The organism is Snodgrassella sp., assembly GCF_024103505.1.
GTDB classification, from domain to species: Bacteria; Pseudomonadota; Gammaproteobacteria; order Burkholderiales; family Neisseriaceae; genus Snodgrassella; species Snodgrassella communis.
Genome location: NZ_JAGGIJ010000001.1, coordinates 526,240 through 629,299, shown reverse-complemented (window position 1 = coordinate 629,299; position 103,060 = coordinate 526,240). Strand labels below are relative to the sequence as shown.

At 43.4% G+C, this 103,060-nt stretch carries 80 protein-coding genes and 3 tRNA genes (1 of these 83 cut by a window edge); 39 read left to right on the top strand and 44 right to left on the bottom strand.

All coding sequences use genetic code 11. From position 1 onward, the window contains the following. Window positions 1-301: hypothetical protein (locus J6578_RS02710; protein WP_287953843.1), on the bottom strand; the 301-nt coding region annotated here is incomplete at its 3' end. Between the two features lie 773 nt (window positions 302-1,074). Between J6578_RS02710 and J6578_RS02705 the strand changes: the two genes are divergently transcribed. From J6578_RS02705 to J6578_RS02695, 3 genes are all read left to right on the top strand, one after another. Then, the gene (locus J6578_RS02705; RefSeq protein ID WP_287953842.1) at window positions 1,075-1,431 is read left to right on the top strand and encodes a hypothetical protein; all 357 of its coding nucleotides are present in this window, start codon (window positions 1,075-1,077) and stop codon (window positions 1,429-1,431) included. Window positions 1,432-2,358: 927 nt separating this feature from the next. After that, complete coding sequence (locus J6578_RS02700; RefSeq protein WP_037405055.1) at window positions 2,359-3,060, top strand: hypothetical protein; 702 nt, start codon at window positions 2,359-2,361, stop codon at window positions 3,058-3,060. Next, window positions 3,047-3,475, top strand: coding sequence for a hypothetical protein (locus tag J6578_RS02695; protein WP_239427577.1), 429 nt, complete (start codon window positions 3,047-3,049; stop codon window positions 3,473-3,475). Before J6578_RS02700 ends, J6578_RS02695 begins: the two co-directional genes overlap by 14 nt. A 77-nt stretch (window positions 3,476-3,552) precedes the next feature. On the opposite strand, the gene hrpA is transcribed toward J6578_RS02695, so the two are convergent. The 9 genes from hrpA to J6578_RS02650 form a co-directional block, all read right to left on the bottom strand. After that, the gene (gene hrpA, locus J6578_RS02690; RefSeq protein WP_287953841.1) at window positions 3,553-7,575 is read right to left on the bottom strand and encodes an ATP-dependent RNA helicase HrpA; all 4,023 of its coding nucleotides are present in this window, start codon (window positions 7,573-7,575) and stop codon (window positions 3,553-3,555) included. 292 nt (window positions 7,576-7,867) lie between these two features. Then, on the bottom strand, window positions 7,868-8,101 hold the full coding sequence (locus tag J6578_RS02685) for a hypothetical protein (RefSeq protein WP_093093217.1): 234 nt from the start codon (window positions 8,099-8,101) through the stop codon (window positions 7,868-7,870). 11 nt (window positions 8,102-8,112) lie between these two features. Further along, window positions 8,113-8,871: an iron ABC transporter ATP-binding protein gene (locus J6578_RS02680; protein ID WP_287953840.1), complete on the bottom strand. Its 759-nt coding sequence runs from the start codon at window positions 8,869-8,871 to the stop codon at window positions 8,113-8,115. A gap of 66 nt (window positions 8,872-8,937) precedes the next feature. Next, a complete protein-coding gene (locus tag J6578_RS02675; RefSeq protein WP_218060229.1) occupies window positions 8,938-9,912 on the bottom strand; it encodes an iron chelate uptake ABC transporter family permease subunit in 975 nt (324 codons plus the stop codon). Further along, window positions 9,902-10,870 (bottom strand): ABC transporter permease, encoded by a 969-nt coding sequence (locus J6578_RS02670; RefSeq protein WP_093093221.1) that lies wholly within the window; start codon window positions 10,868-10,870, stop codon window positions 9,902-9,904. The genes J6578_RS02675 and J6578_RS02670 overlap by 11 nt, the downstream gene beginning before the upstream one ends. 95 nt (window positions 10,871-10,965) lie before the next feature. After that, window positions 10,966-11,940 carry a siderophore ABC transporter substrate-binding protein gene (locus tag J6578_RS02665; protein ID WP_202806084.1) on the bottom strand — a complete coding sequence of 325 codons (975 nt, stop codon included), beginning with the start codon at window positions 11,938-11,940 and terminating at the stop codon, window positions 10,966-10,968. A gap of 84 nt (window positions 11,941-12,024) precedes the next feature. Then, the gene (locus J6578_RS02660) at window positions 12,025-12,831 is read right to left on the bottom strand and encodes a siderophore-interacting protein (RefSeq protein ID WP_287953839.1); all 807 of its coding nucleotides are present in this window, start codon (window positions 12,829-12,831) and stop codon (window positions 12,025-12,027) included. A 2-nt stretch (window positions 12,832-12,833) separates the two neighbouring features. Beyond that, window positions 12,834-13,775, bottom strand: coding sequence for an alpha/beta hydrolase (locus J6578_RS02655; protein WP_287953838.1), 942 nt, complete (start codon window positions 13,773-13,775; stop codon window positions 12,834-12,836). A gap of 316 nt (window positions 13,776-14,091) precedes the next feature. Then, window positions 14,092-16,317 carry a FepA family TonB-dependent siderophore receptor gene (locus tag J6578_RS02650; RefSeq protein WP_287953837.1) on the bottom strand — a complete coding sequence of 742 codons (2,226 nt, stop codon included), beginning with the start codon at window positions 16,315-16,317 and terminating at the stop codon, window positions 14,092-14,094. A gap of 459 nt (window positions 16,318-16,776) precedes the next feature. Between J6578_RS02650 and J6578_RS02645 the strand changes: the two genes are divergently transcribed. Continuing rightward, on the top strand, window positions 16,777-17,499 hold the full coding sequence (locus J6578_RS02645; protein ID WP_287953836.1) for a hypothetical protein: 723 nt from the start codon (window positions 16,777-16,779) through the stop codon (window positions 17,497-17,499). A gap of 298 nt (window positions 17,500-17,797) precedes the next feature. Beyond that, complete coding sequence (locus J6578_RS02640; protein ID WP_287953835.1) at window positions 17,798-18,406, top strand: pilin; 609 nt, start codon at window positions 17,798-17,800, stop codon at window positions 18,404-18,406. A gap of 1,147 nt (window positions 18,407-19,553) precedes the next feature. Here J6578_RS02640 and J6578_RS02635 read toward each other — a convergent pair. From J6578_RS02635 to J6578_RS02620, 4 genes are all read right to left on the bottom strand, one after another. After that, window positions 19,554-20,036, bottom strand: a complete 483-nt coding sequence (locus J6578_RS02635; RefSeq protein WP_287953834.1) for a pilin — start codon at window positions 20,034-20,036, stop codon at window positions 19,554-19,556. 268 nt (window positions 20,037-20,304) lie between these two features. Continuing rightward, a complete protein-coding gene (gene waaA, locus J6578_RS02630) occupies window positions 20,305-21,573 on the bottom strand; it encodes a lipid IV(A) 3-deoxy-D-manno-octulosonic acid transferase (RefSeq protein ID WP_287953833.1) in 1,269 nt (422 codons plus the stop codon). 148 nt (window positions 21,574-21,721) lie between these two features. Then, window positions 21,722-25,204, bottom strand: a complete 3,483-nt coding sequence (gene smc, locus J6578_RS02625) for a chromosome segregation protein SMC (protein WP_287953863.1) — start codon at window positions 25,202-25,204, stop codon at window positions 21,722-21,724. A gap of 126 nt (window positions 25,205-25,330) precedes the next feature. After that, on the bottom strand, window positions 25,331-25,738 hold the full coding sequence (locus J6578_RS02620) for a MerR family DNA-binding protein (protein WP_287953832.1): 408 nt from the start codon (window positions 25,736-25,738) through the stop codon (window positions 25,331-25,333). Between the two features lie 113 nt (window positions 25,739-25,851). Between J6578_RS02620 and J6578_RS02615 the strand changes: the two genes are divergently transcribed. The 6 genes from J6578_RS02615 (at window position 25,852) to J6578_RS02590 (ending at window position 33,794) form a co-directional block, all read left to right on the top strand. Then, window positions 25,852-26,058: a heavy-metal-associated domain-containing protein gene (locus J6578_RS02615; protein WP_037405079.1), complete on the top strand. Its 207-nt coding sequence runs from the start codon at window positions 25,852-25,854 to the stop codon at window positions 26,056-26,058. Window positions 26,059-26,098: 40 nt separating this feature from the next. Next, the gene (locus J6578_RS02610; RefSeq protein ID WP_287953831.1) at window positions 26,099-28,303 is read left to right on the top strand and encodes a heavy metal translocating P-type ATPase; all 2,205 of its coding nucleotides are present in this window, start codon (window positions 26,099-26,101) and stop codon (window positions 28,301-28,303) included. Window positions 28,304-28,586: 283 nt separating this feature from the next. Next, entirely contained in the window at window positions 28,587-29,516 is a 930-nt protein-coding gene (locus J6578_RS02605) for a KwaA family protein (RefSeq protein ID WP_287953830.1), read from the top strand. Window positions 29,517-29,938: 422 nt separating this feature from the next. Next, window positions 29,939-30,316, top strand: a complete 378-nt coding sequence (locus tag J6578_RS02600; RefSeq protein ID WP_287953829.1) for a hypothetical protein — start codon at window positions 29,939-29,941, stop codon at window positions 30,314-30,316. A 231-nt stretch (window positions 30,317-30,547) separates the two neighbouring features. Further along, window positions 30,548-31,615: an AAA family ATPase gene (locus J6578_RS02595; RefSeq protein ID WP_287953828.1), complete on the top strand. Its 1,068-nt coding sequence runs from the start codon at window positions 30,548-30,550 to the stop codon at window positions 31,613-31,615. After that, window positions 31,605-33,794, top strand: coding sequence for a S8 family peptidase (locus J6578_RS02590; protein ID WP_287953827.1), 2,190 nt, complete (start codon window positions 31,605-31,607; stop codon window positions 33,792-33,794). The genes J6578_RS02595 and J6578_RS02590 overlap by 11 nt, the downstream gene beginning before the upstream one ends. 79 nt (window positions 33,795-33,873) lie before the next feature. Here the strand turns inward: J6578_RS02590 and J6578_RS02585 are convergent, their stop codons facing one another. From J6578_RS02585 to J6578_RS02560, 6 genes are all read right to left on the bottom strand, one after another. Beyond that, entirely contained in the window at window positions 33,874-37,704 is a 3,831-nt protein-coding gene (locus tag J6578_RS02585; RefSeq protein WP_287953826.1) for a DUF3683 domain-containing protein, read from the bottom strand. Between the two features lie 282 nt (window positions 37,705-37,986). Then, window positions 37,987-38,676: a DUF799 domain-containing protein gene (locus J6578_RS02580; protein ID WP_287953825.1), complete on the bottom strand. Its 690-nt coding sequence runs from the start codon at window positions 38,674-38,676 to the stop codon at window positions 37,987-37,989. Then, window positions 38,676-39,029, bottom strand: coding sequence for a DUF4810 domain-containing protein (locus J6578_RS02575; RefSeq protein ID WP_239364424.1), 354 nt, complete (start codon window positions 39,027-39,029; stop codon window positions 38,676-38,678). Before J6578_RS02575 ends, J6578_RS02580 begins: the two co-directional genes overlap by 1 nt. A gap of 24 nt (window positions 39,030-39,053) precedes the next feature. Next, a complete protein-coding gene (locus J6578_RS02570) occupies window positions 39,054-39,716 on the bottom strand; it encodes a CsgG/HfaB family protein (protein WP_287953824.1) in 663 nt (220 codons plus the stop codon). Between the two features lie 104 nt (window positions 39,717-39,820). After that, complete coding sequence (locus tag J6578_RS02565) at window positions 39,821-40,567, bottom strand: pseudouridine synthase (RefSeq protein ID WP_287953823.1); 747 nt, start codon at window positions 40,565-40,567, stop codon at window positions 39,821-39,823. After that, a complete protein-coding gene (locus J6578_RS02560) occupies window positions 40,564-41,721 on the bottom strand; it encodes a THUMP domain-containing class I SAM-dependent RNA methyltransferase (protein ID WP_093091382.1) in 1,158 nt (385 codons plus the stop codon). Before J6578_RS02560 ends, J6578_RS02565 begins: the two co-directional genes overlap by 4 nt. Window positions 41,722-41,917: 196 nt before the next feature. On the opposite strand from J6578_RS02560, the gene J6578_RS02555 reads away from it, so the two are divergent. Beyond that, the gene (locus J6578_RS02555) at window positions 41,918-42,202 is read left to right on the top strand and encodes a YciI family protein (RefSeq protein WP_093091384.1); all 285 of its coding nucleotides are present in this window, start codon (window positions 41,918-41,920) and stop codon (window positions 42,200-42,202) included. Window positions 42,203-42,554: 352 nt separating this feature from the next. On the opposite strand, the gene J6578_RS02550 is transcribed toward J6578_RS02555, so the two are convergent. Continuing rightward, a complete protein-coding gene (locus tag J6578_RS02550) occupies window positions 42,555-43,421 on the bottom strand; it encodes a tetratricopeptide repeat protein (RefSeq protein ID WP_287953822.1) in 867 nt (288 codons plus the stop codon). A gap of 207 nt (window positions 43,422-43,628) precedes the next feature. On the opposite strand from J6578_RS02550, the gene J6578_RS02545 reads away from it, so the two are divergent. From J6578_RS02545 to J6578_RS02495, 11 genes are all read left to right on the top strand, one after another. Further along, the gene (locus J6578_RS02545) at window positions 43,629-44,696 is read left to right on the top strand and encodes a bifunctional transcriptional activator/DNA repair enzyme AdaA (RefSeq protein WP_287953821.1); all 1,068 of its coding nucleotides are present in this window, start codon (window positions 43,629-43,631) and stop codon (window positions 44,694-44,696) included. A gap of 477 nt (window positions 44,697-45,173) precedes the next feature. Continuing rightward, window positions 45,174-46,898, top strand: coding sequence for an SEL1-like repeat protein (locus J6578_RS02540; RefSeq protein ID WP_287953820.1), 1,725 nt, complete (start codon window positions 45,174-45,176; stop codon window positions 46,896-46,898). A gap of 228 nt (window positions 46,899-47,126) precedes the next feature. Continuing rightward, window positions 47,127-48,197: an A/G-specific adenine glycosylase gene (gene mutY, locus J6578_RS02535; protein WP_287953819.1), complete on the top strand. Its 1,071-nt coding sequence runs from the start codon at window positions 47,127-47,129 to the stop codon at window positions 48,195-48,197. Window positions 48,198-48,614: 417 nt separating this feature from the next. Further along, entirely contained in the window at window positions 48,615-51,308 is a 2,694-nt protein-coding gene (gene mgtA / locus J6578_RS02530; protein ID WP_287953818.1) for a magnesium-translocating P-type ATPase, read from the top strand. 167 nt (window positions 51,309-51,475) lie between these two features. Further along, window positions 51,476-51,661, top strand: coding sequence for a recombinase RecA (locus J6578_RS02525; RefSeq protein ID WP_239424253.1), 186 nt, complete (start codon window positions 51,476-51,478; stop codon window positions 51,659-51,661). 391 nt (window positions 51,662-52,052) lie between these two features. Beyond that, a complete protein-coding gene (locus J6578_RS02520) occupies window positions 52,053-54,323 on the top strand; it encodes an NADP-dependent malic enzyme (RefSeq protein ID WP_287953817.1) in 2,271 nt (756 codons plus the stop codon). Window positions 54,324-54,399: 76 nt separating this feature from the next. Further along, window positions 54,400-54,903, top strand: a complete 504-nt coding sequence (greB, locus tag J6578_RS02515; protein WP_287953816.1) for a transcription elongation factor GreB — start codon at window positions 54,400-54,402, stop codon at window positions 54,901-54,903. Window positions 54,904-55,062: 159 nt separating this feature from the next. Then, on the top strand, window positions 55,063-55,974 hold the full coding sequence (locus J6578_RS02510; protein WP_239424255.1) for an AAA family ATPase: 912 nt from the start codon (window positions 55,063-55,065) through the stop codon (window positions 55,972-55,974). Next, window positions 55,958-56,893: a DUF58 domain-containing protein gene (locus J6578_RS02505; RefSeq protein WP_239424256.1), complete on the top strand. Its 936-nt coding sequence runs from the start codon at window positions 55,958-55,960 to the stop codon at window positions 56,891-56,893. The genes J6578_RS02510 and J6578_RS02505 overlap by 17 nt, the downstream gene beginning before the upstream one ends. Continuing rightward, window positions 56,887-58,887 (top strand): transglutaminase TgpA family protein, encoded by a 2,001-nt coding sequence (locus J6578_RS02500; RefSeq protein ID WP_287953815.1) that lies wholly within the window; start codon window positions 56,887-56,889, stop codon window positions 58,885-58,887. Before J6578_RS02505 ends, J6578_RS02500 begins: the two co-directional genes overlap by 7 nt. Window positions 58,888-59,592: 705 nt before the next feature. After that, window positions 59,593-60,366, top strand: coding sequence for an isocitrate lyase/PEP mutase family protein (locus J6578_RS02495; protein ID WP_287953814.1), 774 nt, complete (start codon window positions 59,593-59,595; stop codon window positions 60,364-60,366). A 230-nt stretch (window positions 60,367-60,596) separates the two neighbouring features. Here J6578_RS02495 and J6578_RS02490 read toward each other — a convergent pair whose 3' ends face one another. The 3 genes from J6578_RS02490 to J6578_RS02480 all read right to left on the bottom strand — a co-directional run bounded on the left by J6578_RS02490 (window position 60,597) and on the right by J6578_RS02480 (window position 63,720). Beyond that, window positions 60,597-62,309 carry a thiamine pyrophosphate-dependent enzyme gene (locus J6578_RS02490; protein ID WP_093091408.1) on the bottom strand — a complete coding sequence of 571 codons (1,713 nt, stop codon included), beginning with the start codon at window positions 62,307-62,309 and terminating at the stop codon, window positions 60,597-60,599. 262 nt (window positions 62,310-62,571) lie between these two features. Beyond that, entirely contained in the window at window positions 62,572-63,219 is a 648-nt protein-coding gene (gene grxB / locus J6578_RS02485) for a glutaredoxin 2 (protein ID WP_100150645.1), read from the bottom strand. A gap of 303 nt (window positions 63,220-63,522) precedes the next feature. Next, window positions 63,523-63,720, bottom strand: coding sequence for a hypothetical protein (locus J6578_RS02480; protein WP_239427605.1), 198 nt, complete (start codon window positions 63,718-63,720; stop codon window positions 63,523-63,525). A 99-nt stretch (window positions 63,721-63,819) separates the two neighbouring features. Between J6578_RS02480 and J6578_RS02475 the strand changes: the two genes are divergently transcribed. Further along, window positions 63,820-64,020: a hypothetical protein gene (locus tag J6578_RS02475; RefSeq protein WP_287953813.1), complete on the top strand. Its 201-nt coding sequence runs from the start codon at window positions 63,820-63,822 to the stop codon at window positions 64,018-64,020. A 2-nt stretch (window positions 64,021-64,022) separates the two neighbouring features. On the opposite strand, the gene J6578_RS02470 is transcribed toward J6578_RS02475, so the two are convergent. Continuing rightward, on the bottom strand, window positions 64,023-65,249 hold the full coding sequence (locus J6578_RS02470; protein ID WP_239427606.1) for a chloride channel protein: 1,227 nt from the start codon (window positions 65,247-65,249) through the stop codon (window positions 64,023-64,025). Between the two features lie 145 nt (window positions 65,250-65,394). Between J6578_RS02470 and J6578_RS02465 the strand changes: the two genes are divergently transcribed. Together J6578_RS02465 and J6578_RS02460 are read left to right on the top strand one after the other, a co-directional pair. Continuing rightward, window positions 65,395-67,023 carry an ABC-F family ATPase gene (locus J6578_RS02465; protein WP_093091416.1) on the top strand — a complete coding sequence of 543 codons (1,629 nt, stop codon included), beginning with the start codon at window positions 65,395-65,397 and terminating at the stop codon, window positions 67,021-67,023. A 54-nt stretch (window positions 67,024-67,077) separates the two neighbouring features. Next, window positions 67,078-67,623, top strand: a complete 546-nt coding sequence (locus tag J6578_RS02460; RefSeq protein WP_100120437.1) for a GNAT family N-acetyltransferase — start codon at window positions 67,078-67,080, stop codon at window positions 67,621-67,623. A gap of 18 nt (window positions 67,624-67,641) precedes the next feature. Here J6578_RS02460 and crcB read toward each other — a convergent pair whose 3' ends face one another. Beyond that, window positions 67,642-68,028, bottom strand: a complete 387-nt coding sequence (gene crcB, locus J6578_RS02455; RefSeq protein ID WP_100120436.1) for a fluoride efflux transporter CrcB — start codon at window positions 68,026-68,028, stop codon at window positions 67,642-67,644. A gap of 119 nt (window positions 68,029-68,147) precedes the next feature. Here crcB and J6578_RS02450 point away from each other — a divergent pair, with 119 nt between their 5' ends. The 5 genes from J6578_RS02450 to J6578_RS02430 all read left to right on the top strand — a co-directional run bounded on the left by J6578_RS02450 (window position 68,148) and on the right by J6578_RS02430 (window position 71,283). After that, window positions 68,148-68,684: an NUDIX hydrolase gene (locus J6578_RS02450; protein WP_093091422.1), complete on the top strand. Its 537-nt coding sequence runs from the start codon at window positions 68,148-68,150 to the stop codon at window positions 68,682-68,684. A 13-nt stretch (window positions 68,685-68,697) separates the two neighbouring features. Continuing rightward, complete coding sequence (gene gloB, locus J6578_RS02445) at window positions 68,698-69,459, top strand: hydroxyacylglutathione hydrolase (RefSeq protein ID WP_100120435.1); 762 nt, start codon at window positions 68,698-68,700, stop codon at window positions 69,457-69,459. Window positions 69,460-69,628: 169 nt separating this feature from the next. Next, entirely contained in the window at window positions 69,629-70,969 is a 1,341-nt protein-coding gene (locus J6578_RS02440) for a deoxyguanosinetriphosphate triphosphohydrolase (RefSeq protein WP_100150639.1), read from the top strand. Between the two features lie 152 nt (window positions 70,970-71,121). Further along, window positions 71,122-71,198 (top strand) — tRNA-Arg (locus tag J6578_RS02435). 10 nt (window positions 71,199-71,208) lie between these two features. Then, window positions 71,209-71,283: transfer RNA gene (locus J6578_RS02430), tRNA-Glu, on the top strand. A gap of 159 nt (window positions 71,284-71,442) precedes the next feature. Here J6578_RS02430 and recG read toward each other — a convergent pair. From recG to J6578_RS02375, 11 genes are all read right to left on the bottom strand, one after another. After that, window positions 71,443-73,479 carry an ATP-dependent DNA helicase RecG gene (gene recG, locus J6578_RS02425; protein ID WP_287953862.1) on the bottom strand — a complete coding sequence of 679 codons (2,037 nt, stop codon included), beginning with the start codon at window positions 73,477-73,479 and terminating at the stop codon, window positions 71,443-71,445. 203 nt (window positions 73,480-73,682) lie between these two features. Continuing rightward, entirely contained in the window at window positions 73,683-75,551 is a 1,869-nt protein-coding gene (gene ilvD / locus J6578_RS02420) for a dihydroxy-acid dehydratase (protein WP_287953812.1), read from the bottom strand. Window positions 75,552-75,638: 87 nt separating this feature from the next. Further along, window positions 75,639-76,202 (bottom strand): RDD family protein, encoded by a 564-nt coding sequence (locus J6578_RS02415; protein ID WP_287950807.1) that lies wholly within the window; start codon window positions 76,200-76,202, stop codon window positions 75,639-75,641. Window positions 76,203-76,315: 113 nt separating this feature from the next. Beyond that, window positions 76,316-77,029 (bottom strand): RDD family protein, encoded by a 714-nt coding sequence (locus tag J6578_RS02410; protein WP_287953811.1) that lies wholly within the window; start codon window positions 77,027-77,029, stop codon window positions 76,316-76,318. Between the two features lie 575 nt (window positions 77,030-77,604). Next, window positions 77,605-78,447 carry a class II glutamine amidotransferase gene (locus J6578_RS02405; protein ID WP_093090976.1) on the bottom strand — a complete coding sequence of 281 codons (843 nt, stop codon included), beginning with the start codon at window positions 78,445-78,447 and terminating at the stop codon, window positions 77,605-77,607. A 170-nt stretch (window positions 78,448-78,617) separates the two neighbouring features. Further along, entirely contained in the window at window positions 78,618-81,149 is a 2,532-nt protein-coding gene (locus J6578_RS02400; RefSeq protein ID WP_353846646.1) for a calcium-binding protein, read from the bottom strand. After that, on the bottom strand, window positions 81,095-83,446 hold the full coding sequence (locus J6578_RS02395) for a calcium-binding protein (RefSeq protein WP_287953809.1): 2,352 nt from the start codon (window positions 83,444-83,446) through the stop codon (window positions 81,095-81,097). The genes J6578_RS02400 and J6578_RS02395 overlap by 55 nt, the downstream gene beginning before the upstream one ends. 54 nt (window positions 83,447-83,500) lie before the next feature. Beyond that, window positions 83,501-84,382 carry a hypothetical protein gene (locus J6578_RS02390; protein ID WP_287953808.1) on the bottom strand — a complete coding sequence of 294 codons (882 nt, stop codon included), beginning with the start codon at window positions 84,380-84,382 and terminating at the stop codon, window positions 83,501-83,503. Window positions 84,383-84,689: 307 nt separating this feature from the next. Then, entirely contained in the window at window positions 84,690-85,571 is an 882-nt protein-coding gene (locus tag J6578_RS02385) for a hypothetical protein (protein ID WP_287953808.1), read from the bottom strand. Window positions 85,572-85,851: 280 nt separating this feature from the next. Then, window positions 85,852-86,733 (bottom strand): hypothetical protein, encoded by an 882-nt coding sequence (locus tag J6578_RS02380; protein WP_287953808.1) that lies wholly within the window; start codon window positions 86,731-86,733, stop codon window positions 85,852-85,854. Between the two features lie 41 nt (window positions 86,734-86,774). Beyond that, window positions 86,775-87,656, bottom strand: coding sequence for a hypothetical protein (locus J6578_RS02375; protein WP_287953808.1), 882 nt, complete (start codon window positions 87,654-87,656; stop codon window positions 86,775-86,777). Between the two features lie 795 nt (window positions 87,657-88,451). Here J6578_RS02375 and argS point away from each other — a divergent pair. Then, window positions 88,452-90,188 carry an arginine--tRNA ligase gene (gene argS, locus J6578_RS02370; RefSeq protein WP_287953807.1) on the top strand — a complete coding sequence of 579 codons (1,737 nt, stop codon included), beginning with the start codon at window positions 88,452-88,454 and terminating at the stop codon, window positions 90,186-90,188. 35 nt (window positions 90,189-90,223) lie between these two features. On the opposite strand, the gene J6578_RS02365 is transcribed toward argS, so the two are convergent. Next, a complete protein-coding gene (locus J6578_RS02365; RefSeq protein ID WP_037406440.1) occupies window positions 90,224-90,688 on the bottom strand; it encodes an Lrp/AsnC family transcriptional regulator in 465 nt (154 codons plus the stop codon). 615 nt (window positions 90,689-91,303) lie between these two features. Here J6578_RS02365 and J6578_RS02360 point away from each other — a divergent pair. The 6 genes from J6578_RS02360 (at window position 91,304) to hslO (ending at window position 98,107) form a co-directional block, all read left to right on the top strand. Then, a complete protein-coding gene (locus J6578_RS02360) occupies window positions 91,304-92,548 on the top strand; it encodes an arginine deiminase (RefSeq protein WP_287953806.1) in 1,245 nt (414 codons plus the stop codon). Between the two features lie 22 nt (window positions 92,549-92,570). Next, window positions 92,571-93,578 (top strand): ornithine carbamoyltransferase, encoded by a 1,008-nt coding sequence (locus tag J6578_RS02355; protein WP_037406443.1) that lies wholly within the window; start codon window positions 92,571-92,573, stop codon window positions 93,576-93,578. 22 nt (window positions 93,579-93,600) lie between these two features. After that, on the top strand, window positions 93,601-94,536 hold the full coding sequence (gene arcC / locus J6578_RS02350; RefSeq protein WP_093090970.1) for a carbamate kinase: 936 nt from the start codon (window positions 93,601-93,603) through the stop codon (window positions 94,534-94,536). Window positions 94,537-94,598: 62 nt separating this feature from the next. Beyond that, the gene (locus tag J6578_RS02345; RefSeq protein WP_037406448.1) at window positions 94,599-96,071 is read left to right on the top strand and encodes a YfcC family protein; all 1,473 of its coding nucleotides are present in this window, start codon (window positions 94,599-94,601) and stop codon (window positions 96,069-96,071) included. Between the two features lie 178 nt (window positions 96,072-96,249). Continuing rightward, window positions 96,250-96,326, top strand: a tRNA-Arg gene (locus J6578_RS02340). Window positions 96,327-97,192: 866 nt separating this feature from the next. After that, complete coding sequence (gene hslO, locus J6578_RS02335; RefSeq protein ID WP_287953861.1) at window positions 97,193-98,107, top strand: Hsp33 family molecular chaperone HslO; 915 nt, start codon at window positions 97,193-97,195, stop codon at window positions 98,105-98,107. Window positions 98,108-98,185: 78 nt separating this feature from the next. On the opposite strand, the gene J6578_RS02330 is transcribed toward hslO, so the two are convergent. The 6 genes from J6578_RS02330 to J6578_RS02305 form a co-directional block, all read right to left on the bottom strand. Next, a complete protein-coding gene (locus tag J6578_RS02330; RefSeq protein WP_287953805.1) occupies window positions 98,186-99,508 on the bottom strand; it encodes an aminopeptidase P N-terminal domain-containing protein in 1,323 nt (440 codons plus the stop codon). Window positions 99,509-99,510: 2 nt separating this feature from the next. Continuing rightward, window positions 99,511-99,894 (bottom strand): VanZ family protein, encoded by a 384-nt coding sequence (locus tag J6578_RS02325; RefSeq protein WP_100149758.1) that lies wholly within the window; start codon window positions 99,892-99,894, stop codon window positions 99,511-99,513. Beyond that, entirely contained in the window at window positions 99,891-100,100 is a 210-nt protein-coding gene (locus tag J6578_RS02320) for a dioxygenase (RefSeq protein ID WP_093090962.1), read from the bottom strand. Before J6578_RS02320 ends, J6578_RS02325 begins: the two co-directional genes overlap by 4 nt. A gap of 71 nt (window positions 100,101-100,171) precedes the next feature. After that, on the bottom strand, window positions 100,172-100,900 hold the full coding sequence (locus J6578_RS02315) for a YebC/PmpR family DNA-binding transcriptional regulator (RefSeq protein WP_093090960.1): 729 nt from the start codon (window positions 100,898-100,900) through the stop codon (window positions 100,172-100,174). A gap of 169 nt (window positions 100,901-101,069) precedes the next feature. Beyond that, complete coding sequence (locus J6578_RS02310; RefSeq protein ID WP_100149757.1) at window positions 101,070-101,546, bottom strand: low molecular weight protein-tyrosine-phosphatase; 477 nt, start codon at window positions 101,544-101,546, stop codon at window positions 101,070-101,072. A gap of 1 nt (window position 101,547) precedes the next feature. After that, window positions 101,548-102,648 carry a conjugal transfer protein gene (locus J6578_RS02305; protein WP_287953804.1) on the bottom strand — a complete coding sequence of 367 codons (1,101 nt, stop codon included), beginning with the start codon at window positions 102,646-102,648 and terminating at the stop codon, window positions 101,548-101,550. 378 nt (window positions 102,649-103,026) lie between these two features. Between J6578_RS02305 and htpG the strand changes: the two genes are divergently transcribed. After that, on the top strand, window positions 103,027-103,060 hold the 5' portion of the coding sequence (gene htpG / locus J6578_RS02300) for a molecular chaperone HtpG (protein WP_093090954.1). The gene runs 1,865 nt beyond the window's last position; 34 of the gene's 1,899 nt are visible here — the first part of the coding sequence; its start codon is at window positions 103,027-103,029; the stop codon falls past the right edge of the window.

Below are 103,060 nucleotides of genomic sequence, written 5' to 3'. Positions count from 1 at the left end.
AAGGTTCTTCAGGTTTAGAAGGTTCTTCAGGTTTAGAAGGTTCTTCAGGTTTAGAAGGTTCTTCAGGTTTAGAGGGTTCGTCAGGTTTAGAGGGTTCGTCAGGTTTTGAAGGCTCTACTGGTAAAGGTAATTCCGGTTTTGGCGATGGTATAGGTGGTGTACCTTCGGCACCACTTCCTCCTAATTTGCCACCCGTGTTTGTAGCATGCACATGTAAATGATCCCTATGTTCATTACAGGCAGTCAATGCTATTGAAACAGCAATAACCAATGATTTAAGCATCAACTTAGAATATTTCATACTGATTATCTCCTTGATTTCAAACAATTGTTTGAAATTAATAAAAAATCTTTAAATAAAATATCATATTTTAATGAATTGTAACTTTAAGTTTTTTCTACAATTTTCTTCCTTTTTGGTATTTGTATGCTATTAATGTTAACATACATATTCCTTTATTTACAAACTAAGCCAAATTTTATTAATTGATAATAAAAATAATACAAACAGCAATATAAAAATAAAGTTACAGGATGAAATTGGCATAAAATTACAATGGTGACTATTATGCTCAATTTCTGCCTCAGTTAATTAAGCTGATTCGATTCAGGATTAATAGCAGCTCGCTCTTGCGTTAATTGGCGCTACTACTAAGGATATTTGTTTTATCAAGTTATGCGTTTGTATCATTCTTCGTTTTGGCGTTTCGCTGAATAGCATAGGTGAAGTTTCTGAGCTGACAGGAAAACGTGTACCTCTTGGCATATCCAGCGAAATTCGGCTATGGAAGTGGGTACAGACTGACTTTGTTGCTGATATTGCTGTATTTTTGTCTTCGATGTATCGGGGGGGAGTACCTGAATATTGGCCTGGCAGGCAGCATCATGATGGGGTTGCTGCTGTATGTGTCCATGCGTTTTCGTATGGCTTTGCAGTGATATAGGCAGGCCTAGCCATTGCTGCCATAGGGTGGTGCGTTGGTAACTCCAGATAAATCAGGCTGTTCAGATGCTGGCGCAAAAACTGGGTTAATGGATGTTTGCCCAGATGGCTGTTGACTTTGGCATAGGCCTGTGCAGTTTACATGGCTCAATAGTGGATGGTTTCTTTTAGCGCTGGCAGACTACTGCCGTTTGCTTAAGCTGTTGTTGCAAGATATTGAGGGGGCACTCGCTGGCCAGCTCTGCGCTGTTATCATCAATTACTTGCATGGTGAAATAGTAATATGCTGGCCATTATTATGTGAGTTAGTGTTCGATATCTATCTGGCTGAGCAAGATGCATGTCGCCATCCTGTCAGGCAATGGCTGCTGCTAGCTGGGGCAGCAGTGGGCATTGATGTCAGGATTTTTGCTGAGAGAAGTAGCGATGAAATCAGGTACGAGTATGCGGATGTGCTGAATTTGTTTGTGCAGGCCTTTGATGGGTAATTGTGATTTTTGCGAATCATGCTAAGTATAGCTACTCAAGCCGCGCTGATGTGGTTGAGCAGGGTAAAGAGACGGCTACATTAATACCATTAGGCAGGTGATAAAGTTCAAAATTCAATGAGGTTGGGAATGGCGATGTTAAATCGTCAATTTTTTTAAGTTGATATGGTGTTATTGAGAAGAAATCTCTGTTTGATTGATTTAGAACAACTGTTGATATACTGATATGTGATTTTAGTGTTGGTGTAAAAAAAGCCCGCCATTGGAGTTTATAGGTCTAAATAGGAGAGAAATTGACGTATAAAATGGCGGGAATGCAGGAAAATAAATAGCTTATTGGCTATTTGGTTAAGAATAATAGCAAATAATTTGATCTTGGTCTACAAATGTTATTAATTTTGAAGATATTATCCATTGTTAATATAATATATTTTATATATTTGATCTGTATGTAAACTTTGATGTGTGATTTAACTCTATATTTTAAAGAGAAAGGATGGGGTAGTTGATGTTGCTAATAGCCGCTGCTGGTACGGACAGTTAGGTTTGTTTCTTAAGGTTTGTAAGCAAAGGTGGCAGGAATAAAGTGGGTTTGGACGTTGGGGCGCAGTCTTCAAAGTACTGTATACATGCTTTTATGTTAATTAATTTAGGTGTGTATGGTGAAAGTGGTTGTTTTTTGAAGAATGTTCTGTGACTGTGATATCTGGATTAGTTAGCAAACGCAAAATGGCAAGATTAAGGTAATTGATATTTTTATTTAACTTTAATGCGATGATTATTAGCATAATATGCTGATATTAAGAAATATATAGAGATTTTATTGTTTTTTTAAGATTTGTATGGATTATTGTTGGTTGAGCGTTTAAAGTTAATACAATTAGATTGATTTAGTCTATTTTTGTTTTACTGGGGGATTGTGAGTATATGGCAATTTTGTCTGGAGTAAAGACGATTAAGAAGGTCGCTAGAGAACACAGGCAAAGTATTCTGGCATTTAGTACTGGTAAAAATGCTGTTGCTGCTTATCTGGCTATTAAGGACAGCTTTACGCATGTTTATCCTTATTATCTGTATCTGGTGCCAGAGCTGGAGTTTGTAGAAGAACAGCTTGATTTATATGAGCGACAGTTTGGTATCAAGATTACCCGTTTGCCGCATCCTGCACTGTATCAGATGCTCAAGGCACATGTTTTTCAGCCTTTGTGCAATGTGGCGGCGATTGATGAAGCACAATTGGAGGATTTTGATTATGCCGATATTCAAAAGGTAATGTGCCGGATGTTTGATTTGCCGCCGAATACGCCGGTGGCGAATGGTACTAGGGTGGAGAAAAATCCAAAGCAGCGGCTGAGTATGTTGCGACATGGTTCGATTGTGAAGAGCCAGTGTCAGTATTATCCGGTATGGGATTGGAAAAAAAGGGATTTGCTAGATTGTTTTACGCAACATCACGTCAGACTTGGAAGTGATTACAAGGTATTTGGTTGTTCTTTTGATAGCTTGGATTTACGTTTTCTGCTGCCAATCAGGCAGTTTTATCCGCGTGACTATCAGAAGATTCTGGAGTTTTTTCCATTGTGTGAACTGGAAATTTATCGTTGGGAGTGTGCTCATGGAAAAGGATAAAAGTGTTGTCAGGGCTGGTATATCTGTACAACGTAATTTGGACAGAAAGGCACGGAATATTTCTGAGCAGAGGTCTTTCTTGGCGTGTTCTGAGCGTGCTGGTCGCTATCGTGCAGATACGGACGCACTGATGCAGCTCGGGGAGTTGAAACAGGAGTTTGAACGGGCAAAACAGATGCCCAGACAGCTACGTCAGCGGGTTATGGATAGTGAATACTGGTGTACGGTCTGCTTTCAGACACATGAGCAGTTGATGTCTTTTCTTAATGCACTGAGGATACCACCTTGTGAGAATAAGTATATTGACGGGCAGGTGCTGGCACAAAAACTGGGAATTACGTTGCCACCAGCTGAGGTGAGATTTCGTTTATCTTCTTATGTAGATAAGGATTTTCAGAAGCTGGTCGATAATTAAGAGGCTGGTCTGTAGTTGTAAGCGGAATAAAATAACCGCCCTGTTCTGGAGAACGGGGCGGTTATTTTATGTGGATTTTACAGTGCTGTGCGTTTGTCCCACTCTTTGCTCAGGCGTTTGGCGGAAACGGGATAAGGGGTTTTCAGTTCCTGTGCAAATAGGGAAACGCGCAGTTCTTCAAGCATCCAGCGAAATTCGGCTATGGCTGTGGGTATCGGCTGGTTTTGTTGTTTATATTGGGATATTTTTTCCTGCCATGTATCGGTGAGTGCCTGAATATCTGCTTCGCGGGCAGTATCACGGGGGATGTTGCTGCTATATTTGTCCATGCGTTTGAGCATAGCTTGCAGGTATATGGGCAGGCGCGGCCACTGCTGCCACGGGGTGGCACTGGCAAAGCCGGGGTAAATCAGGCTGTTGAGGTGCTGGCGCAAAAGCTGGGTTAATGGATGTTTACCCAGATGGCTGTTAACTTCGGCATAGGCCTGTGCGGTTTGCAAGGCATAGTGGTTAACAGCTTCTTTTACCGCTGGCAGACGGCTGCGCGCCCGTTTGAGCTGCTCCTTGAAGGATTTTTCGTCACGTGGCAGGTCGTCTTCGCCTATCAGGGCGCGGTCAAGAACTGTATGTGTGAGGTCTTCGCGCAGGGTGTCGGTGCCAAGATGCTTGAGCAGCATGGCAATTTGGGTAAAGTCTGGCAGGCCTTTGTTGAGGTCTTTAATCTGTTCTTTCAGGTGCAGGCTCATCAGGGCGAGTACGCCACTGCGATGTGCCTGTTCGGCGGCAATAGCGGTATCAAACAGGCGTAAGGCGATGCTGCCGTTTTTTTGCAGTTGCAGGCCAAGATAGCCGGTAAGTTGCTGCTCGGCGCGGGCAAATTTGATGCTTTCTGGCAGTTTGCCGATATCCCAGTTGGTGATGTTGTCGCGCTCAAATTCGTTGCTGTTGTCGCGGAAGGTTACCGCAGCCGCCTGTCCGAGCTGTTGTTGCAGGATACTGAGGTCGCGCCCGCTGGCCAGTTCTGTGCCGCTGTCATCTATTACTTGAATGTTGAAATAACAATGTGCTGGTAATTGTTGTGTGCGCCACTGTTCGATGTCTATCTGGCTGAGCAGTCGCATGTCGCCGGCCTGTCGGGCAATGGCGTGTGCCAGTTGCGGCAGCAGCGGGGCATTGGTATCGGGATTGCTGCTTAGAAAAGTGGTGATGAAATCGGGTACGGGTACGCAGATGCGCCGTATTTGTTTGGGCAGGGCTTTGATGAGTAATTGCAGTTTTTCGCGAATCATGCCGGGTACGAGCCACTCAAGCCGCGCGGGGCTGATGCGGTTGAGCAAGGGTAGGGGGACTGCTACGGTAACGCCATCCAACGGGTGATGGGGTTCGAAACGGTAGCTGAGGGTACAGCGGCCGTCTTTGGTACTGAGGTATTCGGGAAACTGGTTTTCGGTGACATTGCTGGCCGCATGTTGCATCAGGTCGTCACGGCTCAGGTACAGCAGTTGGGGATTTTCGGCTTCAGCCTGTTTGCGCCATGTTTCAAAGGTGCGGATATCGGCCAGTGGCAGATGGTGGTCTTTGCTGGCTACGCTGGCTGGCAGGCGCTGGTCGTAGAAGCTGAATAGTGCTTCTTCATCTACCAGTACATCCTGCCGGCGAGATTTGTGTTCCAGTTCGGTGATTTCTTCTATCAATTTCTGGTTATGCTGGAAAAAAGCTGCTTTGAGGTTGCATTCCTGAGCTACGAGTGCGCTGCGGATAAAGATTTCACGAGCTTCTTTTGGGTTGATGCGCCCATAGCTTACTGGACGACGGGGCAGGACGGTAAGGCCGTACAGGGTGATGCGTTCGCTGGCCACTACTTCGCCGCGTTTCTGTTCCCAATGTGGTTCGAAGTAGTGATGGCGCAAAAGATGAGGGACTTCGCTTTCAATCCATTCTGGTTCGATTTTGCCAACATCACGGGCATATAAACGGGTAGTTTCGGTGAGTTCGGCAGCAATAACCCATTTGGGTTTGCTTTTAAATAATGAGGAGGCGGGAAACAGATGAAAATGAATGCCGCGCGCGCCGGTATAGTCGTGTCCTTCGGGACTTTTCAGACCAATATTGGTTATCAGGCCGGTGAGCAGGGCGCGGTGAATCTGTTCGTAGCTGGCCTCTTTGGCCTGTTGCCGGTTGTGACGTTGTTGCCGACGGGCAATCTGCTGCTGTTTGAGTTTAGCGGATAAATCCTGATTGCTGTTATTGTCGATGTTTGGCTGAGTGGTAAGGTTGGCAGGTGTTTGCCGGTAGGCGCTGGCTTTATCGGTAAGTCCCATGTCTATGGCAATCTGTGCCAGTTGGTGATGCAGTTCACGCCACTCACGCATACGCAGGTGGGAGAGGAAATATTGATGACACCATTGTATCATCTGCCGGTTGGATAAGCCTTTATCGCGTTCACGCTGGTAAGAATCCCAGATATTGAGATAGGCAAGAAAGTCAGATTGTTTGTCGTTAAAGCGTTCGTGCGCTTTGGTCGCTGCTTCACGTGCTTCCAGTGGCCGTTCACGCGGGTCCTGAATCGATAGTGCTGCTACGATTACCAGCATTTCAGCAACGCATTGCAGACGTTTGCCAGCCAGCAGCATGCGGCTGATGCGTGGGTCTAGCGGCAGGCGCGCCATTTGTTCGCCCAGTTTGCTTAGCTGGTTGTGTTCGTCTACTGCACCAAGTTCGAGCAGGATTTGATAGCCGTCGTTGATATAGCGTTGCTCGGGTGCCTGTAAAAAGGGAAAGGTGTTTACATCGCCCAGTTTAAGGCTAATCATGCGCAGGATAACAGCGGCTAGATTGCTGCGGATAATTTCTGGGTCGGTAAAGGCTGGGCGCTGGTTGAAGTCTGTTTCGCTATACAGGCGGATACAGATACCAGCAGCAACGCGGCCACAACGGCCGGCACGCTGACGTGCAGCAGCCTGACTGATGGGCTCGATGTGTAATTGTTCTACTTTGGCGCGGGCGGAATAACGTTTTACCCGAGCCAGTCCGGTATCGATAACATAGCGGATGCCAGGTACGGTAAGGGAGGTTTCGGCAACGTTGGTAGCCAGTACGATGCGACGCTGGCCACTATCTGGATGAAAGATTTTATGCTGTTCAGCCGCAGACAGGCGTGCAAACAGGGGCAGGATTTGGTCGTTACGGCGTAGTGGCGATTGCTGTAATGCATGCGCAGCTTCGCGGATTTCACGTTCGCCGGGCAGGAATATCAGGATATCACCATTGCCTTCACGTGCCAGTTCGTCGGCAGCATCAACAATGGCGTCGTTGATTTCTATTTCGGCTTCGTCTGCATCGGTGCTGTGCAGGGGACGATAGCGTATTTCTACCGGATAGGTACGACCAGATACTTCGATGACAGGAGCGGGAATGCCATGCAGGGTGAAATGCTGGCTAAAGCGTTCGGCATCGATGGTGGCCGAGGTGATGATGACTTTCAGGTCGGGACGCCGTGGTAAAAGCTGCTTGAGATAGCCCAGTAAAAAGTCGATGTTCAGGCTGCGTTCATGTGCTTCGTCGATGATGATGGTGTCGTAGGTGTTGAGAAAGCGATCAGTCTGACTTTCGGCCAGCAGGATGCCGTCGGTCATCAGTTTGATATAGCTTTCGGGTGCGGTTTTGTCGTTAAAGCGTACTTTGTAGCCTACAGTTTGGCCAATTTGGCTATGCAGTTCTTCGGCGATACGCTCGGCTACTGAGCGGGCAGCCAGCCGTCGTGGCTGGGTGTGGCCAATTAGTCCGGCTACGCCGCGCCCCAGTTCGAGGCAGATTTTCGGCAGCTGAGTGGTTTTACCTGATCCGGTTTCGCCGCAGATGATAACTACTTGATGCTGGCTGATGGCCTGTTTGATTGCTGCGCGTTTTTCATGGACGGGCAGGGTATTGTCGTATTCAGGCACGGGTAATCTGGCCAGTCGTTGCAGATAGGCCTGATGGGAGCGCTGGTAACGGCTGTTTACTTTTGCTTCACCGCCGTAACGGGCAGGATTTTTGCAGGCTTGTTGCAGGTAAAAGCGGTCTTTGCTTAGGATTTGATTAAGTTCGTATGCAGACATGGCACAGATACTGCCGAAAAATAAGTAGATATGAGTATTATACCAAATCTGCTTAAAATACTTTTTGGTGGCGGTTTATAGCGATTTTTTATGCCTAATCTGGCAATTTGGGATGCTAACTGGTGGATAAGTAGCTGCGTGGCTTGCTGTTTTAGAAAAAAATGGTTGCTGTAGTAAATAAAATAGTGTGATGCTCTGTTTTAGCAAATAAAACCGTGCGCGGTGTTCTGATGGATTAGAACACCTCTGTGTAGATTTTGAGATTGCACTGTGCCGGAAATATCTGAAAGGTTCAGTTATGCGGGCGTTGCTGGTGCCTGATTTTCAGGCCAATCATGATGAGTACGCCAAATAAAAAAGTACATACTAGTCCCATAAAAATAAACATGATGCGAGTCATGGACATACGTATTGCGGCATCGTCTCCCATAAACAGCCAGATAAACCATGAGGCCAGTATAATAAACAGGACAACAATAGCGATAATCAGTGAGGTCTGGGGGCGGGCAGTATGATTGTTTGGCATAATATGACCTGTTAAAGATGATGGATAACGAGTGGTTTATCTTTATGGCTGACTACTTCGGTATCCAGATTAAATATGGTTTGAATATTGTCTGTGGTAATAATATCGTCTGGTGTGCCTTGCATGATAACTTGTCCGTTTTTCATGGCAATAATATGGTCGGCATAGGCTGCGGCTATGTTGATATCATGCACGACCATGATGGTTGATAATCCCTGTTCGGTAGTGAGCTGATGCAGCAGGCGCATCAGCTCGCGGGCATGGTACATATCCAGATTGTTGAGTGGTTCGTCCAGAATAACATGTTTGGTTTGTTGACAGAAAGTCATGGCGACAAGGGCGCGCTGGCGTTGCCCACCAGAAAGGTCACTCAGGTAGCGCTGTTGCAGTACTTCCAGTTCAAAACGTTGTAATGCCTGATCAACAATTTGCTGGTCTTGGGGAGTTACCCGCCCCTGATTGTGTGGATAGCGGCCAAACAGCAATAAATCACGTACGGTAATCCGACTCTGTATATTGTTCTCTTGCGATAATATCGCCAGCTTTTGGGCGATGGCGGTAGATTTGCTGTGGCTGACATTAAGTTCGTCGATATGTATGCAGCCTTGTTGCAGTGGTAGCAGACGGGCAATCAGGGAAAATAAGGTAGATTTACCTGCACCATTGGAACCAATCAGTGCGGTAATGCTTTTATCGGGTATGTTAAGATTGATTTCGCGCAGGATTGCTGTGCCATTAATATTGTGGTTAACATTTTTTATGGTAATCATAATGCTGTCTGGTTAAATCGGTAAGCAGAAAAACAGTTAATATAAATAAGTATGTGTCTGAACAGTTTAGCGTTTACGCTTTAATACCAGCCACAGAAAGACAATGCCACCGCAAAATTCAATGACGACACTCAATACTCCCTGCATGCCGAATAGGTGTTCAAATAATAGCTGGCCACTAATCAGTACCAACGCAGCCACCAGAAATGCGGCTGGAATTCGCAGCTGATGCTTCATATTGGGTACACACGCATTCACCAGTGCACATATCAGTAAGCCAAAAAAGCTTACAGGCCCTACCAGCGCGGTGGAAACGGAAACCAGCAGGGCAATCCACAGCAGAATGCTGCGGCTCAGACGGGCATAGTTTATTCCCAGTGCAATTGAGGCATGGCGCCCAAGCATAAGGACATCCAGCTGATAGCGCATGCGCCAGATCCAGACAGTGCTAACCAGCATCACGCTGATACCGATTATCAGCATGCTGAGGTTTACGGAGGTAAATTGGGCAAAATAGCGCGTCTGAGCAACGGCAAACACGGTGGGATCAATCAGGCGCTGTAACAGGCTGTTGAAGCTGCGGAACATGACGCCAAAAATCATGCCGGTGAGTATCAGTCGAGCCAAGTCACCATTACTGTTTTTGGTTAGCGTGCGAAACAATAGTAAGGACGCTATCATCATTAATGGTGCTTCAATAATGAATTTACTTAGTGCGCCAATACTGGTGTAGCCTACTGCGCCAAATACAAACAGGGTAACGGTTTGCAATAGCAGATAAAGTGAATCGTAGCCAAGCAATCCCGGGGTGAGAATGGGATTATGGGTCAAAGTCTGGAAAAGCAAGGTTGATACGCCAACTGCATAGGCGACTGTAAGCAGCATGAGCAGCTTTTTGCCGCGCAGCTGCAGAACAAAATCCCAGCCGCCCTTTACGCCGTAAGTCATAAACAGGATGCTGGTAATGATTAACAGAATACTGAGCACGCCGAGGAAACGTGCACTTGCATGGTGAGACGGCATGGTTGGATTAAGCTGCATGTACGGAAGGCTTTCTAAACAGCAGATACAGGAAAATCATGGTTCCGGCTATCCCGAAAATCAGGGATACCGGTATTTCATAGGGCGGGTCAATAGTGCGGCCGATAATGTCACATACTAGCAGGGCGTTGGCACCCAGAAGTGCAACTGCGGGCAGATTCTGCCGTAAACGGTCACCCGCCAGTCGGGAAACAATATTGGGTACGACCAATCCGATAAATGGAATCTGCCCAACCGTTACCACCACGATGGCAGTAATCATGGCAACTGTAATCAGGGAAATCCACATCATTTGCGCATAATTAATGCCCAGATTGGTACTGATATTCTGCCCCAGCCCGGCAATGGTTAATCGGTCGGCGAGAAAATAGATAAGCAGCGCCATTAAACCGGTGAGCCACAACAATTCATAGCGGCCTGCCAGTACGGCAGAAAAATCACCGGCAAACCACACCGCCAGCAATTGCAGGGTATTGGTTTCTACACCTATGAAATTCACCAGTGCTTCAATGATGCTGCCGTAAATAATGCCGATTAACGGAATCATCATCTGCCGGTGGGCTGGCAATCGGCGGAACAGAAATAAAAACAAAGTCATGCCCAGTAATGCAGCAATACTGGCACAGCTCATTTTGGTCAGCTGGGTAGCTTGTGGCAACCAGATAGATACCAGTAGTACACCAAGTGCTGCGCTTTGAGTGGCTCCAACCATATTCGGTTCGAGGAAACGGTTGCGCAATACAATCTGTAATACCATGCCAGCCACCGCCAGCGTGGCACCGGTAAGGATAATAGCTACAGAACGGGGTAGGCGGCTATACAGTAGCAGGGAGCGTGTATCGCTGCTGCTAAATAGGTCACCCCAATGAAAAGTGGCTGCACCGATGCTAATACTGATAATCAGTAACAATGGCAGTAGTAACAGATTGATTGTATTAATCTGGGAAGAACGAAACATAAGGCACGAAAGGATACAGGCAACAGGTTTGCGCTATTGCCGCGAATTTGCGCGGCAAAGCAAAACCTGATAACTGTGGATGGATAATGCGCAGCTTAGTGAGTGAAAGCAGCCTTGATATTGGTCAGGTCGGTTTTCATTTGTTGCACACCGCCTGCAGCCAGATAGGATGCACTACTCAGATAAACAACATGGTTTTCTTTCCATGCTTTTGACTGGCGTACCAAATCGTTATTAAGTACGGCCTGAGCAGTTTTACCTTCTTCACCAATGGCTGCTGTGCGGTCAATAACGAATAACCAGTCTGGATTGATTTTCTGTACATATTCAAAAGATACAGACTGACCGTGCGGTGCAGCCGGAATACTGGTATCTGCAACCGGTACACCTACCTGAGTATGAATCCAGCCAAAGCGTGAAGAAGATCCAAAGGCAGAAAGTTTGCCGGCGTTTACCATCAGAATCAGGCCGGTACCTTTCCCTTTGACAGCCTGTTGTGTTTCAGCCAGCAGGTTCTGAATATCATCATGTAGCTTTTTGGCTTCGGCTTCTTTCTTAAACAGCTTGCCATAGCTATCAAGCATTTTCAGGCCATCACCAATCAAATCCTGTCCACTGTCTGACATATCCATAGTAGGAGCCAGCGCAGCCAGCTCATCATATTTAGGTGCAGTACGGCCAGAGATAATAATTAACTGCGGTTTCAGGGCATGCAGGGCTTCCATATCCGGTTCAAACAGCGTGCCGACATTGTTGACTGTTTCTAAAGTCTGCTGCAAATACGGTACCAGTACTTTTTTGGGTGCACCAGCAACAGGCACTTTCAATGCCTGTAAATCATCCAGCGTAGCCATATCAAAAACCACCACTTTGGATGGATTTTCCGGTACCGCCATTTCACCACGGGCAGTATTGACGCTAACAGTTACGCCATTGCCAGCAACAGAGGCAGAAGCAGACGCAGCAGTGCTACTGGCATTGTTGTTTTCATTACTTTTCTGATTGCAGGCAGAAAGTAAAGACAGAGTCAGTACGGAAAGAGCAAGAGGTTTCCAGCAAGATTTAATCATTTTTAGAATTTCCTATCATTATCGTTTGCAAAAATTATACTGCCTGAGCAGAAGTAAAGTGATTTTTTTTCTGAGACATCGCATTTATTTTTCAATAAAGTTGTGTCGTGCTGCATGATAGCTTTCTTCATTTTCCCCCTGACGCCAGTAGGGAACAGCATAGTGGCGCAAGGGTGGTAATTGCCATTGTGTACGCAGTAATTCACGCAGTGGCTTAACCAGAGTGGCTTCGCCCGCAATCCAGGCAAAATCGTCACAGGTAAGGGGAGCAAAAGTGCTTACCAATTTCACCAGTGCCGGAACCAGACTTAAATCGCCGTAAAAGGTGTGCAAACGCATTCCGGCAGGCAGGGAAAGAGTAGCTGGTAAATCCTCTACCTGAGGGAGTAGCAGCACCACATCACCACATGCATCCGTCTGTATAGTAGCAAGCAGTGATTCAATGGCCGGTAAAGCCGTGATGTCGCCTGCGAACAAATAACGCGCAGCCGTTTTCAGCATCGGATTCGGACCACCGGGAGAAGAAATCCCCAGCATATTTCCCGGCTGAGCCTGTTCGGCAAACGCCGAAGCAGGGGCACTGTTGCCATGTTTCACAAAATCAATGCTAATCGTACATGCCTTGGCGTCATAATCGCGGATAGTATAAGTGCGTACAATCGGTTTGTTATCTGGTTCAACCCAGTTAAAGCCGTGGCCTGAAAATTGGGGCAGTTGTGGTGTTGATTGCCCGTGGCGTGCCAGAAAAATCTTAATGTGCGCACCGTTAAACTGGTGCGGATAATCAGCTAGCTCATCACTGTGCAAAACTAGCCGGCGTAAGTTAGGGCTTAAATCAATAATATCTTGTACACGTACCAGATAAGCGTGATGTGGTGAACGTTTATTCATTATTATTGCCGGTTTATGGGGTCAAAAAGTGCCAGTTGCAGGCTTTTGCCAAACATACTGCCGTGATTTTCATTAGGAAAATAGTCTTGTCTGATAGCTAAATCAGCATGTTGCTGTAATTCATCAACCAGTTTTTTTCTCAGGCTGCCTTGTCTGGCTATCAGCTCGTTGCGTATGCTGATTCGTGCCGCAACTTGAGGATTTTTAGGAATTTTATCTACCTTATGTCTGCTGTTTAATAGCCACAAGCTGCGGGCAGACAAAGTATTCTTGCGTTTAAGCACAGCCGCAACTTCCTGTTGGAGTAAATCTCCGTGCAACCACACAGACGGATCAGCAGCGATATAGTGCTGGAAAAGATCAGGCCGGGTACACAGAGTATGCAACACCATCAGCCCGCCATATGAATGGCCCCACAGCGTTTGTGCGTTAATATTAACCGGCACTATCTGCTGTACTGCCGGCATAATTTGATTTTGGATCAAATCCAGAAATAGATCAGCACCGCCATTTATTCTGCTTGAATCCAGCGGGTCAGTATTGTCATCAGCTGGTGCTATGGTGTAATCATAGGCGCGAGCCTGTACGTCAAAACGCTTAGCCGTAGCATAGCCCAGCAGTACCAGTACCGGAGGCTGAGCCTGTGTAGCCAATGTTTGCATGTTCGCCGGAGTAAGGAAGTCCAGCACAGCATTGCCATCCAGTGCATAGAAAACAGGAAAACCATTGGCCGGTACTTTCTGGTCTGGAATGACTATGTAAACACGATAATGACGCTGCCCATCCGCCGAGGTAAACGGCAGCGTAGTAAAGTGATAACCGCTGTGCTGCTGGTGTAGTACAGCAAGATTGGCACTTACATTCAAATTAGGCTGTGCTTTAGCTGTGTTGTGCAAGATTAAGGCCGTAAAAAACATTAATAAAAAAATAATAATCTGGCGCATATGTGATCTTTCCGTCAGTTGACTGGTTCTACAGAACATATGGAGACAACAGAATGACAGTGAAGTAAGATTTTGTTTCCGCATTGCAAAAAATGATGAAATAGCTGTAAAAAACGCCAGACCAGATTGTTTTGTTAAAACATATTGCTAATCAATAAATCATGTTTAACCTATTTGAGGTGCTCGTTTGGGTTTTCAAGTAAATAATAATCATTACTATTTATTACTATAACTGATTTTTGCTTTCAAGTCATGATAAAACATCATTTTAATAACACAACAGGTTGCCACAAGGGCAACCTGTTGGAACAAAATATCAGAACGAAACTTTCATATTGCCCCAGACAGCACGACCACGTTCATTATAAGTGTAAGCCGTACCACGCAGAGTAGACGCGTAGATGCGTTTATTGAAAATATTCGACATACCGGCGCGGACATTAATATTCTTATTAACAGCATATCCGGCAGAAATACCCCAGATACCATAGCTGCCAACTTTTTCGCCGCTCAGGCCGCCCGTGTCTTTTCCGCTGTTACCCTTGCCGGCTTCAACCGGATTGACAGGAACAGTGCGCGGCTCCTGACGACCATAGAAAGTATAAGTCAGCACAGCATCCCATTTTTCGGTTGAAGACCATGCAAGAGATGAATTTATCGTATATTTTGGAATAACGGATAAAGGATTACCAGTCTCCTTATTCTTAGAGTTAAACATATAAGTAAAATTGTTCACCCATTTCCACTGCTTAGAAAACGGCAGCGTCAGATTTCCTTCCAGTCCTTCTACCAGCGCCTTGCGAGTATTTGTCCATTCAAAATAATCGTAGCCACCGGCGCGGGTAGTCATAGCAGTACTGGCGGTAAAAATAATCTGCCGGCCAGCCTCAATCTTATTTTTATAATCATTGCGGAAATAAGCCAGCGAGGCCAGATAACCATCTTTATTAAATTCGAAGCCCAGCTCCTTATTAATACTGGTTTCCGGTTTCAGTTTACTGTTACCAATCAGATAACAGCCACGACCACTGCCCGATGAAGTAGCACAGCCATTACCTTTGCTATACAGCATATAACTATCTGTACTCTGATACAGATTCGGTACCTTGTAAGCGCGCGCAATACCACCCTTAATCAGCCAGTTCGGATGCAGCTGCCAGGCCATGTTCACCCCCGGGCTGATATTTCCGCCCGTTTTATTATTGTGGTCGTAACGCAGCATCGGTACCAGCCTCAACTTATCAGTAAGGCTGATATTATCTTCCACATAGCCTGCCCAGCTACTTAGCGCCGGCGTATGATTGGCTGCTGCCGGGTAAACAGCATCGGGTAAGGGAATGCGACGCAGACCGTCCGGATCATCCAACTTCTCGTGCTGATATTCTGCACCTAAAGTCAGAACATGTGGCACACCCAAAGTAAAAGGAACATTTACCTCACCAGCCAGACGTTTAGTAGTTAGAATACTGTCGGCGTAAGTAATCTCCTTACTGCCCAAATCCTGACACAAACCTTCAGGACCGCCAGACAACGCTTCCGAACAATGACTGTTGGTGGTTTTATCATATTGCGCTACCAGCTTGCTGTCGCCCCAATCCCAAATCCCTTCATGCGTCAGCGCAAAACTCTGGCGATATATCCGGCGTGTTTCCTTACCGTATAAACTTTTAGTGTAATCAGTTTGCACATTGTTCGGACCATCACCGTTGTAGCGATTGCCTTGCCGGCTATAAGTAGCATCCAGAGTTAATGTTTGTGCTGGTGACAGGCGCCACGCCAGACGTCCGGCCACATCCTTATTAATCAAGCCCTCCTGTCCGGCAGCCAGAGATTTACTGTTTTTGTCGTTTAAACCCTGATTAATGTAGGGTGAATCAGCATCAGTGCGGTTCAGATTCCCATATAGCCGGAATCCCAGCACATCTTTCACAATTGGTCCGCTTAAATCAAAGCCGATACGGTGAGAATCACCCTCCCTTTTATCTGCCGGTAAATTCATAAAGGCATTAACCGCCCCATGAAATTCATTACTGACTTTTTTTGTCACTACGTTAACCACACCACCGGCTGCGCCAGAACCATAGCGTGCTGCAGCTGGCCCGCGAATTACCTCAATCGACTTGATTTCAGCTACCGGTACCCAGTTACTGTCACCAATCGTATCCCGTTCACCGCGCCAGCTCATACGCGCACTGTTACGCGAAGTAACCGGCCGGCCATCAATCATAATCAGCGTATTTTCCGGCCCCATCCCGCGGATATCAATCTGGCGTTTATTGCCATGCTGGCCGGAGGCTGTATTACCGGTTAGATTTACTCCCGGCATCGTGCGCACCAGTTCAGAAATATCATTTACCGGCGGTTTATGTTCAATATCCTTATTATTAAGTTTGGATACACCAAGTGACTGTTTAACCTGCTTCTCGGCCGTCACATAAACATCTTCCAGCCTTGCGATACCATCTTGAGCATATACAGTACTGCCAGAAAAAATTAACGGAAAGATAACTAATTTAAAAGAAGGAAATACGTGTTGAGACATACAAATCTGTACAAAGAAAGCCTATTACTGATATCAATGATAATTAATATCATTATTGATTGCAATTGAAACCATGCTTAACTAACCAAGAAATACAAATTCGTACTTAAACAGTATAATACTTTCCTATGGTTACACAATTCAGTTAATTGTGACAAAATTTGACACATTTAATAAATTATTTCACTTAGCGAAGAATTAACTACAATTAACCAATAAGATAAATTATTTATTTAAAAATAAATTTATCTAATCAGCCTTGTTTTCTGCGCATACTGTGTCTCGCAGGCTAAATTAAACAGCAAAAACTGGCAAGTTTTCGCCTGATGCAGGAAAGTAGCTAAATCTCAACTAAAACAGATAATAATCATCATGAAGAAAGAAGTTACACACTATTTTTATCTCTATATTGTACTGTTGTTATCAATTGTAAGCTCCCCGTCTGTCTTAGCGGAAACTATGACTTCAGGCAGTTCCGCTCCTGCTGATTCAGTAATGGCATTACCGGTAACTCAAATCTGTGCAGGCACACCTTGGCCTGATATTGTCTGGATACACGTGCATGATAATGAAGAAACCGCGCGACAGACTGCTGTACAAACCCTAAGCCGAATACAGCAGGGTTGTTTACTGGATTTACGTCATGGTGGCAGCCGGGAAATCAGCATACAAAATAATCAGGCAAACTATCATTTTGATCCCAACCGGATTTTCACACCGTTAGGGCGCCAGAGCTCACTGAAATGTCGTGATGGCAATTGTGCTATTGCTGCCGAGCAGCTAAATCAGGCTGCTAAGCATTTTCTTAACCAGTATCTGATGCATGCCCGGCTTATCGTTGCCGTACATAACAATCATCCGAATGGGCTGTCTGTACATAATTATAAGGCAGGTGGTTCAATGGCTCAGGCGATGAATAAGATTGCCATCAGCCCAAACAGCGATGGGCACGATTTCTTTTATGTGACTACTCAGCAGGCGTTTGATTTTCTGGCCAGCCGTAACTTCAATGTGGTTTTACAGAATAACCAACAGGTTCAAGATGATGGTTCTTTGTCTGTGTGGGCGTCTCAACAGCAGATTGACTATATCAATGTTGAAGCAGGAATGGGGCATAGTGCTACCCAGCTGGCTATGCTAGCTGCAGTCTGGGCGTATATGCAGCAGTATTATCAAGTGTAGTTTATGATTTAAGGTTGATTTATTTATAAGCGGTCTCAATACCAAAACGCACTCCCCCTAATGGTTATCACCGGGATATTGAGTGTGTGGCTAAAATCGGTATTTGTCTGAATTGCTTGTAATTCAAAAATATAATTTCAAGTATAAAAGAATTAATACACAATTTTTCAAAACTGGCACAGATCATGCTAGTACTTATATCGAAGTTAGCAGGAGCTAATATTTACTGAATATAGTTACCTGCAACTGAGAAAATTTAAAATTTGTTGTTATAAACTCTTAACCCTAGGAGCTAAGAATGAAATCATTACAAAAAGGTTTTACCCTGATTGAGTTGATGATCGTTATTGCGATTATCGGTATTCTGGCAGCTATTGCTGTACCTCAATATCAGAATTACATTGCGCGTTCACAAGTGACACGTGTAATGGCTGAAGCTGGTTCGGTAAAAACTACCGTTGAAACCTGTATTCTTGATGGTCGTACCACATTGGGTAGTGGTGCTAATGAATGTGAGTTAGGGCTAGTAGGATCTAATTTGATGACTGGTGGTACTGCTAGTGGTGCTAGTGGTAATGGTAATGGTAATGGTAATGGTGGTAATGGTACTTCTACTGCTAATGTTGGTTATCCTGTCGTAACTATGCCTGGTGGTAATGGTACTGCTGGTGGTAATGGTGGTACTGCTGGTAATGGTAATGGTAATGGTGCTGGTACTGGTCAGGCGCAAATTGTTGCAACATTTGGTAATAATGCTGCCACTACTTTAGCAGGTTCAACATTAACATGGTCTCGTGATGCAAATGGCACTTGGACTTGTAGCACAAATGTAACCGCTAAATACGCTCCAGCTAGTTGTCCTGCATCTTCTGGTAATGGTAATGGTAATGGTGGTGGTAATCCATAATCCATATTTCATAGGCATTTAGTAATATAACTATGAAGAAAGACGGGATTTTCCCGTCTTTTTTATATAGCTAAAATAGTTTTATATAGCTAAAATAGTATATTAGTATCAAATAAATCAAATATTGTACTAATGAAAATTTAGATCAATACTAAAAAAGTATATATACAGTAAAAATATTTTGTAGATTATAAATTTAATAAGTTGCTTATATCGTGAAAATCAGACTAATTTAATGTTATATAATTTTTTTAGTTAATGCTGTATATTTTTATCATTTCTTTATGGGAATGTATTTTTATATAAGTATGCTAAGGGTGCTTTTGATTCTGAGTTTTATAGTTATCGGCACCGTAATTTATCGATTTAATACGTTTGTGGATATTGGTTTTCTTAGCATTATCATTAATATATGATTTTTTAATTGATTGTTCACTCATAAAAATAGTGCTAAAAATCTTTTGCAAATTGGTAATTGGGCTGCGGTAGCAAAATGTTAAATAATTAATCAATCTTTGAGATTTTATCTAAAATAACAATAGTAAGTTGTTATGAATAACAGATGAATAATGATTTTTGTATACTATGCACACAGTACAGTTAACTTAAACTCAAGTACCTGCCTAACTAGATTGTTACACAGCCATCGGCTGTATTACATTTGCTAATTATGAAAATACTGGAAGTTTCTGTGCTAGGCTGCTGCTATATTTTGATATTAACCATTTTAAAAGATAAGCCACAACTGTTATCCTGCTCTCTATTTAAGAGGTGGGTGATAGAATTTTTTTGCAGATAGATATTGCGACTAATACTTTAGGTATTATAAGCTAAAAATGCTGACAAAACCTTACCCTTGAGCTGGATAATATATAACAATAAAATAAGTTTTCAGTAGCCTTTCTTTAATTAAGGAAATAAGTTTTGCTATAGTAATATATAGCTAGCATGCACGTTTTTTGATCAGTTAGTTCAACGGGTAAGCAATCTGCTAATGAAAAATGTTAAAGTTATTATTATCGAAGACCATATGCCTGTCATGTTGAAATGGATGAGAAAATACTGTGTATAATGAATACACAGTATCGCGGGTAACATTTTCAAATAAAATCATTGTTCTCAAAATCTGTTTACAAATCAGAAATTTTTAATTTGTAGTGATATTGCAATTACTGATTGCATAGTTGGAAGGGGTTGCCGCACCACTTCCATGAGGTTCAATATGACATGTCCATGAGCCACTTCCTAAACGTTCTAGTTTGATAACTGTGCCGTTAATTGAAGGAGAAACATTCTTACCTAAAGTTCCGTTTAGGCTACTGACAGTATCTTGATTAGAAATGATATTGACGTTAGAAAACATATTGGAATTAATAGTATTACTGCTTTCCGCACCAATAAATTCATAAAGTTTACCGTTTACAGACTGGCCATCCAAAGACTTGTTCATAGTTGGTACATTGCCAGTAGCAATGATGGTGTCTATAGCAGTGGTGGTGACTTTAAGCTCATAAAAGGCGCGGGTGAGCTGGGCTTTAGTAACATTATTCTGATATGACGGTACAGCCATAGCAGCAATGATGCCGATGATAGCTACTACAACCAAAAGCTCAATTAATGTGAAACCCATCTGGGTCTTTGTTCTTGCTTGACAATTGTCTGAGTATTGCATAATAGAATTGTTTATACGAATAAAACAATTATTCAAGCAATATGTATACCAATTTTTAATATATCAGAATAATGACATGGATTTATATAAGTCTCTATCAAATAGAATTTTTCCTTAGCCATTACCCAAATGGATTAATCAAGCTATTTATTATAATGTATAGTTTATATTAAAAATCTAAAGTAACTATTGATATATATCAGTAAAGGAGTGAACAGATTATTGTTCAGCGTTTATGAATTTCATCAAAGATATATTTTGCCATGTGCTCACTGGCTCCCTGATGTTGCTGAATAAAAGCTACTGCACTATCTGACATACGCTGCCTTTGCTGTGAATGAGTAAGTAAAGCTAATGTTGTGGCTGCCCAGTCATCAGCTGACTGAATTTGCCGTGCCGCACCGGCAGCAATTGCTTTAGGTGCTGCATCGGCAAAGTTGTAGGTAGATGGGCCAAACAGAGTAGGGAGCTTGCAGGCAATGGGCTCAACAATATTATGGCAGCCACTATCAACCAGACTACCGCCTACAAAAGCAATATCGGCACACAGATAATAGGCAAAGAGTTCGCCAATGCTGTCGCCAATCCAAATTTGCGTTTCTTCTGCAATATCCTGATTATCGCTGCGTTTCTGAGTAATAAAATTCAATTTTTCGGCATATTCAAAAGCTGGCTGAAAACGTTCTGTGTGGCGCGGGATGATTACCAGCAAAGTATTGCCGAACTTTTGTTGCGCCCATGCGTCTAGCAATAATTTTACTTCGTCTATACCATGATAAAAACGGGTGCTGGCACAAACTACTACTGGCCGGTTGCCGATACGCTGTTTAAATGTCTGTGCCAGCGTGTACATATCTGTTGGTGGCGATATATCGTATTTGGTATTACCGCAAACCTGTATATTGGCGGCACCGATTTTCTTTAGCCGCTGGGCATCGGCATCGGTTTGTGCATAGCAGCCGGTTAGCGTAGCCAGTGGTGGTGCAACCAGTGAGCGCACTTTCAGATAACCGCGCAGGGATTTTTCTGATAAACGTGCATTGGCCATAAACAGGGGGATGTGGTTCTGAGCACAAACACTCATCAGATTAGGCCAGATTTCTGTTTCCATTAAAACACCGAATAGGGGCTGGTGTTCGCGGATAAACTGGCTAACCCATGTTTTTTTATCATAGGGCAGATAGCGACATTGTGCTTCGGGAAAAAAATGTTCTGCGGTAGCACGGCCGGTGGGCGTGGTTTGAGTCATTAGCAGCGGTGTATCTGGAAAAAGACCTTGCAAGGCGCGGATAAATTGTAATGAAGCGCGGGTTTCGCCCACAGAAACAACGTGAATCCAGATTGCATGTTTTACCGGATTTGGATAAGGTTTGCCAAAACGTTCCGGCCAGTTGAGTGCATAAGCCGGAGCCAGTTTCGCTCGGCGGCGCAGATATCTGCGTAAAAAGGGTGGAGCGAACAGCCATAAAAATTGATATAAAAGATTCAGGAGCATATGCATTAACTGTAAAAATCTGTTTCACGGCGATTATAAATTAAAAATCCGGCTTGATTGGCGGTAATCATTGTTGGCCAGTATAACCAGCAGCGCAGATATATTGGTGGGTGAGCTGTTATCAAGATGCTGGCCTGTCTGTTGATATTCAGGCTTCAGCCATATCCAAAGCCTGCCGGATATTCACTTCAACAATACGCGACACCCCTTTTTCCTGCATAGTTACGCCTACCAGCTGTTCGGCCATTTCCATCGTCAGGCGGTTATGCGAAATATAAACAAACTGAGTTTGTGCCGACATTTGTTGTACCAGATTACAAAAGCGGCTGGTATTGGCATCATCCAGCGGTGCATCCACCTCATCCAGCAGGCAGAATGGCGCCGGATTAAGGCTGAACAGGGCAAATACCAGACTCATGGCGGTTAAGGCTTTTTCGCCACCGGAAAGCAGATGAATAGTACTGTTTTTCTTGCCGGGCGGGCGTGCCATGATGGAGACACCAGCACTGAGTAAATCATCACCTACCATATCCAGACGCGCTTCACCACCACCAAACAGGGTGGGGAAATAGCTCTGTACTTTTTCGTTGACCGCATCAAAAGTGGTTTTAAAGCGGCTTTTAGTTTCTTCATCAATGGTGCTGATAGCCTCTTCCAGCAGGGCAATGGCTGCCTGTACATCAGCGGTTTGTTTCTGATAATACTCAGCGCGCTCGTGTGCTTCTTCCAATTCCTGCAATGCGGCCAGATTAACTGCACCGAGTGCGTTGATTTTTTGTGCCAGTGCTGCAATCTGCTGGCTTAGTTCCGGTGCCGCCTGAGCGGACTGGGCAAACTGCTCAGCCAATGCATCCAGATTGGCGTTATTCTGCTGGAGTGTTTCATGAAAGCGTCTGGCATTAAGCAAGGCTTCCTGCTGCTGTAACAGGGCTGCTTGGGTATCGGCCTGTAACTGCGGTAAGCGGCTGTTGAGGCTATGTTGCTGCTGCTGCGTCTGTTGTAATTGCTGCTGAAGTTGCTGGAGCTGTTGCTGTGCGGCTGCACACTGCTCACCAGCCACGTCAATCTGTGCATTCAGTTCTTCGGTTTGCAGGGTTTGCTCATCGTCCATTTCCTGTTCGGCAATACCCAAAGCCAGCTCACTCTGGCGTTCCTGCCAGCGTTCGGTATCGCGGGCAATGCGCTGGCGTTCCTGAGTGGCACTCTGAATGCATTGTTGCAGCCGTACAATGGCCATTTCCACCAGCCCTTGCTGCCGGCGTGCTTCCAGTAAGGCCAGTTGACTTTGTTTTAATGTTTGCTGCTGGCTGTGCTGGCTGGCGGTGTGATTTTGTAATTGTGGACGCAACTGTTCAATAGCCAGATTCAGGTTTTCAATATCAGCCTGAGACTGTTGCTGTACCTGCTGCTGTTGGGTCAATTCGCTGTTTATCAGCGCGCTTTCCTGCTGAATATGTTCACGCCGTAACTGCCCTTGGCCGGTGCGTGCCAGTAACTCAGTGGCCTGAGCTGAAGCAGTTTGCCAGTGCTGTTGTTGCTGTTTTAGCTGCTGCTGGCACTGATTTAGCTGGGTTTCAGTATTTTCCAGATTGCGCTGTGCCAGCTGCATGGCTTCTGCTGCCTGCTGTAATGGTTTTTCCAGCGCCGCCTGTGCCTGCTGCTGCTCACGCAGTTGCTGCTGCTGTTGCAGCAGACTGATGCCATTATCTTCGGTATATAAAGTAACACTAACCGCATCAACACTATGACCTTCCGGAGTGACAATCAATTGATGGGGCTGCAAGTCTGCCTGCAAAAGCAGGGCTGCATCCAGTGTTTCAGCACATAATACCTGTCCAAGCCAATAGTGTATCGCCTGCGTAAAAGGTGCCTGTACTTCTATATGCTGTAATAAGGCATTAGGCGCAAGAGGCTGTTTTTCTGCTTCATCAGCCTGATTGATCCATACTGTTGTGCATTCGGGCAGGATATCGGCCAGTTTTAACTGCTCAGTATGCTGCGCCTGTAGCTTGTGTCCCAGAACCACGCTGGTGGCGTGCTGCCATTGTGGCGCAACCTGCATGTGTTGCCACAGCAATGGAATATTCGCATCAGTTACGTCTGCTATGCTGCTGCGCTCAGCCTGCGGGAGCAAGGCAATTAACGTTTCTACCTGTGCGCTTAGCGTAAGCTGCTGTTTGTCCAGTTGCCGGTGCTGTTGCTGCGCCAGAATAAGTGTTTGTTGTACGTTTTCACGTTGCTGCTCATATTGCAGCAGGTTTTCTTCCAGACTGGCCACAACCTGCTCCAGCTCTGCTGCGGTGTCCTGCGCTTGTTGCAGTTCTTCGGTTTGCGGTAAGGCCAGTTGTGCCAGTTCTTCTTGCAAACGCTGCTGGCGTTGCTGCAACTGGTTAATACTGCTGGTTGCATGCTGATGTTGCTGTTGCTTAATCGCCAGCTCACGCTCCAGCCGCGCCAGCTCATTTTGCTGATTCTGGCGGGTGCGCTCACCCTGATGAGCCAGTTCTTCCAGTTCCGGCATGCGCGCTTCATGTTCCGCTGCCTGTAGTGCCCATTGTTCGCGCTGTAGCTGCTGTTCTTCCAGCTCCATACCAGCAGTTTTGAGCTGCTCCTGCTGTTGCTGGTCTTCATTATGCAGTCGTTGCAGCTCCGTTTGTGCCTGCGCCTGCTCACGTGCAATGCGCTGCTGCCAGTCTCGCCGGTGGCGAATTTGTTCTTCCAGCCGCGCCCACTGTTCACGCAGGCCGGCACGCTTCATTTCAGCTTCCCGTACCTGCTGCTGCTGTTGCTGCTCCTGTTGGCGTAGTTGTTGCAGCGTTTCTTCCAGTGCCTCCACTTGTTGCTGGAGTGTTTCCTGCGCACTGCCATGCTGTTGGTACAGAAGTGTGGCACTATCGGCCTGATGCAGTGCCTGCTGCCACTGGCTGTAATCAAATAAATCCTGTTTATCAGCAATCTGGGCTTTCAGTTCCTGATAGCGTCGGGCAGTATTGGCCTGTCGCTGTAACTTTTCTACCTGACGATCCAGCTCGCTTTGTAAATCGGCCAGCCGTTGTAAATGTTCGCGCGTATCGGCCAGCCGGTTTTCAGTTTCACGCCGGCGTTCCTTATATTTGGATACGCCGGCAGCTTCTTCAATATGAGCACGCAGCTCTTCCGGCCGCGCTTCAATAATGCGCGAAATCATGCCTTGCTCAATCACCGCATAGCCACGGGCACCTACACCTGTGCCGAGAAACAGATCAGTAATATCGCGGCGGCGCACGACCTGATTATTGATGTAATAAGTAGAATCGCCCTGACGGGTAAGCTGGCGCTTTATCGCCACTTCCGCATATTGTCCCCATGCGCCTTGAAGCTGCTGGCCATCACTGTTATCAAACACCAGTTCCACACTGGCGCGCGGAGCCGGACGGCGGGTATTGGCACCATTGAAAATCACGTCCTGCATGCTTTCGCCACGCAACTGTCTGGCCGAGGCCTCACCCAGTACCCAGCGTACCGCATCTATCACATTGCTTTTACCACAGCCATTTGGCCCGATGACAGCAACTAGTCTGCCCGGTACCGCAATCGTAGTGGGGTCAACAAATGATTTAAAGCCGGAAAGCTTGATGTGGGTTAGACGCATAGCAACAATAAACGCAGGCAAAAGTGCCAAAAAGCGACTATTTTAGCCGGTTTTAAACAAAAAGACAGTTTTAGTTACAACGTACAGCAGCTTGTCACATTTCAATATAGCCAATAACGAGCAGCCTTAATCCCTGCTATTGGCACAGCCGTGCTTATTCAGCCCGTCAATAATGGCACACTGAGGTGAGGCATTGCCACCGCAATGCTTATACCAGTTTTCCAGTGTATCCTTCATACTGTTCAAATCAGTGATTTTCTGGTTCAGGCGCTGGATATGCTCCCCAACCAGCGCCTTCACATCGGCACTAACGCGCTGCGGATTATTGCGTAATGCTAATAGCTCAGCAATCTGTGCTAATGAAAAATCCACTTCACGCGCATGTTTAATAAAACGCAGAGTAGCAATATCTGCTTCATTATAACTGCGATAGCCATTGCTCTGACGCAATGGCCGGATTAAACCGGCGGCTTCGTAATCCCGAATTGTCTTACAGGATAAACCGGATAATTTTTCTGCTGTACCAATATTCATAGCGCATTAAGAAAATACTGTAAATCCGAATTAAAATTTGACTCTATCACAGCGTTAAGGTTTAAGCTTTATTTTGTAGATTTTGATTCAACCCAAACCATAAGGAGGCAAAAATGCAAATGGTTCAGTTCAAAATTGACGGCATGAGCTGCGAAGGCTGTGCCAAAAGTGTCACAGCAGCATTGCAGGGCAGTCCGGGTGTAGAAACCGTGGCGGTAAATTTTGCCACCAGCATTGCCGATATTGGCTTTGATGACCGCCTTACCAATGTAGAAACCCTTAAAGCTGCCGTAGAGGCAGCCGGATTTGATGTAGTTTAGCCCACTAGGCAGAACGGTTGCACAGGTAAAGGACAGGACAATGGATGAAAAGCAGCACTCAAACAGTAACAAAACCGCAACAGCGCGTTTTGCTATTGAAGGCATGGACTGTCAGGCCTGTGCCAACCGCATTGAAAAAGTATTGCGCCGGCAACAGGGCATCATTGCCGCCGATGTTAATTTTGCCAGCGATGAATTACAAACCTGTTTTGACAACAGCATTCTGACTACAAACGAAATCGTGCAGATAGTTGCTAAAACCGGCTTTAAGGCTATACCAGCCAGCAGTACCGGTATCGAAACACTGGCTGATACACAGTCTGGTGAGCATACCCGCATATCATGGCGATTAGCACTAATCTGGCTGATTGCCATGCCGTTTATTATTGGTATGCTAGGCATGTTACTGGGGCAGCACTGGATGCTGCCACCACTGTGGCAGTTTATTCTTGCTACCATCATTCAGCTAGGTTTTGCATGGCCATTTTATAATAGCGCCATCAAATCCCTACAGGGCGGCGTAGCCAATATGGACGTACTCGTGTCTCTGGGCACAATAGCCATCTGGCTTTACTCCAGTGTAATGCTGTTTAACCAGCATAATCATGCACACCAGTATATTTACTTTGAAGCCAGCGTCATGGTGATTGCCTTTGTATCGCTGGGTAAGTATCTCGAACAGCGCACCAAAAAACAAAGCCTCAACAGCATGAGCATGTTGCTGCAACTTACCCCGAAAATGGTACGCAAACAAACTGCTCATGGCTGGCAGCAAGTACCACTGAGCCAGATACAGCCGGGCGATATCCTGCAAACCAATGCCGGCAATCGCATTGCTGCCGATGGCATCGTATCCAGTGGCCAAGCGTGGTGTGATGAAAGCTATCTCACCGGCGAATCCAAACCCTTATTAAAACAGACTGGTGACAAAGTACTGGCCGGCGCACTGCTTAGTAACGGCAGCATTACCTATCAGGCACAAACCCTCGGCAGCCAAACCCTGCTGGGCGACATGATGCAGGCACTAGCGCAGGCGCAAGGCAGCAAAGCACCCATCGCACGGCTGGCCGACAAAGTATCCATGATATTTGTGCCTACAGTGGTTGCCATCGCCGTATTAACCTTTATCCTCAACTACTGGCTTAGCGGCGATTTTAATCAGGCAATTACCCGTGGCGTAGCCGTGCTGGTTATTGCCTGCCCGTGTGCACTGGGGCTGGCCACACCCGCCGCCATGATGGTGGGCATGGGACGCTCAGCACGTTATGGCGTATGGTTTAAAGATGCCGCCTCACTGGAGCGTACCAGCCAAGTAACTACCGTTGTACTGGATAAAACCGGCACCCTTACCAATGGCAAGCCACAGATTATTGCCCAATGGTGCGCTCCCAACAGCAACTTTAATAGCCAGAAAATTCTGCAACTGGCTGCTGCCGTAGAACAGCTCACTACCCACCCACTGGCACAGGCCATCATACAGGCTGCACAACAGCAGCAACTGCCTGCATTAACCGCTACCAACAGCCATAGCGATATCGGGCGGGGGACACAGGCACAGATAGCAGGTTACGGCAATGTTAAAGTGGGCAATCCGGCCTATTGCCGATTCAGCATCCCGCAGGAGCTGATGGAACAGGAAATCTGGCAGATTGCCAGCATCGTAGTCGTTGCCATCAATGAAGAAGTGGCTGGTGCATTTGCCATTGCCGATGCCCTAAAAGAAGATACCCTCAGCGCCATTCAGCGCTTGCAGCAACAGCATATCGACACCCAAATCATGAGTGGTGACCAGCACAGCGTAGTCGAACACATCGCCAGACAACTGGGCATCAGCCATTATCAGGCACAAATGAATCCGCGCGCCAAAGCTGAGGCAGTACATTTACTGATGCAGCAGGGCAAAGTAGTTGCCATGGTTGGCGATGGCATTAACGACGCGCCAGCACTGGCCGCAGCCGATGTTAGCTTTGCCATGTATGGTGGGGCAGATATCGCCACCAATACCGCTTCGGCCACCTTAATGCGCCATTCCGTAACCCAAGTAGCCGATGCCCTTGCCTTAGCCCATGCCACCGTACGTGTAGTGAAACAAAATCTGTTTTTCGCCTTTTTCTATAATATTCTTGGTATACCTTTGGCCGCCATCGGCTGGCTTAGCCCAGTAATCGCCGGCGCGGCTATGGCGATGAGCTCCATTTCTGTGTTGCTCAACGCTTTGCGATTGCGTACAAGTAAACTAAATTAACAATCTGGCTACTGGCAGACAGACATATTTCTGTAATCGCTGGTAGCCAGACATCTATAAATCATCAAATCGCTGTAATAAACTAGCCAGAAATTAACCAGATATTTTTAATAGTATTTCTAGTACAAAAATTTAGCCAGCTTGTGATTTAAACTAAATATATTTATATCTAGGTAAATATAATATAATTTTAATTAAATTAGCATTAGAGGTGTAAAAGCTATCTTTAAACAACTTGGCATATTGATAGCTAAAGGGCAATTTCAATTTAGAAGAGGAAAGAATGACTACATACGGGCTTAAACTTACAACACGTATCGGATTATTTCTTATCGCTTATACACCGATGTTTCTATGCCTTTCAATCTGGCAATTTTGCGAATATAGCAACTACCTGAGCTGGACTAGCTGGCGTGCAGATTATATCACTCACACTTATCTGCACTATTTTGGCTTGGCTACCATTTTGCTATTTCTTGCGGTGATTGGTAGTCTTAATACTTATTTTTATTTAAAAAAATTAAGCTATAAAAAAGAGTATTTCCCGAATAAAGTAACAATTTTGCAGATAAAAAATTTAAGCATGGTTGATCCCTCAATATTAATCGTTATTTTTATTTTGTATAGTGAAATTTTTAACAATACAAAATCAAAGTTAGCATCTAATCTTTGTTTTGCATTAGTATTGATACTTTTATTTTATTACTGGCTATTGATCAAAAAAGCCCCAAAAGATGTTCAAACAGATGTAGAAGTTAAATCAGAAAGAAAGCATATACCGTGGATATATCGGATATGGCAAAAAAAAACGGATAAAAAACATGAAAAAAAATCAGAATTTGAGCAAAAAATGGACAGTTGGGGATTTGTATATCTAATATCATATGCTGTATTTACACTGCTATTTATATCGTCTTTAAATGAAAAATACATGTTTATGTATGTAATTGGTATGCTGGGATTGATGCTGGTTTATTGTCATAGCAAAATGCTGTTAATCAATCCTATACTTTTTTCAAAATATAATCTGTTTGAGGTCAAATATACAGATGGTAGGGCTGGTACAGAAAGCATTCGTTTACTAATAACGACTAAAGCTAGTCTGAAAGAAAAAGACATTGTAAATATAGAAGATATCAGTAGTGAAATTGCCTATATTCCATCAGATAGCGGATTTGATAACCGGCATGATTCAGATTGCACCCATAAATAGTATTTTTAAATCCATGTTATTTGTATACCTTGCACACAAATCTGCTAGGTTTAAACGCACAAAAGTAGCATGGCTTTATTTAAATTAGTCCTTTACTCTGATTATTTTCCTAATATGGGCAGCTAGCATTAAATGATTCAGCTCAAGCTAAAATTTAAGCACATGTACAGCGAGGTCATAAGTATTAGGCTTAATGATAAATTACTGTATAACTTTTTGCGCATAAGAAGCACACTACTGAGAATCAGTTGATGTTAATCTGTTAGCAGTCTAAGTTAAGAGCACAATATTGTAAACTTCACCATCCCAGTGACAACCGGTTACAAGTAAAATCACCAATAAAATAAGCTAACGTCCGGCTGCTAGCAAATCTCTGCAACGGTAAACATCACACTTGTGCTAAATAGCAAACTAATGCGGAAGTGCATAATAAACCAGCAATAATGTATTGCCGCCAGCCTAAGAACAGCCCAGCTATACTGCTCGAACAGACTAGAGAGCTGGTGATTATTCAAGACAAAGAACACAGCGGCACAGAAAAAGCCCAAAAGCTCAAGCAGCATGAGCTTAACGCCATCATCGAATATTGTGAGAGTGCCAGCTACAATATTGATTTTCTTACCAGTACATTAGGTAAATTCCTGCTCGAACGCCTGCATATCCCCAGCCAAACCTTGCTGCTGGAGAATCAGGACATGCTCCAGTTTGCCGGCATACTCAATACACTGCTTGCCAGCCTGAAAACCAGTATTAGTACTATTGAAAACAGCAGTAAGGTTATTGTTGGCTGTTATCGCTGAAAAAGTGGTAGTTGGCATAAAACGCCTATGGCTGTTAGAGCCAAAGGCGTTTTTTATTCGATAAAAAATCTTCTAAAATATAATTTCACTTAATAAATGGTTTGTGTTTTATGAAAAGTGGTCTTAATTTTGCATGAATGTAACTAAAAAATTCTAAAAAAGCTATTTTTCGGTTATAATAATATAAATTTTGGTCCTTTTTGTAGTTTGGATGGTTAAGTGAATAATTTGATGAATAAAATGCTTATTGATATTATCAATGATGCTTTATCTGGAAAAAAAGAAAGTCTTCTTATGCGTCTGCGTATTATGGTGAAAAAACTACAAAAGGACTCCCCACAATTAGCAGAGAGTTTAGAGACTTTAATTATAAACAATCAAGGAATAGGGGGGGAAAGGGCTCAATTTTTAAAACCTAAAATTTCTCCAGTTGATGCTGATAGTAGGTTAAATTTACTTGTTGAAACATATCCTGTTCAAATCAATGTAGAACCAATTTGGTCAGAAGAAACTTATCAACAATTAAATCGATTTGTTGCGGAATGGCATAAGAAAGAACTTTTATATAAAGAAGGATTAAATCCCTCAATATCACTTCTCATGGCAGGACCGCCCGGAGTTGGTAAAACATTAGCAGCGAAATGGCTTGCTTCTAAGCTTGATATGCCTCTTTTGACATTAGATTTAGCTAGTGTGATGAGTAGTTTTTTAGGTAAAACTGGTAACAATATTAAAGCTGTACTGAATTATGCTTCGACTTTCCCTTGTGTTTTATTACTTGATGAATTTGATGCAATTGCAAAAAAAAGGGATGATGCTTCCGATGTAGGTGAATTGAAAAGATTAGTTACTGTACTTTTACAAGCAATAGATGACTGGCCTTCCACATCGGTATTAATTGCAGCTACAAATCATGCAGAACTTTTAGACCCAGCTGTATGGAGAAGATTTGATAGAGTTACTAGGTTTGAATATCCTTCACAAAAGCTTATTGAGAAATATTTAATTTCTAAAGACATAAGTGTGAGCTTGGCAAATTATATTTCTATTCGGCTTGATAAAATGTCGTATTCAGTCTTAGAAAAAGCTATTAATCAGGCCAAGAGAAATAGTATTTTAGAAAGGATTCCTTTAAGTGCAGCACTAATCGATGAATTATTAAGTAGTGATTCTTTAGAAAATGTGGTTAAGGTGATGTCTAATGAAAAAATCTCGCAACGTAAGATTGCAAAGGATTTATGTATACCAAGATCACGAATACGTTTAATTTTAAATGATGAGGACTGTAATGCTGAATAATAAAAATATGCTACTAGGTTATGGTGAAACTCTAACTAAACCTGTATATATTGACCAACGTGGTGGGCCTAAAAATAAACCATATACTTATGATGAAAATAAACCTGTAATTTTAGAAAAATTACAAGATTTAATTTTAAATATCAATACAATTTCTCCTGATGCACTGCCAGATGGAAAAGCAGTTGCTAAATTTGTACTTCATCCAACTTTTTTAGCGAAAAGTTATTTTCCAATAGATCTTTTAAATCATTTTTCTTTGGAAAGTATTGGTAGCAAATCTATTAAAATTAAACCACGAAAAGATAATAAAAAAAAAGGTAGAAAAAATATTTACATAACAATCTGTATTTATGTATCTGGAAAACGAGAAAATTTTGAATTATTTATTGAGGCATTGAAAAAAGATACTTTTAAAGATATTGAGAAATTAAAAAATAATTTTATTACACTTGAAGATATATCGATCTTGGAAATATCGGATAAAATCAAGAATATAGATGATGATATAGACAAAGTAGAAGTAACTTTACATACCCCTCAAAACTCACTTTCCATTGAAAAAAAGTTTGAAAATTTTGCTTTAAAAAATGGTGTACGCATAGATAAGAATAAATGTATAAGAGTAAAAGGTTTAACTTTTATGTCTTTTAAGGCTAATAGGAAAGATATTCCGAAATTAGCTGAATTTTCGTTTTTGAGAACAATTAGAAAGTTACCAGAATTAAGATTTAATAAACCAATTATTACTCGTTCCTTGGAAAATTCACTATTATTATCTTTACCTTCTGAACCAGCTATCAATCAAAATTTAAAAGTTGCTATATTCGATGGAGGAATAGGGGGGAATGATTATGAGTTATGGGTTAAAGAAATAAATTTAGTTAGTGATAAGAATACAGGAATAAAGCCAATCACGCATGGACTGGACGTTACTTCCACAATTCTATTTGGCTTAATTGATTCTAAAACAGAAACACTTAAAACACCTTATTGTAATATAGATCATTATCGTGTTTTGGATTCAAATACGCATACTGATATAGATTTGTTTGATGTTTTAATCCGCATTAAATCAGTCTTGGAAAAAAATAATTATGATTATGTTAATATTAGTTTAGGACCAAGGATACCTATTGATGATGATGATGTCCACGTTTGGACTTCAACATTAGAAGAGATTTTTGCTAAAACTGGAACATTATGCACAATTGCTGCTGGAAATGATGGTGATTTACCAGATACATTAAATAGAATTCAGCCACCTGCCGATTTGATTAATGCATTGGCTGTTGGAGCAGCAACATCTCTTTCTGATAATTGGAAAAGATGTTCATACAGTTGTATTGGCCCTGGGCGTAGCCCAGGTTATATTAAACCTGATGGTTTGGCTTTTGGAGGAAGTGAGGAGGAACCTTTTCAAATTTATAACCCTGTATCAAAAGGAATTGTTAGAGTCGCCGGTACGAGTTTTGCTGCACCATTAGTATTGAGACAGGCAATTGCCCTAAGTACTTTATTAAGATATAAGATTACACCTTTAACTGCTAAAGCCCTTCTTATTCATCATGCGGAAGCGAAACGATTTGCACCTCAAGAAGTTGGTTGGGGACGGTTTCCTGTAAATATTAGTGATGTCATATATTGTGATGATAATCAGGTTAAAGTTATATATCAAGGTATGTTAGAGCCCTCTCAATACATGAGGGCATTGATACCATTTCCTGATTCGGAAATAAAAGGAAAGATAAATTTAAAAGCTACATTTTGTTTTACTAGTTCTGTAGATGTTGAGCATCCTATTAACTTAACAAGAAGTGGATTAGAGATAACAATGAGAAAAAATGAATTATCTAAAAATAATACTTATGCATTATTTAACAATAAAAATATATATGCTGATGAAAACGAGAAACGAAGTGATGGACATAAATGGGAAACTACTTTACGAGCTGAGCATACATTTACAAAGACCCTTGATATTACAAATCCATGTTTTGATATTGTATATCATGAACGTGACCGCGGCATACCTTGCAAAAATCAAGAAAAATTAGAATATGTGCTTGTAGTAACTTTGTCAATTGAAAATATGCCAGAATTATATAATTTAATTCGACAAAAATATCAAACTCTACAGCCAATTGAAATTCAGCAACAAGTGAGGATATCGAATTAAATTATTTGTTAATATAGATTATAATTTATTCTAAGGTTGCTATGTAAAAGTTGTAGCAACCTTTTTCTTTAATAATCACTTACAACAACACTTTTTCAATCCCTCCATTACTGGCTTTCTGCACAAACTCTTCCTGCCAGTTTTCACCCAGTATATGCTTGGCCATTTCAATCACCACATAATCGGCCTTGATATTGGTGTCGTCGCTGTAGCGGCTGAGGCCTTGCAGGCAGGCGGGGCAGCTGGTGAGGATTTTTACTGGTTCGCCCTGCGGTAGTTTGGCTTTGCCTTTTTCGATTTCTTCCTGTTTACGGAAGCGTACTTGGGTGGCGATATCGGGGCGGTTGACGGCAAACATGCCGGATTCGCCGCAGCAGCGGTCGGACAGGGGCACGTTTTGTCCCATCAGCTCGTTAACTACTTTGATTGGCTGGGTGGTTTTGATGGGTGTGTGGCAGGGGTCGTGGTATAGGTATTGCTGGCCTTTGATGCCATCCAGTTTTAGGCCTTTTTCCAGTAGGTATTCGTGGATGTCGAGTATACGACAGCCGGGAAAAATTTTATCGAAATGATAATCTGTAAGCTGGTCGTAGCAGGTGCCGCAGCTTACAACTACGGTTTTGATATCCAGATAGTTGAGGGTATTGGCTACGCGGTGGAACAGGACGCGGTTGTCCATGGTGATTTGGTCACCTTTGTCTTTGTTGCCGCCGGCGGTTTGTGGGTAGCCGCAGCACAGGTAGCCCGGTGGTAGTACGGTTTGTACGCCTACATGCCACAGCATGGCTTGTGTGGCCAAACCAATCTGGCTAAACAGGCGTTCGGAGCCGCAGCCGGGGAAGTAGAAGACGGCTTCGGCTTCTTCGCTTATCTGTGGATTGCGGATAATCGGTACGGTGGTGTTGTCTTCGATATTCAGTAGTGCGCGGGCGGTTTTAATGGGTACGTGGCGCGGCAGCGGGCGGTTGATGAAGTGGACGATTTGTTCGCGGATTTCCGGTTTGCTGGTGGTGGCACGCGGAGCTGTTTTCTGACGTTTGAGCCAGCCAAGGCTGAAGTGTTTGCCCATTTTATAGCCCCAGTTTTGCATGGCAAAACCTGTTTTGATGATGCTAAGACGCAGGGCTTTGATGGTTCTGGGATCGGTGGCGTTGAGGAAAGCCATGCCCATGTAGACGGTGGGATTGAATTTCTTTTTACCGGCTTTACGCAGGTAGTTGCGCATGGCTACGGTTACGTCGCCGAAATCAATTTTTACTGGGCAGGGTTTGATGCAACGGTGGCATACGGTGCAGTGGTCGGCCACGCTGTTGAGTTCGTCGAAGTGTTTCAGGGAGACGCCGCGGCGGGTCTGTTCTTCGTACAGGAAGGCTTCGGTAAGCAGGCCTACGCCGAGGATTTTGTTGCGTGGGGAGTAGAGCAGGTTGGCGCGCGGTACGTGGGTGCTGCACACGGGTTTGCATTTGCCGCAGCGCAGGCAGTCTTTGATGGCATGGGCGATTTTGCCCAGCTCGGATTGCTCCATGATTAAAGATTCTACGCCCAGCAGCTCGAAGGAGGGGGTATAGGCTTTATCGAGGTTGGCGCCGGGCATCAGTTTGCCACGGTTGAAATGGCCGTGTGGGTCTACTTGTTGTTTGTAGTCCCAGTAGGGCTGCATTTCGGCTGCGGTAAGGTAGTTGATTTTGGTGATGCCGATGCCGTGTTCGCCGGAAATTACGCCGTTCAGGCTACGCGCCAGTGCCATGATGCGGTCTACGGCGTGGTGGGCAGTTTGCAGCATGTCGTAGTCGTCTGAATTCACTGGGATATTGGTGTGGACGTTGCCATCACCGGCATGCATGTGCAGGGCGACGAAGACGCGGCCGCGGATGATGTGGCGGTGGATCTGGTCGAGTTTTTCCAGAATCAGGGTATCGGTTTTGCCGCTGAAAATTTCTGCCAGTGGCTGCATGATGTCGCGTTTGACGGATACACGCAGGTGGAAATCACGCATGGCGATAAAGCAGCTTTGTTCGCCAGCCGGTTCGTTGTCTTCGAGTTGTTGCGGGAATTGTTTGAGGTAGTCGGCCAGTGGGGCATCAAGGTGGCTGAGCAGCCAAGTCCAGCGGGTTTGGATGGCGGTAATGTGATTTAGTGCATGTTGTTTGCGTGAGCCAAGTAATTCGGTGCTGGGCAGGTCGGTATCGAGTTTGTCTACCGGCAGTTTGGTTTGCAGGTAGTCGATGATGGCGGCACATAAGGCCAGTTTGTTCTGGATGGACAGTTCGATGTTGATGCGTTCGATGCCATCGGAGTAGCTGCCAAGCTGTTCGAGTGGGATAACGACGTCTTCGTTGATTTTAAAGGCGTTGGTATGGCGGGCAATGGCAGCGGTACGGGAGCGGTCGAGCCAGAAGGCTTTGCGTGCTTCGGGGGTAATGGCGATAAAGCCTTCACCACAGCGGGCATTGGCCAGTCGCACGATATGGGCAGCGGCGGCCTGTACTTCGTTTTCGTCGTCGGCAACGATGTCGGCGAGTAAAACCATTTTCGGGCGGCCTTTGCCGGCGGCCTTGGTGGCGTAGCCGACGGCGCGCACGTAGCGCCAGTCTAGATGCTCCAGACCCGCCAGTTTGACGGTTGGGTGGTTGAGCATGTAGTTGCGTACTTCGACGATGGACGGGGTGGCGTTGGCTACGGTGCCAAAAAATTCCATGCATACGGTACGGGTGTATTTGGGCATGCGGTGCAGTACGAAGGCGGCAGAAGTTATGATGCCGTCGGTGCCTTCTTTCTGTACACCGGGCACGCCGGCAAGGAATTTATCGGTAACGTCTTTGCCCAGACCTACTTTGCGGAATCGCTGCCCAGGTACTTCGAGGCGCTCGGTTTTGATAATGGAATAGCCGTCGTCATCTAGTGTGTGTATGTCGAAGATGGCGGTGGTTTCGTCGTGGATTTTGCCAAAATTGTGGCGCACGCGCTCGATTTTCAGCCATTGTCCCTGTGGGTTGACCATTTTCCACCATGCCAGATTGTCGAGGGTGGTGCCCCATAGTACGGCTTTTTTACCACCGGCATTCATGGCTATGTTGCCGCCGATACAGCAGGCATCGGCGGAGGTGGGGTCGACGGCAAACACCCAGCCGGCAGCGGTAGCGGCTTCTTCTACGCGCCGGGTTACGACGCCGGCACCACAGGTAATAACGGGGTGAGTGCCTTCTAGCCCGGGCAGTTGCTGTAAGGCTACCGGGCTGTACTGGTCGAGCTTTTCGGTGTTGATTACGGCACTCATGGCATCCATGGGTATGGCACCGCCTGTATAGCCGGTACCGCCACCGCGTGGGATGATGGTGAGTTCGAGTTCAATCAGGGCGCGTACGAGTGGCGCAATTTCTTTTTCGTGATCTGGATTGATAACCACAAATGGATATTCGATACGCCAGTCGGTGGCATCGGTTACATGGGTAACGCGTGCCAGACCATCAAACATGATGTTGTCTTTGTGGGTGATTTTGCGCAGGCGGTTGAATACTTGTTCGCGTTTGTTGCGGGTTGTGCCGAAGCTGCGATCAAAGTCGTTGATGGCCTGTTCGGTATTTTCTATCAGTTGGGCAACTTGCTGGTTGTTGTCACGCCGTTTCTGGATTTCGTGCAGGCGGTGGCGCATTTCTTTAACCAGTGCCTGCTGGCGGTGCTGATGTTCGAGCAGATCGTCGATGAGATAGGGGTTGCGGATGACTGCCCAGATGTCGCCTAGTATTTCAAACAGCATGCGCGCTGAACGGCCGGTACGTCTTTGTTCGCGCAGTTGTTGCAGTAAATCCCACGAATGGCTGCCGAGTAGGCGGATGACGATTTCACGGTCGGAATAGGAGGTGTAGTTATAAGGAATTTCGCGTACGCGCTGATTGGCAGAAGTGGTCATGTTATATGTGGTTTCGTTTATTTTATCGGCTTTTCTGTAGGTAGCTGGCAAGTATTCTAACTTAATTTGTTGTGATTTTCGTGAGTTTAACAATGTAGGTTAAATTTTATGCTCTGGCAAATGAAAATTGCAGTGTTTTAGCTAGCAGGATAATTCATAGATGATAAGTATATATTTTAATTATTTTGTCTGCTTAGCATGAGATTGCTGTGATTATGCTGTACCGGATCAAAAACAAAAAGCTCTTTAGTTGGCTAAAGAGCTTGGTTGATGGCAGAAAGTTTATTGCTGTGTGCTGTCACTATTTTCAGGTGCTTTGTATCGTGGGCTGTAAGGGCCATACAGAAGTGTTCCGCCGTGGTTGGCCGTGAGTAAATGATCATCCACAGCTCCGGCTACTTTGTAGGCTTTATCTGTTAGTTTATCTGAAATCTGATTGACTACTGCATTAAACATTTGTGAGAATAAGCCACTATTGTTATTGCTGTTTGAATCTATGGTGATATTTTTCTGGCCAGTCCACAATATGCTGCCATCTTTTGCATCAATCAGCTTGCCACTGACTGATACAGTGGTGACGCTGTTAATCAGTTGAAATTTGGTACCGTATTTTTCTACATTGAGATAAAGAATGGTATCAGCATTATAGACTTTTTGCAGCTTATTCAGCTCAGCCGCCTGAATTTCAGCACCATCATTCAAGCCATTATCTTTAAATGTTTCGTTAACTAATACTACTGGAAAAACGTAGTATCCGGATTCGGCTAGTGGCTGGGTGGTTTGTGCCATAACTGCGTAGGGTGCTTTAACGTCAACAGAAGCATTGGTAGGCTGAACAACGAGTATGGAACGCGGATTGCTTTGTCTGAATTTGCTGTAATCGCGTGGCTGCGGACGATAATGGTTATTGGCGCAGGCTGACATCAATGCGATGATGGTTAAAGGCAAGATGAGTTGAAGGAAACGCTTCATTATTTGCCTCCAGTTAGGTTTTTTATCAGGAAATTCATGTAGGTGGTGGATTCAGGAAAAGTCTGTTTTTCTTTTTCAAACTGATCTCTGGCTCCAGCTCGATTACCGATTTTGGCATACAACATGCCTAAGTGGGCATGAGCGCCGGGGGCGGGTTTGCTGTTGTGATTGCTGGCTTCAATAAAGTATTTTTCCATGCTGGCAATCTGTTCTTCAGGCATATTTTTTTCGGTTAAGGCCTGATATTGAAGTTTCTGGTAATCCCCCCAGTAATATATGGTTGATATGTGTTGGTTTTGGGCGCATGCAGCCAGAGCAAGCATAGCTGTTGCTGCTATTAGTTTTATTTTCATATTATATTTAGATTAGTTAAGCAATTAAGGTTTAGGATTCCATTGTCCTTGTTCGATGCCTTGAACCAGATTGTTAACAGCCTCACGAATGGCTAAATCCAGTACTTTGCCATTTAATGTGCCATCATAACTGGCATAGCCACCTGTGCCGAGTATTTCTCGGGTAGAAAGTTTGTATTCTCCGGCACCCTGACTGGAATAAACGATTTCTGATGTTTTGACGTCGACAATATTCAAGGTGACTTTGGCATAGGCAACTTGTGTTTTACCCTGTCCGAGTAAGCCAAATAGTTGTTGATCGCCAACATTTTTTCGACCGAATTCAGTTATGTCTCCGGTAACGATGTAGCGTGCGCCTTTGAGGGTTTGTTGTATGCTATTGAAGTTGGCTTCTGTGCGAATCTCATCCATATTGGTGCGATCCAGTACGGTAAAGCGACCGGTTTGTTGTAAGTCGGTCATGAGAATGGTTTTTGCCTGACTGGTTAACTGGGTAGCACTGTTACTGAAGATTCCGCCACCAAGGTTACCACGGGTGTCGAATTTGCCTACTGCAAGTGGTGCTTTGATGCCATGATATGTTTGCTGGTAGGTGGCTACTTTTGGGGTGTTAATTATCTGTGAACTTTCTGTGGCACATGCACTTAACAAGCAGGCACAGAGTAGAGAAAAATAGAGTTTTTTCATGTTTTTGATATTGTCTGATTAATGTCAATAAAGTATATAATTGCTATTGATTTATGTCAAAATAATGTTTTAATTAAATAATTTTGCAGTTGAATGAATTAAATTTAAAACTGTTCTGAATTATTGAGATAGCGCCATTGCCCGGGAGGCAATGCACCCAGTTTGATTTTGCCCATGCGCACCCGTTTCAGGCCGGTAACGCGCAGACCGACCAGCTCACACATGCGCCGGATCTGGCGTTTTTTACCCTGCTTGAGAATAAAGCGCAGCTGATCCTGATTTTGCCAGCTGACTTTGGCTGGCCGCAGCTTTTCTCCATCCAGACTTAAGCCATGATTGAGTAGCGCCAGACCGTTGTCGCTAAGACGGCCGCTGACGCGTACCAGATATTCTTTTTCTATGCTGCTGTTTTCACCGATAAGCTGTTTGGCAATGCGCCCGTCCTGTGTAAGTACCAGTAAGCCTACTGAATCTATGTCCAGACGGCCAGCTGGAGCCAGATGGCGGGTATGGGCTGTCTGAAACTGAATACGGCTTTTGTCTTCCTGCCAGTGATTGGCTTCGGTAATCAGTTCGACGGCGGCACGGTAGCCTTTTTCTGGCTGCGCGCTGACGTAGCCAACTGGTTTGTTTAATAGAATGGTAACGCGTTCGGCCTGCTGGCGATGTGCCTGCCGGTCAAGGTCAATGCGGTCGGAATCGACAACTTTCTGCCCCAGTACCGCGGTAACGCCATTCACTTTTACCCAGCCCTGCTCGATGTAGCTATCAGCTTCGCGGCGCGAGCATAAGCCCAGTTGTGCCATGCGCTTGGACAGGCGTTGTGGTTCATTTTGGTCTATGGTTGTCATGCTTTGTGCTCTTTCTGTCGATTTGAACCGGCTACCATGTCCAGCAGAAACAGGCGGCAATCTAGGTTACCATTGAAGAGGGGGATTTTGCGTTTTGGGGACAGGCGCATTAGTTTGGGCATATCGCGGTCGGCACTGAACATGCCAATCAGCCAGCCGGCAAAATGCTGTTTCAGCCAGCTACCAAGCTGCGGATATAAAGCGTGTAATAGCTGGATTTCTGAAAGGCGTACGCCATAAGGCGGATTGCTTATCATGATGCCATTGGCACCATTCGGGCGAGTATCCAGTGCATCGCTTACCTGCCATTGAATATACTGGTCTACTTCGGCGTAGCGGGCATTGTTTTGTGCCAATTTGATGAGTTTACCATCTATGTCGGCGCCGAAAATCGGTGCCTGAGGCTGGCTTTTGGCGGCTAGCGCGGTTCGGCGCAGTTGCTGCCATAAGGCATCATTATAATTGTGCAGATTTTCAAAGCCAAAGGTGCGCTCTAGTCCGGGGGCAGTATTGGTGGCTATCAGTGCTGCTTCTATGGCGAGGGTGCCACTACCGCAGAATGGATCCATAAATGGCTGGCTGCCATTATAGCCAGCCAGTAATAACAGGCCGGCCGCCAGATTTTCGCGTAATGGTGCTTCGCCGGTATCGCTGCGATAGCCGCGTTTGAATAAGGCTTCGCCACTACTATCCAGATAGATGGATAGTTCATTTTTTTCGATGAAGACATGAATACGGACATCCGGGCGAAATTTTTCTACGCTGGGGCGGCTGCCGGTTGTGTCGCGAAATACATCGCAAAGTGCATCTTTTACTTTGAGTGCGGCAAAGTTGAGGCTGTTAATCTGTGCTTGTTTGCCTTCGATGTGAATTTTGAAGTTTTTGTTAACGTCAAACCATTGTGGCCAGTTAATTTTTCTGGCCTGCTGATAAATGTCGTTTTCGTGGCGAAAGTGACCGCTACTCAGGCGAATGAGTACGCGGCTGGCCACGCGGCTGTGCAGATTAATCCGGTAAACGCTGGCTAAATCACCATTAACAGCAACGCCACCATCGTGATTATGAATCTGTTCGCAGCCCAGTGTAACCAGTTCCTGATTTAATGTGGCTTCCAGCCCGCGCGGACAGCTGACGAAAAGAGGATATGAATTCATGTAATACTTTAATTAAGGAGGAAAGGACATGCTAAACTTGTTTATGCATGTGTGAATAGTATGATTGTAATATTGAAGTTCGGCATTGACCATTGTTTATGCTTTTCAGCACGCAAATTTGGGTGATTATGTGTGAAACTGCACTGTTTAAATCAGTATATTTTATGGTTTATAAGAATTGATTAAGGAGAATACTATGTTTATTTTTAAGTTAACCTATCGGCAGCCGATAGAAGAAGTAGAGAAATATTTACTTGCTCATATTGCTTATTTGCAAGATCACTATGATGCCGGCCATTTTATTGCATCCGGCCGGCAAGTGCCGCGTGTCGGTGGCGTGATTCTATGTCGCGCCAGCAATAAGGAGGCTGCTGAGGCCATATTGCAGGAAGACCCGTTTTATATTCATCAGATTGCTGAATATGAGGTGATTGAATTTGTGCCAAGTAAATATGTGAATGGTTTTGAAGTGTTTATTTGATTTTATTGCTGGCTAAGCAGATTGGTTTACTGAAACTGGTTTCGGTTTTTGCTGGGAATTTTATATGACGTATGGATTATGTCGAAAATCGGATTAGGAGCTAAGTTAGTTTCAGGAATTTGATATAATGTAGTCATTAAAATAAATATTTGTTTGATTCAGATAAGTAACTGGTATTGGTGATGATGGAAATAAAACAAGAATCTGCTTATGGAGAATTAGATTGATTGCTTTTTATCAGATTAATATTAGTAGTTGTTTTGAATTTTAGCTGTTTAGTAGTCTAAGCTATTAGGGTAATATTCATTTAGTTTAACAATCTGAATATTTTAGTCTTATTTTTTCATCATTTTTATTTTAGTCGTTGGTAAAGTTTAATTACTTCCGGCTCACCATTGGTGCAGCTTTTTCTTAAAAGTTCTCTGGCAATACGCTTATTTTTTTTCACGCCATTTCCATTGGCATACAGTAAGCCCAAATTAAACAGTGCCTCAGCAAGTCCCTGTTTTGCAGCCAGATGAAAGTAACGTGCCGCTTTTATGTAATTCTGTTGCACACCATTTCCCATAGCATAGATAATTCCTAACTCATTTTGTGCGGCCACATATCCTTGTCTGGCAGCAGAATGGAAATAATCCCGTGCTGCTTTAAAATTCTGTTTTACGTTATTACCTTCAGAATATATACATCCCAGCTTAAACTGAGCATCTGCGTTTTTATGCTTGGCAGCCAGCAAATAATAATCAATGGCTTTCAAAAAATCTTTTTTTACACCTAAACCGTTTTCATACATTACACCCAGTTTATACTCGGCAGTCGCATCTTTTTGTGCTGCCGCAAGCGAAAAATATTGATAGGCACTGATATTACTCTGTGTAACGCCATGACCATTGTAATACATCAGCCCTAAATTGTATTGCGCAGCAAGGTTACCCTGTACAGCAGCCTGTTGATAATAGTAAGCGGCTTTAGCTAAATCCTGTACAACACCTTTACCAGAGCGATACATGCATCCTAAACTGAATTGTGCATCAATATTTCCCTGTTTTGCTGCGAGTTTATAGTATTTATATGCTTCTGAGTAATCTTGTGCTATTTCCTCACCATCCTCATACATAGCACCCAGAATAAATTGTGCATTTACGTCTCCCTTTTTTGCTGCCTGTTGGGTATTTAAAAATTTATCTGATTTTTTTACTTCTGTATTCTCATTACTCATTTTTTGCAGTATTGGTTTAAATTTTTTCCATTATATTGTATCTGGAAAGAACAAGTTAAATAAATTATGGATTGTGGTTTCAATAATAAAAATAGTTATCTATTTTTCGGTTGTCATCGTTGCAAATAGTTTTTTAATATTCTTTTATATGCTGAATTCGTGTAAAACAAACGAATCAGGATAACCAAAAATAAAGTGGGTAGGTCAATGATGCCAGTTACAGATAGAATCGAAATCCAGAAATACTACCGAGCTTTACTTGCAAAAGACCCAAGCTATGTCGGTATCTTTTACGTTGGTGTTAAAACTACTTCAATATTTTGTATAGCTACATGCAGAGCGAAAAAGCCAAAATTTGAAAATACAGAATTTTTTCGAACGGTTAAAGATGCTCTCGATGCTGGCTACAGACCCTGTAAAATCTGCCGGCCAACAGAGAATGCTAATGAAGCACCCAAACAGGTGATTGATGCGATAAGAATCAGTACTGAAAATCCAAAGATAAGAATATCTGACGCGCTGTTAAGAGAGCATCAAATCAGCCCGGAAATTGTTCGCCGCTGGTTTAAAAAAAATTATGGTATTACCTTTCAGGCTTATCAAAGAATGTACCGAATTAATCAGGCTTATCAGGAATTGAAAACGGGCAAAACAATAATGGATACGGCTTTTGATAACGGATATGAGTCATTGAGTGGCTTTGCTTATACCTACAAAAAGATTGTCAAAAAAGCACCATCTAACTATTCAAATGACAATCTTATTCTGATCAATCGTTTAACCACGCCCATTGGTCCTATGTTCATATGCGCAACAGAGCAGGGTATATGCTTATTGGAATTTGTTGACCGTCGTATGCTGGAAACAGAGTTCAGGCAGTTACAAAATCTGCTTAATGGCGTAATTATCTTTGGTGAAAATAATCATATTCTACAGACCAGGCTTGAAATGGATGAATACTTTCAGGGTAAAAGGACAAACTTTACTGTTCAATTGCATACACCCGGAACGCATTTTCAGCAGGCTGTCTGGGATTGTTTGAAAACAATACCTTATGGCGAAGTCACTACTTACAAACAACAGGCAGAAAAGCTGAATAATTCTAAAGCAGTTAGGGCTGTTGCTCGTGCCAATGGCTTTAATCGTGTCGCCATCATTATTCCATGCCACAGAGTAATCGGTTCTAATGGCCAGTTAACTGGCTATGGTGGTGGATTGGCACGCAAACAATGGCTGATTAATCATGAGAAAATAATTATCAATCATAGATGTTAAGTACAAAAGAGCAGTTTGTTTGGATTTTGTTATAGTGTAAATGTGCAGTTTTATTTGCGTTTAAGCATATTGCAGAATTTTGGCTTAGCTTAATGTGGTTTTATTTGGCTGGTTTGGATGGTTAAGCTGAAATAGGGCAAACTTGGGTCTGATAGGCAATAAAAATTTACCGGCGGTGAAGTCTTAATTTAATTGATTCAGCAATAGCTATTGCTGGTTGGATTTTTTTATAAATGGAATATTCAGCGCAGTATAACTGTCTTTATTTGTTTCATAATTATTTGTTCTTAAATAATGAAAATGGTAAAGTTACTACGTTTTTTCGTAATTATAATGGGTTTGAAAAGATTTTAGCTTTGGCAATTGTGTTGATTAATTCTAATATTAATTAAGCTAATTATCATGGTTAACTATATATGTTGGTATGGTTTTTAATATTATCTATAGATAATTTATTTGTATTGAAGGGGGTAATTGATGAAAGAAAAGTTAATTCAATTTATGCTGACCTTGTCAAGATATATTCCTTTTTTGCAACTTTCTAATGAAAAACGCTCAGTAAAACAAAATATTTTTGAGACTAAGGAGGAAGATGCTTTAGAAGAAAAAGAACATGGTTGTAGTGAGTTAGAGTATGCTGAAATACAGGCACAACGGGGTGATGCAGATTCTCAGTTTCGTTTAGGTATCATTTTTTACGCAGGTGAAGAGGTATCTCAGGATTGTAAGAAAGCTGCCAGATATTTCAGTATGGCAGCCAGACAGGGAAATGTTAATGCACAATTTGCGCTGGGCGTTATGTATCAAAATGGCGATGGTGTGCAACAGGACTATGTTAAAGCAAAGGATTTTTTTATTCAGGCAGCTAAGCAGGGCAATGCTTCGGCTCAATGTAGTCTTGGGTTGTTGTACAAGAATGGCAATGGGGTAAAGCAAGATTATTTTGAAGCGCTAAAATATTTTCAGCTAGCGGTTGCCCAGAATGAAGCTAAAGCCCAGTATTCTTTAGGATTGATGTATTACATGGGTGAAGGTGTAAAACAAGACTATATAAAAGCTTTTAATTATTTTCAGTTGGCAGCTGAGCAGGGTGAAATTACTTCTCAATATATTTTAGGGATGATGTTCTATCAGGGTGAAGGAATAGAACAAAGTTATGATAAAGCAATGCATTATTATTACCTTGCTGCTGAACAGGGAAATGCTGATGCGCAATATCAATTAGGACTAATCTACCATAATGGTACAGGCACAGCACAGGATTTTGCTCAGGCAATAAAATATTATCAGCTAGCAGCTAATCAGGGATGTAGTGATGCTTTAACTAATCTGGGGCTTATATACAGTGATGGATTAGGAGTAAAGCAGGATTATGAACAGGCTGCAAAATATTTTCATCTTGCTGCTGCACAAGGTAATGTAACCGCACAGTTTAATCTCGGGGTATATTATAGATATGGCTATGGTATAAAACAGAATTATAAAAAAGCTCTGCGTTACTATCAGTTAGCGGCCGAACAGGGCAATATTATTGCACAATATAATCTTGGTGTTATTTATGAAAATGGTTTGATTACGCAACAGGATTATGCTAAAGCTGTGAAATATTATCAATTGGCAGCCAAACAGGGCTATTCATATGCCATTTATAATTTAGGACTGATGTTATATAACGGTAAGGGCATTAAACAGGATTATCAGAAGGCATTCCAGTGTTTTCATCAGGCTGCTGAAGATGGGCTGGCCACTGCATTATATAATCTTGGACTAATGTATTTCGAAGGCTCAGCAAGCAAACAGAATTATGAAAAGGCTGCTGAGTATTTTCAATTAGCGGCTGATCAGGGAGAGGCTGCGGCTCAAGCTAATTTGGGATATTTGTATGACACTGGGAAAGGTGTAAGACAGGATTATATTAAGGCACATGAATACTATTTGCTGGCAGCTGATCAGGGAGATAGTTCTGCCCAATATAATTTAGGTAATATGTATGAAAATGGCAATGGGGTAGTACAGGACTATGCAAAAGCCGTTGAATATTACCAGCTGGCTGCAAAGCAGGAGGATGCTAATGCCCAATTTACTTTAGGGGTAATGTATTTAAATGGTACTGGTGTAAAGCCAAATAGGCGTATCGCCATGGAGTTGCTCAAGAAAAGCTGTGAAAATGGTAATCAGGATGCTTGCCAGATATGTGAGTAGTTGAAATAAAGAATAGTATTATTCTTTATATCAGATATTAGTTTTTATTCTGTATTGTAAGTAATTTGATAGAAAATAACGTTGATATTATCTGGAATGGATATGGAGTAAATCTGGTTTTGCAAAATTTGTTGCTTGTTTTATGGCCATCGTCACCAATATTAGCTTTTTATCTGCGGCTGTCAGATATCTTTGCTATCAATTTGGTTATTTCTAGATTAATCCGTTATGAATGAACAAGTCACACTCATGCCTGAATTTGCTCCCCGTTTAGTCAAATGGCAGCGGCAGCATGGCCGGCATGGTTTGCCGTGGCAGACGCGTGAGCCGTATCTGGTGTGGCTGTCGGAAATTATGTTGCAGCAAACACAGGTTGCGACAGTGTTGGATTATTATCCGCGGTTTGTGGCTGCTTTTCCAAACGTGCAGGCGCTGGCTGCTGCCGATGAAGATGAGGTAATGGGCTTGTGGCAGGGGCTGGGCTATTACAGCCGTGCGCGCAATCTGCATAAGGCGGCTAAACAGGTGGTATCTGAATTTGCCGGCAAATTTCCGCGTAGCCGGATTGAATTACAAACGTTGTGCGGGGTAGGGCGCAGTACGGCAGCGGCAATTGCGGCATTCTGTTTTGATGCACGTGAGACGATTCTGGATGGCAATGTGAAGCGGGTGTTGTGCCGGTTGTTGGCGCTGGATGGTGATATTGCCAATAAAAAATTTGAAGAGAAGCTCTGGTGTATTGCTGATGCTTTGCTGCCGCAGGATGCTGCTGATATGCCAGCCTATATTCAGGGTTTGATGGATATGGGCGCTACGGTATGCAAGAGCAGTAAGCCGATATGTTCTGTATGTCCGATGAATGATATTTGTCTGGCGCGGGCACAAAACCGTATCACTGAATTACCGCGCAAGAAAACAGCGGTAATGGTAAAAGATCTGTCGCTGTTCTGGCTGGTATTGCGTAATCGTGATGGTGCTGTGTTTTTACACAAGCGTCCAGCCAAAGGGATTTGGGGCGGTTTGTGGTGTGTGCCCTGTGTGGACAGTCTGGCTGCTTTGTATAAGCTGGCAACACATTTTGGCCTGACTGCTGAAGATTTGAGCGAAGGCGCTGAAATCAGTCACCGTTTAACTCACCGCCAGTTATGTATTGTGCCATTTGCAGCGCAGATTGGTGGGCAACCGATAAAATCTAATGAGGTAATGGGAGAATGGGTGCTGCCGGATAATCTGGCTGCTTATGGTATTCCTAAACCTTTACATGATTATCTGTATGCTGTGCAAAGCAGTCTGTTTTAATTACAATTGTATTTTAATTTATTGGCATAATTATAACTTATGCTTGCTGAATAAGCTTATTTTTAATTTTGTCTGATTAATGTGAATAAATGGCAGTGAATATTGTTTTTTACTCTATCTAGGGTAAATTTAATTGACGCTAGCATCATTGTCACGTATAAACGCTATCTTGCTGAAATATGGCTGTCTTTTTGCTATTTTGCCAGTTGAATAAAGGCTGAGGATAGTGATTTCAGTATAGGTGAGCTGAATGTTATGCATTGAGCTTCGGACTATTTAACCGGGAATAAAACAATGGAAGAAGATTCGAGTCGACCGTTTATTTTATTGATAACACAACTGCAACAAGGCCGTTGATGTTTCCGGGTTAACAGTATCTGCCGACCGGGAAACAGCATGGTCGGTGAGGTACTGTCTATGAAAAAATTAAAAAAAATCATTTCTCAATCAGTGGTAATCAAGGCTGTGCAGGAATCACGCAATAGTCTTGACGGGACACTGTCTAATTTGCATACCAGTTTAAGTGGTTTGACCGAGCACGATGTTAAGGAACGGCTGGCTAGTTTTGGCAGCAATGATGTGGTGCACGATAAAGCACCTTCTGCGTGGCTGCAATTGTTGCTGGCGTTTAAAAATCCTTTTATTTTTGTGTTGCTGGCGCTGGCCTTGGTAAGCTTTTTTACTGATTATCTGATTCCTTTGCACAATGGTGAAGAAACCAGTTTGAGTGGAATCAGTATTATTGTGGTGATGGTTCTGCTTAGTGGTTTGCTCAGCTTCTGGCAGGAATATCGTTCTAATAAGGCCGCTCAGGCGCTGAAATCGATGATTAGCACTACTGCTACGGTATTGCGTCGCAGTCATCAGGATATTAGTGCTGTACAGCTTGAGGTACCGATTAAGGAAGTGGTACCGGGCGATATTATTTTGCTATCTGCCGGCGATATGGTTCCGGCTGATGTGCGCCTGATTGAATCTCGCGATTTGTTTATCAGTCAGGCGGTACTTACCGGTGAATCCATTCCGGTAGAAAAATCAGATACTATTGGTGTAAATGCAAACGCAGCCGCTCAACAGCCGCAACCATTATCTGCCAATCCGCTGGATGCTGAAAATATCTGCTTTATGGGTACCAATATTGTCAGTGGTACGGCTAAAGCAGTGGTGGTGGCTACAGGCGGAGATACTTATTTTGGTTCGCTGGCCAAATCAATTGTCGGTACACGCAGCCAGACTGCTTTTGACCGTGGTGTGAACAGTGTCAGCCATTTGCTGATTCGCTTTATGCTGATTCTGGTGCCGGTAGTGCTGCTGATTAATGGCTTTACTAAGGGGGACTGGGGTGATGCGGCCTTGTTTGCTCTGGCTGTAGCGGTAGGGCTGACGCCGGAAATGCTGCCGATGATTGTAAGTGCCAATCTGGCCAAGGGTGCAATGGCAATGGCGCGGCGTAAGGTGGTGGTAAAACGCCTGAGCGCTATCCAGAATTTCGGTTCTATGGATGTGTTGTGTACCGATAAAACCGGCACATTGACGCAGGATAAGATTATTCTGGAGCACTACACTGATATCAATGGCAATAATGATAATGAAGTTTTGCAGCTGGCATGGCTGAACAGTTCTTATCAGAGTGGCATGAAAAATCTGATGGACAAGGCGATTGTGCGCTTTGCTCAGGAACCGGAAAACAGTGCGGTTATCAATGAGGGTGGTTATCGTAAGATAGATGAGCTGCCGTTTGATTTTGTACGCCGGCGTTTATCTGTTGTGCTGCGGGATGAGGAACAGCGCCATGTGCTGATTTGCAAAGGTGCGGTTGAAGAAATGCTGTCAATTTCCAGCTGTGTGTATGAACAGGGACAATATCTGCCGCTGGATACAGCACGGCGTGAACAGTTGTTGGCGCTGGCTGAAAGTTACAATAAGGAAGGTTTCCGCGTACTGGCGATTGGTAAAAAGTATATTGCTCCGGAAGCACAGAAAGCACAGTATGCAGTGGCAGATGAAACGGAGCTGACTTTGTTTGGCTTTCTGACTTTCCTTGATCCTCCAAAAGACAGTGCAGCTCAGGCCATTGCTGCTTTAAGTGAAAATGGTGTGGCTGTGAAAGTGCTGACCGGTGACAATGCGATTGTAACGCGCAAAATCTGTCATGAAGTAGGTATTGAAGCCGGACAGCCTTTGCTAGGCAATGATATCGAAGGGTTGAGTGATGAGGCGCTGAAACCATTACTAAAACAGCACACTGTATTTGCCAAGTTAACACCGTTGCAGAAATCACGCATTATTCGCCTGTTGCAGGAAAACGGGCATACAGTGGGTTTTCTGGGTGATGGTATTAATGATGCGCCCGCTTTACGCGATGCTGATGTCGGTATTTCTGTGGATACGGCCACTGATATTGCTAAGGAATCCGCCGATATTATTTTGCTGGAAAAAAGTCTGATGGTGCTGGAAGAGGGCGTGATTAAAGGACGCGAAACTTTTGGTAATATCATTAAATATCTGAATATGACGGCCAGCTCTAATTTTGGCAATGTATTTTCAGTATTGTTTGCCAGTGCCTTTTTGCCATTTTTGCCTATGTTGGCAATTCAGTTGCTGATTCAGAATCTGTTATATGATTTTTCTCAGCTGTCGCTGCCGTGGGACAAAATGGATGAGGAATTTTTGCGTAAACCACGCAAATGGGATGTTTCCAATATTAGCCGTTTTATGTTGTTTATCGGCCCGATTTCCTCAATTTTTGATATCAGCACTTTTGCACTGATGTGGTTTGTATTCCATGCCAATGCGCCAGAAGTACAGAATCTGTTTCATTCCGGCTGGTTTGTGGAAGGATTGCTGTCACAAACGCTGGTGGTGCATATGTTGCGTACGCGCAAAATTCCGTTTGTGCAAAGCACTGCTTCATTGCCGGTATTGCTGATGACAGGGTTGATTATGGCAATTGGAATTTGTATTCCGTTTTCACCGATAAGCAACTGGATTGGCCTGACTGCACTACCATGGCAATATTTCCCGTGGCTGGTACTCACACTGGGCTGCTACTGCGTTGTTACTCAGATAGTGAAACGCTGGTATATTCGCCGCTTCGGACAATGGTTTTAGGTGTTAATTAGTATAAGAGCGAGTTAACTACTCGCTCTTTTTTGTTGCTAATCATCGGGCTAATATCTGGTAAATTGTATTACATTTGGCTAGTTTTACTTTGCGGGTTTGATAAATACTAAATTTTCTATATTCAGATAAATTATCAGTAAAAAGACGGAGGCAAAATGGCATTTAATGTAACTGATAAAGCAGCGTTATTAACGGTAAAAGGGGGTAGAGAAAAGGTGATTTTGCGTCTGGAGCAAATGGGCATTGATTCGTTGGCGAAACTGGCACAGGCAAATTTGCAGGATATTTCTGAGTGGGCAGCCAGTTTGGTTGGCAGAAGTTGCAAGAAAAATAGCCCTTAAGCCAGCTGCCATCAGTATGGCGGTAGATTTTGCTAGCCGAAATATTGAAAATCCATCCTGAAAATTGATAAGTTAATCAGAATAAGTGATTTTGGCTACTCATGACTAATGTGCTGGCAGAGGTGCCCAAATATGCAGATTTAGTATGACGAAATATTGATATATTTTACATGCTGGTGAAAAGATGAAAAGAGTTAATTGATACAACTATAATTAATGGCAATTGATTATTATGGTAATAAAGCGGTGCATGATTTTGTTAAATAACGCTATAATGTGAATCACTTTTATCTTGGCCATGTTTATTAAATTGCTCAGATGAAAATAACTTTTAGCGCGCTCTTTCACGAACAGCTTATTGGTGTTGAAAAACCTAAGACTGAGAACAGATATGGATGAATTAATCAAAGAAGCAGCATTACATTTTCACGAAGAACCCCGTCCCGGTAAAATTCAGGTTACGCCGACCAAGCCTCTGGCTACTCAATATGATTTGTCACTGGCTTATTCGCCGGGTGTGGCTGCACCATGTATGGAGATTCACCGTGATCCTTTGAATGCATACAAATATACAGCACGTGGTAATCTGGTGGCTGTGATTTCAAACGGTACGGCGGTATTGGGGCTGGGCAATATAGGTGCACTGGCCGGTAAGCCGGTAATGGAAGGTAAGGGTGTACTGTTTAAGAAATTCGGCGGTATTGATGTATTCGATATCGAGGTGAATGAAACTGATCCAGACAAGCTGGTAGATATTATTGCTTCTCTGGAGCCGACATTTGGCGGTATTAATCTAGAAGACATTAAAGCACCTGAATGTTTTTATATTGAGAAGAAGCTGCGCGAACGCTGCAATATTCCAGTATTTCATGATGACCAGCATGGTACGGCTATTATCACTGCCGCTGCGATTAAAAATGGTCTTGAGGTTGTCGGCAAAGACATCAGTCAGGTTAAATTGGTATGTTCTGGCGCAGGCGCAGCGGCTATTGCCTGTCTGGAGCTGCTGGTTGCGCTGGGCATGAAGCGTGAAAATATCACTGTGTGCGATTCGAAAGGTGTGATTTATCAGAATCGTGAAGAAAACATGGTGGAATCGAAAAAACTGTTTGCCATTGCGGATAATGGCCAGCGTAATCTTGCTGATGCTGTTCATGGCAAAGATATTTTCCTGGGCTTGTCTGGTCCGAATGTATTGAGTGTGGATATGCTCAAAACTATGGCCAAAGATCCGATTATTCTGGCTATGGCCAATCCAACACCGGAAATCTGGCCGCCGGAAGCCAAGGCTGCCCGACCAGATGCTGTAATCGGTACCGGCCGTTCTGATTTTCCGAATCAGGTAAATAATGTATTGTGCTTCCCGTTTATTTTCCGTGGTGCGCTGGATGTAGGTGCCACTACTATTAATGAGCAGATGAAGCTGGCTTGTGTGCATGCCATTGCAGAACTGGCTAAGGCCGAGCTGAGTGATGAAGTATCGGCTGCTTATGGTAATGCCGAGCTGTCTTTTGGACGTGAGTATCTGATTCCGAAGCCATTTGACCCTCGTCTGATTGCGGTGGTGGCTCCTGCTGTAGCTAAAGCTGCTATGGATTCTGGTGTGGCTACCCGTCCGATTGATGACATGGATGCCTATGTAGAAAAACTGAGTCAGTTTGTCTATAAATCCAGCCTGTTTATGAAGCCGGTATTTTCTGAGGCTAAGAAAGAGCTTAAACGTGTGGTGTTATGTGAAGGTGAAGATGAGCGTGTTCTGCATGCTACTCAGCACATTGTTAACCACAAACTGGCTTTCCCGATTCTTATTGGTCGTCCGGCAGTAATTGAAGCGCGTTCAAAACAACTGGGGCTGACTATACAGCCGGGCAAAGATTTTGAAATTGTTAATAATCAGGATGATCCACGCTTCCGTGAGTACTGGCAGGCTTATTATCAGTTGCGTAAACGCCATGGTGTAACCGAGGAAATGGCACGCCGTCGCATGATCAGTAACTCTACTCTCATTGGTGCTATGCTGGTACGCATGGGCAGTGCGGATGCGCTGCTATGTGGTACAGTAGGCCGCTTCCATGACCATTTCAATATTCTGGAAGAAGTAATTGGCTACAATAATCCTGAGCAGAACGCCTGTGCTATGAATGCCTTGATTATGACTTCAGGTAATATGTTCATTGCTGATACTTATGTTAATCCAGAACCTACTGCCGAACAGATTGCTGCCAATACGCTGATGTGTGTTAATGAAATGAAACGTTTCGGTATTGAGCCTAAAGTTGCTTTGCTGTCTAATTCTAACTTTGGTTCACTGAATCAGCCGAGCAGTAGCAAAATGCAGCAAGCACTGAAATTGATTAAAGCTGCCGACCCTGAGCTGAATGTTGATGGTGAAATGCAGGGTGATCTGGCTCTGGACGAAAAACTGCGCCAGAAACTGATGCCAGACTGCGAGCTCAAAGGTGCTGCTAATCTGCTGGTGATGCCAAATCTTGAGGCTGCCAATATCAGCTACAATCTATTGCGTACCGCTTCTAACGGTGTCACTATTGGCCCGATTCTGATGGGTATGAATGAAGCTGTGCATATTGTTACACCAATGGCTTCTGTACGCCGTATTGTCAATATGGTAGCTTTGGCTGCGGTGGACGCACAGCGTAAATAATCGCTGAGCTTACTATCAATCAAGCAGGCTGTCTGTATGTTCAGACAGCCTGCTTTATCAATTATGGAGACACGCTATGGCTAATGTGCCACCTCAGAGCGCACCCAATTACATTACCCCTGCTGGCCATCAGGCTTTGCAGGACGAACTTTATCAGCTGGTTCATAAGGAGCGTCCGGAAATAGTGAATGTAGTGAACTGGGCTGCCGGTAATGGCGACCGCAGTGAAAATGGTGACTATCAGTATGGTAAGCGCAGATTGCGTGAAATCGACCGCCGGATTCGTTTTTTAACCAAACGTCTCGAAGCTGCGCAGGTGATAGATCCGGAGGCGCGTGAAGCTTGTGATCAGATATTTTTTAGTGCAACTGTAACTATTTTGCGCGCCAATGGTCAGCAACAGACTGTGCGTATTGTGGGTACAGATGAAATTGATACTGGCCGTAATAAAATTTCTTGGGTATCGCCGTTGGCACGAGCTTTGCTGAAAGCTCATGAGGGCGATGAAGTGCGTTTACATGGTCCTGATGGTGTGGAAAACATTGAAATACTAGCAGTAGAGTATATTCGCATTGATTAATAGGCGTAAAATCATGCATAATGTTAAATCAGGTTAGCAATTTGCCATTATTTGGTATTTGTAAATCTGAGCTGTTGTGAAGTTAATTATTAATTGTTACCGCAGTTTGTCCGTACCTGATGATGCTGCCGGATTTTTTATTCTCATTTGCGTTAAAACATGAATCCAAAACTTGAACCGATTTTCAAACAGCTTAATGCGCTGATTCTGGGTAAGCAACAATTATTGATACAGATTGTTACCTGTGTGTTGGCACGCGGACATGTTCTGCTTGAAGATGTGCCCGGCGTAGGCAAAACCACGCTTGCTCACGCGCTGGCCGCAGTATTAGGACTAAATTATCAGCGAGTACAGTTTACCAACGATATGCTGCCTGCTGATTTACTGGGTGTAAGTGTTTTTCAGCCGAAAACAAGTGAATTTATTTTTCATCCGGGGCCTGTTTTTAATTCTTTTTTACTCGCAGATGAGATTAACCGAGCTTCGCCTAAGCTGCAATCGGCTTTACTGGAAGCGATGGAGGAAAGACAGGTATCTGTAGACGGTAAAACCTATGCATTGCCAAACCCGTTTCTGGTTGTGGCTACTCAGAATCCGACTGAACAGCTGGGTACATATCCTTTACCTGAATCGCAGCTGGATCGTTTTATGATGTGTCTGAGTATTGGCTATCCGGCAGAAAAAGAAGAAAAGCAGCTTTATCTTTCAGGCGGGCGTCGCCAGTTTGTGCCGCGGCTTAAGGCTGTTTGCAATGGGGAAATATTGCAACAGTGGCAGGCGGAAGTTGCTAAGGTAAATTTATCGGCAACAGCGGCAGATTATGTTTATCGTCTGGTGGCAGCTACGCGCACTCCGGGTACATTTGCTATTGGTCTGAGTCCGCGCGCCGGACTGGCTGTTGTGCAGGCGGCCAAAGCTCATGCATGGGTGCATGGTCGGGCACATGTGGTGCCGGAAGATGTGAAAGCTGTATGGGTGGCTGTGGCTGCGCATCGTCTGCAAACCTTACAAAGCCAAACCAGAAGCAGTACGCTGCTTACCGAGATGCTAGATTATGTTGCAGTGGTTTGAGGTGCCGGCACCCACGCCTATTGACGGGCATACTGCTTTACAGGTTCGTAATGTGCGGATTAATCTGACGCGCATGGGCTGGGGGCTGGCGATTGCCTGTATTCTGTTATGGATAATGGCAGTTAATTATCAGGTAAATGTGGCCTATGCGTTGGTATTCTGGTTATTGGGCATATTGTTATTTGGTGCGCTTGCTGGTATACGGCAGCTTACTGGTTTGATACTGTCCATTGTGCCGCAGCAGGAATATTTTGCTGGCGAAAATTGTGCGCTGACTTTACATGCCTGTGATGGTTGTAAACGCACGCGCTGGTTGTGGCTGCAAACAGCACAGGAGATAACTGGTACCGCCAGCGACTGGCAGTTATGGACGATTACACCAGAAAACACTGATTTTGTCTGGACATTGCCACCACAACGGCGTGGTGTTCTGCCGCCGCTGATACTGGCAGGAGCCAGCATGGCTCCGTTTGGATTGCTGATGATTAAAACATATTGGGAATTTACTGATGAGATTGTGATTTTTCCCGAACCAATTGAGCACAATATTCCGATGGCAAGAACCAGTAGCGATGAGCATGGTACACAAATCAGTCTGAGTGGTCAGGACCCGGCTTATTTGTTGCCACATCAGAATACCACTTCACCGCGACAAATTGCTTGGAAACATTATGCCAGAACAGGTGATTTACTGGATAAATATTTTGAGCAGGGTAGTACGCAGGTACAGCCATTGCTGATTTCCTATCATGATTATCCACAAGGAACCAGTGTGGAACAAATGGCCAGTATGATGTGTAATCGCGTTCTGGCAGCAGATGCCAGTGGGGAAAAATATATACTGGAATTACCGCGGCAGCGTTATGAGGCTGCTACTGCACAACGAACACGATGTCTGAATGCTTTGGGTAGATGGTGATGTGGCTCGCTGATCCGGTTTTTTTACGCAAATCTCCCCCAGTACGTACGCAGTTTATTTTATTGCTGATGCTGGCCTGGGTGGCTTTGCCTCTATTATTTGATTTGCCACTGAGCGTGGGTGCGGCATTTGCTGTGTTGTGGATTGTGCGTGCAGCCCTGCTTTTCACCAATATTAAAAAGCTGCCGCTGTGGGCACTGGTACTATTGCTGGTAGCTACTGCTGTGTGGGTATATTTTCGTATTGGCACAATTATAGGCCGCGATGCGAGTGTTGCGTTGCTGATGCTGATGATTGTGCTTAAGGCTTTTGAGGGCGAAACTCTGCGCGACTGGCAGATACTGTTACTGGCACAGCTAATTTTAATGGGTGGCGGTCTGCTGTTTAATCAAAGCATATGGATGGCACCGTGGCTGATTATGGCTTTATTCTGTCTGATTTCTTCGCTGGGCTTATTGGCCGGCATCAAGCCGGCTACCGCTCTGCGTCAGGGTGCGCTGATTCTGGTTCTGTCTTTTCCGCTAACGGTGATTTTGTTTATGGTGGTGCCACGCAAAGCGACACCATTATGGGGTATCCCGCAGCCACAGCAGTCTGCCATAACTGGGTTATCAGATACACTTGACCCTGGTACTATCAGTAATCTGATTCCGAGTAATGCACTGGCGTTTAATGTTACTTTTGATAACAATGTAATTCCCCGCAATGCCGATTTGTACTGGCGTGTGATGGTAATGGGCAACAATCGGGGCGGACAGTGGCATGCTGTGAAGGAACAGTATACTGATGAAGATACTTTGCAGTTGCCAGACAGGGCTGTTTTATCAAAGCGCTCTGATAGTAAGCTGGTAGGCTATCAGCTGATTATTCAGGACGACCATGGCCGTATACCGGCACTGGATCAGCCGTTGCCAGACAGCCAGTCTGATTTACAACGGCGGGTAGGAAATGTGGTGCGGGTGAATAAAAGCCGAGAAGGCTTACGCCGGGTGCATTTATATTCTCAGCTGGTGCCGAATTTACGTCAGCAAATGGATCAGGCGCTGTTGAATTACTATACTCAACTACCGGCCGGACTTAATCCTGAAACCCGACGGCTGGCGCAGCAACTAGCTAAGGAATCTGGCAGCAGTGAGGAATTTATCCGCCATATAATGGCCTATTTTCGTAAAGGCGGTTTTCAATATACGCTCACTCCAAAGCGCAGTCATGAATCTGTGAATAAAACCGACTTTTTTTTATTTAATAGTCAGGAAGGTTTTTGTGAAGATTATGCAGATGCAACGGTGTGGCTGGCGCGAGCGGTAGGTGTGCCGGCACGGATTGTGATTGGCTATCAGGGGGGGGAATATCATCCTGATGGGAAGTTCTGGCAGATTCGCAGTAAGGATGCTCATGCTTGGACTGAAATCTGGATAGCAGAAAAAGGTATATGGCAGCGAGTAGACCCAACTAGTGCTGTTGCATCAGTAAGGGTACAAAACGGGGTAGAAAATGCTTTGCCGGCAGAACAACGAGCCGGTTTGTCTTCGTCTTATCCATTAATACAAAAATATCTGGATAATGGCCAGTTTTACTGGCAGCAATGGGTAGTTAACTATGATACTGGTAGCCAGAATTCACTACTGGACTGGTTTAAGTTGAAAGATATGCCCAGACCTGTATTGTTACTGATAATTGCAATGGTGATTATGCTTACTGCGCTGCCACTGGTAATTTGGTTGCGCAGACAGGGAAATGTGCAGACGCAGCCATTGATCGATGGTATCAATCTGCTCAAGCAAGCTGTTATAGAAGGCGAAGCATCGGAGTTATCTGCCATTGGACCGCTGGAGCTACAGGCTATTCTGGCTGAGCATGGTTTACTTAATGATAATCTGGCTGCTTTACTGGCTCAGTATATAGAATGGCAGTATGGCGCTGAAGGTATGCCGAACAGGCGGGTTCAACGTGCATGGTATCGGAAAATGAAGCAAGCTGTTCGGCATTTGTAACAACCAATAATGCTGCCATATTTTATCTGGCCATAATCTGGCTGAATCTGCTGTACTTAGATATTAATCATACCAGACGAAAACTACCCAGCTATTGAAGTTGTTTCAATCGCAGGGTAGTTTATTACAGCATTGAATGACCATATTAATTTTAGTGCCAGAAGTTTTCCCGTATTGCCGCAAATGTCTGGCTATTCGGAATCACTAATGACAGCTAACTTTTATTCATGTGGAATAGAAGTTAGAAAATAACAATACTTTAAATTATTTTAATTGAAAAGGATTAATTAGTATGAATAATTAACTATCTGATTCTAATATTTATTAATTTTAAATAAGGTGTTGTTAAAAATACAATAGTGGTCTTTTTTCAAGTTGAGGCTAATTGCTAACTGTTAGGCAGAGGAATAATTCAGAATTGCTTGCATGTCTTTTATCTGAAATTATTTATTTTATGCAGCAATATTTATATAGATAAAATTTTGTATTTAAAGTGTTTTTTTTGAATGATCTTGAAAATGGCTCTGATGTATATTTTTACTAGTTTGAATGTTTCGTTTGTCTTATTTGCTTTCAATAAATAATGTTTAATAATCAAAGTTGTAATTTTATTAATATTTTAATAAAATTACTTGTCAATTCTTAGGTTGTTGTATTTAATTTATTGGTTCTATTATTAATGTCATTAATAACTTTTTAGGCTTCATGATGACATTTAATCGGTTACATAAAAATTCTTATCCTTTAATACTATGCAATGTTTGGGATGTAAATAGTGCGAAGATAGCTGAAAAACTAGGTTTTCAGGCTATTGGCACCTCTAGTGCAGCAATTGCGTCTATGCTTGGCTACGACGATGGAGAGAAAATACAATTTGAAGAGTTGTGCTATGTGATACAAAAAATTGCAGGCAATACATTTTTACCCCTTTCAGTTGATATGGAAGCAGGGTATGGCAGAACTTCGGCAGAAATAGTCAATAATATTAAGAAGCTTGCAACTTATGGTATTGCTGGAATTAATCTTGAGGATAGTATTGTGAACGCAGAGCGAATACTAGTTGACGGTAAACGCTTTGCTAATATCCTTTATGAAGTTAAAAACAAGCTTAATGAAGCTGATCTAAATATTTTTCTTAATATCCGAACAGATACTTATGTATTAAATGTTCCGAATAAGCTGGATGAAACCCGAAAACGGATTGAGCTTTATACCAAAGCTGGTGCCGATGGAATTTTTATCCCATGTTTATCGCATGAAGCGGATATTAAATTTTTGGTAGATAAGTCCCTGTTACCTATTAATATTATGGCTATGCCTGATCTACCTAATTTCGAAAAGCTCAAACAATTAGGTGTTAAACGAATCAGCATGGGAGATTGTTTATTTTCTAATATGTCTGCCATACTGAAACATAAACTGAGTAAGGTTATGGACAATCAATCTTTTGCTGATATTTTCAGTGATAGCAAATGCTAATTTGAATATGGCTTAATTTGATATTTAGAATTCCAGTATATCATTGCCAATCTATTTGAAATTAATACTGTTTCGTTTCTTTATATTGATAAATACCAGTGTGAGCCGGCATGTGTGCCAGATTGCTGGTATTGATATGGGCGTTATGCAGCAGTATTTTCAGATTTACAGCCATAAATAAGGCTCACTGCTATGCTTGAATCTGAGCAGTAAGCCTGTGTTCAGTAAGTTCAGATATTATTCTTTATCATATCGATCACATCTTTGCCTTTGCCTTCAAGTATGGCTTTGGATCCATACCAAACCATGTTTTTCACATTTTCATAGCTGATTGCTGGTGGCATAATCAGTTCTTTGTCGCTGATTACCACATCTAGCAGAGCCGGCCCTTTGTGTGCCAGAAAGGTTTGTACTGCTGTTTCCAGTTCGGAAGATTTGCTGACACTCTGGGCGCTGAAACCACAGCCTTCGGCAATGGTTTTAAAATCGCCATTTTTAAGATCAACAAATACTTCTACCAATCCTTCGCCTTTTTGTTCCTGTTCAACAAAATTAAGGGAGCTGTTGTTGAAAACAACTATTTTAATCGGCAGATTTTCCTGTTTGGCGGTAAGTAAATCACCCATCAGCATAGCTAAACCACCATCTCCAGATAAAGAAATGACCTGCCGTGCCGGGAAGGCTTTCTGCAATCCATAAGCCTGAGGCATACCGTTTGCCATGGTGCCATGTTTCAAACTGGTAAGAAAGCGCCGCTTGCCATTCATGGTCAGGTAGCGCGAACCCCACAACATAGGTGTACCGACGTCAGCGGTAATCAGTGCATTATCGTCGGCATGTTTATCTATTAACTCGATTAATTGTTGCGGATGAATTGGATGTTTGTCGTCTGGGGTGGCATGAGCTTCATATTTATCCATGATTTTGGTAAACAAAGCGGTATGGTGATCCAGAAAACTGCTGTCGCTACGTGGCTGAATTTTGGGTAGAACAGTTTGCAGGGTAGTTTTAATATCGCCAACCAGCCCTAAATTGATTGGATGACGTAAACCTAGCTGAGTAGCATCGTGATCAATCTGAATGATATTGGCGTTTTCAGGATAGAATTCTGTCCATGCAAAACTACAGCCGAGTAATAATAAGGTGTCGCAGTTTTTAACTGCTTCATAGCCAGCTTTGGTGCCAAACATGCCAGTCATGCCTACCTGATAGGGATTTTCCCAAGCAATACTGTCTTTGGCACGGGAGGTGTGTACAACGGGTGCCTTAAGTTTTTCCGCTAGCGCAATCACTTCGTCATGTGCATCTTTGCTACCATAACCGGCATAAATGGTGATTCTATTGCCTTGATTGATGGTCTTGACCAGCTCTTCGATTTCACTATCATTCGGGCGGGTAACTGGCTGCGGGTGCCAGATTTTTATCGGTTGTTCGACCACTTCCATTTTGCTGATGTCACTGGGCAGGATAACAACGGCTACGCCACGTTTGTTAATAGCTGCCTGTGCTGCCTGAGTGAAAATGCGCTGAGCTTCCTGTGGCTGGGTAACCATCTGACAGAATACGCTGGTATCCTGATAAACTTTGAGAAAGTCTACTTCCTGAGGAAAGCCAGTACCCATTGATGTGGCAGCCAGTTGGCTGGCAATGACAATTACAGGCGCATTGTTGCGATTGGATTCGTACAGCCCGTTAATCAGATGCAGGCTACCAGGTCCACATGAACCGGCGCAGGCAGTGAGTTTATTGGTAATCATGGCTTCAGCACCGGCAGCAAACGCAGCAGCTTCTTCATGACGAGTATGTACCCAGTTAATACTGCTTTTTTCGATGGCTTTGCCGACAAAATTCAGGGTATCCCCGATGATGCCATAGCAGTTGCTTACTCCGGCTGTAGTCAGTACATCAATCAGTACTTCTGAAACGGTTTTGGTTTTAGACATAGTGTATTTCCTCTAAAATTGATTATTTATTAATAGATAAAGAATAATAAATAGTTTTCTTGATAATCATTTTGTTATCTTCGCTATATTTTCATCTATACAGCAAATTTCAGCAGTATATTAATCCATTATCAGTGTTTAATGTATTGTAGTAGTGAGTAATCTGCAACACAAGGACATTGGTAAATTTGGATGAATATAATCTAATAAAAAAGGCAGTCGGCACAGGGTACCGGCTGCCAATACGGGCAAAAGAGAATTCTCAGATGGCGCGATCGTTAAACAGGGGAATGCAGGTAATGCGGCTGATGCTGTTGATGTAGTCAAGCACCGGAGCCGGCCATTCAATGCTTTTAACCATGGTTAGATTGCGCAGTAGCGGAAATAACAGAATATCTTCCATGCCAAATGTACCACTGGCACCACAATCGCTGATAAGCAATGGTGACAATGCAATCAGATCCGCATTCAGGCGCTCAATATAGGTTTGGCTGTTAAGCAGATGTTGTTGAAAATTGCCGTAAATAGCTGTTTTTTTACTAACAAAATAGTCTATAGCGCTTTGAGTGGCAAATTCAGGCAGATTAATGCTGATGCAGCGTGGCAGGGTTAGGAAATTGCGGTATGTATCGACAATTTTTATCCAGTCTTCAATTTCGGGACGGATGGTATGACTTAAGAGGGTATCACCGGCAAGCTGGTCGATGTAGTGTACGATATCCAGACTTTCACCCATGGCGCAACCATCATCTTTGACTAAAATTGGCACCATTTTTTTGCCAACTAGCTTGTTAGGTGTGTCTTCATCATCGTTGAGTAGGTAAATATTTTCTACCGGTACCATTTTTTTACCAAATATCATGCGCGCACGTACACAGTAGGGGCAATGGTCATAAAGATAAAGTTTCATTCTGGTTTCCTTATTCAGGGTATGGTGTGACTTAAGCAGGTACTATTTACCTTGTCCGAAACACATTTATCGGGTAAGAATATTGTATTGTAATTAGCTACTTAGTGCTGATAAATAGGCAGTAAAATATTTTTTTACACAATATTTGTGCTTTTGAAAAATCTGGTTTTGTCGATTCATTTTTGATAATTGATTAATAGTATACATAATATTAATTAATTTTAGTTCACGGTTTTTTTACCAGTTGTGTTGCATTAATCACGTTTTCAATTTTTCTCATGTAACAGCAAAGTAATGGTAGTTTCAGCCATACAGCAACACCTGTATTTGTTCAGGGCTTGGGGCTATGGTAGTACGGTCATGTAATCTATCTTTCTTACCTGCTACATCGGCAGGAGCACCGAGGTGTGGGCGGTTTGTTTTGTGCTGATTTAATCTGCTTGGCTTTTGCGCAATGCTTCTGTTTTGTATAGGCGGTAATTGCAGCCTGTTTTCAGGCATCTCTGTCGCTGGTGGCACAACATAAAAATATTGTTTATGGAGACGGGAGCAAAAGTTTCAGTTGTACCGGCGCGGGCGCTGTATTGAATTTAATCTGTTTTGTATACGCGGTTGGGTTTACATGCCGGCAAAAGCACTGAACCAATTCTGATGTTAATGCTGCCCTTAGCGCGTTTTGAATACCAGTGTAAACCAGTAACAGGCTCTGCTGAGGTTCGGTTGGCAGAATATTTGCGCATGGACAACTGGCTGGCGGAAGCCGAAATCTATTCGGATTATGTAGATAGCTGCGATCTGTAGTTTTATTGTTTGTTTAAGGCCTGCTGGCAGGGTAGTGCGGTAAGCAGGCACAAGCTCACGGGCATGATAAAGTCTGGTGCGATATTGGTTATTTCCAGTACGAATAATATGGCGGTCAGGGGCATTTTTTGCTGTATGGCCAGAAAAACAGTGGCACCAGTTATCACCGCGGCAACAAGCGGCACTGATGGTAGTACGCTGTTCCATGCTGTGGCTGCCAGTAATGCGATAAGGCCACCGAGCATCATAGAGGGAGTAATAAATCCACCATAAGCGCCGCCACGAGTTGCCAGCAATAGTGCCAGCCATTTGCCGATTAGCAGAGCCAGAGCGTAACGCCAGCCAATGCTGTCATTAAATAACAGTTCGTTACCGGCTTTGCCATTACCTAGTATTTCTGGTAACCACATGGCCATGGCTCCAATTAATATAAAAGCAGCCATACTGATAAAAATCAGTCTGGGGCTGCTACGGTTGGCTGGTTTACAGCAGGCAAGTTGGCGCTGTAACAACCATGAGCTGGCAACGATTACCGGACCGAACAGCAGCGCCCAGATTAACAATGAGCTGTTCAAAGTAAACGCGGGTAGCTGATAGGCTGGTATGCTGCCCAATCCCAGACGGGCAACCCATGCAGCAGTGGTACAGCAGATTAAAGCAGCGATAACATGATTCCGCTGAAAACTGCATAGCAGGGTTTCCAGTGCAAACAGGGCACCGGCAAGTGGTACATCAAAAACAGCGGCCAGACCGGCAGCCGCGCTACAGGACAGCAGGATTTTGCGTTCTTCAGCGCTGATAGCTAAGCGGCGGCTTATATAATCAGCAATCGCTGAACTGATTTCACGTGGTGCTGTCTCACGCCCGAGAGGAGAACCCATACCTACAGTAAGAATCTGCAGCAGGGCATGAATCACGGTAGTGCTTAATGGTATGGAGGGGGCATTGTTGCTGATTGCCTGTTTGATATCAACCAGTTTGGATGCATAACGGTGCAGTAAAAACCAGCCTGTGCCTGCAATCACACCACAGCCACTTAAGGCCAGCAGCCGATGGGTGGCACTGGTTTGTTCGACTATGTTGCGAAAAGTGATGCCATCAACGCGGGAAATTCCGTAAACTACCTGCTGGATCAGGTGCAGTAAGCCGATAAGTGCAGTGCCGGCTACACCTGCAATGGCACCACAGAGCAATAATAAGGCTATTAGTTTGGGGCTTAATCTGACCATATCACTATGCATTTGTAGTAGATGAAAAGCGTTTTTACATTTTAAATGACTATATTGTAAACGTCAGTACAGGGATTGCCGAACTTTGGCATTTGCCTGTGCTAAAATTAGACTATTTTGTCAGGATTTTAAAGGAAACATTCCTGTGATCAGTACCAATAATATTACGATGCAGTTTGGCGCTAAGCCATTGTTTGAAAATGTGTCGGTGAAGTTCGGTGGCGGCCATCGTTATGGTTTGATTGGTGCCAACGGTTCAGGTAAATCAACATTCATGAAAATTCTGGGTGGTGATCTGGAGCCCAGCAGCGGTGAGGTGGCCATCGATCAGGGGCTGCGGCTGGGTAAGCTGCGGCAGGATCAGTTTGCATATGAAGATATGCGGGTGCTGGACGTAGTGTTGATGGGGCATACTGAAATGTGGGCAGCCATGACAGAGCGTGATGCTATCTATGCTAATCCGGATGCTACCGAAGATGATTATATGCGCGCGGCTGATCTGGAAGCTAAGTTTGCCGAGTATGACGGTTATACGGCTGAGGCGCGTGCGGCCGAGTTGCTTGCCGGTGTGGGCATTGATGAGCATTTACATAATGCCAGCATGAGTGAGGTAGCGCCCGGTTTTAAACTGCGTGTATTGCTGGCACAGGCGCTTTTTTCCAAGCCAGATGTGTTGCTGCTGGATGAACCTACCAATAATCTGGATATTAATACCATTCGCTGGCTGGAAGGGGTATTAAACAGTTATGAATCTACCATGATTATTATTTCACACGACCGCCACTTCCTGAATGAAGTGTGTACTTATATGGCCGATGTGGATTATGGTGGCATTACATTGTATCCGGGTAATTATGATGATTATATGCTGGCTTCAACTCAGGCACGTGAACGTACTTTGAAAGACAATGCCAAGGCCAAGGAAAAACTACAGGAATTGCAGGAATTTGTGGCACGTTTTTCTGCCAACAAATCCAAGGCAAGGCAGGCGACCAGTCGTGCTAAGCTGGCTGATAAAATTAAAGCCGATATGGTAGAAGTGAAGCCATCTAGCCGTCAGAGCCCGTTTATCCGCTTTAATTTTGACGATAAGAAAAAATTACATCGACAGGCACTGGAAGTGCAGGATTTATCCAAACGATTTGACCGGCAATTGTTTAATAAGCTGAATCTGATGCTGGATGCCGGTGAGCGTCTGGCCATTATTGGCCCGAATGGTGCCGGTAAATCCACCTTGCTGAAACTACTGGCCGGTGCATACGATGAAGCCTGCAACGAAGGCATCAAGGCAGATACAGGTACCGTTAAATGGGCGGAAAAAGCACAGGTAGGCTATTACCCGCAAGACCATGAAAACGATTTTGATGTACCGATGACATTAACTGAGTGGATGCGCCAGTGGGGAAAAGAAGGCGATGATGAGCAGGTAATTCGTGGTACATTGGGACGCTTGCTTTTCGGCAGCAATGAAGTGGGCAAGCAGGTGCAAGTACTATCGGGTGGTGAGAAAGGCCGTATGCTGTATGGCAAGCTGATTTTACAGGAACCGAATGTGCTGGTGATGGATGAACCCACTAACCACATGGATATGGAAAGCATTGAAGCGTTAAATATGGCACTGGAAAAATTCCCGGGCACGCTGGTGTTTGTCTCTCATGACCGCCAGTTTGTTTCCAGTCTGGCTACGCAGATTCTTGAGCTGGATGGTGAAGGTGGTTTTGAGTATTATCTGGGTGATTATGAAGGTTATCTGGCTAAAAAAGGTTTAGTCTGATTTTGTGCTAACTGCCTGTATATTTACAGGCAGTTTTTTATATGGGAGAAAATAATGAGTATAGATACGAACGATTCGGTAAAACTGATTGACTGTACCGAAAAAGAACACGCGGCAGCCATTCTGGCGCTTTTTAATGACACTATTGCCAATTCTACTGCCCTGTATGATTATGAACCGCGTTCGCTATCATTCATGGAAGGCTGGTTTGCAGCCAAGCGTGCACGTAACTGTCCGGTAATTGGTGCCGTAAACGGGCAGGGAGAGCTGCTGGCATTTGCTTCATGGGGCGCATTCCGGGATTATCCGGCTAATAAATATACGGTAGAACACAGTGTATATGTACGTAATGATTGCCGGCGACAGGGGCTGGCACGCAAGCTGATGCAGGAGCTGATTACACGTGCACAAAAGGCAGATATGCATGTATTGATGGGGGTAATTGATGCAGCCAATAGTGGCAGCATAGCCCTGCATGAGCAGCTAGGTTTCAAACATGTTGGCACGTTGCCACAGATTGGCTTCAAATTCGGCCACTGGCTGGATGCGGCACTGTACCAGCTTATTCTGGAAACACCAGCGCAGCCTGTGGATGGTTGATAAGTACATGATGTGGCTTCAGGCGATTTTCAGCCACCAGTGTACGCTGAGTAAACCTAGTATGGTCAAGAGTAAGGAACCACCTGTATGCAGCAGCATATGGGCTATGGCAGCTGCATAGCGTTGTGACTGGAGTAATTGCACAGATTCGAGCGAAAAAGTTGAAAAAGTAGTCAGCCCGCCAAGGAAGCCGGTAATCACAAACAGCCGCCATTCTGGTGCAATATTCACAAAATGCATAAACAGACCACTGGACAAACCAATCAGATAGGCTCCTGTCCAGTTGGCTACTAGTGTGCCATACGGCAGGTAGGAATGAAGTGAATTCAGGCAGGTACCCAGCAGCCAGCGCAAAATAGCGCCCAGCGCAGCTCCGCTGGCAATAGCGAATAAAGATAAGTACATAATGAATCCAGTAAAAATGCGATACATAATTATTTATTTTACGCTAAAGCAGTATCCGATATTGCCATGTGTAGCTGAAATGACTACGCTAGAGTTTTAGCTACAGTAAAAATATCAGAATGAATTTAACCGAAACAAAAATTACCAGCAAAGAAATCTATCGTGGTTCATTTTTAAATGTTTTTGAAGATACCGTCAGCTTACCGAATGGCAATCAGGCACAACGGGTAGTGATACAGCATCCGGGAGCCGCTGCGGTTCTGGCCGTGACAGCTGAGCAGAAAGTGGTATTGGTAAGACAATGGCGCTATCCGGTGGGAGAGGCCTTACTGGAAATTCCGGCGGGCAAGCTGGATGGCAAAAATGAGGATCCGGCTGATGCTGCCTTGCGCGAGCTGGCGGAAGAAACACCTTATACCGCAGCAGAAGTTAAACTGATTCATACTTTCTATACCGTACCCGGTTTCGGTGATGAAAAAATGTATCTTTATCTGGCAGAAAATGTGCAGCCCAATAGTGCACTGGCAGCAGATGAGGATGAAATTCTTGAGCCATTGTTACTGAGCCGGGATGAAGTGCGTACGGCATTGGCCAATAACCAGATTCATGACGGCAAAACCCTGATTGCCTTGCAGTACTGGTTATTATATTGCTAAACAGGAGTAAGCCATGATGCAAATCGTTCCATTACCAGCCTTGTCTGATAATTATATCTGGTTATTGCGGCAAGGGAATCAGGCAATAGTGGTCGATCCGGGTGAAGCGGCCGTGGTGATGAATTATCTGGCTGCACAGGCGTTAAACCTGAATGCTATCTGGCTTACCCATGCTCATTATGATCATACGGATGGTGTAACAGCGTTAAAACAACACTATCCGCAATGTCAGGTTGCTGGCTGGAGTGAGTGGCCAGAGGTGAACAGGGCAGTAAATGAAGGCAGCGAATTTGAAGTATTTGGACAGCAGGTAGCAGTATGGCATATTCCCGGCCATACTGCTGATCATCTGGCTTATGTATTAACTGATTCTGCTGGCCAGCAACGGGTATTTTGTGGTGATACGCTGTTTAGTGCCGGTTGCGGACGGGTATTTCCCGGAACTATGGCACAAATGTTTGCCAGCTTACAGCGTTTAAACAGCCTGCCAGAGAATACTTTATTCTATCCGGCACATGAATATACAGCAGCTAATTTAAAATTTGCTCAGGCAGTAGAACCGGATAATCCGGCAATCAGGCAGGCAGTATTGCAAACAGCAACATTACCTACATTACCGGTAAGTCTGGCACATGAACGTGAGATCAATCCTTTTTTGCGTACCAGCCAGCCGCCAGTTATTGCATCAGTAGTGCAGAAAGGATTATCTGAGCAGCAGTCCACTGAGCCACTGGCTGTATTTACTTACTTACGAGAATGGAAAAACCGTTTTTGATTACGCCATAGCTTACAGCATGTTATCATTAAGTCAGCATAATAACGAAGGAATATATGAGTTGAAACAGGGCTGAATGATGGCAGCTGGTGATTTCAGCCAGTGAAATATCTATGGTGATTTCAGCCTGTCAACCTGTCTGCATATGAAAACAACAAAGCCATACTGTATGGACTGGACCCGATTACTCAGTGTCCAGCGTTTTAAACTGGATAACGGCTGTGTCGTACCTACTGTAACCGCCTCCAGTGAAGAGGGTGCGGAAGCTTTGCGTACTGATTTTCACATAGACTATGATCGCGTGGTGTTTTCCAGTGGTTTTCGCCGTCTGGCACGTAAAACGCAGGTGCATCCGTTTGCCCTACATGACCATACACATAATCGCCTCACTCATAGCGTTGAAGTAGCCAGCGTTGGACGCAGCTTGGGCAATCGTGTCGGTGTTATGCTGGCGGCTGGGAATTTCTTACCACCGGGCAGTCATGCTGCCGATATTGGCGCGATAGTGCAGGTAGCCTGTCTGGCACATGATTTTGGTAATCCGCCGTTTGGGCATACTGGTGAAGATGCATTGCGTGAATGGTTTCGCGACCCGCAGCATGAACACTATTTACGGGAACTAAGTAATGCCGAGCGTAATGATATTGAAACCTATGAGGGTAATGCACATAGCTTACGGCTGATAGCCAGTCTGGAAATGTATCAGAACGCTGGTGGCATGCGTCTTACCTCTGCGGTTATCGGCGCTTTGCTGAAATACCCTTGGACAAGTTCGGCTGAACAGGGAAGAAATAAATTCAATATTTATCAGACTGAGCTGCCTTTTATTGATTGTGTGGCTCAGGAGCTCGGACTGCCTCAGTCAGGAGAAAATCACTGGGTGCGGCATCCATTATCCTATTTGATGGAAGCGGCCGATGATATTTGCTACGCCTTGCTGGATTTGGAAGATGCCGTTGAGCTGGGCTTGTTGCAGGTAGATGAAGTAGAACAAATATTATCCAGATTAACCAATAAAGAATATGACTGGCATGACTATGCCAGTCAGGGACGTTGTGCCCGTTTGCGTGGTATTGCTATTGGTCGCGCGGTAGATGATATTGCCCATACCTTTATCAAGCATCATGGTGATTTATTAAATGGTTCATTCCGTGGCAAAGACTTACTTGCTCTGTCTAGCCCAGATGTAAATGAGGCACTAAATGCAGCCAAAGAGCTGGCACGAACGCGGATATTCCGTCATCAAAGCAAGCTGATTACCGAAATCGCTACCTTTCCCTGTCTCGGTTCAATACTGGGGCTGCTGGTACCCGCTGTACATGCCTTTATCAAAACCGATAAATTGAGCAAACGGCAGGAATTGGCCTTATCCTTATTGAAAGAACAAAAACTGAGCAAAGACGATAGCTTATATCTGGCTTATATGAAAGTTCTGGATTTTGTCGGCGGAATGACAGATAACACCGCAGCAAAACTGGCACGTGAAGTATCTGGTATTGAAATGTTGTAGATTTTGTATCGGCTGTTTTGAAAAAACATATAAATCATAGATATAAATTTTTTTTCTATGTTTGTTTGCGTTTTTGCTTGCCAAAACTCAGATTATTGCGTATTATCGCGCTTCTTGATTTTCAGTGACTCGTTGATGAGTTTGAAATCAATGCACCCGTAGCTCAGTTGGATAGAGTATCTGGCTACGAACCAGAGGGTCGGGCGTTCGAATCGCTCCGGGTGCACCAGTAAGACAACGCGCCCATCGTCTAGCGGTTAGGACATCGCCCTTTCACGGCGGTAACCGGGGTTCGATTCCCCGTGGGCGTGCCAGATTCTGAAAACCTGTTTGATTTTTCAAACAGGTTTTTTTATTTTATTTGAATTTATGGGTGATATATTCATCTGGCTGATATAGGTCTCCATAACCATGCTTATTAGCGTGATAACTGAATCAGCCTGAGTCATTGTCACCGATAACGGTAAATTATTTTATACTCCTAAATAAGCGGCACGTTGCGACAGCCAGCGTTGCAGATGTTTATTAACTACTTCCGGTTGCTGGCTAATCAGGATCGGCGCCAGATCACGTGCTTTTTCCAGTAATGGCAAATCTTCTTCCAGATTGGCAAAGCGCAGCATAGGTACACCACTTTGGCGTGCTCCCAGAAATTCTCCCGGGCCCCGAATATTTAAATCCTGTCTGGCAATCTCAAAACCATCAGTATTTTCATAAATTACTTTCAGGCGCGCTTTGGCTAAATCGCCCAGTGGTTCACTAAACAACAATACACAGCGGCTGGCTGCTGCTCCGCGACCCACGCGCCCGCGTAGTTGATGCAGTTGCGCTAGCCCCATACGCTCAGCATGTTCAATAACCATCAGGCTGGCATTAGGCACATCCACCCCAACTTCAATCACAGTGGTTGCCACCAGTACCTGAGTACTACCTTCGACAAATGCAGCCATTACTGCTGCTTTTTCCGCAGGCTTCAGCCGGCCATGTATCAGACCTATAGTTAGTTCCGGCAATGCGGTCTGTAATTGAGCAACAGTATCCACTGCTGTTTGTAATTGTAATGTTTCCGATTCCTCAATTAACGGACATACCCAATACACCTGTCTGCCCTGAATACAGGTATGTTTGACCAGCTTTTCCACTTCATGCCGGCGGGTACTGTTCACCAGACGAGTGACCACCGGTGTGCGTCCGGGCGGCAGCTCATCAATCACCGAAACATCCAGATCAGCAAAAAAACTCATTGCCAGTGTGCGCGGTATCGGTGTGGCAGACATCATTAACTGATGTACATCATCTCCTTTATTCTTCAAAGCCAGACGCTGAGCTACACCAAAGCGGTGTTGTTCATCAACAATCACTAACCCCAGATTATGAAAGGCCACATCATCCTGAAACAGCGCGTGCGTGCCAACAGCCAGTTGAACGGTACCATTTGCCAGCTCATTCTTTGCCTCTTCACGGGCTTTTTTACGCACACTGCCGGAAAGCCAGACAATCCTGATTCCTAATGGCGCAAACCATTGCTGAAATTTCAAATAATGCTGCTCAGCCAGAATTTCTGTGGGTGCCATCACGGCTACCTGAAAACCTGCTTCCATTGCTGCTGCGGCTGCCAATGCACAAACAATGGTCTTGCCACTGCCCACGTCTCCCTGCAATAAACGGTGCATCGGATGTGTTTGTGCCAAATCATTAGTGATTTCAGCAATAGCGCGTTGTTGTGCCGCAGTTAAAGCGAAACCCAGATTAGCCAGTAAAGGTTGACTGATGTGTCCATCACCACATAAAGCTGTGGCATGACCACTCAAACGCTGCTGGCGTGCCAGCCGCATTGACAATTGCTGTGCCAGCAATTCATCAAATTTCAGCCGCTGCCATGCAGGCAAAGTACCTTCATGTAATTCCCGTGCTGTGTACTCAGGTGGGGGTGAATGCAGAAAAGTCACACTTTCCAGAAAGGGAGGTAATTGCAGTTGTTGTAATAGCTCGGCTGGCAGAGTATCGTCTGCTGGCAGATGCTTAAGCGCAGCCTGAATCAGCCGCCGTAAAGTGGGTTGATTCAGCCCGTTCACTGTAGGATAGACAGGTGTCAGGCTTTCAGCTAATCCCTTGTCAATATCGGTACGAATTTTAGGATGTACCATTTCATCACCAAAAAATCCATGTCTGATTTCACCCAGAGCACGAATGACATTGCCTTCGGCCAGTTGCTTTTGCTGGCTAGGGTAAAAATGCAGAAAACGAAGATACAGAACATGACCGGACACATCTTTGACCTGTACTACTAACTGTTTGCGTGGACGAAATTGTATTTGCTGATGAATTACCGTTGCTTCAATCTGCACGGGTACGCCCGTCTGGGCATCAGCAATTGGGGTGATATGAGTTTCGTCTTCATAGCGTAAAGGCAAATGCAGAGCCAAATCCCAGATATTACTGATATTGAGCTTGGCCAGTTTGGCAAGAGTGCCTGCATTAACTGGAAAAGGAAAAGCAGCAGTAGACATGTTCAAACAGATAAAAGACATGATTCAACACTGCTACCATAACATGTTTAAACGCATATCGCTATTTTGTCTGGCTTTACCGCTGATTCATGGCCGATAAATGACTGATAATTATTAAACAGACTTGTTTACCACAAAAAGAACCCGTTTTGCTGATGGGTAATTTTTTATCCGCAGCAAAACGGGTGGTTTTTCAGAAGTAATTAATCTTGTCGTTCTACCTGAGTGACATCACGTACTGCACCGGTATCAGCACTGGTAGTCATCGCGGCATAGGCGCGTAAAGCAACGGAAACATGGCGCTGGCGCTCTACCGGCTTCCATGCACGGGCACCACGGCTTTCCATTTCTGTACGGCGTTGTTGTAATTCACTATCAGTGACAGCCAGATGAATCCGGCGTGCAGGAATATCAATTTCAATAATATCTCCCTCGTGTACCAGACCAATATTACCGCCTTCAGCAGCTTCTGGTGAAGCGTGGCCAATTGACAAGCCGGATGTACCACCGGAAAAACGGCCATCGGTAAGTAAAGCACAGGCCTTACCCAAGCCTTTGGATTTCAAATAACTGGTTGGATAAAGCATTTCCTGCATACCGGGCCCGCCTTTAGGGCCTTCATAACGGATAATAACCACATCACCAGCTACAATCTGATTGCCCAGAATGGCTTCAACCGCAGCATCCTGACTTTCAAAGACACGTGCCCGACCGCTAAATTTAAGAATACTGTCGTCTACACCTGCGGTTTTTACCACACAGCCGCGTTCGGCCAGATTGCCAAACAAAACTGCCAAACCGCCATCTTGTGAATAGGCGTGCTCCTTATCACGGATACAGCCATTTGTGCGATCCAGATCAAGCGATGGCCACATACAGTTTTGCGAAAAAGCTTCGGTTGAACGTACACCACCTGGTGCCGCCTGATATCGTTGTTTTGCTTCGGTATTGTCTGGATTGCTTACATCCCAGTGCGCAATTGCATCTGCCAGCGTGGGCATATGCACTGTATGCACACTGGTATCCAGCAATCCGGCACGATTGAGCTGGGACAGAATGGCCATTACACCACCAGCGCGATGTACATCTTCCATATGATATTTCTGCGTAGCTGGTGCAACTTTACACAGACAGGGAACATGCCGGCTTAACTGGTCGATATCGGCCATTTTGAAATTAACCCCAGCTTCAGTAGCAGCGGCGAGCAGGTGCAATACCGTATTGGTAGAACCGCCCATAGCGATATCAAGACTCATGGCATTATTAAACGCAGCCTTAGTAGCAATGCTGCGTGGCAGAACACTGCTATCATCCTGCTCATAATAGCGTTTTGCTAATTCAACAATACACCGGCCAGCCTCAAGAAACAGCTCTTTACGTAATGCATGGGTAGCCAGTAAAGAACCATTACCGGGCAAAGACAAGCCCAGTGCCTCAGTCAGACAGTTCATCGAATTGGCCGTAAACATGCCGGAGCAGGAGCCGCAGGTAGGGCAGGCACTACGTTCTACATTGGCTACGGTTTCATCGCTGATCTTATCGTTACCGGCTTCAATCATCGCATCAATCAAATCCAGCTTGCGTGTCTGTTGCTGACCATTAGACGTAGCGATGATTTTACCAGCCTCCATCGGGCCGCCGGATACAAATATGGTTGGAATATTCAGGCGCATCGACGCCATCAGCATTCCCGGGGTAATTTTGTCACAGTTAGATATACACACCAGCGCATCTGCACAATGGGCATTAACCATATATTCAACACTATCAGCAATCAGGTCGCGTGAAGGCAAACTGTACAGCATCCCTTCATGTCCCATAGCAATGCCATCATCTACGGCTATAGTATTAAATTCCTTAGCGATACCACCAGAACGCTCAATTTCGCGTGCTACTAGCTGACCAATATTATGTAAATGTACATGGCCGGGAACAAACTGAGTAAAAGAATTGGCAATGGCAATAATGGGTTTACCGAAATCATTATCGGCAACACCAGTTGCGCGCCATAACGCTCGCGCACCAGCCATATTGCGCCCGTGTGTAGAAGTCTGTGAACGGTATTGTGGCATGATCATTCCCTTGTAATGTTTTTTATCTGTAAATGTAAAACAACTGCCAGCATAGTACGCAGGCAGTTGATATTTGTAAACTCAGGACTAAATTTTAATTACAATGGTTTTAGCCAGATAGTCTTCTAAAGTGCGCCGATAGGTTGCGGTACGAAATAACATAAACAGGCAAATAATATAAAAAAATAAAGCTATCGGCTTAGATTTAATTAATGCAATTTCAATGTCTTGATAAAAGAACAGATTTAGCGATAGACCTACTGTAAGTAATGCAACATAAGGAATTACTGTACGGAATAAAACAGTTCCGATAAATCCGGGATTGCTACCATCTATTTTGATAACTTTTATTCCTAGCAGTTTTTTTCCAAAGGATTGACCTTTTGTACTCATCATAATGCTCTGACCAATAAAATACATTAATATCGGAACTAAAGTAGCCAGTATTAAACATATTTTTCCAGCTAGGGCACTGTGCAACATTTTGGCTATAAGTCCAAAGAAAAGAGTACCCAGAATCATACCAAGATGAAAAATCAGCACGTTAATTATAACAGCAGCAATCCGACTCCAAGGAGAGGCCAGTTCAACTTCAATTTCATAATCATCTGCTAAGCTACTGTTAGATGAGGAAGAATGAAAATCAGTCATATGTAGAGTTATCCATTAACTTAATATAAGCTGTATAAAATAAATGTTAACATAAAATGATTAATGATCACAATAAGTGTATTTGTAGTAATTTTAGTTAATTTATTATGTTCTTATACATTAATTACAATTGTGTTAGCAAGATAGTCTTGTAAAGTTCGGCGATTGGATTTTTTGAGAAATAGCATGATTAAACAAATAAGTTCAAATATATATATACGTAAATGTATAATAAAAATCACAGCTAATTGAGAAATAAATGATGGTAGTATGAAACTCCATATCGGTTGTAAGAATATAAACAATAATACTGCCCCCACAAGCATATTAAATACAATCTCACGCACTAATACCGTGCCAATAAAACCAGACTTTTGTCCATTGGTTTTGATGACTTTGATTCTCATCAATCGTTTACCAATAGATTGCCCTGTGATACTCATCTGTATAGTTTGCCAAAGCGCAAAAATAGCCACAGGTAAAATAATATATAAAAATATACTTGATAGATCATGTGTTTGCTCCGAGACAAGCAACAATTCAAAAATAGATGAGACTGGTTCTGTAGACTGATAGTCAGATAGAAACCATAACTCAAAAGGTCGTACAATATTTTGTCCTAAAGCCTCAGATTCAAAATCAAATGTTGCATTATAAATGCGCAGACCCATAAAAATAATAAAATAATATATTGCATAATTAATTAAGCAGGCTGCAATTCTCCTCCAAGGGGAAGCCAATTCGACTGCAATTGAATCACGGGATTCAGTCATAAACAGCTTAGATTGATTACTATTTGAGTCTGAATGTTGTTGTGTATTTACCATAATTGAACCTACCTCAGATTTTGTATATGTTATAGATAATGGTTAATTCTGCCACTAAATTTTGCGATAAATCTACTCATCGTACTTTTCCAGTTCTAGATGGAGACTGCCTATCTTCCATATGATGTTTCTGTGTAGCTGGTGCAATTTTATTTAGGCAGGGTACATGCCGGTTTAATTAGTCAGTATCAGCCAATTTCGAATTAATGCCTGTCTCAGCAGCAAGGGCAAGCAGGTACAATCCAGTATTGCCAGAAACAATCGTAGTGATATCCATGCCCATTGCATTATTTCAAGTCTGTCTTGGTCGCAATCCTATATAATAGAACATGACTATCACCTTATTGTTCGTAATCACTACCGTTAAGTTTAAATATGATAGAATATTAAAATATATAATCACCATCAGCATGCATGAAGTAATTTTATAACTATTGAATAAGTTTCTTATGCCATATTGACGGATAGTTCTTTGATGGAGATACCAATACTTTATATTAAGAACTATCCAAATGGATCCGGCAGGCTTGCATGTACACTAATATCTGATAAATAAAACAGTTCCAGCAAATACATCACATACTCACGCCCGCTTTACGTGCAACGGCCAGACCTTCTTCCACGCTCATATATTGTGGCGGCTGGATACAATCACGCAAAACAATTTCTCCCTGACTGAACATCACTAGTTCGTTAATAGCCAGTTGCTGCCATTGTTCGTTACAGGTAAGGGGTAGGGTAGCGATTACCGCAACACGATCGTGAGGAGTGGTTACGGCGGAGAAATCAATGGCTACATCTTCATCAGTCAGAACTGCCTTACCAAAAGGAGCTTGTCGAATAATATAAAAGAGCAGGGTACTGGCATGGGCAATCAACCAATCGCCATTGGAAAGCATATAATTAAACAGCCCATATTGGCGTAATTCAGCAGTAATTTCTGCCACCGTTTGAAATAAAACTTCGCGTGAAGGCTTGTGGCGAAAACGCTGGCGTAATTGCTCAAGCAAATAGCAGAATGCTTGTTCGGAATCGGTTGTACCTACTGGATTAAAATATTCTCCACCGGCTGGCTTAAAGCGGCGCAGATTTCCATTATGCGCAAATACCCAGTATTCTCCCCATAATTCGCGTACAAACGGATGCGTATTGACCAAATGCACCTGCCCTTGCGTAGCCTTGCGAATATGTGCAATTACATTTTCCGACTTAATTTTATACTGCTGTACGAGATCTGCTACAGGAGAGCTGGCGCAGGGCTTGTCATCTTGGAGCAAGCGTACGCCATGACCTTCAAAAAAAGCAATACCAAAACCGTCAGCATGATTATCCGTTAAGCCACCGCGTAAGCGGAAGCCTTCAAAAGAAAACACTATATCAGTGGGGGTATTGCAATCCATGCCTAACAACTGGCACATGTATTATTTCTCCATAGATAAATTAGTAAATTGATATGTGCTGTTTCATCAGGTAAAGATTATACATCCGGATTATGGTAATCGATAATTCAAGCTTATATTTGCCTATAAAAAAGCCTGTAACTGTTGTTACAGGCACCAATACAGGCTATATGGATAAAAACTTGTTTTTACAAAGCCGAAGCCGATAAATAATTATCCGCAGCAGATAAAAGCCTATCCTGAGGCGGTGCTATTGCCATGCTGCTATCGGCATAGTCTGAACCCATAGTCGCCATTGCTTGACAAAGTAATGATATATCAGCGTAATTGATACCATTATTTATCCTGTTTGTATCAGCAATAGCATCAACCATCGGGTTAATTCCGCTAGCTGTCAAACAGTTATAATAAAAATCATCATTTGCATAAGGCAGCGGGTTAAAAGCGTAATTAAGAATTTCATTGACATAATTATCTGGCGCTACGTTCTCTACAGCACTTCTGAAAAGGCCGGAGACATCATTATCAGCCCGTCTAGTAGTTGCAGAATTGAACAGGCGGCTACCGATAGCAGAGTCTGCTTCAAATTGAGGGATCTGAGGCATATCAGCTGGTTTTCGTTTTGTAATCAGGCTTAATAAAGTTTGCCCGTGCTTGCCATCTTCAGTAAATATAATATTGCCTAAAGCAGAATTTCTGCCTCGGTCGTTGAATTTATAACCGGGCAAATAAATAGCATCGCCTTTAACCCCGTTTTTAATCACTATTCCGTCTTGATAAGCAGCAAAAGTCAGTGATTTTAACTGATCAACCTTAATATAAGACAATCCATTATGGTCTTCAATAGTCGTGATGCCGTCGCCATTTTTAATCACATACATATCGTCTCCCAAACCGCCATTCAGATAGTCATTGCCTTTACCTCCATTGAGCAAATCATTACCGGCTCCGCCATATAAATTATCATCGCCCAAGCCCCCATACAGTTGATCATCGCCCTCATCGCCTTGTAAATTATCATTTCCACTACCACCACTGATAAAATCGTTACCATTTCCTCCGAAAATAACATCATTACCACTGGTTTTTGTATTGTTGCTATTTACAGGCTCTTCACTGTCACCATAAATAATGTCATTGCCATCGCCACCATAAATTACATCATCCCCGTTACTGCCAATCAGCCGGTCATTACCAATACCGCCATCAATGAAATCATTACCATAGCCACCATTAATATAATCGTCTCCTCCTTCACCATATAAAACATCATTTCCAGAAAAACTTTTTAATTCTTGCAAAACATCTCCATATATCCTGTCATTACCTTCTCCGCCATATATCACATCATCGCCAGTAAATTTAGAATTTTCGGTTGTAATTAAAATAGGATTTTGAGAACCATCCGGGCCAATGCCCCAACCAATAATATTATTGAAATCACCAATAATCAGATCGTTGCCATTTCCACCGTAAAGATGATCATGGCCACCACCACCATATATCGTATCATTGCCATCACCGCCATCAACTTCATCAGCACCATATCCGGCATCAATGGTGTCATTACCATTTCCGCCAAACAGATGATCATTGCCGTTTATTGAACAGTCAGCATCGACAAAATTTTTATTCTCATCACCCCATATCTTATCATCGCCATCGCCGCCAAAAATCCAATCGTCTCCACCGCCGCCTATTAATCTATCATTGCCGGCACCGCCATCAATATAGTCAGCACCCTGAATTTTTTTGTTATTCTCATCATCGCCGAAAATAACGTCATCACCTTCATCGCCATAAAGCTCATCATTACCATAACCACCATACAGCGTATCATTGCCGGTACCACCCCAGATATGATCATTGCATGTTAATTGCGATAAATCTCTATTCTTATCATCAGAATCACCATATATGATGTCATTGTTATCACCACCATACAGAAAATCATTGCCACCACCACCTACAATCAAGTCATCGCCGGCACCGCCATAAATGGTGTCATTGCCATGATATCGGGTATCGAGGCTTTCTCTTGCTGTGATTCCGCCATCATCGCCATACAGCTTATCATTGCCATCGCCGCCAATAATCATATCATTGCCGCCACCACCAATGATTTCATCATCACCTTCGCCACCATCAATGTGATCATCTCCATGTGCCCAGCCAGCAAGAGAGTTTAATAAACCCCGACTAACAATACCATCGCCATATAAAATATCTTTGCCCTTGCCACCGACAATATAATCATTGCCACCCATACCAAAAACGAGATCATCTCCTTCTTGCGTACTGCCCGGGGCTACCGAATCGCCTTCGATATAGTCATTCAGATTACCGCCGATAATACAGTCATTGCCGTCATCACCATATAAGAAATCACCCCCATATGACATACCGTCCGCAGCAGAGACAGGATCATCAAAACAGTCGCTAACGCCGAAAATCACTTGACTACCAGCCATAAATATCCCCCAGTTTGGGCCTGCATGAACCAGTTTATTACCATAACCAGGCATCTGCCAGCGCTCATTTGGCTTATTTCGTTTAGGTATCGTTAAATGATTATTGGCCAAAATAAAATCATTGCCGGCACCCCCTTTGATGGTATCGGAACCACCGCCGCCTACGAGCAAATCAGTGCCATCGCCACCCAGGATCAAATCATCACCGGCCATGCCATCAATAGCATCGCCGCCATCCAGCCCCCAAATCTCATCATCTTCGGCTGTGCCATAAATGACATCCTCAAAGCCGCTTTCTTGTACACCACCGATAATACTGCCGTCGGCATTGCGCTTATCCCAATCATCCTGATAATACTCTTCAGAAGACTTTGCCCCTCCCCCAGAAGCGCCGTCTGTATGAGTGATTTTCGGGTGCCAGTCGCCCAGAATTTTATTTTTTTCTTAGGTGGGCGCATATTGGGTAAATTAATGCCGAGTTTATTCCCTTTAAGCTCATTCCATCCCTCAATAATAAGCATATCTTTATTGTTTTTCATTGATTGAATGCATAAACCACCGGATTTATTCAACCACACCTGCCATTGATTATCCTCTGACTGCCATACATTCAGCTCTTTTCCTATCCACTGATAGGATGAAAAATCCTTATTGTCCAGATAGATATAGCCATTACCATCACTATCGATAATGCGATCCTGCCCATCACCGGCATTGAAATAATAATAGTCTGTTCCCTCACCGCCAGACAATAAATCATTGCCACTACCGCCAATCAGCTTATCATTGCCGGCACCACCATATAAATAGTCATCGCCAGCGCCGCCATCGATAACATCATTGCCGCGACCACCTATAATCACATCGCCTAAACTACCGCCAGAATTTATTCCATTAGCATTATCAGAAAGCATCAGCACCACATGGCCGGCTTGAGTTACCGCACCATTGGTTACCCAGCTCATGCCGGTATTCTCATCACGAAAACGAATCACATCATCTTTACCAAAACCATATCGCGCTCGGATAGATTCAACCAGCTCTTTCTGTTGCCGCAGTTGCGTGGTTAGCTGCTGATTAATATCAATCTCGGGAGCCGGAGTAGGTGCCAGCCCATGGAGTAGGGCACGTACATAATCATTGTGCTCTACTGCCTTAGCGTATTTCATCTCCTGAATAGCCCAGCAGCGGATTTTAATCCAGTCTTCACCTACATCATCCACACTTCTTTGCTGCGGCGTAAAATCCGGATTCAATACCACTACCGGATTCAACTGCAACAACGCATGTAAATACTGAGATACCTTAGCGGTTTCTCCCTTGCTGGTTAAATCCTGCAAAATACCCAGCACACTATTCGGCGTAGAATCAATATATTCCAGCTCATATTTGAATTCATACGCATCTGTTGCGCCCGCTACCGGCTTGCGGTGACCGGATTTAGGCTCAAACACAAACCCCAAGCCCTTATCCAGAAAGTTAGTCTCATTAATCGAAGCCAGTAGCGCGCTGGAACTATCGGCCAGATTTTCATTCAATACCGCAGCGATAATCCATTTAGTCATACCTGCGCCGCCCACCAGTTGCCAGTTATTGACCAGCCGCTTTTGCGTGGCCGCAGCAGTATTCTGATTGGCAAAAAACTTGCCGGTAAGCCTGTTTTCCGGCGTAGCATAATCCTTATACCAAGTATGAGTGGAGCCATAAACAAGGATATTATCGCCAGCCATTTCCTTGGCAAAAGCAGTGAACGCAGCCGCCATATCCGTATCTTTGCACCACTGCTGCGCCTGCTGCTGCTCCGCACTGGAAACCGCCACCTTTTTATAGCCAAGTACATTAGCCAGCTTCTCCACATCGGTGCCTACTACAATATTAGCAATAGGAATATTAATTGAATAAGCGGCAGCTTTGATAATATAGTCTAATGGCGCAACCTCACCGTTGGACTTATTCACGTAAATGTAGCCCTTCTGCGCATCCCGCATCACCCCATATAACATCAGGCTTACCCATGAGCCTGTCAGCCCGGTGCCCTGAGTAGCCCGCATATGCTGCCACATATTTTCCACAACCTGCTTACCGCCAATCACCTGACCATTGCTGCCGGTAGCCGAAGCATGGTTCTGAATAATCGACATCGGCGTATACAGCGTCCAGTAGCCGATATCCAGCTTATTGTCTTTAAACACTTTTACATGAAATTCTAACATTTCGTCATAGGTAATATCTTCACCGCCTTGACCGTTTGCCAGTTTGTCTTGCAGCATGGCCAGATAGCCCAGCGCCATATCGCGCCGTACACTGTCAACCCGCGCCTGGGGGAGCTTTTGCTTATGGTCTTTGGCTACCGCCTGCATAAACTGCAAAGCGCCATTGCCGGTGATGGTATCCGCCGTGGCCACCCCCAATGCCCAGTGAGCATAGTCATAGCCCTTTTGCGCCAGCGCCTGATACACTTCGCCAATGGCCGACAGCTTGCCGGATTTGATTTGCTCGCTCCAAGCTTCTATTTCTTTTTTAGTTAAGACCTGTGGTTGAGACATCTGCTTACCTCTTTCATCAGTTGTTAACAATATAGACATAAATAGCAGGAATGTTTACACCTTCCCTGCCTGCTTCTTAATTAATGCGCCTTTATCCGTAACCACCCAGCTATCCAGTATGCCGGCTATATTTTTTTGGGTTTGCTGCCAGAGTTTCAAATACTGGCGGTTATAAGTTATGCTTATCAATATGGGTAAATTATCAAGATAAAATCGATGGTTGCATTGCTGAACATCGCCAACAAAATCACACAGGATATAGGTTTTAATCTCACCTTGCGCATTTTTGGACATCAAAATATCCGGCCCGGCGATATTATCCTGCCACGGCTGATTGGTGCTGGGATCAATCCCATTATTGGCTTTAAAAAAAGTTAAGCCATGTACTTTTTGTGGTTGTTCAAAATATTCAAAGTGCCAGACTTCTTTTTTAGCTTCCTGAGTGTCAGTAAACGCTTTATTAAAATTAAGTGGCTGGTGTGGATCAACAATATTGTAAACAATGGTATAGCCCCACGGAAACGGCTTGCCTACAGGAATCAGGGTTTCATTGTCACGCAGATAATCCTCTTCTGTTTGCTCTCTTCTGGTTTTAACCGCGCCATCTGTTAGCCGGTACTGAAAAGCAAAGCCTTCAATAGGCAATTGGTAAGTAATCGGCGGGCGCTGATACTTTTGCGCTTGTTTGCTGGAATCAAAATCGCCCGGGTCGCCGATATAGCGTACCCAGGTAAACACCACCCCGCCGGGGATGCTTACCGGCTTGCCGCCCAGATTACCAATAGAATCATAGCGGCCAAATCTGTCCTGATGACGTGCCAGCACCGGCTGCTGCGCCGCTTTCTCGCTGTTCTGCCTAGCATCATCACAACCGGCCAGCAGTAGCAGGCAGCTTAAACAGATAAGCTTAAAACACGGTTTAAATATGCTCTTCATACTGATTTATCCTCTATAGCTAATATAGAAATTATCACAGTTTTATCCTAAAAGAAATAATTAGTTATACAAAATTTAATCTATGTAATGAAATAATAAACTAAAAGCAACAATCATTTTTTACGATTAATGCACAGTAGTGGGGATAAGTAGAATCTAATGGCGAAAAAGCATAGTTTGATAAAAATAAATGGCAAGATTTTCTGCCCGTGATGGCTGCCAGTTTTTTTATTAAAAGCGGTAATTTAGACATCTGCTTACCTATTTCATCAGTTGTTAACAATATAGACTTAAATAGCAGGAATGTTTACACCTTCCCTGCCTGCTTCTTAATTAATGCGCCTTTATCCGTAACCACCCAGCTATCCAGTATGCCGGCTATATTTTTTTGGGTTTGCTGCCAGAGTTTCAAATACTGGCGGTTATAAGTTATGCTTATCAATATGGGTAAATTATCAAGATAAAATCGATGGTTGCATTGCTGAACATCGCCAACAAAATCACACAGGATATAGGTTTTAATCTCACCTTGCGCATTTTTGGACATCAAAATATCCGGCCCGGCGATATTATCCTGCCACGGCTGATTGGTGCTGGGATCAATCCCATTATTGGCTTTAAAAAAAGTTAAGCCATGTACTTTTTGTGGTTGTTCAAAATATTCAAAGTGCCAGACTTCTTTTTTAGCTTCCTGAGTGTCAGTAAACGCTTTATTAAAATTAAGTGGCTGGTGTGGATCAACAATATTGTAAACAATGGTATAGCCCCACGGAAACGGCTTGCCTACAGGAATCAGGGTTTCATTGTCACGCAGATAATCCTCTTCTGTTTGCTCTCTTCTGGTTTTAACCGCGCCATCTGTTAGCCGGTACTGAAAAGCAAAGCCTTCAATAGGCAATTGGTAAGTAATCGGCGGGCGCTGATACTTTTGCGCTTGTTTGCTGGAATCAAAATCGCCCGGGTCGCCGATATAGCGTACCCAGGTAAACACCACCCCGCCGGGGATGCTTACCGGCTTGCCGCCCAGATTACCAATAGAATCATAGCGGCCAAATCTGTCCTGATGACGTGCCAGCACCGGCTGCTGCGCCGCTTTCTCGCTGTTCTGCCTAGCATCATCACAACCGGCCAGCAGTAGCAGGCAGCTTAAACAGATAAGCTTAAAACACGGTTTAAATATGCTCTTCATACTGATTTATCCTCTATAGCTAATATAGAAATTATCACAGTTTTATCCTAAAAGAAATAATTAGTTATACAAAATTTAATCTATGTAATGAAATAATAAACTAAAAGCAACAATCATTTTTTACGATTAATGCACAGTAGTGGGGATAAGTAGAATCTAATGGCGAAAAAGCATAGTTTGATAAAAATAAATGGCAAGATTTTCTGCCCGTGATGACTGCCAGTTTTTTTATTAAAAGCGCTAGTTTAGACATCTGTATAGACTTAAATAGCAGGAATGTTTACACCTTCCCTGCCTGCTTCTTAATTAATGCGCCTTTATCCGTAACCACCCAGCTATCCAGTATGCCGGCTATATTTTTTTGGGTTTGCTGCCAGAGTTTCAAATACTGGCGGTTATAAGTTATGCTTATCAATATGGGTAAATTATCAAGATAAAATCGATGGTTGCATTGCTGAACATCGCCAACAAAATCACACAGGATATAGGTTTTAATCTCACCTTGCGCATTTTTGGACATCAAAATATCCGGCCCGGCGATATTATCCTGCCACGGCTGATTGGTGCTGGGATCAATCCCATTATTGGCTTTAAAAAAAGTTAAGCCATGTACTTTTTGTGGTTGTTCAAAATATTCAAAGTGCCAGACTTCTTTTTTAGCTTCCTGAGTGTCAGTAAACGCTTTATTAAAATTAAGTGGCTGGTGTGGATCAACAATATTGTAAACAATGGTATAGCCCCACGGAAACGGCTTGCCTACAGGAATCAGGGTTTCATTGTCACGCAGATAATCCTCTTCTGTTTGCTCTCTTCTGGTTTTAACCGCGCCATCTGTTAGCCGGTACTGAAAAGCAAAGCCTTCAATAGGCAATTGGTAAGTAATCGGCGGGCGCTGATACTTTTGCGCTTGTTTGCTGGAATCAAAATCGCCCGGGTCGCCGATATAGCGTACCCAGGTAAACACCACCCCGCCGGGGATGCTTACCGGCTTGCCGCCCAGATTACCAATAGAATCATAGCGGCCAAATCTGTCCTGATGACGTGCCAGCACCGGCTGCTGCGCCGCTTTCTCGCTGTTCTGCCTAGCATCATCACAACCGGCCAGCAGTAGCAGGCAGCTTAAACAGATAAGCTTAAAACACGGTTTAAATATGCTCTTCATACTAATGTATCCTTAGTTAGAGTCATAAATAGCAGGAATGTTTACACCTTCCCTGCCTGCTTCTTAATTAATGCGCCTTTATCCGTAACCACCCAGCTATCCAGTATGCCGGCTATATTTTTTTGGGTTTGCTGCCAGAGTTTCAAATACTGGCGGTTATAAGTTATGCTTATCAATATGGGTAAATTATCAAGATAAAATCGATGGTTGCATTGCTGAACATCGCCAACAAAATCACACAGGATATAGGTTTTAATCTCACCTTGCGCATTTTTGGACATCAAAATATCCGGCCCGGCGATATTATCCTGCCACGGCTGATTGGTGCTGGGATCAATCCCATTATTGGCTTTAAAAAAAGTTAAGCCATGTACTTTTTGTGGTTGTTCAAAATATTCAAAGTGCCAGACTTCTTTTTTAGCTTCCTGAGTGTCAGTAAACGCTTTATTAAAATTAAGTGGCTGGTGTGGATCAACAATATTGTAAACAATGGTATAGCCCCACGGAAACGGCTTGCCTACAGGAATCAGGGTTTCATTGTCACGCAGATAATCCTCTTCTGTTTGCTCTCTTCTGGTTTTAACCGCGCCATCTGTTAGCCGGTACTGAAAAGCAAAGCCTTCAATAGGCAATTGGTAAGTAATCGGCGGGCGCTGATACTTTTGCGCTTGTTTGCTGGAATCAAAATCGCCCGGGTCGCCGATATAGCGTACCCAGGTAAACACCACCCCGCCGGGGATGCTTACCGGCTTGCCGCCCAGATTACCAATAGAATCATAGCGGCCAAATCTGTCCTGATGACGTGCCAGCACCGGCTGCTGCGCCGCTTTCTCGCTGTTCTGCCTAGCATCATCACAACCGGCCAGCAGTAGCAGGCAGCTTAAACAGATAAGCTTAAAACACGGTTTAAATATGCTCTTCATACTGATTTATCCTCTATAGCTAATATAGAAATTATCACAGTTTTATCCTAAAAGAAATAATTAGTTATACAAAATTTAATCTATGTAATGAAATAATAAACTAAAAGCAACAATCATTTTTTACGATTAATGCACAGTAGTGGGGATAAGTAGAATTTAATGGCAGAAAGTATGGTGGTATTTGTTTGGGATGAAAAATGGTAGAACCGATATTTTTATTTTGTTATTAAATGGTTGATGTCGGATAAATGAATTTTTTTGATTAAAATGTCATTAATAGGCAAATACTATGCATCTTTGCTGTTTTTAAATAGGCTTGCAACTTTTAGTTACCTACATATGGCTTATTTCGTTTCAGCATAATTTTCTTTATATTCATCAAAATTGTAACTGTTTATATATGTTATAGTTATTTGCAAATGACTTAACTTTGAATGATTTCTGTATTGACACAATTTTGATATGCAAATAGTTACCTAATTACTTAAAAATCTGTATATAGGCAGTAAGCATAAGATATTGCAGGAATTTGGTGGAAATTATTGACTTTATGAAAAAACATTATGGTTTAAATTTAATGTATTGTATATAAATAATTAAGTTGCTTGGAATAATTATATATTTTTTATATACCTTATGTTCGATATGGCTGTATTTATTTTCTTTGCTCAGAATTTTTAAATTGTTCACTGGATGATGGATTTATCAGTAACATCTATAAATAATTTGAATTTCCTTTACATATGTTTTATGTTATATATAGCAATATAAATATAAAAGATGAGGTGTGAGAGAATGGAATTACAAAAATTTTTAAATAATTATGTGGATAAGGCTTTTGAAGATAGTGGTTTGTCTTCATACCCAGCTCTGTTACGTCCTGCATCAAAACCTGAATTTGGCCATTATCAGATTAATGGGGCTATGGGAGCAGCAAAATCCTTGAAATTAAATCCTAGAGAGATTGCTGAGAAAGTTGTAAACAATTTATCTTGTTTGAAAGATGAAGGAATTGTTGATAGCATCGAAATATTGGGTTCGGGCTTTATTAATATTTTTTTATCAGGCAGCTTTCTTAGTCAGAGGGCATTCGAATGTTTGTTTGATGAAAGGCTAGGCGTAAAAAAACAACCAAAACAAATCATACCGATTGACTACCCATCTGCTAATTTGGCTAAAGAGATGCATGTCGGCCATTTGCGTGCCAGTATTATTGGTGATGCTTTAAATAGAGTATTAAGATTTTTAGGGCATGATGCTTTCAGTCAGGATCATGTTGGTGACTGGGGCACGCAATTTGGAATGCTTATTACTTATATGGTTGAGACGGAAAAGGTTGGGCAGAGTGATGTTGCATTGGCAGATTTAGAAGCGTTTTATCGGAATGCAAAAAAGAGATTTGAAGAATCAGAAGAATTTGCACAAACAGCGAGAAGTTATGTTGTGCAATTACAAGGTGGAGATGAAAAGGTTCTGGCTTTATGGCGTCGCTTTGTACAAGTATCTCAAAAGCATTGTCAGGAAGTCTATAAAAAGCTTGGATTGCTGGTTAATGAAAGTAATTTGAAAGGTGAATCTTCATATAATGACGATTTACAGCCAACTGTAGATGAGCTTGTTCAAAAAGGTATAGCGGTAAATAGTGATGGTGCGAAAGTTGTATTTTTAGATGAGATTAAAGATAAAGACGGTAATCCAACTGCATTTATTATTCAAAAGCGTGATGGTGGTTTTCTGTATTCAACTACTGATCTGGCATGTATCCGCTACCGTGTTAGGCATTTGAAAGCAGACCGGATTATTTATGTTGTTGATGTCCGCCAAAGTTTACATTTCAAAGAGTTATTTGCCACAGTTCGTAAAGCGGGATTCGCGACTGAAAAGACTCAGTTAGAGCATATTGCCTTTGGTACTATGATGGGAAAAGATGGCAAACCATTTAAAACCCGTGATGGCAATACGATTAAGTTAATTGATCTGTTAAATGAGGCTGTTGAAAGAGCGTCAGAGCTGGTACGTCAGAAAAATCCGGCGCTATCGAATGAGGAAGTTACTAAGATATCAACTGCTGTAGGGATATCGTCGATAAAATATGCAGATCTATCTAAAAACAGAACGAGCGATTATATTTTCAATTGGGAAGGTATGCTGTCATTTGAAGGGAATACTGCACCTTATTTACAGTATGCTTATACTCGAATTCAAAGTTTGCTTAATAAAAGCGGGCAATCAATTGAACCCAATGCTGATCATGTTATTCTGGCAACAGAGCAGGATGAAAGAAATCTGTTATGTTTATTGTTGCAGTTTGAGGATGTAATTATTACTGTGGCTAAGGATTGTATGCCTCATTATCTTGCAAGCTATCTGTTTCAATTGGCCTCTTCATTCTCTAAGTTTTATGAGAAATATCCGATTTTGAAAGAAAAGGATGAAATCAGAAATAGTCGTTTACAAATAGCCAGATTAACAGGAAGAACTTTAAAGCAGGGGATGGATCTTTTAGGGCTGGATGTATTAGACAAAATGTAGATAATAAAAAAGCCTGTAAATTCAGGCTTTTTTATTTAAATGTCTATTTCTGTTGTCCATTTAACAACTTGTAATGGTATTTCTGTTTTAATATTACACACGCCTGGTAACAATGCTAAGGTATTAACCTGAAAATTTCTATACTCTTCTAAATCGGTACACAATACCCGTAATAAAAAATCATTTTCTCCTGCCATAACATAACATTCTTGAATTTGTGACAATAATTTTACTTCATAAATAAATCTTTCAATGGCAGCAGAGCTGGTGTTGGCAATATCTATTTTTATTCTGACATATACTATTAGTTGTTTATTAATGGTTTTTTTATCAAGCAATGCTACGTATTGTTTTATAAATCCGGCGTCTTCCAATATTTTAATGCGACGCAGGCACGGGGATGGAGATAATCCTACTTTTTTGGCAAGTTCATTATTCTGAATGTTACCTTCTCGTTGAAGTATTCGGAGTATTCTTTTATCTATGTTATCCAGTTTCATAATAAATACCTCATTGTTCGTACAGCAATTACATTGAAAATCGTGCATTTTGTATCAATAATTTTTATTTTATCGGTATCATATTGCTTCATTCCTTATGAGGATGTTTGGAGTTATATGCTGCTAATTTCTCTTTGATATGCTCCTTGTGTTTTTGAGATTAACAAAAAATATAAATCTGGTATTTCTGAGCTGTTTTGTTGGTTAAACCGGCAAATATTTCAGGCTGGGTTGCTTTGGTGATTTTAATCTCAGGACAATGACTGTTTTATCATTTATAAGAAGTATAAACCCTCTTTTTTGCAGCGAAAGCCTTTGGCAGGTATCTCAGCCCCTGCTTTTTTAATATTGATACAGTTTGATGCTCAGCTAGTTTTTTCATACTTCACCAATTCCTTTTGGTTCAATGATAGAGAATTTTAAACATTTTTGCAGTACTTTTTAAGGAGTATTTACAATTAAAATCTGATTCTATCAATCTAAGATTATTTGATACAAAATTCTAAAATACAGTACATATAAATAATTAAAAAAATTTAATTTCAATGAAAAAAAGCCATAATAGCTTCGAATTCAGTAGATTCATGTTAAATAATGTGTTGAGGAGTTTTGATAATGTCAGGAAATTTCGGTGTTAATTCAGAATGCGGTAAATTGCGCAGTGTTATGGTATGTCGCCCTAATTTAGCTCATAACAGATTGACTCCATCTAATTGTCACGAGCTTTTGTTTGATGATGTTATCTGGGTTGAAAAGGCTCAGCGTGATCATGATAATTTTGTAAAAATAATGAAAGATCGCGGTATCCATGTTATTGATGCAAATGTTGCGTTAAGTGAAGTATTACAAAATAAAGAACATAGAAATTGGATTCTTGATCGTCTTTTCGTTCCTCAAAACATTGGGGTTCATATGCTAAGTGATGTACGTGCTTGGTTAAATGAGCTTCCGGCTGAGAATCTGTCTGCATATTTATTCGGTGGTATTACTAAATCAGATTTACCTTTCAAAACAAGTTGTGATCTGATGTTCAATTATATGAGTGAAGATGATTTTTTAACTTCTCCAGCTCCAAATGCTCTTTTCCAGCGTGACCCAAGCTGCTGGATTTATGGTGGTGTGAGTTTAAATCCGATGTATTGGCCTGCACGCCGCCCTGAAACGCTAATCATGCGAGCAATCTATAAATTTAATCCTTATTTTGCAGGAAAAGCCAAAATCTGGTGGGGCGACACAGATGAAAATCTGGGAACGTTATCTGTAGAGGGTGGCGATGTAATGCCAATTGGAAACGGGATTGTGCTGGTTGGTATGGGCGAACGTACAAACCCGCAAATGGTATCTCAACTGGCAAAAAGTGTTTGCGGTAAAGAGAATGGGGCAACAAGGGTAATTGCCTGTCAAATGCCCAAATCGCGTGCTGCTATGCATCTGGATACTGTGTTTTCAATGTTAGATTATGATTTGTTTTCAGTTTTCCCGGAAGTTGTCGATCAGATTAAGTGTTACAGCTTATATAGAAGTGGTGCAGAAGATGAAATCGCTATTGAGGAACATAAAGGACAACATTTTGTTGATGTTGTTGCTGAAGCAATGGGCAAGGTAACGGGTTCACAAGTTACGCGTATCCAAACTGGCGGCGATAATTTTCAGGCGCAAAGAGAGCAATGGGATGATGCCAATAATGTGATTATGCTGGACAGACGGGTTTGTATTGCTTATGACCGTGATACTTATACGAATAAGATTATGCGTGATCACGGTGTAGAAGTATTGGAAGTGGATGCAGGTGAATTAGGACGTGGGCGTGGTGGCGGTCATTGTATGACTTGTCCGATTATCCGTGATTCAATCATTTAAATTTAAATAAAGGAAATTCATTATGGCTTTTAATTTGAAAAATCGTAACTTACTGAGTTTAGTTCATCATACTGAACGTGAAATTAATTATTTGATTGATTTGGCTCGCGATCTTAAAAGGGCTAAATATGCTGGTACTGAAAAACAGTTACTGAAAGGTAAGAATATTGCTTTAATTTTTGAAAAGACTTCAACTAGAACGCGTTGTGCATTTGAGGTTGCTGCTCATGATCAAGGTGCAAATGTAACTTATATTGGTGCTAGCGGATCACAGATCGGGCATAAAGAAAGTATGAAAGATACTGCCCGTGTATTAGGACGGATGTATGATGGGATTGAATATCGCGGTTATAAGCAATCTATTGTTCAGGAGCTTGCTGATTATGCTGGTGTTCCTGTATGGAATGGTTTAACCGATGAATTCCACCCAACACAAATGCTTGCTGATGTGTTAACTATGCTGGAGTATTCTAACGGTAAACCTTTAAATGAAATTAAGTATGCATATGTTGGTGATGCACGTAATAATATGGGTAATTCATTATTATTAATTGGTGCAAAATTAGGAATGGATGTACGTATTTCTGGCCCTAAATCATTATTGCCTGAGCCTGAATTGGTGGCAATGTGTGAGAAATTTGCCAAAGAAAGTGGTGCACGCATTACTGTTACTGATGATGTGAAGAAAGCTGTAAAAGATGTAGATTTTATTCATACTGATGTTTGGGTTTCTATGGGTGAGCCTATTGAATCTTGGGGTGAACGTATTGATGCATTAACGCCATATCAGGTAAATAAAGAATTGATTGCGGCAACAGGCAATCCACGAGTTAAGTTTATGCATTGTTTGCCAGCTTTTCATAACTCTGAAACCAAAGTGGGCAAGGAAGTTGCAGAACAATATCCACAATTTAAAAATGGGATTGAAGTTACTGAGGATGTATTTGAGTCTCCTATCAATATTGCATTCGAACAGGCTGAAAACAGGATGCATACCATTAAAGCAGTTATTGTATCCAGCTTAGTTTAAGATAAAAACGATTGGAATTAATATGAGAATTGTTATTGCTTTGGGTGGTAATGCATTATTGCGAAGAGGAGAGCCGTTAACGGCTGAGAATCAACGCCAGAATACTAAGATTGCATGTCAGCAAATTGCTAAAGTTTATCCCGGGAATGAATTGGTTATTGCGCATGGTAATGGCCCGCAAGTTGGTTTAATTGCATTACAATCTTTGTCATATACTGATGTTCCTTCATACCCATTAGATGTTTTAGGAGCTGAATCTATTGGGATGATTGGTTATATGATAATGCAAGAGTTGGGTAATCTTCTTCCTCTGGAGACGCCATTAGCTACATTATTATCTCAGGTGGAAGTTGATAAAAATGATCCTGCATTCTTGAATCCAACTAAACCTATCGGTCCTGTTTACACAAAAGAAGAAGCAGAAAAGCTTGCGAAAGAAAAAAATTGGAGCATTGCTCCTGATAATGATAAGTACAGGCGTGTGGTTCCCAGTCCGATTCCTAAACGTATTTTTGAAATTAGACCTGTAAAATGGTTGTTGGAAAAAGGTACGGTGGTTATTTGTGCTGGTGGTGGTGGTATACCGACATTCTATGATGATGATGGTACTTTAAAAGGTGTAGAAGCAGTAATAGATAAGGATCTTTGCTCTGCTGTTTTGGCAAAACAGGTTGCGGCTGATATTTTTATCATTGCAACGGATGTATCAGCTGCTTTTGTTAATTGGGGAAAACCCAATCAACAGGCCATTAAAGAGGCTCATCCGGATACGCTAGAAAAAATGGGCTTTGCTGCTGGTTCTATGGGGCCAAAAGTACAGGCAGCCATTAATTTTGCTAGGGAAAATCCGGGAAAATCAGCGGTAATTGGTTCTTTGGCTGATATTGATGATATTGTTAAAGGTATAGCTGGTACGAAAATTAATACATCTTTTTCTACTGAGTTAACATACTATTAACTAAAGCAAACAAGGTATCGTATATGATAAATGCGATACCTTTTTTTTAAGGATTCTTTATTATGCAATCTGAAAAAAATACGCAACCAAAAGAAAAGAAAAAATCCTTATCAGCATTTAGTATTTTATTTATTATTTTGGCTTTGCTATGGATTATTTCTAAATTGCTATCCGGTCATTCATTTACGCCGGTCACGCTCCCTGAAAATTCAGAAGTAGTCTCTACAGTTATTTCTCCATCACTGAGTAATCTTGTGATGGCACCATTCAAATCCTTTCAAAATTCAATCAATATAGCAGTATTTATTCTTGTCTTAGGCGGGTTTATCAATGTAGCGATGAAGACAAATTCCTTGGAAGCAGGTATTTCTGCATTGGTTCAGAAGTTAAAAGGAAAAGAATTGGTGCTTATTCCGCTGCTGATGTTTTTGTTTTCTATTGGCGGTACTGTATACGGGATGGCGGAAGAAACTATTGCATTCTATGTTCTTATTACTGCAACTTTGGTGGCCGCTGGTTTTGACACTCTGATAGCTGTGGGGGTTATTCTCTTAGGAGCAGGAGCGGGTGTATTGGGATCAACCGTTAATCCTTTCGCTACTGGTGTGGCCGGTGATGCGCTTAAGGGCGTTGGCTATAATCCTAATCAGGGAACCATTATTACGGTAGGAACAGTTCTTTGGCTCTCAACGCTTGCTTTTTGTATTTGGTATGTGATGAGATATGCCAAAAAAATTAGAAAAGACAAAACGCTTACATTATTGTCGCAACAAGAACAAACTGAAATGAATTTGTATTTCAATAAAGAGAATACAGAACATCTTAGTTTTGGACGACGTGAAAAAAATATTCTGATCCTGTTTGCATTCACTTTCATTGTTATGATAATTTCATTGATACCATGGGGTGAATTCAATATAACTGTTTTTAATGGCTGGACGTCATTTTTAACTGGTAGTAATTTCGGCGATTGGACTTTTGGTGATTTAGCAATGTGGTTTTTACTGATGTCAGTAGTCATTGGTGTGGTGGCGAGGATGTCAGAAAAAGATATTATTGATAATTTTATTGCGGGTGCGTGCGATATTTTATCAGTAGTTTTGATTATTGTTGTTGCCCGTTCTATTTCGGTATTAATGGGGGAAACGCATTTAGATCTATTTATTTTAGATAAGGCACAAAGTCTGTTAACTGGATTGTCGCCAGTTATCTTTGTTCCTGTAGCCTACTTGATTTATTTAGGTCTGTCTTTCTTAATTCCTTCAACATCTGCTCTTGCCTTTGTTTCTATACCAATTTTAGGACCGCTAACTGCTAAGTTAGGTATGGATCCTAATATTATGATTATGATTTTTGTGGCTGGTAGTGGTTTAGTGAATTTGATTACGCCAACATCTGGCGTTGTCATGGGTGGCTTGCAGCTATCTAAAGTAAATTACAGTACTTGGTTAAAATTTATGGGGCGTCCAATCGCTGTTATATTAATTATGAATATAGTTATTTTAACGGTATCGATGATGGTGCTGACAAGCTGATTGTCAAATTTATACTGGCTATTTTTCTTTATCCCCCCACTAATCTTTGGCAGGTTACAGGGGGGTACTTACGATAGACTGGGAAGCAGATTTTGAGAAGTAGTTTTTTTTCGCAGGATAAATTCAAACTGAGAATTTGACGGTATGTTTTTATTTAGAGTAATATAATAAATTAGTTGCACCCGTAGCTCAGTTGGATAGAGTATCTGGCTACGAACCAGAGGGTCGGGCGTTCGAATCGCTCCGGGTGCACCATCTGGCAAATTATTCTTATTAGCTATATAAATGGAGCTTTAGAATTTTGAGTTTGGTATGAGTTTATATCAAGCTTTTGTCATTAAATTCTATATGAGAGCTCATTATATAATTTTCTAAATTAATCATCAGCTACTACTTCAGGCATAAGCCAGTTTTAAACAGCTGGTTTTGTTTTCGTGCTGTATTTTATGCAATCAGGTGGTTACTATGCATTAAAATATTTCAGCCAGAAGTAGGATATATTTTATTATAAAATCCAAAATAAATAAGTTGAATGTGGTCAATGGATTCGATGAGTGACTGCGGCCGAAATCAATGTTGCTTTAAAACGTTCAATATAATTGAGGACTTCAATTGTGAGGTGTTTAATACTGATACTGTGGTAATCAGCAGGCAGGATTACCTGAACTAGTCGAATTATGCTTGTCCGTTAAAAATATGTGTAGATGGTGGAGTGAAATATACGAAAAAATGTCCTTTAACTGGTTGTAATCATAAGGTATAACTCTAGATTATATTCAATCAGACAATTTATATGTAAATGGTTATGGTGAACGGTTTAATTGTACTTAGTGTATAAAAGTATTAGATTTATACCTTTGGGTGGGTGAACCAGAGTAAGTAAGGGTGTTAACTGGAGAATGGCTGACGGTTTATAACCAAGAAATACTTCATGAGATGCTAAATGATATGACATCTGATGAATATAAAACACTAGAACCGCTGCGTAATTTAGTATGTGAATTGTGAGCTGAGATGCTGGTATTTACAGAGGTTTTCTGATTCTGGTGTGGTGATAAGATGACTTGATTTTTTCACTAGGAGTGACCATATAGGTTGATTATTTTGCCGAGATAGTAATGATGACAGAAAGTAAGATGGCTAAGGCAGATCAGTTGACGCGTTTTATGTTTGATGATTGCCCGGTGCGTGGCCTGCATGTAAATTTGCAGCAGGTCTGGCAGCATGTAGCTAAGAATAAGGCTTATCCGAAAGCGATCCATCGGGCATTAGGGGAGCTGACTGTTGCTGCGGTATTACTGGCCAGTAATCTGAAGTTTGATGGGAATCTGATTGTGCAGGTACAAGGTAAGGGTGTGCTGAAAATGTTGGTAGCGGAGGCTACATCAGCAGCTACCTGCCGGGCAACTGCGCGCTGGGATGAGTCTGCGGTAATTGATGAAAATATGCAGTTGGCGGATTTGCTCGGTGAAGGCGGCATGTTTGTGCTGACATTACAACCGGCGCAAGGTGAGTCATGGCAGGGGGTAGTGGAACTGGCCGGTGACAGTATTGCACAGATGCTGATGAATTATATGGCGCGTTCGGAACAGTTGGCGACTTATATTACGCTGGCGGCAGATGATGATCATGCTAGTGGGTTGTTGCTGCAAAGACTGCCAGAACGGGATATTGAGGAAGATAGCTGGACGGAATTATCTGCTCTGGCTGGTACGCTTACTGAGGATGAGTTGTTGCAGTTGGATGCTGGGACTTTATTGTACCGGCTGTTCCATGAACATGAGGTAAGGTTGTTTGCGCCGCAGGATGTGGAATTTGCCTGTACCTGTTCCCGTGCCAAGGTGGGTGATATGCTGCTGTTGCTTGGTGGACAGGAGGTAGGTGAAGCGGTAGTGGAGCAGGGCAGTATTGAGGTGAATTGCGATTTCTGTTATGCGCGCTATGTGTTTGATGAGGCGGATGTGAATGCTCTGTTTGGCAGTGATGTGGTGGCAACGGCACAGCAGGAGCTGGCGGCGCGGCAGTTGAATCATTAGTACTGAGCTTGCAAGAAAGCAGCCAGCGGTATTCGCGGGCTGCTTTTTTTGCAGGCTGATTATGGTAATTCTGTTGTTTTAATGCTGCATTAATATTTCTATTTCTGTGGTGGTTTTAGGCACGGAGGCGGTAAGAACTTCGTTGCCAGTTTCGGTAACCAGTACGTTATCTTCGATGCGGATGCCGATGTTATGGAATGCTGCTGGTATGTCATCAGCAGCGCTGATATACAAGCCGGGTTCGACTGTGGTTACCATGCCGGGCTGTAACAGGATTGGCTGTTCATTTTCATTAAAGCGACCGCCCACATCATGGACATCCAGACCGAGCCAGTGGCCGAGGCCATGCATGTAAAAGCGTCGGTAGGCTTTAGTTTCGATATTTTGTTCAAGGCTACCGTGCAGTATACGCAAATCTATGAGACCTTGGGTCAGCATGTTGATGGCTGTGGCACTGATGGTTTGCCAGTTGGCTTGTTTGATGGTAGCGGCAATACAGGCCTGATTAACGTCCAGTACGATGTCGTAAACATCTTTTTGCGCGCTGTTGAAGCGGCCGCTGACGGGGAAGGTACGGCTGATGTCACCTGCATACATCTGGTATTCGGCACCGGCATCTATCATGAGTAGTTCGTTGTGCTGAAGCTGGCAGTTATTGCTGACGTAATGCAGACAGCAGGCATTTTTGCCGCCGGCGACGATGCTGTTGTAGGCAGGGTAACGCGCTCCGCGCTGCATGAATTCGTGCAGGATTTCGGCCTCTATCTGATATTCATATTGTCCCGGGCGGGTGGTCTGCATGGCGCGGATATGCGCCTGTGCGCTGATTTCGGCGGCCGTGCGCATTAATGCCTGTTCATGCTGGTCTTTAATGAGGCGCATTGGATCGAGTATGGTGGCAAGATTGACCATGCTGTCTGGTGCGAGGGTGCTGCCATTGGCACTGCGATAGTTGGCGATGCGAGCCACTTCGTACCATAATTCGATTAGTTTCGGGTCGTTCTCAGGATACAGTCCCCACAAGGCAAATAGGCGACGATGTCCTGAGAGGGCCTTTCTGAGGTAAGTTGGCCATTGGCTGATGTCGTCGCTGGCATCAAAGGCAAATGTTTCTCGTGCTGCTGTATGACCATAGCGAAAACCATTCCAGATTTCGTGTTTGGGATCTTTATTGCGGCACAGTAGGGTGGCGCTGTGTTCTCGGCCATTTAGTATGAGGGCTGCGCCAGTTTCGGGAAAGCCGGTTAGGTAATGGAAATAGCTGTCTTGCCGGAAAGGGTATTCTGTGTCGTTGCTGCGACGTTGCTCGGGAGCGGCAAAAAGAATGGCAATGCCATCTTCGCCGATTTGTTCCAGTACTTTCTGACGGCGTTGCTGATAAATGGTAATGTCGATAGGCATTGTTAGTATTTCTCCTTACTGCTGTTGCGACGAGCAGTTTGTATGTGTTGAGCCAGCCACAGTGCCAGTGCTGCACCGATGAGGTCGGCAATGGCATCTATTATATCGCCCTGGCGGGTGGTGAACAGTGCCTGAATGGTTTCGCTGGCTGCTGCCCAGCTGATTGCGGTGATGATAAGCAGGCGTTGAGGTATGGTGATGTTGGCACTGAAGCAGGCTTTGGCCAGTAACCAGAACTGACCGAAAAACAGGCCAAGGTGGCAGATTTTGTCGAATTGTGGAATGGGTACTGGATTGCCGCTGGCTTTGAAAAACAGAAAATAGATGCTGGCGATAAACCAGCAGATGGCCAGTAATACCCATTTGTTGAGGTAGGCGGTTTTCATAGGGAGTTGGTTTCGTTCAGCCATTGCTGGCATAGGGAAGCCAGACGGTTAAATTTGCTGCCACGCTGTTGGAAGAGTTGCTGCCATTGCTGCACTGTCTGTGTATCCGGTGCTTGATCAAGGCTGCATTCGTTTAACCAGAAATCAAGAATTTCGGCACACTCACCGGCTGAAGCTGTTTGGAAAAGTTGGGTTGTGGCTTGCATGAATCTGTTGGTATTAATGGTTTTAGGGCGGTGAAGAATAAAAAACGGACTGGATTACAGTCCGTTTTGTTTTATTCAGTTTCCAGTACGGCGGTGGTGTATACGTTCTGGACGTCATCCAGATCTTCAAGTGCATCCAGAAGTCGCTGCATTTTTTCTGCTTCGGCTCCGGCCAGTACGGTTTCGTTGACTGGGCGCATGGTTACTTCGCCATCTGCGGCATGAAAGCCAGCAGCTTCGAGTGCTTCTTTGATGCTGCTGTACTGATAGGGCTCGGTGATGACTTCTTTGGAACCGTCTTCCTGTATGATGATGTCTTCTGCGCCTGCTTCCAGTGCGGCTTCCATTAGGCTGTCTTCATCGACATCCGGGCTGAAAAGCAGATAGCCCTGATGGGTAAACTGGAATGCCACGGAACCGTCGGTGCCCAGATTACCGCCATGTTTGGTAAATGCATGGCGTACGTCGGCTACGGTGCGGGTTTTGTTATCGGTGAGGCAGTCTACCATGACTGCTGCGCCACCGATGCCGTAGCCTTCGTAACGCAATTCTACGTATTCAACACCCTCGAGGTTACCGGTGCCTTTGTCTATTGCACGCTGGATATTGTCTTTGGGCATGTTGGCATCGGTGGCTTTATCCATTGCCAGACGCAGACGCGGGTTGGCACTTGGGTCGCCGCCACCCAGTCTGGCGGCAATGGTAATTTCTTTAATCAGGCGGGTGAATATTTTGCCGCGTTTGGCATCCTGACGTCCTTTACGATGCTGGATATTGGCCCACTTGCTGTGTCCTGCCATTTTGAAATCCTTGTTTTTGCGATAGTTTTATGCGTTAAAACAAAGCCAAAGCTTGAGGCTTTGGCAGGTTTGAACGCCATCAAATAATTGAAATATGGTGTTAATTTTACCATATTGCGTTTTTATTGAGTAGGCTGCTATCTGATTTGTATAAATGGGCTAATCTGAGCTATTTTGTACGGTTGTTTTGCCAGTGTTTTAGCCAGGCGATGCAGCCGGCGTGGACGATGGTGTAGGTTTCGCTAAAGTTGCCGCTGAAATAGGGATCGGGTACGTAATCGTATTCGCTCTCTGGTAGTAAATCGGTAATTTTATAAACTTTGTCCGGCCGATTGCCGCCAAAAATCCGTGCTAAGTCTTGCAGATTTTTATCGTCCATGGCGATTATATGATCGTAAATGGCGATATCTTCCGGCCGTACTTCGCTACTTTGGAAGCCATTGGTGTTGATGTTGTGTGCATGCAGAATGTTTTTACTGCCTTGATGCATGTCTTCGCCGTTGTGCCAGCCGGAAGTACCGGCGCTGGCAATTTCAATCTGCTGACTTAGACTTTGTTGGGTAACCAGTTCACGCAGGATGTATTCAGCCATGGGTGAGCGGCAGATGTTACCCAGACAGACAAACAATACTTTGGTGGCAGGCATATCAGTGACTCCGGGAAAAGAGGGGATTATGGCCGATCATGCGGATCGATTGGGCATAACTGGGCAGTTGTGTTTGTATGCTGATAGGTTCATGCAGCAGGCGGATGTTTTCAACTTGGCATTCGGCCAGTAAATCAATGAAATTCTGTACGATGCTGTCGATATTATCGGCCTGAGTAAGTGGCCAGTGAAAGGTTTGTGGCTGTAGTTCGAATGCGCTGTCTGCTGCGTTAAAGCCAAACAGAATTTTGCCACCTTCCTGTGCGGCGATGACGACGCCTACGCGAGGACTTTGCAGGCGTATGGTGCGAATGGCATTGGTGGTGAATACGTCGCAGGCCATGCGCAAACGCATGGCATTACCTGTACGTAGGGCATTCAGGGGCGATTGCGGGGAAAGCGGGTTGATAAATAATGTAGTACCGGTGGTAGCCAGATGGGTATGCCAGACTTGCATCAGGGGCAGGGCAGTATCGGCCAGATTGCAGTTTAAAGCCGGCCGGATGTCTGTGCTGGCAAAGCCTAAGGCGTAAAAAGCCTGTACGGATTGTCCGCTTTCTACTGATAGCGGTGTATGGGGCAACTGGTTAAGGAAGTCGGTGGCCAGTTGTGGATTTTGTTTGGCTGCAAACCACTGGTTGGCCTTGATATGGGTTAGGGCGGTGTCGCTGATGAGATGTGCAGCCCAGTGAATTTTATTCCAGGATTCAGACCATGGCTGGTTTTTGAAAGTTTCGGCAATAGCTGTTGCTGGTATGGTGTCGGGTAAACGGATGTTTTCTTTGGCACCACCTACTACTATGACAGGTAAAGCCAGCCATTGTACTTCTGTCTGGTTGTGTGCCTGTAAGACTGCTTCCAAGGTATCCCACAGGATATTGTAAATATCGCAGTTGGCAGCCATAGCCAGAGCTACTGATAGGTTGGTGTAATTATTCTGTGCCAGCATTCGGGTGATTTCTGCTTGCAGGCTTTCGCGGGCGAGGGTGGTCTGTGCTTTTGATGTAGGCGTTACCAGACTGGCTGCATGCAGTAGCAGTTCGTTTTTGATATGGTCGGTAGGATATGCGCGTGTATCTGGCAGGCAGTAAGATGTGTTCATGATGTTGAGATGGTTTTAGTAGGCTTGTTTGATGAGATAGTGTATTAAGTGTTAATAATCAATTTACACAAGTTAGGCAAAGTTTCAGGATAACAACAATTTAGCAATAGCAAATGAACGGGATTATTAATATTACTTTGCACAATAGGCACAATTTGTCTTATAGACTGTATATGCATAAATCGCAAGCTAATATATAAGCTATTGTAGCAAATTAGTTCTGGCTGAAATGAATATGCTGGCAGGAGGTTATATTTTTGTCTGCTGATTTGTTGCAGCAAAGCTGTTGATTTGGATAACAGGCTGGCTTGAAACTGGTTTGTGCTGCCCTTATTTTGAGCTAACAACAATCAATTTTTGGGTAATTTGAGAAAGATTATGAAACAAACACACAGTTTCCAGACTGAAGTAA

What these genes read in the sequence shown, in the direction of transcription:
- J6578_RS02700 (WP_037405055.1), top strand. Translation starts at nt 2,359, where the DNA reads ATGGCAATTTTGTCTGGAGTAAAGACGATTAAGAAGGTCGCTAGAGAA.
- J6578_RS02695 (WP_239427577.1), top strand. Translation starts at nt 3,047, where the DNA reads ATGGAAAAGGATAAAAGTGTTGTCAGGGCTGGTATATCTGTACAACGT.
- hrpA (WP_287953841.1), bottom strand. Translation starts at nt 7,575, where the DNA reads ATGTCTGCATACGAACTTAATCAAATCCTAAGCAAAGACCGCTTTTAC.
- J6578_RS02685 (WP_093093217.1), bottom strand. Translation starts at nt 8,101, where the DNA reads ATGCCAAACAATCATACTGCCCGCCCCCAGACCTCACTGATTATCGCT.
- J6578_RS02680 (WP_287953840.1), bottom strand. Translation starts at nt 8,871, where the DNA reads ATGATTACCATAAAAAATGTTAACCACAATATTAATGGCACAGCAATC.
- J6578_RS02675 (WP_218060229.1), bottom strand. Translation starts at nt 9,912, where the DNA reads ATGCAGCTTAATCCAACCATGCCGTCTCACCATGCAAGTGCACGTTTC.
- J6578_RS02670 (WP_093093221.1), bottom strand. Translation starts at nt 10,870, where the DNA reads ATGTTTCGTTCTTCCCAGATTAATACAATCAATCTGTTACTACTGCCA.
- J6578_RS02665 (WP_202806084.1), bottom strand. Translation starts at nt 11,940, where the DNA reads ATGATTAAATCTTGCTGGAAACCTCTTGCTCTTTCCGTACTGACTCTG.
- J6578_RS02660 (WP_287953839.1), bottom strand. Translation starts at nt 12,831, where the DNA reads ATGAATAAACGTTCACCACATCACGCTTATCTGGTACGTGTACAAGAT.
- J6578_RS02655 (WP_287953838.1), bottom strand. Translation starts at nt 13,775, where the DNA reads ATGCGCCAGATTATTATTTTTTTATTAATGTTTTTTACGGCCTTAATC.
- J6578_RS02650 (WP_287953837.1), bottom strand. Translation starts at nt 16,317, where the DNA reads ATGTCTCAACACGTATTTCCTTCTTTTAAATTAGTTATCTTTCCGTTA.
- J6578_RS02645 (WP_287953836.1), top strand. Translation starts at nt 16,777, where the DNA reads ATGACTTCAGGCAGTTCCGCTCCTGCTGATTCAGTAATGGCATTACCG.
- J6578_RS02640 (WP_287953835.1), top strand. Translation starts at nt 17,798, where the DNA reads ATGAAATCATTACAAAAAGGTTTTACCCTGATTGAGTTGATGATCGTT.
- J6578_RS02635 (WP_287953834.1), bottom strand. Translation starts at nt 20,036, where the DNA reads ATGGGTTTCACATTAATTGAGCTTTTGGTTGTAGTAGCTATCATCGGC.
- waaA (WP_287953833.1), bottom strand. Translation starts at nt 21,573, where the DNA reads ATGCTCCTGAATCTTTTATATCAATTTTTATGGCTGTTCGCTCCACCC.
- smc (WP_287953863.1), bottom strand. Translation starts at nt 25,204, where the DNA reads ATGCGTCTAACCCACATCAAGCTTTCCGGCTTTAAATCATTTGTTGAC.
- J6578_RS02620 (WP_287953832.1), bottom strand. Translation starts at nt 25,738, where the DNA reads ATGAATATTGGTACAGCAGAAAAATTATCCGGTTTATCCTGTAAGACA.
- J6578_RS02615 (WP_037405079.1), top strand. Translation starts at nt 25,852, where the DNA reads ATGCAAATGGTTCAGTTCAAAATTGACGGCATGAGCTGCGAAGGCTGT.
- J6578_RS02610 (WP_287953831.1), top strand. Translation starts at nt 26,099, where the DNA reads ATGGATGAAAAGCAGCACTCAAACAGTAACAAAACCGCAACAGCGCGT.
- J6578_RS02605 (WP_287953830.1), top strand. Translation starts at nt 28,587, where the DNA reads ATGACTACATACGGGCTTAAACTTACAACACGTATCGGATTATTTCTT.
- J6578_RS02595 (WP_287953828.1), top strand. Translation starts at nt 30,548, where the DNA reads ATGAATAAAATGCTTATTGATATTATCAATGATGCTTTATCTGGAAAA.
- J6578_RS02590 (WP_287953827.1), top strand. Translation starts at nt 31,605, where the DNA reads ATGCTGAATAATAAAAATATGCTACTAGGTTATGGTGAAACTCTAACT.
- J6578_RS02585 (WP_287953826.1), bottom strand. Translation starts at nt 37,704, where the DNA reads ATGACCACTTCTGCCAATCAGCGCGTACGCGAAATTCCTTATAACTAC.
- J6578_RS02580 (WP_287953825.1), bottom strand. Translation starts at nt 38,676, where the DNA reads ATGAAGCGTTTCCTTCAACTCATCTTGCCTTTAACCATCATCGCATTG.
- J6578_RS02575 (WP_239364424.1), bottom strand. Translation starts at nt 39,029, where the DNA reads ATGAAAATAAAACTAATAGCAGCAACAGCTATGCTTGCTCTGGCTGCA.
- J6578_RS02570 (WP_287953824.1), bottom strand. Translation starts at nt 39,716, where the DNA reads ATGAAAAAACTCTATTTTTCTCTACTCTGTGCCTGCTTGTTAAGTGCA.
- J6578_RS02565 (WP_287953823.1), bottom strand. Translation starts at nt 40,567, where the DNA reads ATGACAACCATAGACCAAAATGAACCACAACGCCTGTCCAAGCGCATG.
- J6578_RS02560 (WP_093091382.1), bottom strand. Translation starts at nt 41,721, where the DNA reads ATGAATTCATATCCTCTTTTCGTCAGCTGTCCGCGCGGGCTGGAAGCC.
- J6578_RS02555 (WP_093091384.1), top strand. Translation starts at nt 41,918, where the DNA reads ATGTTTATTTTTAAGTTAACCTATCGGCAGCCGATAGAAGAAGTAGAG.
- J6578_RS02550 (WP_287953822.1), bottom strand. Translation starts at nt 43,421, where the DNA reads ATGAGTAATGAGAATACAGAAGTAAAAAAATCAGATAAATTTTTAAAT.
- J6578_RS02545 (WP_287953821.1), top strand. Translation starts at nt 43,629, where the DNA reads ATGATGCCAGTTACAGATAGAATCGAAATCCAGAAATACTACCGAGCT.
- J6578_RS02540 (WP_287953820.1), top strand. Translation starts at nt 45,174, where the DNA reads ATGAAAGAAAAGTTAATTCAATTTATGCTGACCTTGTCAAGATATATT.
- mutY (WP_287953819.1), top strand. Translation starts at nt 47,127, where the DNA reads ATGAATGAACAAGTCACACTCATGCCTGAATTTGCTCCCCGTTTAGTC.
- mgtA (WP_287953818.1), top strand. Translation starts at nt 48,615, where the DNA reads ATGAAAAAATTAAAAAAAATCATTTCTCAATCAGTGGTAATCAAGGCT.
- J6578_RS02525 (WP_239424253.1), top strand. Translation starts at nt 51,476, where the DNA reads ATGGCATTTAATGTAACTGATAAAGCAGCGTTATTAACGGTAAAAGGG.
- J6578_RS02520 (WP_287953817.1), top strand. Translation starts at nt 52,053, where the DNA reads ATGGATGAATTAATCAAAGAAGCAGCATTACATTTTCACGAAGAACCC.
- greB (WP_287953816.1), top strand. Translation starts at nt 54,400, where the DNA reads ATGGCTAATGTGCCACCTCAGAGCGCACCCAATTACATTACCCCTGCT.
- J6578_RS02510 (WP_239424255.1), top strand. Translation starts at nt 55,063, where the DNA reads ATGAATCCAAAACTTGAACCGATTTTCAAACAGCTTAATGCGCTGATT.
- J6578_RS02505 (WP_239424256.1), top strand. Translation starts at nt 55,958, where the DNA reads ATGTTGCAGTGGTTTGAGGTGCCGGCACCCACGCCTATTGACGGGCAT.
- J6578_RS02500 (WP_287953815.1), top strand. Translation starts at nt 56,887, where the DNA reads ATGGTGATGTGGCTCGCTGATCCGGTTTTTTTACGCAAATCTCCCCCA.
- J6578_RS02495 (WP_287953814.1), top strand. Translation starts at nt 59,593, where the DNA reads ATGATGACATTTAATCGGTTACATAAAAATTCTTATCCTTTAATACTA.
- J6578_RS02490 (WP_093091408.1), bottom strand. Translation starts at nt 62,309, where the DNA reads ATGTCTAAAACCAAAACCGTTTCAGAAGTACTGATTGATGTACTGACT.
- grxB (WP_100150645.1), bottom strand. Translation starts at nt 63,219, where the DNA reads ATGAAACTTTATCTTTATGACCATTGCCCCTACTGTGTACGTGCGCGC.
- J6578_RS02480 (WP_239427605.1), bottom strand. Translation starts at nt 63,720, where the DNA reads ATGCCTGAAAACAGGCTGCAATTACCGCCTATACAAAACAGAAGCATT.
- J6578_RS02470 (WP_239427606.1), bottom strand. Translation starts at nt 65,249, where the DNA reads ATGGTCAGATTAAGCCCCAAACTAATAGCCTTATTATTGCTCTGTGGT.
- J6578_RS02460 (WP_100120437.1), top strand. Translation starts at nt 67,078, where the DNA reads ATGAGTATAGATACGAACGATTCGGTAAAACTGATTGACTGTACCGAA.
- crcB (WP_100120436.1), bottom strand. Translation starts at nt 68,028, where the DNA reads ATGTACTTATCTTTATTCGCTATTGCCAGCGGAGCTGCGCTGGGCGCT.
- J6578_RS02450 (WP_093091422.1), top strand. Translation starts at nt 68,148, where the DNA reads ATGAATTTAACCGAAACAAAAATTACCAGCAAAGAAATCTATCGTGGT.
- gloB (WP_100120435.1), top strand. Translation starts at nt 68,698, where the DNA reads ATGATGCAAATCGTTCCATTACCAGCCTTGTCTGATAATTATATCTGG.
- J6578_RS02440 (WP_100150639.1), top strand. Translation starts at nt 69,629, where the DNA reads ATGGACTGGACCCGATTACTCAGTGTCCAGCGTTTTAAACTGGATAAC.
- recG (WP_287953862.1), bottom strand. Translation starts at nt 73,479, where the DNA reads ATGTCTACTGCTGCTTTTCCTTTTCCAGTTAATGCAGGCACTCTTGCC.
- ilvD (WP_287953812.1), bottom strand. Translation starts at nt 75,551, where the DNA reads ATGCCACAATACCGTTCACAGACTTCTACACACGGGCGCAATATGGCT.
- J6578_RS02415 (WP_287950807.1), bottom strand. Translation starts at nt 76,202, where the DNA reads ATGACTGATTTTCATTCTTCCTCATCTAACAGTAGCTTAGCAGATGAT.
- J6578_RS02410 (WP_287953811.1), bottom strand. Translation starts at nt 77,029, where the DNA reads ATGGTAAATACACAACAACATTCAGACTCAAATAGTAATCAATCTAAG.
- J6578_RS02405 (WP_093090976.1), bottom strand. Translation starts at nt 78,447, where the DNA reads ATGTGCCAGTTGTTAGGCATGGATTGCAATACCCCCACTGATATAGTG.
- J6578_RS02395 (WP_287953809.1), bottom strand. Translation starts at nt 83,446, where the DNA reads ATGTCTCAACCACAGGTCTTAACTAAAAAAGAAATAGAAGCTTGGAGC.
- J6578_RS02390 (WP_287953808.1), bottom strand. Translation starts at nt 84,382, where the DNA reads ATGAAGAGCATATTTAAACCGTGTTTTAAGCTTATCTGTTTAAGCTGC.
- J6578_RS02385 (WP_287953808.1), bottom strand. Translation starts at nt 85,571, where the DNA reads ATGAAGAGCATATTTAAACCGTGTTTTAAGCTTATCTGTTTAAGCTGC.
- J6578_RS02380 (WP_287953808.1), bottom strand. Translation starts at nt 86,733, where the DNA reads ATGAAGAGCATATTTAAACCGTGTTTTAAGCTTATCTGTTTAAGCTGC.
- J6578_RS02375 (WP_287953808.1), bottom strand. Translation starts at nt 87,656, where the DNA reads ATGAAGAGCATATTTAAACCGTGTTTTAAGCTTATCTGTTTAAGCTGC.
- argS (WP_287953807.1), top strand. Translation starts at nt 88,452, where the DNA reads ATGGAATTACAAAAATTTTTAAATAATTATGTGGATAAGGCTTTTGAA.
- J6578_RS02365 (WP_037406440.1), bottom strand. Translation starts at nt 90,688, where the DNA reads ATGAAACTGGATAACATAGATAAAAGAATACTCCGAATACTTCAACGA.
- J6578_RS02360 (WP_287953806.1), top strand. Translation starts at nt 91,304, where the DNA reads ATGTCAGGAAATTTCGGTGTTAATTCAGAATGCGGTAAATTGCGCAGT.
- J6578_RS02355 (WP_037406443.1), top strand. Translation starts at nt 92,571, where the DNA reads ATGGCTTTTAATTTGAAAAATCGTAACTTACTGAGTTTAGTTCATCAT.
- arcC (WP_093090970.1), top strand. Translation starts at nt 93,601, where the DNA reads ATGAGAATTGTTATTGCTTTGGGTGGTAATGCATTATTGCGAAGAGGA.
- J6578_RS02345 (WP_037406448.1), top strand. Translation starts at nt 94,599, where the DNA reads ATGCAATCTGAAAAAAATACGCAACCAAAAGAAAAGAAAAAATCCTTA.
- hslO (WP_287953861.1), top strand. Translation starts at nt 97,193, where the DNA reads ATGACAGAAAGTAAGATGGCTAAGGCAGATCAGTTGACGCGTTTTATG.
- J6578_RS02330 (WP_287953805.1), bottom strand. Translation starts at nt 99,508, where the DNA reads ATGCCTATCGACATTACCATTTATCAGCAACGCCGTCAGAAAGTACTG.
- J6578_RS02325 (WP_100149758.1), bottom strand. Translation starts at nt 99,894, where the DNA reads ATGAAAACCGCCTACCTCAACAAATGGGTATTACTGGCCATCTGCTGG.
- J6578_RS02320 (WP_093090962.1), bottom strand. Translation starts at nt 100,100, where the DNA reads ATGCAAGCCACAACCCAACTTTTCCAAACAGCTTCAGCCGGTGAGTGT.
- J6578_RS02315 (WP_093090960.1), bottom strand. Translation starts at nt 100,900, where the DNA reads ATGGCAGGACACAGCAAGTGGGCCAATATCCAGCATCGTAAAGGACGT.
- J6578_RS02310 (WP_100149757.1), bottom strand. Translation starts at nt 101,546, where the DNA reads ATGCCTGCCACCAAAGTATTGTTTGTCTGTCTGGGTAACATCTGCCGC.
- J6578_RS02305 (WP_287953804.1), bottom strand. Translation starts at nt 102,648, where the DNA reads ATGAACACATCTTACTGCCTGCCAGATACACGCGCATATCCTACCGAC.